General features: G+C 73.7%; 72 protein-coding genes. 32 read left to right on the top strand and 40 right to left on the bottom strand.

The window, feature by feature from the left end; translation table 11 throughout:
- The first annotated feature begins 183 nt into the window (after positions 1–183).
- The 4 genes from ACFU5G_RS01440 to ACFU5G_RS01425 all read left to right on the top strand — a co-directional run bounded on the left by ACFU5G_RS01440 (position 184) and on the right by ACFU5G_RS01425 (position 6,838).
- Entirely contained in the window at positions 184–1,434 is a 1,251-nt protein-coding gene (locus ACFU5G_RS01440) for a thiolase family protein (RefSeq protein WP_377240021.1), read from the top strand.
- 3 nt (positions 1,435–1,437) lie between these two features.
- Entirely contained in the window at positions 1,438–3,582 is a 2,145-nt protein-coding gene (locus tag ACFU5G_RS01435) for a 3-hydroxyacyl-CoA dehydrogenase NAD-binding domain-containing protein (protein ID WP_377240019.1), read from the top strand.
- 117 nt (positions 3,583–3,699) lie between these two features.
- Positions 3,700–5,478, top strand: coding sequence for a potassium channel family protein (locus tag ACFU5G_RS01430; protein ID WP_377240017.1), 1,779 nt, complete (start codon positions 3,700–3,702; stop codon positions 5,476–5,478).
- A 49-nt stretch (positions 5,479–5,527) separates the two neighbouring features.
- Positions 5,528–6,838, top strand: coding sequence for an APC family permease (locus ACFU5G_RS01425; RefSeq protein WP_377240015.1), 1,311 nt, complete (start codon positions 5,528–5,530; stop codon positions 6,836–6,838).
- Here the strand turns inward: ACFU5G_RS01425 and ACFU5G_RS01420 are convergent.
- On the bottom strand, positions 6,783–8,195 hold the full coding sequence (locus ACFU5G_RS01420; protein ID WP_377240013.1) for a PLP-dependent aminotransferase family protein: 1,413 nt from the start codon (positions 8,193–8,195) through the stop codon (positions 6,783–6,785). The genes ACFU5G_RS01425 and ACFU5G_RS01420 overlap by 56 nt on opposite strands.
- Before the next feature lie 122 nt (positions 8,196–8,317).
- Between ACFU5G_RS01420 and ACFU5G_RS01415 the strand changes: the two genes are divergently transcribed.
- Both ACFU5G_RS01415 and ACFU5G_RS01410 read left to right on the top strand, forming a co-directional pair.
- Positions 8,318–10,204: a hypothetical protein gene (locus ACFU5G_RS01415; protein ID WP_377240011.1), complete on the top strand. Its 1,887-nt coding sequence runs from the start codon at positions 8,318–8,320 to the stop codon at positions 10,202–10,204.
- 75 nt (positions 10,205–10,279) lie between these two features.
- A complete protein-coding gene (locus ACFU5G_RS01410; protein ID WP_377240009.1) occupies positions 10,280–10,912 on the top strand; it encodes a metallophosphoesterase in 633 nt (210 codons plus the stop codon).
- A 138-nt stretch (positions 10,913–11,050) separates the two neighbouring features.
- Here the strand turns inward: ACFU5G_RS01410 and ACFU5G_RS01405 are convergent, their stop codons facing one another.
- The 5 genes from ACFU5G_RS01405 to ACFU5G_RS01385 form a co-directional block, all read right to left on the bottom strand.
- Positions 11,051–11,281, bottom strand: coding sequence for an excisionase family DNA-binding protein (locus ACFU5G_RS01405; protein WP_199718021.1), 231 nt, complete (start codon positions 11,279–11,281; stop codon positions 11,051–11,053).
- A 167-nt stretch (positions 11,282–11,448) separates the two neighbouring features.
- Complete coding sequence (locus ACFU5G_RS01400) at positions 11,449–12,195, bottom strand: metallophosphoesterase family protein (RefSeq protein ID WP_377240007.1); 747 nt, start codon at positions 12,193–12,195, stop codon at positions 11,449–11,451.
- 29 nt (positions 12,196–12,224) lie between these two features.
- The gene (locus ACFU5G_RS01395; RefSeq protein WP_377240005.1) at positions 12,225–13,016 is read right to left on the bottom strand and encodes a hypothetical protein; all 792 of its coding nucleotides are present in this window, start codon (positions 13,014–13,016) and stop codon (positions 12,225–12,227) included.
- A gap of 113 nt (positions 13,017–13,129) precedes the next feature.
- Positions 13,130–15,649 (bottom strand): tetratricopeptide repeat protein, encoded by a 2,520-nt coding sequence (locus ACFU5G_RS01390; protein ID WP_377240003.1) that lies wholly within the window; start codon positions 15,647–15,649, stop codon positions 13,130–13,132.
- A 75-nt stretch (positions 15,650–15,724) separates the two neighbouring features.
- A complete protein-coding gene (locus tag ACFU5G_RS01385) occupies positions 15,725–17,938 on the bottom strand; it encodes a DEAD/DEAH box helicase (protein ID WP_377240000.1) in 2,214 nt (737 codons plus the stop codon).
- Between the two features lie 63 nt (positions 17,939–18,001).
- On the opposite strand from ACFU5G_RS01385, the gene ACFU5G_RS01380 reads away from it, so the two are divergent.
- Together ACFU5G_RS01380 and ACFU5G_RS01375 are read left to right on the top strand one after the other, a co-directional pair.
- Positions 18,002–18,646 carry an MSMEG_1061 family FMN-dependent PPOX-type flavoprotein gene (locus ACFU5G_RS01380; protein ID WP_377239997.1) on the top strand — a complete coding sequence of 215 codons (645 nt, stop codon included), beginning with the start codon at positions 18,002–18,004 and terminating at the stop codon, positions 18,644–18,646.
- Between the two features lie 68 nt (positions 18,647–18,714).
- On the top strand, positions 18,715–19,368 hold the full coding sequence (locus ACFU5G_RS01375) for a hypothetical protein (RefSeq protein WP_377239994.1): 654 nt from the start codon (positions 18,715–18,717) through the stop codon (positions 19,366–19,368).
- Here the strand turns inward: ACFU5G_RS01375 and ACFU5G_RS01370 are convergent.
- The gene (locus ACFU5G_RS01370; protein WP_377239992.1) at positions 19,316–19,975 is read right to left on the bottom strand and encodes a GNAT family N-acetyltransferase; all 660 of its coding nucleotides are present in this window, start codon (positions 19,973–19,975) and stop codon (positions 19,316–19,318) included. The genes ACFU5G_RS01375 and ACFU5G_RS01370 overlap by 53 nt on opposite strands.
- Before the next feature lie 439 nt (positions 19,976–20,414).
- On the opposite strand from ACFU5G_RS01370, the gene ACFU5G_RS01365 reads away from it, so the two are divergent.
- Positions 20,415–20,792: a helix-turn-helix domain-containing protein gene (locus ACFU5G_RS01365; protein WP_377239989.1), complete on the top strand. Its 378-nt coding sequence runs from the start codon at positions 20,415–20,417 to the stop codon at positions 20,790–20,792.
- 81 nt (positions 20,793–20,873) lie between these two features.
- On the opposite strand, the gene ACFU5G_RS01360 is transcribed toward ACFU5G_RS01365, so the two are convergent.
- Both ACFU5G_RS01360 and dxs read right to left on the bottom strand, forming a co-directional pair.
- Complete coding sequence (locus ACFU5G_RS01360; protein ID WP_377239987.1) at positions 20,874–21,953, bottom strand: glutamate--cysteine ligase; 1,080 nt, start codon at positions 21,951–21,953, stop codon at positions 20,874–20,876.
- A gap of 28 nt (positions 21,954–21,981) precedes the next feature.
- On the bottom strand, positions 21,982–23,877 hold the full coding sequence (dxs, locus tag ACFU5G_RS01355) for a 1-deoxy-D-xylulose-5-phosphate synthase (RefSeq protein ID WP_377239985.1): 1,896 nt from the start codon (positions 23,875–23,877) through the stop codon (positions 21,982–21,984).
- Between the two features lie 173 nt (positions 23,878–24,050).
- On the opposite strand from dxs, the gene ACFU5G_RS01350 reads away from it, so the two are divergent.
- Positions 24,051–25,502, top strand: coding sequence for a GuaB1 family IMP dehydrogenase-related protein (locus ACFU5G_RS01350; protein WP_377239983.1), 1,452 nt, complete (start codon positions 24,051–24,053; stop codon positions 25,500–25,502).
- A 19-nt stretch (positions 25,503–25,521) separates the two neighbouring features.
- On the opposite strand, the gene ACFU5G_RS01345 is transcribed toward ACFU5G_RS01350, so the two are convergent.
- On the bottom strand, positions 25,522–27,573 hold the full coding sequence (locus ACFU5G_RS01345) for a HelD family protein (RefSeq protein WP_377239981.1): 2,052 nt from the start codon (positions 27,571–27,573) through the stop codon (positions 25,522–25,524).
- Positions 27,574–27,663: 90 nt separating this feature from the next.
- Complete coding sequence (locus ACFU5G_RS01340) at positions 27,664–28,092, bottom strand: DUF1801 domain-containing protein (protein WP_377239979.1); 429 nt, start codon at positions 28,090–28,092, stop codon at positions 27,664–27,666.
- A 109-nt stretch (positions 28,093–28,201) separates the two neighbouring features.
- Between ACFU5G_RS01340 and ACFU5G_RS01335 the strand changes: the two genes are divergently transcribed.
- Together ACFU5G_RS01335 and ACFU5G_RS01330 are read left to right on the top strand one after the other, a co-directional pair.
- Positions 28,202–29,092, top strand: coding sequence for an aminoglycoside phosphotransferase family protein (locus ACFU5G_RS01335; protein WP_377239977.1), 891 nt, complete (start codon positions 28,202–28,204; stop codon positions 29,090–29,092).
- A 47-nt stretch (positions 29,093–29,139) separates the two neighbouring features.
- Positions 29,140–29,850: a DUF4241 domain-containing protein gene (locus ACFU5G_RS01330; RefSeq protein ID WP_377239974.1), complete on the top strand. Its 711-nt coding sequence runs from the start codon at positions 29,140–29,142 to the stop codon at positions 29,848–29,850.
- A 46-nt stretch (positions 29,851–29,896) separates the two neighbouring features.
- Here the strand turns inward: ACFU5G_RS01330 and ACFU5G_RS01325 are convergent, their stop codons facing one another.
- The 4 genes from ACFU5G_RS01325 to ACFU5G_RS01310 form a co-directional block, all read right to left on the bottom strand.
- Positions 29,897–30,844, bottom strand: a complete 948-nt coding sequence (locus ACFU5G_RS01325) for a threonine/serine dehydratase (RefSeq protein ID WP_377239972.1) — start codon at positions 30,842–30,844, stop codon at positions 29,897–29,899.
- A gap of 68 nt (positions 30,845–30,912) precedes the next feature.
- On the bottom strand, positions 30,913–31,599 hold the full coding sequence (locus ACFU5G_RS01320) for an NUDIX hydrolase (protein WP_377239970.1): 687 nt from the start codon (positions 31,597–31,599) through the stop codon (positions 30,913–30,915).
- A gap of 66 nt (positions 31,600–31,665) precedes the next feature.
- A complete protein-coding gene (locus tag ACFU5G_RS01315; protein WP_377239968.1) occupies positions 31,666–32,448 on the bottom strand; it encodes an alpha/beta fold hydrolase in 783 nt (260 codons plus the stop codon).
- A gap of 51 nt (positions 32,449–32,499) precedes the next feature.
- Complete coding sequence (locus ACFU5G_RS01310) at positions 32,500–33,132, bottom strand: TetR/AcrR family transcriptional regulator (RefSeq protein WP_377239966.1); 633 nt, start codon at positions 33,130–33,132, stop codon at positions 32,500–32,502.
- An 83-nt stretch (positions 33,133–33,215) separates the two neighbouring features.
- Between ACFU5G_RS01310 and ACFU5G_RS01305 the strand changes: the two genes are divergently transcribed.
- From ACFU5G_RS01305 to ACFU5G_RS01285, 5 genes are all read left to right on the top strand, one after another.
- Entirely contained in the window at positions 33,216–34,121 is a 906-nt protein-coding gene (locus tag ACFU5G_RS01305) for an alpha/beta hydrolase (RefSeq protein WP_377239963.1), read from the top strand.
- 116 nt (positions 34,122–34,237) lie between these two features.
- On the top strand, positions 34,238–34,855 hold the full coding sequence (locus ACFU5G_RS01300; protein WP_377239961.1) for a hypothetical protein: 618 nt from the start codon (positions 34,238–34,240) through the stop codon (positions 34,853–34,855).
- Positions 34,856–35,191: 336 nt separating this feature from the next.
- Positions 35,192–36,274 (top strand): multicopper oxidase domain-containing protein, encoded by a 1,083-nt coding sequence (locus ACFU5G_RS01295; protein ID WP_377239958.1) that lies wholly within the window; start codon positions 35,192–35,194, stop codon positions 36,272–36,274.
- A 36-nt stretch (positions 36,275–36,310) separates the two neighbouring features.
- A complete protein-coding gene (locus ACFU5G_RS01290; RefSeq protein WP_377239956.1) occupies positions 36,311–40,309 on the top strand; it encodes a ThuA domain-containing protein in 3,999 nt (1,332 codons plus the stop codon).
- A 29-nt stretch (positions 40,310–40,338) separates the two neighbouring features.
- Positions 40,339–42,240 carry an OmpL47-type beta-barrel domain-containing protein gene (locus tag ACFU5G_RS01285; protein WP_377239954.1) on the top strand — a complete coding sequence of 634 codons (1,902 nt, stop codon included), beginning with the start codon at positions 40,339–40,341 and terminating at the stop codon, positions 42,238–42,240.
- Positions 42,241–42,418: 178 nt separating this feature from the next.
- Here ACFU5G_RS01285 and acnA read toward each other — a convergent pair whose 3' ends face one another.
- From acnA to ACFU5G_RS01265, 4 genes are all read right to left on the bottom strand, one after another.
- Positions 42,419–45,163, bottom strand: a complete 2,745-nt coding sequence (acnA, locus tag ACFU5G_RS01280; protein WP_377239952.1) for an aconitate hydratase AcnA — start codon at positions 45,161–45,163, stop codon at positions 42,419–42,421.
- A 131-nt stretch (positions 45,164–45,294) separates the two neighbouring features.
- Positions 45,295–46,101 carry an SGNH/GDSL hydrolase family protein gene (locus ACFU5G_RS01275; RefSeq protein ID WP_377239950.1) on the bottom strand — a complete coding sequence of 269 codons (807 nt, stop codon included), beginning with the start codon at positions 46,099–46,101 and terminating at the stop codon, positions 45,295–45,297.
- A gap of 47 nt (positions 46,102–46,148) precedes the next feature.
- Positions 46,149–47,549 carry a class I SAM-dependent RNA methyltransferase gene (locus ACFU5G_RS01270; RefSeq protein WP_377239948.1) on the bottom strand — a complete coding sequence of 467 codons (1,401 nt, stop codon included), beginning with the start codon at positions 47,547–47,549 and terminating at the stop codon, positions 46,149–46,151.
- A gap of 62 nt (positions 47,550–47,611) precedes the next feature.
- Complete coding sequence (locus ACFU5G_RS01265) at positions 47,612–49,609, bottom strand: APC family permease (protein ID WP_377239946.1); 1,998 nt, start codon at positions 49,607–49,609, stop codon at positions 47,612–47,614.
- 96 nt (positions 49,610–49,705) lie between these two features.
- Here ACFU5G_RS01265 and ACFU5G_RS01260 point away from each other — a divergent pair, with 96 nt between their 5' ends.
- Positions 49,706–50,359, top strand: coding sequence for a TrkA family potassium uptake protein (locus tag ACFU5G_RS01260; RefSeq protein WP_033326392.1), 654 nt, complete (start codon positions 49,706–49,708; stop codon positions 50,357–50,359).
- Positions 50,359–51,024 (top strand): TrkA family potassium uptake protein, encoded by a 666-nt coding sequence (locus tag ACFU5G_RS01255; protein WP_036966638.1) that lies wholly within the window; start codon positions 50,359–50,361, stop codon positions 51,022–51,024. The genes ACFU5G_RS01260 and ACFU5G_RS01255 overlap by 1 nt, the downstream gene beginning before the upstream one ends.
- 22 nt (positions 51,025–51,046) lie before the next feature.
- Here the strand turns inward: ACFU5G_RS01255 and ACFU5G_RS01250 are convergent, their stop codons facing one another.
- From ACFU5G_RS01250 to dut, 4 genes are all read right to left on the bottom strand, one after another.
- Positions 51,047–51,823, bottom strand: a complete 777-nt coding sequence (locus ACFU5G_RS01250; protein WP_377239944.1) for a DUF3159 domain-containing protein — start codon at positions 51,821–51,823, stop codon at positions 51,047–51,049.
- Between the two features lie 5 nt (positions 51,824–51,828).
- Positions 51,829–52,215, bottom strand: coding sequence for an OB-fold nucleic acid binding domain-containing protein (locus tag ACFU5G_RS01245; RefSeq protein ID WP_377239942.1), 387 nt, complete (start codon positions 52,213–52,215; stop codon positions 51,829–51,831).
- Positions 52,216–52,230: 15 nt separating this feature from the next.
- Complete coding sequence (locus ACFU5G_RS01240) at positions 52,231–52,956, bottom strand: DUF3710 domain-containing protein (RefSeq protein WP_377239940.1); 726 nt, start codon at positions 52,954–52,956, stop codon at positions 52,231–52,233.
- Between the two features lie 149 nt (positions 52,957–53,105).
- A complete protein-coding gene (dut, locus tag ACFU5G_RS01235) occupies positions 53,106–53,582 on the bottom strand; it encodes a dUTP diphosphatase (protein ID WP_377239938.1) in 477 nt (158 codons plus the stop codon).
- Between the two features lie 77 nt (positions 53,583–53,659).
- Between dut and ACFU5G_RS01230 the strand changes: the two genes are divergently transcribed.
- Positions 53,660–54,103 carry a DUF3093 domain-containing protein gene (locus tag ACFU5G_RS01230; RefSeq protein WP_377239936.1) on the top strand — a complete coding sequence of 148 codons (444 nt, stop codon included), beginning with the start codon at positions 53,660–53,662 and terminating at the stop codon, positions 54,101–54,103.
- A 149-nt stretch (positions 54,104–54,252) separates the two neighbouring features.
- On the opposite strand, the gene ACFU5G_RS01225 is transcribed toward ACFU5G_RS01230, so the two are convergent.
- Together ACFU5G_RS01225 and ACFU5G_RS01220 are read right to left on the bottom strand one after the other, a co-directional pair.
- Positions 54,253–54,552 carry a DUF4193 domain-containing protein gene (locus ACFU5G_RS01225; protein WP_020014531.1) on the bottom strand — a complete coding sequence of 100 codons (300 nt, stop codon included), beginning with the start codon at positions 54,550–54,552 and terminating at the stop codon, positions 54,253–54,255.
- 311 nt (positions 54,553–54,863) lie between these two features.
- Positions 54,864–55,727: an inositol monophosphatase family protein gene (locus ACFU5G_RS01220; RefSeq protein ID WP_377239934.1), complete on the bottom strand. Its 864-nt coding sequence runs from the start codon at positions 55,725–55,727 to the stop codon at positions 54,864–54,866.
- Between the two features lie 120 nt (positions 55,728–55,847).
- On the opposite strand from ACFU5G_RS01220, the gene sepH reads away from it, so the two are divergent.
- Positions 55,848–57,020: a septation protein SepH gene (gene sepH / locus ACFU5G_RS01215; protein ID WP_377239932.1), complete on the top strand. Its 1,173-nt coding sequence runs from the start codon at positions 55,848–55,850 to the stop codon at positions 57,018–57,020.
- Positions 57,021–57,029: 9 nt separating this feature from the next.
- On the opposite strand, the gene ACFU5G_RS01210 is transcribed toward sepH, so the two are convergent.
- Genes ACFU5G_RS01210 through ACFU5G_RS01190 form a run of 5 tightly spaced genes read right to left on the bottom strand, consistent with a single transcriptional unit; the run spans position 57,030 to position 62,717 of the window.
- The gene (locus ACFU5G_RS01210; protein WP_377239930.1) at positions 57,030–57,662 is read right to left on the bottom strand and encodes a thymidine kinase; all 633 of its coding nucleotides are present in this window, start codon (positions 57,660–57,662) and stop codon (positions 57,030–57,032) included.
- A 9-nt stretch (positions 57,663–57,671) separates the two neighbouring features.
- Entirely contained in the window at positions 57,672–58,877 is a 1,206-nt protein-coding gene (locus tag ACFU5G_RS01205) for an alkaline phosphatase family protein (RefSeq protein WP_377239928.1), read from the bottom strand.
- Positions 58,874–59,452, bottom strand: a complete 579-nt coding sequence (locus ACFU5G_RS01200; RefSeq protein WP_377239926.1) for a DUF5998 family protein — start codon at positions 59,450–59,452, stop codon at positions 58,874–58,876. Before ACFU5G_RS01200 ends, ACFU5G_RS01205 begins: the two co-directional genes overlap by 4 nt.
- A gap of 33 nt (positions 59,453–59,485) precedes the next feature.
- Positions 59,486–62,236: a GNAT family N-acetyltransferase gene (locus ACFU5G_RS01195; protein ID WP_377239924.1), complete on the bottom strand. Its 2,751-nt coding sequence runs from the start codon at positions 62,234–62,236 to the stop codon at positions 59,486–59,488.
- Between the two features lie 25 nt (positions 62,237–62,261).
- The gene (locus tag ACFU5G_RS01190) at positions 62,262–62,717 is read right to left on the bottom strand and encodes a hypothetical protein (RefSeq protein ID WP_377239922.1); all 456 of its coding nucleotides are present in this window, start codon (positions 62,715–62,717) and stop codon (positions 62,262–62,264) included.
- A 165-nt stretch (positions 62,718–62,882) separates the two neighbouring features.
- Here ACFU5G_RS01190 and ACFU5G_RS01185 point away from each other — a divergent pair, with 165 nt between their 5' ends.
- The 3 genes from ACFU5G_RS01185 (at position 62,883) to ACFU5G_RS01175 (ending at position 67,074) form a co-directional block, all read left to right on the top strand.
- Positions 62,883–65,360 carry a DNA topoisomerase (ATP-hydrolyzing) subunit A gene (locus tag ACFU5G_RS01185; RefSeq protein ID WP_377239920.1) on the top strand — a complete coding sequence of 826 codons (2,478 nt, stop codon included), beginning with the start codon at positions 62,883–62,885 and terminating at the stop codon, positions 65,358–65,360.
- A gap of 91 nt (positions 65,361–65,451) precedes the next feature.
- Complete coding sequence (locus tag ACFU5G_RS01180; protein ID WP_377239918.1) at positions 65,452–65,835, top strand: YciI family protein; 384 nt, start codon at positions 65,452–65,454, stop codon at positions 65,833–65,835.
- The gene (locus tag ACFU5G_RS01175) at positions 65,836–67,074 is read left to right on the top strand and encodes a DUF6596 domain-containing protein (protein ID WP_377239916.1); all 1,239 of its coding nucleotides are present in this window, start codon (positions 65,836–65,838) and stop codon (positions 67,072–67,074) included.
- 6 nt (positions 67,075–67,080) lie between these two features.
- Here ACFU5G_RS01175 and ACFU5G_RS01170 read toward each other — a convergent pair whose 3' ends face one another.
- Positions 67,081–68,823: an HNH endonuclease gene (locus ACFU5G_RS01170; protein ID WP_377239914.1), complete on the bottom strand. Its 1,743-nt coding sequence runs from the start codon at positions 68,821–68,823 to the stop codon at positions 67,081–67,083.
- 240 nt (positions 68,824–69,063) lie between these two features.
- On the opposite strand from ACFU5G_RS01170, the gene ACFU5G_RS01165 reads away from it, so the two are divergent.
- On the top strand, positions 69,064–69,543 hold the full coding sequence (locus ACFU5G_RS01165; RefSeq protein ID WP_377239912.1) for a GNAT family N-acetyltransferase: 480 nt from the start codon (positions 69,064–69,066) through the stop codon (positions 69,541–69,543).
- Positions 69,540–70,064, top strand: coding sequence for an O-acetyl-ADP-ribose deacetylase (locus tag ACFU5G_RS01160; RefSeq protein ID WP_377239909.1), 525 nt, complete (start codon positions 69,540–69,542; stop codon positions 70,062–70,064). Before ACFU5G_RS01165 ends, ACFU5G_RS01160 begins: the two co-directional genes overlap by 4 nt.
- 28 nt (positions 70,065–70,092) lie before the next feature.
- Here ACFU5G_RS01160 and ACFU5G_RS01155 read toward each other — a convergent pair whose 3' ends face one another.
- From ACFU5G_RS01155 to ACFU5G_RS01145, 3 genes are read right to left on the bottom strand one after another with little or no spacing between them, the layout of a single operon-like run.
- Positions 70,093–70,785: an HAD hydrolase-like protein gene (locus ACFU5G_RS01155; RefSeq protein WP_377239907.1), complete on the bottom strand. Its 693-nt coding sequence runs from the start codon at positions 70,783–70,785 to the stop codon at positions 70,093–70,095.
- A gap of 20 nt (positions 70,786–70,805) precedes the next feature.
- Entirely contained in the window at positions 70,806–72,404 is a 1,599-nt protein-coding gene (locus ACFU5G_RS01150; RefSeq protein ID WP_377239905.1) for a multicopper oxidase family protein, read from the bottom strand.
- Complete coding sequence (locus ACFU5G_RS01145) at positions 72,401–72,829, bottom strand: hypothetical protein (RefSeq protein ID WP_377239903.1); 429 nt, start codon at positions 72,827–72,829, stop codon at positions 72,401–72,403. Before ACFU5G_RS01145 ends, ACFU5G_RS01150 begins: the two co-directional genes overlap by 4 nt.
- Positions 72,830–72,960: 131 nt before the next feature.
- Here ACFU5G_RS01145 and ACFU5G_RS01140 point away from each other — a divergent pair, with 131 nt between their 5' ends.
- Positions 72,961–74,118: a sensor histidine kinase gene (locus ACFU5G_RS01140; RefSeq protein ID WP_377239900.1), complete on the top strand. Its 1,158-nt coding sequence runs from the start codon at positions 72,961–72,963 to the stop codon at positions 74,116–74,118.
- A 5-nt stretch (positions 74,119–74,123) separates the two neighbouring features.
- Positions 74,124–74,783 (top strand): response regulator, encoded by a 660-nt coding sequence (locus ACFU5G_RS01135; protein ID WP_377239897.1) that lies wholly within the window; start codon positions 74,124–74,126, stop codon positions 74,781–74,783.
- Positions 74,784–74,810: 27 nt separating this feature from the next.
- Here ACFU5G_RS01135 and fgd read toward each other — a convergent pair whose 3' ends face one another.
- Both fgd and ACFU5G_RS01125 read right to left on the bottom strand, forming a co-directional pair.
- A complete protein-coding gene (gene fgd / locus ACFU5G_RS01130; RefSeq protein WP_377239894.1) occupies positions 74,811–75,812 on the bottom strand; it encodes a glucose-6-phosphate dehydrogenase (coenzyme-F420) in 1,002 nt (333 codons plus the stop codon).
- 67 nt (positions 75,813–75,879) lie between these two features.
- Positions 75,880–77,103 carry an MFS transporter gene (locus ACFU5G_RS01125; RefSeq protein WP_377239892.1) on the bottom strand — a complete coding sequence of 408 codons (1,224 nt, stop codon included), beginning with the start codon at positions 77,101–77,103 and terminating at the stop codon, positions 75,880–75,882.
- Between the two features lie 92 nt (positions 77,104–77,195).
- On the opposite strand from ACFU5G_RS01125, the gene ACFU5G_RS01120 reads away from it, so the two are divergent.
- The 3 genes from ACFU5G_RS01120 to ACFU5G_RS01110 all read left to right on the top strand — a co-directional run bounded on the left by ACFU5G_RS01120 (position 77,196) and on the right by ACFU5G_RS01110 (position 80,314).
- Complete coding sequence (locus ACFU5G_RS01120) at positions 77,196–78,086, top strand: LysR family transcriptional regulator (RefSeq protein ID WP_377239889.1); 891 nt, start codon at positions 77,196–77,198, stop codon at positions 78,084–78,086.
- A gap of 76 nt (positions 78,087–78,162) precedes the next feature.
- Positions 78,163–79,689: a WXG100 family type VII secretion target gene (locus ACFU5G_RS01115; RefSeq protein ID WP_377239887.1), complete on the top strand. Its 1,527-nt coding sequence runs from the start codon at positions 78,163–78,165 to the stop codon at positions 79,687–79,689.
- Between the two features lie 28 nt (positions 79,690–79,717).
- Positions 79,718–80,314 (top strand): hypothetical protein, encoded by a 597-nt coding sequence (locus ACFU5G_RS01110; RefSeq protein WP_377239885.1) that lies wholly within the window; start codon positions 79,718–79,720, stop codon positions 80,312–80,314.
- On the opposite strand, the gene ACFU5G_RS01105 is transcribed toward ACFU5G_RS01110, so the two are convergent.
- From ACFU5G_RS01105 to ACFU5G_RS01090, 4 genes are all read right to left on the bottom strand, one after another.
- Complete coding sequence (locus tag ACFU5G_RS01105) at positions 80,311–81,270, bottom strand: hydroxymethylglutaryl-CoA lyase (protein WP_377240023.1); 960 nt, start codon at positions 81,268–81,270, stop codon at positions 80,311–80,313. The two genes, ACFU5G_RS01110 and ACFU5G_RS01105, sit on opposite strands and share 4 nt — an antisense overlap.
- 28 nt (positions 81,271–81,298) lie before the next feature.
- Entirely contained in the window at positions 81,299–83,248 is a 1,950-nt protein-coding gene (locus ACFU5G_RS01100; RefSeq protein WP_377239883.1) for an acetyl/propionyl/methylcrotonyl-CoA carboxylase subunit alpha, read from the bottom strand.
- The gene (locus tag ACFU5G_RS01095; RefSeq protein ID WP_377239881.1) at positions 83,248–84,798 is read right to left on the bottom strand and encodes a carboxyl transferase domain-containing protein; all 1,551 of its coding nucleotides are present in this window, start codon (positions 84,796–84,798) and stop codon (positions 83,248–83,250) included. Before ACFU5G_RS01095 ends, ACFU5G_RS01100 begins: the two co-directional genes overlap by 1 nt.
- Before the next feature lie 65 nt (positions 84,799–84,863).
- The gene (locus ACFU5G_RS01090; RefSeq protein ID WP_377239879.1) at positions 84,864–85,706 is read right to left on the bottom strand and encodes a helix-turn-helix domain-containing protein; all 843 of its coding nucleotides are present in this window, start codon (positions 85,704–85,706) and stop codon (positions 84,864–84,866) included.
- Positions 85,707–85,838: 132 nt separating this feature from the next.
- Between ACFU5G_RS01090 and melA the strand changes: the two genes are divergently transcribed.
- Complete coding sequence (melA, locus tag ACFU5G_RS01085; RefSeq protein WP_377239877.1) at positions 85,839–87,212, top strand: alpha-galactosidase; 1,374 nt, start codon at positions 85,839–85,841, stop codon at positions 87,210–87,212.
- The last annotated feature ends 20 nt before the right edge of the window (positions 87,213–87,232 follow it).

Genomic DNA, 87,232 nt, shown 5'->3' with positions numbered 1-87,232 from the left:
GATTCCGGGCCCGATGACTGGGCAGAAGCGCACTTTCTGCGTTCCGAGACTGGGTTTCAGGAACCCGCGGGACCGGGTCTCAGATCGTGCGTGCTTTTTACCGGTACTCGCGGTAGCGTGTATCTCGATCCAGCGGCGTCGCACCCGGACGCCGCCGTCCCGAAAACCCCAGGAGTCCTGCTGATGACCGCAGCCCCGGAAACACCGCGTGCCCGCCGCGCCGTACGCGACGTCGTCTTCGTCGACGGCGCCCGCACGCCCTTCGGCAAGGCCAAGCCCGACGGCATGTATGCCGAGACGCGTGCCGACGACCTGATCGTGAAGGTGGTGCGCGAGCTGCTGCGGCGGCACCCCGAGCTCCCCCCGGAGCGGATCGACGAGGTGGCGATCGCCGCCACGACGCAGCAGGGCGACCAGGGGCTCACCCTCGGGCGCACCGTGGGCATGCTCGCCGGCCTCCCCCAGTCCGTGCCGGGCTACGCCATCGACCGCATGTGCGCCGGCGCCATGACGGCCGCCACCACCACGGCCGCGGGCATCGCCATGGGCGCCGCCGACGTCGTGATCGCCGGCGGCGTGGAGCACATGGGCCGCCACCCGATGGGCTTCGACGCCGACGTCAACCCCCGGTTCGTGGCCGAGAAGCTCGTGGACCCGCAGTCGCTGAACATGGGCGTCACCGCGGAGAACCTGCACGACAAGTTCCCGCAGCTCACCAAGGAGCGCGCCGACCGGTTCGCCGTCGAGTCGCAGGCCAAGTACGCCAAGGCGCTGGCCAACGGGAACATCGACCCGGACCTGGTGCCGGTCGCCGTCCGCTCGGCGGAGCTGGGCTGGGGCCTGGCCACCACGGACGAGCTGCCCCGCCCGGAGACCACCTTCGAGTCCATCCAGGGCCTCAAGACGCCGTTCCGCCCCGGCGGCCGGGTCACCCCGGCGACGTCGTCCCCGCTGACCGACGGCGCCACCGCCGCCATCCTCGCCTCGGGCGACGTGGCGGCCGAGCTGGGCCTGCCCGTGAAGATGCGGCTGGTCTCCTACGGGTACGCCGGCGTGCCGCCGGAGATCATGGGCTACGGCCCGGTGCCCTCCACGGAGAAGGCGCTCAAGGCCGCGGGCCTGACCATCGACGACATCGGCCTGTTCGAGCTGAACGAGGCCTTCGCCGTGCAGGTGCTCTCGTTCCTGGACCACTACGGCATCGCCGACGACGACCCGCGCGTGAACCCGTACGGCGGCGCGATCGCCATGGGCCACCCGCTGGCCAGCTCGGGCGTGCGCCTCATGACGCAGCTCGCCCGCGAGTTCGAGCAGCACCCCGAGGTGCGCTACGGGCTGACCGCCATGTGCGTGGGCCTGGGCCAGGGCGGCAGCGTCATCTGGGAGAACCCGCACCACGCCGACTACTCCGGCCACACGGACGAGGAGAACTGACCCGTGTCTGAGACCACCTTCACCGAGCGCGTCACCCACGCGCTGGTCCGCGACGTCCAGCTCCCCGGCGGCGCCGGCGTGCTCGCCCTGGTCACGCTCGACAACGGCCTGGACCACACCAAGCCGAACACGCTCGGGCCGGGCGGCATGGCCGAGCTGCGGGCCGCCCTGGAGACCGTGCGCGGCCGCGCCGAGGCCGGCGAGATCGCCGCCGTCGGCGTGACGGGCAAGCCGTACTTCCTCGCGGCGGGCGCCGACCTCAAGGGCGTGACCACGCTGAGCGGCCACGACGAGGCCGTCGAGCTGGGCCGCATGGGCCACGCCGCCTACACGATCCTCGGCGACCTGAGGGCCACCACGGGCGTGCCGACCTTCGCGTTCGTGAACGGCCTGGCGCTCGGCGGCGGCCTCGAGGTCGCGCTGAACTGCGACTACCGCACCGTGGCGTCCGACGCCGCCGCGCTCGGCCTGCCCGAGACCGGCATCGGCCTGGTGCCCGGCTGGGGCGGCGCCTACCTCGTGCCGCGCCTGGTCGGCGTCGAGAAGGCGATCGAGGTCATCCTCACCCGCCCGGCGGCGAACAAGCCGTACAAGCCGGCCGAGGCCCTGAAGATCGGCCTGGTCGACGCGCAGTTCGAGGCCGCCGACTTCCTGGAGCAGTCCATCATCTGGGCCGCCAAGGTCGTCACCGGCGAGATCGAGGTGCCGCGCCGCGAGCTGGACCCGCAGCCCGTGTGGGACGCCGTGACCGGCGCCGCCAAGGCCCAGCTCGACGCCGTGGTCGGCACCTCGCGCCCCGCCCCGGGCCGCGCGCTGGAGCTGATCGCGGGCGCCCGGAACGCCGCCAAGACGGACGCGTTCGCGGCCGAGGACGAGGCCCTGGCGGACCTCATCATGTCCGACGAGATGCGCGCCAGCATCTACGCGTTCAACCTCGTGGGCGCCGGCAAGAAGCCCGCGGGCGCGCCGGACCCGAAGCTCGCGCGGCCGATCACCCGCGTCGGCGTCGTGGGCGCGGGCCTGATGGCCGCGCAGATGGCGTTCCTGTTCGCGCAGCGGCTCGGCGTGCCCGTCGTCATGCGCGACCTGGACCAGGACCGCGTGGACAAGGGCCTGGCCTTCGTCCGCGAGACGGCGGAGAAGCTGGCCGGCCGCGGGCGCCTGACGCCCGAGGCCGCCACGCGCATCGTCGCCTCGGTGAGCGGCACCACGGACATCGGCGAGTTCGCCTCGTGCGACTTCGTGATCGAGGCCGTCACCGAGGTCATGGCGCTCAAGAAGAAGGTGTTCGCCGAGCTGGAGGGCATCATCTCGCCCGAGGCGATCCTGGCCACCAACACCTCGGCGCTGTCCGTCACCGAGATGGCGGCCGACCTGGCCCACCCCGGGCGCGTGGTCGGCATCCACTTCTTCAACCCGGTGGCCCAGATGCCGCTGGTCGAGGTGATCAACGCCGAGCACACCTCCGACGAGGCGCTGGCCACGGCGTTCGCGATCACCAAGAAGCTGCGCAAGACCGCGGTCCTGGCGGGCGACCGCCCGGGCTTCGTGGTCAACCGGCTGCTGCTGCTGGTGATGGGCAAGGTCATGGACGCGATCGAGAACGGCACCCCGGTCGCCGTCGCCGACCGCGCGCTCGCGCCGCTCGGCTTCCCGATGCCGACGTTCGAGCTGCTCGACCTGGTCGGCCCCGCCGTCGGCCTGCACGTGCTCACCTCGCTGCGCGAGGACCTGGGCGAGCGCATCCCGGCCTCCCCCGGCCTGCAGAAGCTCGTGGCCGACGGCACCCGCGTGGTGCTCGACGCGCCTGCCAAGGGCCTGCCCAAGCCCGTCGACCCGGCCATCCAGGCCGTGTTCGGCGAGGCGCTCGTCGCGGGCGAGACGGGCCGCCACGGCCAGGTCGTGCTCGACGCCGACGGCGTGCTCGACGCGGTGCTGACCACCCTGACCACCGAGATCGGCCTCATGCTGGAGGAGGGCGTCGTGCCCTCGCCGCAGCAGATCGACCTCGCGATGATCCTGGGCGCCGGCTGGGGCTTCCACACGGGCGGCATCACGCCGTACCTGGACCGCACCGGCTACAGCGAGAAGGTGTTGGGCCGGCGGTTCCTGCCGGACGGCGTGGCGAACGTGCCCACCTCCGCCTGACCTCGCCTGACCTCGCCTGACCTGGCCCGACCCGGGCCGGACGCACGACCGGGACCCTCCGGCGGCGGCACGCATCTTGCGTGCCGGCTGTCGGAGGGTCCCGCTACGCTCGCGCACATGACGGATGCCAGCTCGGGCACGCGAGCGCACTACGTCGTCGTCGGCGACGGCCCCCTCGCGTTCCGCCTCACCCGGGCGCTCGCCAGCCGCTTCCGCGGCTCGGTCACGGTGCTGGTGCCCGACCGCGCCTCGCGGTACGCCCAGGACATGGTCGCGCTGGACGACGTCGACGTCGTCGAGGCGGCGCGGATCGACGAGGAGGCGCTGAAGGCGGCGGGCATCGAGCGCGCCGCGGCGGCCGCGCTCGTGGACCAGGACGACGGCGGGAACGTCGCCCTCGCGCTCCTGCTCCGCGAGATCCTGCCCGGGCTGCGCGTGGTGGTCCGCATCTTCGACGAGTCGCTCGGCCGGCACCTGGAGGACGACCGCTGCACGGTCCTGTCCTCCTCGGCGTTCTCCGCCCCCGAGATCGTGGGCGCGGCGCTGCGCCGCCAGGTCCGCCTGCCGGTGCGGCACCGCCGCCTGGTCACGGTGTCGGACGAGGAGGAGGCCCTGCCCACCCGCATGGTCCTGTTCGCGTCCGACGGCGGCGACGACGTGGTGGCCCTGCCGACCGAGGGCGAGCTGGGGGCGCTGACGCCCAAGGTGCTCCTGGCGGACGCCGGCCCGGACGACGTGCTGCCGGAGGTCAAGGCCGAGCTGGAGCCCGACGAGGACGAGGTGGACCCGCACCGGCGCCGCCGGTTCGGCGACTACCTGCGCACCCTGGCGATCACGTCGGGCTGGAACCTGCTGCTGGCCGCCGCCGTGCTGCTGGTGGTGGTGCTCGTCGGGGCCGTGACCATCAAGCTGGCCACCGGGGCCTCGTTCCTCGGGGCGCTGTACGAGGCGGTGCTGCCGTCCCTGGCGGGCAGCGACCCGGACCACGACGCGCACCCGGTCGTCAAGGTCACCCAGGTGGCGCTGACGGTCGTGAGCGTCGCCGTGATCCCCTGGGTCACCGGTGTGGTGGTCGACGGCGTCGTGCGCACCCAGCGGCTGCTCGACACCGGCTCGCCGCTGCACGCGATGTCCGACCACGTGGTCGTCGTCGGCCTGGGCGACCTCGGCACCCGGATCGTGCGGTCCCTGGACCGGCGCGGCGTCCCGGTCGTCGCGGTCGACATCGACGAGTCGGCGCGCGGCATCGCGGTGGCGCGCGCCCGCGACGTGCCCGTGGTGATCGGCGACGCCCGGCGGGCCACGACCCTGCGCAGCGCCTACGTGGGGGCCGCGCAGGCCATCGTGGTGGTCACGAGCGGCGGCGCCACGACCATCGGGATCGGCTTCGCGGCCCGCTCGGTCCCCCGCGCCAAGGACACGCCGCCGAGCCTGCGCACGGTGCTGCGGGTGTTCGACCGGGACCTGGCGCGGCGCATCCGGCGGGAGATCCCGGACTCGGTGGGGCTCAGCTCGTCGTTCCTCGCCGCGCCGTCCTTCGCCGCCGCGATGATCGGCCAGGAGGTCAAGGCCACCATCCCGTACCGGGACCGCGTGCTGGTGCTCGCCGAGATCCGGGTGGAGCGCGGCAGCGCGCTCGACGGCGCGCACAGCAGCGACGTCGGCTTCGACGAGCCCGGCGCGACGCGCAGCCGCCTGCTGGCGTTCGACTCGGTGACCCACTCCAGCGGCGGGGGCGGGCGCATGTTCGAGCCCTCGCAGGGCCGACCGCTGAACCCGGGCGACCGCGTCTTCGCCATCGCGACCACGGCGGGCCTGCTGCGGCTGCGCGAGCTGGCGGCGGCGCCGGTGGCCCCGGCGGCCCTGGCCCGGGCGCCGATCGGCCTGAACGACTGACCCGGGATCGGCCCGTTCGCCGGTCCATTGCGCGCCTAGGTTCTAGGTCATGAAGAACGGTCTCAGCGTCCCGCAGGGCGCGGCGCTCACCCTCGGTGCCATGCTCGGTACCGGCGTCATCTCGCTCCCGGCGCTGGCCGCCGGCGTCGCGGGCCCCGCCTCGCTCGTGGCGTGGGCCGGCCTGGTCCTGCTGTCCGTGCCGCTCGCCACGACGTTCGCCGCCCTGGGTGCCCGGTACCCCGACGGCGGCGGCGTGGCCACCTACGCCCGGCTCGCGTTCGGCGAGCGGGCCTCGACGATGGTCGGCTGGGCGTTCTACGCGACGATCCCGGTGGGCGCGCCCGCCGCGGCGGGCTTCGCGGGGGCCTACGTGGCCGACGCGACCGGCGGCGGCGTCGGGACCGCCCTGACCACGACCGTGGCCATCATCGCCGTCTGCGCCGTCATGAACTGGTTCGACCTGCGGGTCTCCGGCACCGCGCAGCTCGTCATCGCGGGCACGGTCGCGCTGCTGCTCGCCGTCGCCGTCGTGGTGGCGCTGCCGCACGCCCAGCCCGGCAACCTGACGCCGTTCGCCCCGCACGGCTGGGGCGCGGTGGGTTCGGCGGCGGCGCTGCTGGTCTGGGCGTTCGCCGGGTGGGAGATCCTGGGCTCGCTGTCGGCCGAGTACCGCGACCCGGCCCGCGACATCCCGCGGGCCACGGCGATCGCGGTTGCCGCCGTCGGCGTGCTGTACCTCGGCGTCGCCTTCGCGACCGTCGCCGTGCTGGGCCCGACGCCGGGGCCGGCGCCGCTGTCGGACCTGCTGGTGCTCGGGTTCGGCGAGGGCGCCCGGCCGGTGACCACGGTGGTGGCCGTGCTCCTGACGGTCGGGGCCATCAACGTGTACTTCGCGGGCGGCAGCCGGATGGGCGCCGCCCTGGCCCGCGACGGCGCGCTCCCGGCCTGGCTGGCCGCCGCCCCGGGCCGGACGCCGCGCCGCTCCCTGGCCCTGATCACGGTGGTGGCGCTCGGCACGACGGCGACGCTCGCCCTCCTGCACCTGTCCACCGACGCGATCCTGCTCATGGCGACGGCCACGTTCTCGCTGCTCTACGTGGTGGGCGCCGCGGCGGCGCTGCGGCTCCTGCCCCGCTGGCGCGCGTCCTGGTGGTGCGCGGCGGTGTCGCTCGCGGCGGCGCTCGGCCTGCTGGTGATGACGGGCGCGCACATGGCCGGACCGGTGCTCGCGGCGCTGGGCGGGCTCGCCTGGGCCACGTGGCGGCGGCGCCGGGCGCGGACGGCGGTACCTGCCACGGCCGCCGTCACGCCTCCAGCAGCCGCCCCAGCTCCTGAATCCCTGGCCGGATCGAGCTCGTGACCGCGCCGCCGACGCCGAGCACCAGCCCGTCGCGATGGGGCCCGGTCGCGAAGGCGGCGAGCGACTCCAGACCGACCGACCGGCGTCGGGCCCGGGCGACGACGGCCTGCGAACCCACCGGGACGCCATCCGCGAGGTAGGCCGCCACGTGCAGGCCGGCGGCCGACGGAACCACCTCGACCGGCAGCCCGGCCAGCGCGTCCAGCAGGATCTCGTGCCGCTCGGCGTAGACGGCGGAGGCCTTGCGGACGTGCCGGGCGAGCAGGCCGTCGTCGATCAGGCGCGCCAGCGCCCCCTGCACGTGCACGGCCCCGTGGCCGTCGGTGAGCTGCCGGGCGGCGAGCAGCGCGTCGCGCAACGACGGCGGCGCCACCAGGTAACCCACGCGCAGGCCCGGCAGCAGCGACTTGGAGAACGTGCCCACATAGACCACGCGGCCGTCGCGGTCCAGGGCCTGCAGCGGCTCCAGCGGGCGGTTCACGCGGCGGAACTCGCTGTCATAGTCGTCCTCGACCACCGCGGCGCCGTGCCGCGCCGCGTGCGCCAGGAGGGCCCGGCGCCGGGCGAGGGACAGCGGCATCCCGAGCGGGAACTGGTGCGACGGCGTCGTGTAGACCAGCCGGGCCCGCGCCGGGATCCGGTCCACGACCAGGCCGTCGGCGTCGACCGGTACGGGCACCACCTCGGCCCCGTGCAGCGCGAAGAGCTCCCGTGCCTCGGGGTAGCCCGGATCCTCCACCGCGACGACGTCGCCCGGTTCGAGCAGCACGCGGGCCACGAGGTCGAGGGCCTGCTGCGCGCCGGTGGTGGCCACGACGTCGTCCGCCCCCGCGCGGACGCCGCGGGAGCCCGCCGCGTACCGGGCCACCGCGGCGCGGAACCGGGGCAGGCCTGCCGGGCCGCCGTAGGAGCCGGCGGCGGGGCCGCCCGCGCGCGACTCGGCCGCCAGCAGGCGCCGCCAGGTGTCGAACGGGAAGAGGCTCGCATCGGGGATGCCCACCCGGAAGTCGTGGGCCGGGGCCGGCCGGTCGCCGCTCGCGGGCCGCACCTGCCAGCGCCAGCCGGCCCGGGGCCGCAGGACGCCGGGGTTCCGGGGGCGCGCGGGCGCCGCGTCGCTCGCCGCCGCGGTGGCGAAGGTCCCGGCGCCGGTGCGGGTCTCGAGGAACCCCTCCGCGACGAGGCGCTCGTACGCCGTGGCGACGCTGGCGCGCGAGACGCCGAGGTCGCGCGCGAGGTCGCGGGTCGAGGGCAGCCGCTCCCCCGCCGGCACGCGGCCCGTGGTCAGCGCCGAGTGCAGGGCGCGGTAGATCGCGTCGGTGCGTCCGGTGCGGCTGCTGAGCTCGACGGCGAGGTCCATCCGCCGATCATGACGCATCGGGCAGGTCCGCTCGTCACAGTTCGGACTCGGCGGATAAATCACCCGGTCAACCAGCGCTTTTCGGGCTTTTCGCCCTGGTCGCGGATCTAGCATCCCGGCACATGAGCACCGATACCGCACCGGAGGCGGCACCGGCAGGCGAGCCGTCCGGCGCGACGCCCGAGGGCCTCGGCACGACCGACGAGACCGGCGCCGAGTCGAGGTCGGAGGCGGCGGCGCGGGCGGCGGCGTGGGCGGCGACGGCGCGGGCGGCGGCCACGAGGACGGCGCCGACGGGAGCGAAGGCGACGGGCGCGAAGGCGGCGGGCGCAGCACAGGCGGCGTCCCCGGCCAGGGCAGACGCGACGCCCGATGCCGGGTCCGGCGCGACGACCGGCCCGACGCCCGACACCGAGTCCGACGCGACGTCCAAGGCCGAGGCGATGTCCGACACCCCGCCCGTCCCGACCCCCGAGCCGGACCCGGCACCCGAGCCGACCCCCGCGGCGACGCCGGACCCGAGCGGGCCGGACGACGTGCCCGGCGCGCCCGCGGACCCCGGCGACCTGCCGGCGTCGGCCCGTCCGCTGACCGCCGCCCTGCTCAACCTGAGCGGCCTCGGGCTGGGCTACCTGCACCTTCGGACGTGGCTCCGCCTGGTCGTCGCCCTAGCCGCGACCGCGGGCCTCGCCTGGGTCGCGCTGCCGATCGGGCGCGAGCCCGTCGCCGTCTGGTGGGCCCTGGGCTACGTGGGCGCGCTCGCCCTGTTCGCCGTCGACGCCGCACAGCTCGCCCGGGGCCGAGGCCGCGGCCGGGCGGGCACGAGCCCGCGCCGCACCCTCTGGTCGCCCCGTACCGCGGGCCGGGCCGCGTGGGCGACGCTCGCGATCGTGCCCCTGCTGGGCGCGGGGTACGCGGTGGCGCAGCACGAGGTGCTGGAGGACCACCTGGCCTACGACCTGGACCGGGCCGAGGCGAGCCTGGAGTCGGTCGGCACGACGTTCGGCTCGTACAAGGACACGTACGACACCGCGTACGCGACGTACGTGGACGTCGCCGCGGAGCACCCGAGGACGCGCGCCGCCGACCGGGTGCCCGGCCTCGTCGACGACCTGTACGCGCAGGCCAAGTCCGACGACCCGTGCACCGGGCTCGTCGTCGTCCGGCACTTCGCCGAGCCCGGCACGCCCGGACCGCTGCAGGAGGTCGCGCAGAGCGAGATCCCGAGAGCCCTGCACGACTGCGGCCTGCGGTCCGTCGAGGCCGGCAAGTTCGACATGTCCCGGACCTACCTCTCCGAGCTCCTGGCGGACCACCCGTCCAGCGACCCTGCCCTGTCGGTACCCGGCAACCTCGCGGAGTGGCGCGACGGCGTGCTGAAGGACCTGAGCGGCAAGAACGGCTGCACCGACACCGGCGCTGCGGCGGCGTCGGCGGGCTTCCTCGCGAAGTTCGACTCCGGCGAGGTCAGCGCCCTGGCCGACGAGGCGCGCGAGCGGGTGCCCGCCGAGCTGCTGAAGTGCGGGCTCAAGGAGTTCGAGCGCAAGCGGTACGCGACGGTGGTGCAGGCCCTGAACGGCCTGGTGGAGTCGTACCCGCGGGCGAAGGAGGTCGACTACGCGGAGCGCGTGCGGATCGCCGCGGGGATAGCGCTGGTCGACCCCGAGGCGGGCGTCCGGCTCCCCGCCCGGGACGAGCCCGAGGGCACGGTCACGCTGACCGTCTACAACTACAGCCCCGACCCCTTCCAGATGGTCTACACGGGGCCGGCCACCGGCGTCGTGAAGATCGACGCGTGCGACGACTGCAAGTACCTCCCGAAGGGCGAGCAGCCCGTGTGCAGCGGCTACTCGCTGACCCTCCCCAGCACCACCGTCACCCTCCCGGCCGGCGACTACCTGACGGCCACCCGCCGCGACAAGACGGTGCTCGGCTGGGAGGACAAGGGCGTCGACAAGGTGGCCTTCACCGCCGACGGCGGGTTCTGCACCTGGTCGTACCGGTACTGACGGCAGGACCAGCCGGTCCCGGGCCGCCCAATTCGGTTCCCTCGGCGGCCCGGGCCCGGTTGAATACGTCCTGACATGACTACGCACTACACGTCCGACCTGCACTTCGGACACCTGAACATCATCCGGTTCTGCGACCGGCCCTTCGCCGGCGTCGGGGACATGGACGCCGCCCTCGTGCGGCTCTGGAACGAGACCGTCACCGAGGACGACACCGTGTGGGTGCTGGGCGACGTCGCCCTCGGCTCCCTGGCGGACTCCCTCGCCAACATCGCGCGGCTCGCCGGGCGCAAGATCCTCGTGCCGGGCAACCACGACCGCTGCTGGGAGGGCGACCGCGCGCTGCGCAAGGGCGAGCCGGACGCGCGCGAGCGGCGTCGGGCCAAGGAGCACGAGCGCTACCTGGCCGCGGGCTTCGCCGAGATCCACGACCGGCCCGAGCCGGTCGCGGTCGGGGACCGCACCGTCGAGCTGTCCCACTTCCCGTACGAGGGCGACTCGCACGGCGCGGACCGGTTCGTCGAGTACCGGCTCGCGGACCGGGGCGGCTGGGTGGTGCACGGCCACGTGCACGACACCTGGCGGCAGCGGGGGCGGCAGATCAACGTCGGCGTCGACGCCTGGGGCGGCCGGCCCGTGTCCGCCGCGACGATCGCGGAGCTGATCGCCGACGGTCCGCGCGACCTGGAACCGCTGGGCTGGACGTGACGCCGTCCCGGACATGACAAGAGCGCACGTTCGCGGTGATGAACGTGCGCTCAGGCGTCAGGGTGCGTGTCTCGCGGGTTGGTGCGCCGCACGCACTGCGTCAGCGGAAACGCCAGGGCGTCTGCCGCCGCGCGGGGGTCATGCCGATACGAGCGACTCCGAGTCGCGGTGCTCACGGTCGAACTTGTAGGACTCGATCTCAGCGGCGCTGAACATCAGGTCCGACCCGACCATGTGATAGTCGATCTCACCGGCCTCGAGCAGGTCGATGACGTGCAGCTTGGACACACCCAGCAGACGGGCGGCCTCAAGCGTCGTGAGGTCCTTGTGCTGATTGCTGGCTTCGGCTTCCAATGTGATTTCGTTCACACCGCCAGTCTTGCGCGTCCCGGTGCCCAGAGTCCAGTCGAATCGGTGCGAGTTGCGATATCCGTCGATGATTCTTTTCTCCGCAAGACTGATGCGCCGGGCAATTACTCACGGCTGCCGCGGGGATATTCCTGGCATTGATCACGCGCCCTTCGCCGCACCGCTGGTCACGGCGTCTGGAGCCCTCGGTACACCGCCGTCCGCAGCTCCGTGGCGTACGGCTCGAGCTCCGGCATGCCCAGCCGGGTGGCGACGGCGATCTCGGCCTCGGCGTCGTACGGCACGCGCACGAACTGCAGGCCGAACGGCGCCGGACCCGGTTCGCCGACGACGCCCTCGAGGATCACGTACCCGGGGACGGGCTCGTCCAGGGGGTTGCCGACGCTCCCCACGTTGAAGAGCGTGCGGCCCTGCTCCACCTCGAGGAACGACTCGTGGATGTCGCCGTAGCCCACCATCGACGGCGGCGCGCCGTCGCCGGTCATCGGCGTGTTGCCGAACATGCCGTCGAACTCCTCGGCGGTGTGCCGGGCGCGCACGCGCACGTGCGGGCTCGTCGCGGAGGCGTGGAACAGCCGGATGCGCCGGCCGCTCAGCAGCAGGTCGTGGCTCAGCGGGAGGGTGCGCAGCCACTCGTGCTGGTCGGGCCGCAGCTCGTCACGCCACCAGAGCATCCCGGGGGACGCGTCGTCGCCGAGCGTCGGGAGGAAGTCGTCCCAGTTGCCGCGGATATTGACGGCGCAGACGTCATTACAACGGTCGACCACAGCACTTCCCTGCGGTCCTTTCCCGACGAAGTCCCCCAGATTGATGATCTGGTCAATTCCTCGTGACGCGATGTCATGGAGCACGGCATCGAGCGCCGTCAGGTTGCCGTGGACGTCGCTGATCAGGGCAATTCGTTCGAGGGACACGCCCTGGATCGTCCCACAGGCGGGAACGCTCAGGCAGGAGCCAGGCGATATCCGACGAGCCGGTCGATCTCGCGCAGGATGTTCGACACGAAGGGCCGGTCGACCCGCGGCCCGTCGAACCCGGACGCGACGATCCGGACCCAGTCCCGACGTCGCCGGAAGACGTGGAACTCGACGTAGCCCTTCGGCTCCTCGGTCCACGGATCGGCGATCGTCGCGCTGTGCTGCGGCCAGGACCGGTAGGTGTGCACCCGGACCCGCCCCGCGGCGCCCTCGGCCGCGAGCCGCTCGGACAGCGCGAGGAGCGCCGCGTGTGCGCGCTCGACCCGCTCGACGAACTCCACCTCGTCGTAGAAGTCGTTCATCACCCCAGACACGGCGGACCGCTCGCGCAGCCACCGGGGGTCGACCATGACGAGGTCGACCTGCACCCCGCGGCCGGCGGCCTCCGCGATGCGTTCGACGTCCTTCGACACGCCGGTCAGCCCGACCCCGAAGCAGAGCACGCTCTGCTCCGCGGTGCTCCACACGGCATAGGTGTCGGCCTCCCGGCCGAAGTCGCTCCCGGCAGCCTCGATGCCCCGCATCCGGCGCCGCTCCTCCTCCAGCCGGCGCGACGACTCGACCAGCTCGCGGTACACCCAGAGCGGGGCGACGACGATCACCACCGCCGTCATGCAGTACACGACGATCTCGGCGGCCCAGTCCGGGACGACGTCCGGCACGAAGGTCAGCGCGAGGTTCGAGGCCACACCGAGGGTGATCACGACCAGGCCGCTCCGGGTCCACCCCCAGCGGTCGGTCCCGGTCCGTCGGTCCACGTCCACCACCCCCGGGCAGCACCTCGGCCGTTCGGCCCGACGACGGTCTCAGCCAGGCCAACAAACGGCAAAGCCTACAGGTCAGGGAGTCGGCGCTGCCGGGCGCCCGCCGGCTACGCCGCCACCAGTCCCCCCAGCTCCTGCGCCTCCGCCCGCGCCCGCCGGGCCTCGTCGAACCGCTCCTGGTCGTGGAGCGTGAGCGCCAGCGTGCGCAGCGCCTCCGCGAGCCGCGGCCGGTACCGCGCGGCGTTCTCGGCCAGGAGCTCGCGCAGCAGGGCCACGGCCTCGCGCACGAGCTCGACCGCCTCGTCGCCGAGCTTGAGCACGGTGAAGATCGCGCCCAGGTTGCTCAGCGACTGGGCCAGCCGGGGCCGGTACCGCTGCGGGTCGGCGTCGACGAGGTCCCGCCAGACCAGGGCAGCCTCGTGCTCGGCGTCCAGCGCCTCCTGCGACCGGTGCAGCCGGGAGTGGGTCACGCCCAGGTCCGACAGCGCCTCGGCGAGCTCTGGGACGTGCCGGGCCGGGTCCTCGGCCGCGAGCCGGCGCAGCACCTCGACGGCCTCCTGCTGGAGCGACCGGCCCTCCTCCCACCGGCCGACGTCGGACAGCCCCGTGCCGGACGCCCGCAGCGACCGGGCGAGGTCGGTGAGGTACCGGCCCGGGTTCTCCTGGGCGGTCCGGCGGCGCAGCGCGACGGCCGGCTCGAGGTGGGTCAGGGCCTGCTCGGCCCGGCCCTGGTCGCGCAGCACGTCGCCCACGACCTGCAGCGCGTCGGCGAGGCCGGGCAGGTGCCGGTCGGGGTCGGCCGCGGCCAGCCGGCGCCGCAGGTCCAGCGACTCCTCGGCCGGGTCCAGCGCCTCGGCGCCGTAGCCGAGCTCCAGCAGCACACGCGCCACGTCCGTCAGGGACCGGGCCAGGTGCGGGGCGCACCGGTCGGGACGCCGCCGGGCGAGCTCGCGCCACAGCGCTTCGGCCTCCCGGGCCGGTTGGAGCGCGGCCGAGGGCTGCCCCAGGTCGGCGAGGAGCGCCGCGCGGTCGCGCCGCGCCACGGCCAGGTCGAACCGGGCGGTGCCGGGGCGGTCGGCGGCGGACAGCCGTACCAGCGCCGTGGCCTCCTCCGCGTGCCGCAGCGCCTCGGCCGGGCGGCCCTGCGCCGCGCAGGTGGCGCCGAGGTTCGTGAGCAGGCCCGCCAGGCGCGGCCGGAACCGGCCGGGGTCCACCTCGGCGGCCCCGCGCAGCAGGGCGACCGCCTCCCGCTCGTAGGGCTCGGCGTCGGCGGCCCGGCCCGCGTCCCCGAGCGCGGTCCCGGCCTCGCCCAGCGCCTCGGCGTACCGCGCGACGTCGGCGCGGCCGGTGGCGGCCAGGGCTCGTAGCGTGACCTCGGCCCGCAGCTCGCCGAGCGTGAGCGACGGGCGCGGGAGCACGCCCGCGACGGTGCGCAGGGTGTCGGCGTCCTCGGGCAGGATCGCGAGCGCTCCGCCGAGGCCGTCGAGCGCGGCGTCCAGGTCGCCGGTGCGCCCGTCGAGCCGGTCGGTGACCATCCCGGCGGTGCGCAGCGCGGCCCTGCGCAGGGACGGCGCGCCTGCCCCGCGCAGGGCCGCCCCGAGCAGCTCCGGCACGTCCGTGAGCTCCGCCAGCAGGTGCGGGTCCACCAGGGCGCCGGGCAGTGCCCGGTGCGGGTCCAGGTCGAGCAGCCAGCGGCCGACGGCGTCCTCCGCACCCGTCCGCACCCCCGGCACGACGGCGGCGACCCGGCGCACCAGGCGCTCCGCCGCGCCCGGCGTCCGCACGCCCGTGAGCGTCGCGGCGGCGACCAGCCCGTCCAGGGCCGCCGGGCCGAGGCCCGCGTCGCCGAGCAGCCCGGCCTCCTCCGCGGAGCGGAACCAGGTCCAGCGCTCGTGCTCCAGGAGCTCGTCGAGCGTGTCGGACACGTCGACGGGCAGCACGCCCCGCGGACCGTGCTCCTGGGCGCGCAGCACGGCGCACAGCGCCGCCGCGTGCAGGTCGAGCATCCGCGCGCCGCCCGGGACGGAGGCGACCGAGACCCGCGGCACGGCCACGCCCAGGGCCTGCGCGTAGGGCTCGGCGAAGGCGGCCACGACCCGCGCGTCGACCTGCCCGGGCAGGACGGCGTCCGGCAGGGCCGCGGGGGCGCGGCCGTCCTCCAGCAGCTCCCGGAGCACCGGGTCGAGCCTCCCGAGCCGGTCGAACCACGGCCCGGCGGACCGCTCGACCAGCAGGACGCGCAGCGCGCCGTTACGGCCCCGCGCCACGGCGGCCAGGAGGTCCGCGAGCGCCGGGCCGCGGGTGCCGGCGTCGTCGACCAGGAGGAGGGCGGGGGCGCCGTCGGGGACGAGGGCCAGGGCCAGGCTCTCCGCGCCGTCGGGCACGTTCAGGCAGGTCCAGCCGGCGCGGGCCATGTGGTGCGCGAACTCGCGGGCGAGGCGGGTCTTGCCGACGCCGCCCGGGCCGGTGACCAGCCGGATCCCGACGGGGTCCGGGCTGGTGCACCACACGGCGAGCGACGCGTGCTCGGAGGTGCGGCCGACGAACGGGACGATGCGTCGTTCCGGCGCGAGGAGCCGCCCCGGCGACGTCGTGTGCGCGGCCCCCGCCCGGGGCCTTGACGACAACGTGGACACTCCGTCAGTGAACCCCAATCCCACCCGAAGCGGTTATCACACCGAAATGGGCGGGGAAGGGTCAGGTCATGGTGTGCGGCTCAGCCGCTCCTGCTCCTCGGCGAGGATGGTGCGCGACAGCGTGGCCTCGGTGGGCGCGGCGACGTCCACGGCCGACGGCGAGGCGTCGGTGATCTCGGACTGCCGGGCGAACTCCTCGAACAGCGCCGACTTGGAGCCGAGGATCTCCATCATCCGCTGGTCCACGGACTGCTCGACCAGGAGCCGGTGCACCTGGACGGTGCGGGTCTGGCCCATGCGGTGGGCGCGGGCGACGGCCTGGGCCTCGATGGTGGGCTTGACCTGCGGCTCGCAGAAGATGACGACGCTCGCGGCCTGGACGTTGAGGCCCACTCCCCCGGCGGTGATCTGGCTGACCAGCACGGACGGCCCGCCGGGCGCGGACAGGGCGTCCACCATGGTCTGCCGCTCGGGGACCGGCACCGACCCGGTCAGGGGACCGATCGCGAGATCGCCGAGCAGGTCCGTCACCTGTTCCAGGACGGACAGGAAGTACGAGAAGACGATGACGCGGCGGCCGGCGTCGACCGCCTCGGTGACGAGCTCGCGCAGGCGCACCAGCTTGGCGGAGTCGTCGGCGTCGGACACCGCGAAGGCCGCGCGGCGCATGGCCATGAAGTTCCCCGCCAGCACGGCGTCGCGGTAGGCGGCGCCGTCGACGGGGCCGAACTGCTCCCACTCCTCGACCTGCACCATCTCGGGCAGCTCGGTGAGCACGTCCTCCTGGTTGCGGCGCAGGTAGGCGGGCGCGACGATCCGGCGGAACGCCTTGGCGCCGGACAGGCCGGCGTTGGGGTCGAGCTGGCCGGCCACCTCGGGCTGCAGGTAGGCCACCATGTTCTTGAACTCGGCGACCTTGTTCTCCATCGGGGTGCCGGACAGGAACAGGACGCGGTCGGACCGGTCGGCCCAGCGCCGCACCTCGCGGCCGCGCAGCGTCTCGGGGTTCTTCACGTAGTGCGCCTCGTCGACGACCATGAGCGCGGGCCGCAGGTCGTAGGGCAGGTCGAGCCGGCCGAGCACCTCGAACGTCGTGACGGCGACGCCGCCGTCGGTCACCCAGCGCGCGGCCGCCTGCTCCCGGTCGGTGCCGTGCAGCACCACGGCGCTCAGATCGGAGTGCTGCTCGACCTCGCGCTTCCAGTTGGTCACCACGCTCGCGGGGCAGACCACCAGCACGTGGGTGCCGCCGGTGGCCACCAGGTGGGCGGCCACGGCGATGGACTGCATGGTCTTGCCGAGCCCCATCTCGTCGCCGAGGATCGTGCGCCGCTGCACCAGCGCGTACTTCGCGCCGAACTGCTGGTAGCCGCGCAGGTTGGCGCGCAGCAGGGACCGGTCCAGGGGCTGCGCCTCGACCCGGCGGACGACGTCGGCGGGCAGGCCGCCCTCGGCGGCCTCGTGGTCGTCGCCCAGGTCCACGACCTGGGAGAGCAGGCCGTAGTACTCGGCGGAGCGCGCCTCGAAGTCGGCCCACACCTCGCCGCCCTCCGGGGGCTGCCCGACGGCGGCGCGCACCGCCCGCGCGTCGTCCGTCAGCCGGGCGGCACGCACCTGCGCGTCGAGGACGGAGACCGCGGCGAAGGCGGCGGCCTTCCGGTCGGCGGGCGCGACCAGCCGCCGCCAGACGCTCGTGGCGAGCTGGGCGGGCTCGAGGTTCCCGGGGACGACGTCGGCCACGCGGCGGGCCTCGTCGAGGTGCCGGTGCCGGGCGTCGGTCGCCAGCCCGAACGCGTACAGGGACTGGACCAGCACGGTCGCGTACGGGTCATCGGGGTCCACGTCGATGCGGAACCGCAGGTCGGCGTCGACCTCGTCGGCCAGCTCGCGGGCGGCCGACGTGGCGAGCTTCGCGGTGCCCGCGCCGATGCCGGCCTCGACCAGCCGGTCCGTCCCCGCGACCAGCACCTGGGCGACGTGCTTGTACCCGGCCTTCTCCAGGACGGCGACGCGCAGCTTCTTGCGCCGCTCCTCCAGCGCCGTGACGGACACGGCGCGCAGGTCGGCGTGGACCCGCACCTCGCGGGTGGCCGTGTAGGCGTCGCGCACCCGCTCGCGCAGGCCGAGGTCCGCGGTGGTGAGCAGCCGGGCGTCGTCGAGCAGCGCCTCCGCCTGCTCCAGGACGCGGCGGGCCGCGCGGGCCTTCCAGGGCCGGGGCGGACCGGCGAGGGCGGCGGCCGGGGTGTCGGCAGGGCTGGGGAGGGTCGTCTGCTCGGTCATGGCGCTGCGAGCGTACCCGGATGGTCTGACATGCCCCATTTACGCCAGGTCTATGTTGAGGGCATGACCAACGAGCAGAGCAAGTTCGGCGGGACGCCGGTCACGACGGTCGAGGCGCTCCGCGAGATCATCCCGCCGCCGCTCGGCGCCGCGGCGGGCAAGGTCCGCCCGGCCCTGCACGAGCTCGACCGGCAGTGGCTCGCGGCCTCGCCGCTGTGCCTGGTCGCGACGTCCGACGCCGAGGGCAACCTCGACGTCTCCCCCAAGGGCGACCCGGCCGGCTCGCTGGTGCGGGTGCTGGACGACCACACGATCGCCGTCCCCGAGCGCCCCGGCAACCGGCGCACCGACGGGTTCCTCAACGTGCTGGCCAACCCCCACGTGGGGCTGATCTTCGTGATCCCCGGCCGCGGCGACACCCTGCGGGTCAACGGCCGCGCCCGCCTGGTGCGCGACGCGCCCTACCTCGCCGAGCTCCAGGTGCGCCGCAACGTGCCGGTCCTCGCGCTGGAGGTGGACGTCGAGGAGGTGTTCCACCACTGCTCCAAGGCGTTCCTGCGCTCCAAGACCTGGGACCCGGAGACCTGGGGCCAGGACGAGGTGCCGCGCCGCGCCGTCATCTCGCGCACGCTGGAGCGCCAGGGCGACAGCCTCGAGGAGCTCGACGCGCACTACGGCCCGAGGTACGCCGAGACCATCTACGGCTGAGCGCCCGGGCCGGGGTGATCTTCGCGGCTCTGGTTGGCAGCCCCCCGGTGCCGGGGGACGATGCGAACATGTCAGCGCCTCCTCCGGAGCGGCCCGCACCGCGCACCGGCCCCAAGGTGCTCACGTTCAGCGCGATCGCCGTCCTGGTCGTGGGGATGATCGTGGGCGTCGTGGGGCTCGCGGGGGCGGCCCGGGGCATCGTCGACCTGGTGCCCACGGACCTCGTCACCAGCGAGGGCACGGCCGGCAGCGACGCGCTCGCCCTGGGGCCGTCCACCACGCCCCTGCCGTTCGACGTCCGGGAGAAGGGCGCCTACCTCGCCCTCGAGGTGTCGCGGGACCCGTCGTCCCGCCTGCCCGCGTCGTCGGTGACCGCCGAGGGGCCGAGCGGCCCGGTGCGCATCAACCGGCCGGAGCAGTCCGGCTCGCTGGAGGTCAACGGCTGGTCCGTGTTCCCCGTCGGGGTGCTGGTCCCCGACGAGGAGGGCACCCACGCGATCCTCGTCGACCCGCAGGTGGCGGCGGACGACGTCAGCATCGCCGTGAGCGGCCCGTTCAACGCGGAGAGCGTGGCCGGGATCGGCGGCAGCGGCATCCTCCTCCTGATCGGTTTCCTGATCGGCGGGCTCGGCTTCGGGATGCTGGTCGCCGGGATCATCTGGTGGGCGGTCACCAAGCCATCCCGAGCATCGCCCGGACCGGGGCCACGCCCGTCAGCGTGACGTCGGGCCGGTGCAGGTCCGGGCGCGCCGCCCACATCTCGCGGGTCATCCGGTAGCGGTTCTCGGTGGCCGGGCCGCCCTTGCGGTCCACGAGCGCGACGCCGTTCGGCGCGTAGCCGAGCGACCGCGTCACGCCGTTGGACTCCGGGTTGTCGTCGAAGGCCTCGGTCGTGGCGTCGGCGGCGTCGAAGCCCTCGAACAGCAGGTGCAGCGCCAGCAGCCGCATGCGCTTGCCGAGGCCCTGGCCGTGGTGCTCCAGGCCGAGCCACGAGCCGGTCCCGGCCGAGCGCGTCGCGGCGAATGCCTTGGCACCCACGCTCTGGACGCCGACCGGCTCGCCGTCGAGGAACACGCCGAGCTCCAGCGCCCAGGCCTCGGGCGCGACCCGGCCGCGCGACGCCCAGTGGTACTGCAGCAGCCCGCGGCGCACCTCGTCCGGCTCGCCGACGTTCCACGGGACGAGGAACGGGCTGCGCTCGGGCGGGTGGATACCCGCGACGGCGAGGTCGGCCAGGCGGACGAGCTCGGCGTCGTCGGGCAGGCGCAGCTCGAGGTCACCGCTGGTGACCCGGAGCCCGAACGGCGGGAAGGCGCTGGCGAGATCCATCGCCCGACCGTTCCAGGTGCCGCCGCGCCGGAGCAACCTGAAATATGCCGGCACCACCCACGCGGTCTGCCACCCGCTCGGTCCGCGTGTCGTGTCGGATTCGGCGTGTCGGGCTCGGAAGCAATTGCTGCTCGGACGAGGGGTGCCGGGTGGGCTGCATTTCGTTCACCTGAGGCACGGGCAATCCACCTGAGCTGAACAGTTCGGCTGGGCCGAAATTCTCGGTGCCCACGTGAACGAACTACAGCTCACCCGGCACCCTCCGTCGGACCATGCATTACCCCGAGGTCGGTGCACCACGCCCGACGGCCGGACCCGGATGTCGGCCGGCCGGGCCCAGACATCAGGCGACCGGACACGGACGTCAGACGTCCCCCTGCCCCGGGACCGGGCCTGTGGACAAGCCCCGCGCACGCCCGCCCCCGGGCAGGCTGGGTCCATGGCGCGCACCAACTACGACCCGCTCGACCGCAACCCGATCTTCGACGGCACCCTGGACCCCGATCTCGATGACGACGTCGAGGCCGACAACGCCGGGGTCACCCCGCGCCCCGCGCCCAACCTGTACTGGGACGGGCTGGCGCTCGTGTGCGCGGCGGCGGTCCGGTTCGAGGCCGCGCGGCGTGGCCTGAGCCAGCGGCAGATCGCGGCCGAGGTCGGCCTGTCGCGCGCCGCCGTCTCAGCCCGGTTCCGGGGCCGGACGGCCTGGACGCTCGACCAGGTGGGCAGGCTTGCGCTGCTCTTCGGCTGCGACGCCGCCGTGCTGGTCACCGAACCACGCCAGCCCGTGCGCGAGCTGGCCGGGAACTACCGGTGAGCGCCGGGACAGCCAGGCCTGCCGGGACGGCCGCGGCAGGACCGCGGCCGGCGCCCGGCTCGCCCCGGGCTCACGCCCGGCTCAGAGCAGGGTGGCGTCCGCCGCGGCCAGCGCCACCGCGCCGAGGTTGCCGCCCGACTGGGCCGCCCAGGCGTGCTGGCGCATCGCGCCGTTGCCCTGGGACCAGAGGCCGCCCAGCAGCTCGGTCACGGTGCCGAGGTCGCCGAGGTCCACCAGGGCCTCGCGGACGTGCTCCACGAGCGCGCCGACGACGTCGTGCGCCGGGGCCGGCCGCCAGGTCCGCGGGTCCACGAGGTCGCCCGACAGGCCGGACCGGCCCGCCCGCCACAGGGCGGTGCGCAGGATCTCCACGGGCACCTCCGGCGGCGGCTCGTCGCCCGCCCGCGCCGCCGTCTCGACGAGGCCCCGGGCCAGCGCGGCCAGGAGCGTCGCCGTGTCGGCGGACAGGCACACGTCCGCGACCCGGATCTCCACGGTCGGGTACTTGGCCGAGAGCCGGGCGTCGAAGTAGACCATCCCCTGGTCGAGGATCGTGCCGGTCCCGACCAGGCCCGTGACGGCGGCGTGGTACGCCTGGGGCGACCCGAACACGCGCGTCGGGCCCGCCGTCGGCCAGCGCGACCAGACCTGCGAGCGGAAGCTCGCGTACCCGGAGTCGTCGCCCATCCAGAACGGCGAGTTCGCCGACAGCGCGAGCAGCGGCGCGAGCCACGGCCCGATGCGGTCGAGCACGACGACGCCCTCGGCGTCGTCGGCCACCGCGACGTGCACGTGGCACCCGCTCGTGAGCTGCTCGCGCGCCGTCAGGCCGAACTCGGCGCGCGCCTGCAGGTAGCGGAGCTTGCCGACCGTCGTCCCGGCGAACGCCAGGGGCGACGTGCCCAGCGCCGCGATGCGCGCGTCGTGCCGCTCGGCCGCCGCCTGGGCACCGGCCCGGCCCTCCCGGATCGCCGCGGCGACGTCCTCGAGCGTCGAGCGCGGCGGCGTGGCCGTCTCGATCTGCTCCTCCATGAACTCGTGCTCCAGCGGGCCGTCGTCCGGCTCCGCGGTGCCGAGCACGTCCTGGGCGCGCGCGATCGGCGCCCCGTCGGCCCCGACCAGCATGAGCTCTTCCTCGACGCCGACGGTGCGCCTGGTCATCGTCACTCCGTCGTCAGAGCAGGGGTCGTCACAGCAGGGCGAGCGCCGCGAGGGCGTCCCGGGTCGCGTCGGCCGCGGTCATCCGCTGCGCGCGCACGATGTGGTCCCGGCTGGCGTGGTCGAGGAACTGGACCGGCAGGCCCATGTGCACCTGCGGCGTGCCGATGCCCTGCTCCCCGGCGCGCTGCGCCAGCATGTCGCCCACGCCGCCGTCGACCACGCCGTCCTCCAGCGTGACCACGAGGTCGTGCTCGCCGCAGAGCTTGACCAGGTTCTCCGGCACGGGCAGCACCCACGTCGGGGAGGCCACGGTGGCCTCGACGCCGTGCGCCGCGAGCGCGGTGCCGGTCTCCATGGCACAGGCCGCCATCGAGCCCACGCCGACGACGAGCACGCGCCGGGTCACGGCGCCCTTCTGCCGGGTCGGGTCCGGGGTGAACCGGCCCACGACGTCCACGCCGTCGAGCTCCTCGACCGCCGGGATGTCGTCGCCGACGGCGCCCTTCGGGTAGCGGACCACGGTGGGCGCGTCGTCGACGTCGACGGCGGCGCGCAGGGCGGCGCGCAGCGTCGTCTCGTCGCGGGGCGCGGCCAGGCGCAGGCCGGGGACGATGCGCAGCATGGCCATGTCCCACATGCCGTTGTGGCTGGCGCCGTCGTCGCCGGTGATGCCGGCGCGGTCCAGGACGAAGGTGACGCCCGCCTTGTGCAGGGCGACGTCCATCAGGACCTGGTCGAACGCGCGGTTCAGGAACGTGGCGTAGACGGCGACGACGGGGTGCAGGCCGGCGAAGGCCATGCCCGCGGCCGACGTCGCGGCGTGCTGCTCGGCGATGCCGACGTCGAAGGTGCGCTCCGGGAACTGCTCCTGGAACGGCGCGAGGCCCACGGGGTGCAGCATGGCGGCGGTGATGGCGACGACGTCGGACCGGCGGCGGCCGATCTTGACGATCTCGTCGGCGAAGACCTTGGTCCAGCCGAACCGGCTGGCGGCGACGGGCAGGCCGGTCTCGGGGTGGATGACGCCGACGGCGTGGAACCGGTCGGCGATGTCCTCCTCGGCGGGCTTGTAGCCGCGGCCCTTCTCGGTGATGGCGTGCACGATCACGGGCCGGCCGTACGCCTTGGCGCGGCCGAGCGCGCGCTCGAGCGCCTCGGTGTCGTGGCCGTCGACGGGGCCGATGTACTTGATGCCCAGGTCCTCGAACATGCCCTGCGGCGCGACGACGTCCTTGAGGCCCTTCTTCAGGCCGTGCAGCCAGCGCCAGGCGAAGCGTCCGGGCGGGCCGGAGCGGTGCAGGGCGCGCGTGCCCCAGCTGAGGAACGCCTCGTAGCCGCTGGTGGTGCGCAGCGTGTCGAGGTGGTTGGCCAGGCCGCCGATGGTCGGCGAGTAGGAGCGGCCGTTGTCGTTGACCACGATCACGAGCTTGCGGTCGCGGCTCTCGGCGATGTTGTTCAGCGCCTCCCAGGCCATGCCGCCGGTGAGCGCGCCGTCGCCGATGACGGCGACCACGTGGTCGTCCTTGCCGCGTACCTGGTTGGCCTTGGCGATGCCGTCGGCCCAGGACAGGGCGGTCGAGGCGTGGGAGTTCTCCACGACGTCGTGCTCGGACTCGGCGCGGCTCGGGTAGCCGGACATGCCGCCGCGCTTGCGCAGGTCGGAGAAGTCCTGGCGGCCCGTGAGCAGCTTGTGCACGTAGGACTGGTGGCCCGTGTCGAACACGAGGGAGTCGCGCGGCGAGTCGAAGACCCGGTGCAGGGCGATGGTCAGCTCGACGACACCGAGGTTGGGCCCGAGGTGCCCACCGGTGCGCGAGACGCTCTCCACCAGGAACCGGCGGATCTCCTCGGCGAGCTCCGGCATCTGGCCGGGCGTCAGAGCCCGGACGTCCTGCGGCGAGCGGATGTCGCTCAGCAAGCCCATGCGCGTCCTTTCGTCGTGCCCGGTGAGGGGCGAATCGGGGCCCCACTCTAAGGGGAACCGACCACTCCACTGTGCCACGTCAGGGCCACCTCCCATGCCTGTCTCCGATACCTCCACAACGATGTGGCAGGACTCATAGGCACAGGCAGACAAACTCTTTACTCTTGGTGAACGTGCGATTCCTCCACGAGCAGTCCCAGGCCACCGACCTCACCTATGGCGACGTCTTCCTCGTGCCGTCGCGCTCGGACGTCACGTCACGGTTCGACGTCGATCTGTCCTCCGACGACGGCACCGGGACGACCATCCCCGTGGTCGTCGCGAACATGACCGCGGTCGCCGGCCGGCGCATGGCCGAGACCGTCGCGCGGCGCGGCGGGCTGGCGATCATCCCGCAGGACGTCCCGGCCGACGTCGTGGCCGGCGTCGTCGCGGACGTCAAGGCCAAGGACCCCGTCATCGAGACGCCGGTCGTGGTCGCGCCGCAGGACACCGTGCACAGCGTGCTGACCCTGCTCGGCAAGCGCGCGCACGGCGCCGCCGTCGTCGTGCTGGACGGCCGGCCCGTGGGCGTGGTCACGGAGTCGGACTGCGCGGACGTGGACCGGTTCACCCGGGTGGCCGAGGTGATGTCCGCCGAGCCCCGCCTGCTGGACGCCGCGCTGCTGGACGGCCCGGGCGGCCTGGAGGCGGCGTTCGACGTGCTGCACTCCGCCCGGCTCGACCTGGCGCCCGTGGTGCGCGACGGCCTCCTGGCCGGGGTGCTGACCCGCAAGGGCGCGCTGCGCTCGTCGATCTACAGCCCCGCCCTGGACGCGGCCGGCAGCCTGCGGATCGGCGCCGCCGTGGGGATCAACGGCGACGTCGCCGCCAAGGCGAAGGACCTGCTGGCCGCGGGCGTGGACGTGCTCGTGGTCGACACGGCCCACGGCCACCAGACCCGGATGCTCGCCGCGCTGGAGGCCGTGCGCAGCGTGGACCCGGACGTGCCCGTCGTGGCCGGGAACGTCGTGACCGCCGAAGGCGTGCGCGACCTCGTGGCCGCCGGCGCCGACATCCTCAAGGTCGGCGTGGGCCCGGGCGCCATGTGCACCACGCGCATGCAGACCGGCGTGGGGCGGCCGCAGTTCTCCGCCGTCCTGGAGTGCGCGGCCGCCGCGCGCGAGCTCGGCAAGCACGTCTGGGCCGACGGCGGGGTGCGCCACCCCCGCGACGTCGCCCTGGCGCTGGCCGCGGGCGCGTCGCAGGTGATGGTGGGCTCCTGGTTCGCCGGCACCTACGAGTCCCCCGGCGACCTGAAGGACGACGGCACGGGCCGCCTGTACAAGGACTCGTTCGGCATGGCCTCGGCGCGCGCCGTCGCGGCCCGCACCGCAGGGAGCGGTACCGCGTTCGCCCGGGCCCGCAAGGCCCTGTACGAGGAGGGCATCTCCACCGGCAAGATGTACCTCGACCCGGCCCGCCCGGGCGTCGAGGACCTGCTCGACGAGATCACGTCGGGCCTGCGGTCCTCGTGCACCTACGCGGGCGCCCGGTCCCTGGCGGAGTTCTCCGAGCGCGCCGTCGTGGGCATCCAGTCGGCCGCCGGGTACCAGGAGGGCATGCCGGTCGCGACGAGCTGGTGAGCCGGCCGGGTCCTCCGGCTCAGCCGACGACCACGAGCCGGCGCGTCGGGCGGGTCAGCGCGACGTAGAGGTCGCGCTCCCCGCCCGGCCGCGCGGCCGTGATGCCGTCGGGGTCGGCCACCACGACGGCGTCGAACTCCAGGCCGCGCACCTGGGAGACGGGCACCACGCGGACGTCCGTCGCGGCCAGCGCGGCGGCAAGCTCCCCGACGCGCGCGTCGGCCGCGACGACGGCGACCAGCTCGTCGGGCTCCGCGGCCGCGAGCGCCCCCGCCTCCTGCGTCACGGCGGCGACCAGGTCGCCGGGCACGGCGACCGCGACCTGCCGGGGCGCGTCGCCGTGCCGGACCGCGCGCGTCGGCGCCTGGTCCGGAGCGATCCGTGCGAGCAGCGGCGCCGCCTCCGCGAGGACCTCGGCGGTGGTGCGGTAGCACACGGTCAGGGTGCGCACGTCGGCGCGCCGGGCCAGGTCGGCGCCCAGCGCGTCGGCCCAGGAGCGGGCGCCGGTCGCGGGGCCGGCCTGGGCCAGGTCGCCCACGACGGTCATCGAGCGCCCGGGGCAGCGGCGCAGCACGGAGCGCCACTGCATCGGCGTCAGCTCCTGCGCCTCGTCGACGACCACGTGCCCGTAGATCCGCGCGGGCGGGCCGTTCAGCAGGTGCTCGGCCTCGTCCAGCAGGGGCAGGTGCGCGGCGGTCCAGGCCGGGGTGTCGTCGTCCGGCACCGCCAGCTCCGGGCGCGCGTCCAGCAGGTCCAGCACTACGTCCTGGGCGACGAGGTACGGCCAGGCCTCCTCGACGGCGCGCTCCAGGGCGACGTCCTCGGCGAGCTCGGCGGCGAGCGCGCCCGGGTCCAGCTCGGCCACGGCCGCGGCGTGCCCGAACCTGCCGCCGTCGTCCGGGGCGAAGCCGAGCCGCGCCAGGTCGCCGGCGGCGGCCTGGTCGACGTTCACGCCGCCGGTGAGCACCTCGATGTCCTCGTCCAGCTTCGCGAGGAACACGCGGGCGCGGGCCTGGACCTCGTCGGCCACGACGTCCACGACGAGGTCCTTGAAGATCGCCCGCGCCTGGTTGTGCGGCAGCCCGGTGCCGCCGGCCGTCTCGCGCGCCTCGGCGAGCGCGTGCTCGTCGAGGGTGACTGGGTCGCCGTCGACCAGCACCGTCAGGGTGCCGGACGGCGCCTGGTACCCCTGCACGACGTCGGCCAGCTCGTCGGCCAGCCGCGCGTCGCCGGCGGCCCGGCGCAGCACGTGGCCGGCCGCGGGTGCCTCGGGCAGGCCCAGGGCCTCGGCGACCAGGCGGTCGGCCGTGCTCATGGCGACGTCGTTCTCGCCGAGGGACGGGAGCACCTCCGCGATGTAGTCGAGGAACCGCGTGCCGGGGCCGAGCACGAGCACGCCGTCGGCCCGCGCCTCGTCGAAGCCCGCCAGGACGTACGCGGCGCGGTGCAGCGCGACCACGGTCTTGCCGGTTCCGGGACCGCCCTCCACCACGGTGACGCCGCGGTGCGCGGAGCGGATGATCGCGTCCTGCTCGGCCTGCAGGGTCGCCACGACGTCGCGCATGCGGCCGGTGCGCCGGGCGCTGATGGCCTCCAGGAGCGGGCCGTCGCCGACGACGTCGTGCGGCCCGGGCTCGGTGCCGTCGAGGACCTCGTCGCTCACGCGGGACACCCGGCGTCCGTCCAGGGCCAGGTGCCGGCGGCGGCGCAGGCCCATCGGGTGCACGGCCGTGGCGGCGTAGAACGGGCGGGCGGCCTCGGCGCGCCAGTCCACGAGGAGCTGGTCGTCGCCGTCACTCAGCCCGGTGCGGCCGATGTGCAGCGTGCGGCCCCCGGCGTCGTCGATCCGGCCGAAGCAGAGGTGGTGCTCGGCGGCGTCCAGGGTGCGCTCCCGCCGCCTGAGCATCGCGACGCGGACCTCGCGCGTGTAGGCCTCGGCCGGGTCGGTCGACGAGGCGCGGACGGCGTCGTCGAGGTCCGCGCGGACGCGGCGGGTCTCGCCGTCGAGCCGGGCGTACAGGGCGTCGACGTGCTGCTGCTCGGCGGACTGCTCGGACTGGCGTGGCTGCACCGGGTCTCCTTCGTGTCGGAACCTGGTGTCAACGCGATCGTGCCGCAGAACGTTCCCGGGTGTGCACCGCACTCGGGCGCGCCGCGCGGTTCAGGACTCCCGGGCCCGCTGCCCGAACGTCCCCGAGGTCACCGCGGCCCACGAGGTGCGCAGGATCTGCTCGAGCACCGCGAGGTCCACCCGCTCCAGGTCCTTCAGGTACAGGCAGCCGACGCCGGTGGTGTGCGGCCCGAGCGCGGCGAGCCGCTCCTCGTGCGCGCCGACGCCGTCCGGCAGGTAGATCGTGGTCGCCGCCTTGCGCGGCGCGAAGGCGATCGCGGGCGCGTCCCCGGAGCGGCCGCTGGCGTACTCGTAGTGGTACTCGCCGAACCCGACGATCGACGCGCCGAACATCCGCGGCGGCTCGCCCGTGACCCGCTCCATGAGGTCGCGCAGCGTGTCCGCGTCGCGGCGACGGACGGCGGGGGTGACCGCGTCGAGGTAGGCGCCGGGGTCGACGTCGGTCCAGATGGTCGGCATGCCGCCAGTATCCCGCGGGTCGCACGGCCCGGCACGCCGCCGGTCCTGCGCCCTCGGACCTGCCCGGATAGGGTGAGCGCCCCGCCCCGACCGGAGACAAGGAGCCCCCGTGGTCGCCGCCGACCTCGACGTCACCCTCGACCTCGCCCGGTCCCTCCTGGCCGAGCAGCACCCCGACCTCGCCGACCGCCGGCTGCGGCTGGTCGCGAACGGCTGGGACAACGTCATGCTGCGGCTCGGCGACGACCTCGCCCTGCGCCTGCCGCGCCGCGAGCTCGGGGCGCAGCTCATGCGGAACGAGCACCGCGTGCTGCCCCTGCTCGCGCCCCGGCTGCCCGTCGCCGTGCCCGAACCGGTCCGCACCGGGGAGCCCAGCGCGGCCCTCGGCTACCCGTGGCCGTGGGGCGTGGTGCGCTGGGCCGACGGCGTCGCGGCCGCGACCGTCCCCGCGGACCGCCGCACGCCCTGGGCGGAGCACCTGGCGCGCGTGCTCGTGGCGCTGCACCGGCCCGCGCCGGCCGACGCGCCCGAGAACGCGTTCCGCGGGATCCCGGTCGCCGAGCGGTCCGCGAGCCTGGAGGAACGGATCCCCCTGCTGCCGCGGCGGCACCACGCGCGCGCCCGGGAGCTGTGGGCCGAGGCCGTCGCCGCCCCGGCGTACGACGGCGTGCCGGTGTGGCTGCACGGCGACCCGCACCCGGCCAACCTCGTGGCCGACGGCGACCGGCTGTCGGCCGTCATCGACTTCGGCGACGTGACCAGCGGTGACCCGGCGTCGGACCTCGGGATGGCGTGGCTCACCTTCGACGCGGCGGGCCGCGAGCGGTTCCGCGCGGTGATCGACGCAGAGGCGCGCGACGGACGCGGCTGGGACGCCGGAATGTGGCGCCGCGCCCAGGGCTGGGCGGTGCTGTTCACGTCCATCTGCTTCGCCTACCCGGACACCCACCCGATCATGGTGGGCGTCGGGGAGCACGCCGTGGAGCAGCTGTTCGGCTGAGGGGGCCGGGTGGGTCGAGTGTCGGTGGCTGCCGCTAGGTTCCTGCCATGACCTACGACCTCCCCTTCTTCGCCCTCCTCGACGGGACGCCCGACGGCACCCCGTACCCGCAGAAGGTGCACGACCTCGGCCTGCTCCACGTCCCCTCCGGCCGCATCGAGGCGTCGGACCCGTACGTCACGCTCGGCGAGGGACTGGTCGTCCGCGTCGAGCCGGGCTCCTACCCCGCGTTCGTCACGGTCGCCGACGTGTCCGAGGAGCGCGACGGCAGCCACCTGCGGGAGGCGTACCTCTCGCTCGTGCTGTCCGACGGCGCACCGGTCGCCGAGGTGCGGGGCGTCACCCCGGAGGGCGCCGAGCCGGCGGACGACGGCAAGCACTACGGGGTCGGCGTCGACGCCGGCACGGTCGGGTTCGCGGACGCCGACGCGATCGTGCGGTGCATGCCGCCGGAGGATGACTCGACCGACTGGTACGACCTGCTGTTCGACTCGGGCGAGCCCACGTCGTGGTTCGAGCTGATGGACAGCCCCGACCACTACCGGGAGGGCAGCGCGAACATCGCCATGCCGCTGGCCACCGCCGGCGAGAACGTGGTGCTCAGCCACTCCGGCTGGGGCGACGGGTTCTACCCCGTGGTCACGACGCACGCCGCCGACGGCACCCTGCTCGGGGTGCACATCGACCTCCTGGTCGCCGGCCCCGACGAGGACGAGCAGGAGGACGACGAGGACGACGCCGCGGAGGCCGACGACTGACGGTGCCGCACGGGCGCCGCCCGGAACCGCTCAGCGCCGGACGACCTCAGAGCTGCACGGCCGACGTGTTCGCGCCGCACACGAGCACCGCGACCCGCTCACCGGGCTCGGGCACGTAGGCCCCGGACAGCAGCGCCGCGAGCGCCGTCGCACCGCCGGGCTCGGCCACCACGCGAGCGGCGTCCCACAGGGAGCGCTGGGCGGAGGCGATGGCCTCGTCGGTGACCAGCACGGACCGCTCGACGAACTGCTGGGCCAGCGGGAACATGAGCCGCCCCACCTGCTTGGGCGCGAGCGAGTCGGCGGCGATGCCCTCGGTGGGCGCGTCCACGGGCTCGCCCGCGGCGAGCGCGCGGTGCAGGGTGGGCGCGCCCTCGGGCTCGACGGCCACGACGCGCACGTCGCCGCGGAACCAGGCGGCGATGCCGCCGATCAGCCCGCCGCCGCCCACGGCGACCAGCAGGGTGTCGAGGTCGGGCAGGTCCTGGCCGATCTCCAGGCCGAGGGTGCCCTGCCCGGTCAGCGTGGCGGGCTGGTCGTAGGCGTGCACGGTCATGGCGCCCGTGCCGGCGACGAACTCCTCGCTGGCGGCCAGGGCGTCGGCGTACCGGTCGCCGCCCACGACGAGCTTGGCGCCGTACCCACGGATCCGCTCGGCCTTGGCCGGGGTGGTCACGCTCGGCACGAAGATCGTGGCGGGCACGCCGAGCCGGGCCGCGGCGTACGCGACGGCGGCCCCGTGGTTGCCGCCCGAGGCGGCGACCACGCCGGCGTCGGGCACGTCGCGGGTCAGCAGGCTGGTGAACGCGCCGCGGGCCTTGAACGAGCCGGAGTGCTGGAGGCACTCGAGCTTGAGCGCCACGGGCTGCGCGGGCCGGCCGAAGTCGGCCAGGTCGACCTCCAGCACGGGCGTGTGCCGCACGTGCGGCCGAATCAGGGCCTCCGCCGCCCGGATGGCGTCCCGGGTCACCTCTGTCGTCGATACGTCCGTCATCGATTCCTCCATCAGCTCGTGCCGTCCTCCCACACCAAGCCTGCCTCGCGCGAGCCTGCGGCTCCGGCTCACGCGATCCCCAGCTCCCGGTCCCGGTCCCAGTCCTCGGTCCAGCCGAGCTGGTCGAACATCGCGTCCAGGATCCCCGCGGTGAAGCCCCACACGAGGTGCGTCAGGTCGCCGTCGTGCACGTGGAAGCCGGGGCCGCGCCAGGTCTGGTTGCCGCGGCGCAGCACGGTGGTGAACCGGTTGGCAGGGTCCAGGAGGTCGGCCACGGGGGCGCGGAAGACGTGCGCGGACTCGGCGACGTCGACCACGCGCACGGGCGTGGGCCGGGCCCACCAGCCGAGCACGGGCGTGACCACGTGGTTGCTGACGGGCATGGGCAGCTCGCCGAACGCGCCGAGCACCTCGACCCCTGCCGCGTCCAGGCCGGTCTCCTCGACGGCCTCGCGCAGGGCGGCCGCGACGGCGTCCTCGCCGTCCTCGGCGCGGCCGCCCGGGAAGGCGACCTGCCCGGCGTGGCTGCGCAGCGTGGCGGCGCGCGCCAGGAGCAGCACGTCGAGGTCGGCGGGCACGGCCAGGTCGTGGTCGTCGTGCTCGGCGGCGAGGCCGTCGAGCACGCCGAACAGCACGAGCACGGAGGCGGGTCGCGCACCGCCGGTGAACTCGCCGCGCGCGTGGGGCCACGGCCCCGTGAAGCCTCGCTCGGCGAGGGCGACCAGCTGCTTGCGTGCGGATGCGGAGGAGCTCACCGCCCGACCTTAACCCCGCCTGCCGGCGCCACCGGAAACCGGCCGCCGGACCTCAGCGGGCGGCGCTCACCAGAGGAACGACCGCACCGCCGTCGCCACCGCCGACGGCCGCTCCCGGTGCACCGCGTGCCCGGCGCCCACCACGACGCGCGCCCGCACGCTCGGGTTGCGGATCATCAGCTCGACGCCGGTGCGGGGGTGGAACAGCGCGCCCCGGGCGGGGTCGGCGCCCAGCACGAGGGTGGGCACGGTCAGCCGCGTGACGACGGCGGAGTGCCGCCAGGGCGCGTTGTCGCGCAGGGTGTGGGCCACGGCGGCGGCGTCCGCGGCCTTGGCGGCCGCGGCGACGGCCGCCGCGTCCCGCCGGTCCCAGGCCGCGTGCGCGCCCTGCACCGACCGGGCCGACGGCGGGTGCGTGGCGTCGCGGATCTCGGCCTTGGACACGGCCTCGAACCGCTCCTCCTCGACGTCGAGCGCGGGGTCGAGCAGCACGAGGCGGCGGGTGAACCGCCGGTCGGCGTCGACGGCGAGCGCACCGAGCAGGCCGCCGAGGCTGTGCCCGACCACGAGGTCCCAGCCGCTGCCGAGGGCGCGCACGTCGGCCACGTGGTCGGCCAGCAGGTAGGAGTCGGCGCGCGGGCTGGTCCCGTGCCCGCGCAGGTCGGGTGCGACGACCTCGTAGCCGTCGTCGGCGAGGGTCTCGGCGAGCCGCCACCAGGTGGCCCCGGCGGACACGATGCCGTGCAGCAGCAGCACCCGGCCCGGACCGGTGCCCCATCTGGTCGTGACGAGCTCGACGGCCGCGGGTGGTTGGGAGGTGCCGCCGGGAACTTCCTGCCACATCGCCATGAACAGAGGGTAACGACGGTATGTATACGGGTTTGAAACAATTGAACGTTTCTACCGCAATGTGGCGAGATCAGCGCCCCGCGCCGCCAGCAGGGACCGTGCGGCCTCCAGCGCCCGCCGGTAGACGGCGTCGTCGCGGAGCAGGAGGGACCGGTCGTTCGCGGCGTTCAGCAGGGCGTTGATCTCGAAGGTGACCTGCTCGGGATCGGTGCCGGGGGCGAGCTCGCCCTGCTCGAGCGCGAGCCGCGCGTGGTGCACCAGGTACGACTCCCAGGACTGCTGGGCCGCGACGACGGCGTCGTGCACGGCGCCGTCGCGCATGTCGAACTCGACCTCGACGGTGCGGAAGAAGCACCCGCCCTGGAACACGCGGGACCGCGAGTACTCGGTCCAGGCCAGCACCAGCGCCCAGAGCCGGGCGAGCCCCCGGTCGGCCGACCGCGCGGGGACGATGACGTGCTCGGTGTAGATCTCGACGGCCCGCTCCAGCGCGGCGAGCTGCAGCTTCTCCTTGGAGCCGAACAGGCCGGCGATCCCGCTCTTGTTCACCGGGACGGCCTCGGCCAGCGTGCCGAACGACAGCGCGTCCAGGCCACGCACCGAGGCCTCCTGCACCGCGTGGTCCAGCACGGCGCGGCGCGTGCGGTCGCCGCGGAGGCGGCGCAGGTCGGTCGGCTCGGTCACGGAACCAAGTGTACGACCGTTCGTTCATCAGATAGTGTGCGAACGATCGTACAGATTGATCACCACACACCCCGGAGGTCCCCGTGCCCCAGACCCCGCGCGCCGCGCGCGCCCTGTTCAGCACCCTCGGCCGCGTCGCGCCGCCGGCCGCCCTGGCCCTCGGCGCGGCCACCTACTGGCACGTCGGAGCGCGGACCCCGGTCCGGCCCGCCGACCAGGCCGTCCACGACTCGGCACGACGGACCCCGCTCGAGCACCGCCCCACGTTCCGGCGCGGCCGGGACGGGCGCCTCGGCGCCGGGGGCACCATCACGGTGGCCGGCTACTCCTGGGGCGATCCCGGTGCGCCCGGCGTCCTGCTGGTCCACGGCTGGCAGTCCCGCGCGTCGGCGTTCGGGCGCGTCATCGAGGACCTGGTCGGCGCCGGGCTCCGGGCCGTCGCCTACGACGCGCCCGGTCACGGCGCCTCCGGGGGACGGCGGCGCACCGGGCTCGACGACCTGGCGATCATCCGCCGGCTGTCCGACGCCGAGCCCGCCCCCTGGGCCGCCGTCGTCGGGCACTCGCTCGGCGTGCTCGGCGCGGGTATCGCGCTGCACGAGGGCGTCGAGGCCGAGCGGTTCACCGCGATCTCCGGCCTCACGTCGGTCCGCGTCACGACCGACGGCTTCGTCCGCGGCTCGGGGCTCCCCTGGGCGCTCCGCGACGCCTTCGCGACGGCGGCCCAGCGGTACGGGCTGCCCGACCACCCGGACGTCTACGAACGGTTCGACCTGCTGCGGCGCACCGTCCCGGCGTCCGTGCCGACCCTCTGGCTGCACGACGACGGGGACCGCGTGAACCCGCACCAGCTGTCGGTCCAGCTCCACGAGGCCCACGCGGACTCGAGCGAGCTGTTCACCACGACCGGGCTGGGGCACAACAAGATCCTGGGCGACCGCGCGGTCCGGTCCAGGATTCTCGACCACCTCGCCGCGCCGGCGTGGTGAACTCGGCGTGAACTCCTGCCGACATCACCAGATGGATACCAGAAACCTTCCCTGACCTGGGAAAACATCGTAGCCTGCCGTCCGATTTGTACTTTTTTCGGAACGGGAGGAAGACGATGGAGCACACGAGCGACGGAGCACTGGCAGCCACCGCGGTCAGCGTCCTGGGGACCCTGTGGTTCGCCTGGACCGTGCGGCACTCCGGACCCTGGTCCCGGTTCCTCCCGATCGGGGGTGTGCTGCTCGGCGTGGCGGTCTGCGCGCTCGGCGTGCTGACCACCGTCCGCACCTGGCCCGACGGCACGTCGGTGACCGGCGGCGTGGTGAGCATCTACGTCGCCGCGCTGCTGGTGCATGGCGCGGTGACCCGGCTCGCCACCGGCATGATCGCGAGCAAGTACCGCAGGGCGAAGGCCGCGGCCAAGGACGCCGACAAGGCGAGCGTCACCACCGGCAAGTCCCGGCTGCACCTGATCCCGACCGTCGTCTCGGTCTCCACGGCGATCCAGGTGGCGGTCATCGCGAACACCCTGGACGTGCCCCACCTGTACCTCGGCGCCGCCGCCGGGCTGGTGGCCGCCGCCGCGGCCTGGCTGCTCGGCGGGCTGCTGCGCCTGGTCACCAGCCCGCGCGGGCACCGCCCGACGGTGGCCCTCGCCCACCCGCTGACCGGCCTGCTCACCGGCGCCGTCCTGCTCGCGACGGCGGTCTGGCTGCTGCTCGGGACCGCGTGAACCCTCGTCACCATGTGACCCACCGGGATCTTTGCTTGGTCACATAGACGAAGCCTGTCACTGTTTGTCCAACTTTTGCTTGACACTCGCCATAAGTCCTCCTATGTTCGAAAAGTCACCCGGTGGAGTACGTCCTGCCCCGGGGGCGTGGGCGTCGTCGTCGACGACCACGTGACGCACCGATGGAGGGAACGACGATGAGGTCCACCTCTCTGACACCGCTGTCACTCCTGGCGTCGTCGCCGCCCGCGTCGCACGCCTGAGCCAGTCCCTCCTGCACTCAAGTCTCGTCGGGACGGGCACTTCCGCCTGCCCGATGGTGTCGAACGGAGACTCATGCCCGAGAACAGCACTGACGCCACTCCCCTGCCCGGCGGCGTGTCCCGTCGCTCGATCCTGACCGGAACCCTCGCCGGGCTCATGGCGCCGACGGCGGCGCTGGCGCTCGGCTCCGACACGGCGGTGGCCGTGTCGTCGTCGGTCCGGCCGCTCGCGTCCACCCGGCACATCACCGTGTACGCGGAGGCGCTGCCCGGGGGCCAGTACGGCTACGGGCTCACCCCCGGCAAGGCCACCATCCCCGGCCCCGTGCTCGAGATGTGGGAGGGCGACACCCTCCAGATCGAGCTGGTGAACAACACCGACAAGCGCCTGTCGATCCACCCGCACGGCGTGGACTACGCGACCGACTCGGACGGCAGCCCCTTCAACGACTCGTTCAACGAGCCCGGCGAGACCCGCACCTACGTCTGGAAGAGCCACAAGCCCAAGCAGCGCGCCGACGGCACCTGGATGGCCGGCTCCGCGGGCTACTGGCACTACCACGACCACGCCCTGGGCGGGGAGCACGGCACCGCCGGGCTGCGCGCGGGCCTGTACGGCGCCCTCGTGGTGCGGCGCGAGGGCGACCCGCTGCCCGACCGCCAGCACACCGTCGTGTTCAACGACATGACCATCAACAACAAGGTCGCCCCCGACACCCCGATGCTGGAGGCGAACAAGGGCGAGAAGGTCGAGTTCATCGCGATCGGGCACGGGGACCAGCTCCACACGTTCCACGTGCACGCGCACCGCTGGGCGGACAACCGCACCGGCTGGCTGACCGGCCCCGACGACCCCACCCGGGTGATCGACACCCGCGACCTCAACCCCGGCTCCTCGTTCGGCTTCCAGGTCATCGCGGGCGAGGGCGTGGGCGCGGGCGCCTGGATGTACCACTGCCACGTCCAGTTCCACTCGGACGGCGGCATGGCCGGGATCTTCCTGGTGCGCAACGCCGACGGCAGCATGCCGGCCGGCGCCCAGGACGCCATCGACCGGTTCCACGAGCACGGCGGCCACACGATGAGCGGCACCACGAGCGGTACCGCCACCACCGAGACCGAGACGGGCGCGGCAGGTCATGCCGGGCACCACTGACCGCACGACTCCCCGTTCACGCGCAAAGGAGCAGTGATGCAACGAACACGAAGAGGCCTCATCGCCGCGGTGGCCGGCGCCGCCCTCGTCGCCACGATGGCGGCGACCCCGGCGGCCGCCCAGCGGAGCACGACCGAGGCAGCCGCGTCCGCGGCTCTGACCACGGCCAAGACTCTGCCGGCCAAGGACACGAAGACCACGGACACGAAGACCACGGCGGCGGGCGAGCCCACCGTGCTGGTCTTCCACGGCGCGCCCGCCGACCAGTCCGACCCGGTCACGCTGGCCACCAAGACCATCCGTGAGCTCGGCGCCGAGAACGGCTTCACCGTGCACACGGCGAGCGACCCGGAGGTGTTCACGGCCGAGTCGCTCGCGGAGTACCGCGGCGTCGTCTTCCTGTCCGCCGAGGGCGTCGAGCTGAGCACCGCGCAGGAGGACGCGCTCAAGGCCTACGTGCAGGGCGGCGGCGGGTTCCTCGGCGTCCGTGACGCCGCGCGGGCGCAGGCCCGGTCGCAGTGGTTCACCGGGCTGATCGGCACGCGCCCCGCCGGCAACCTGCCGGACCCGCTGCCGGTGGAGAGCGCCACCGCGAGCGCCGAGAACCCGCCGAACGAGGTGGCCGCGAAGCTGATCGACGGCGACTCGCGGACCAAGTGGCTGGCGTTCGAGCCGACGGCGTCGATCGAGCTGGAGCTCGCCGAGCCGCTCGCGGCCGCCCGGTACGCGCTGACCTCGGCGAACGACTCCGAGGGCCGCGACCCGGCCGACTGGACGCTGCAGGGCTCGGCCGACGGCGAGACCTGGACCGACCTGGACACGCAGGCGGACCAGGACTTCCCGGACCGCTTCGCCACGAACGACTACGACCTCGACAACGACGTGGCGTACCAGCACTACCGCCTGGACATCACGGCGAACGCGGGCGACGACCTCACCCAGCTGGCCGAGATCCAGCTCTTCGACACCTCGGGCGAGGAGGAGCCGGACCCGGAGGTGCCGGTGCAGGAGGCGACGGTGAACGTCGTCGACCGCGCGCACCCCGCCAACGACGGGCTGCCCCTGAACTGGACCCGTGAGGACCGGTGGCTGAACTGGTCGCCGAACCCGATCGGCGAGGTGCACACGATCGCGCAGGTGCAGGAGTGGGACTACGACGCGGGCGAGGCCGCCAACGGCCCCTTCCACCCGATCTCGTGGTGCCGTGACTACGACGGCGGCCGCTCGTTCTACACGGGCATGGGCGGCACGGCGGCGAGCTATGCCGAGGAGGGCTTCCGCGACCACCTGCTGGGCGGCCTGCTCTGGTCCACCGGCATGGTGCGCGGCGACTGCCAGGCGACCATCGCGGCGAACTACGAGGCCGAGCGCCTGACCGCGCAGAACACCGCGGGCACGCTCGACCAGATCGGCGAGCCGCACGGCCTGACCGTCGCGCCCGACGGCGGCGTCTTCTACGTCGGCAAGGGCGCGTGCCCCTCCGGGCCGGTCGTCTCCTGGGACGACCCGAACGTGGGCCTGGGCTGCGGCACGATCCACCGCTGGGACCCCGAGGCGGGCGAGACCAAGCTGCTGACCACGCTGGACGTGATGGGTAACCGCGGCAGCGGCAGCGAGCTGGTCAAGAACGAGGAGGGGCTGCTCGGCATCACGCTGGACCCCGACTTCGAGGACAACCACTGGATCTACGCCTACTGGATGCCGCACGAGTCGATCGACGTCGAGCGGCGGGTGGGCCAGCGCACGGTCTCGCGCTTCACCTATGACGCCGCGGCCGACACCATCGACCAGTCCACCCGCAAGGACCTGCTGGAGTGGGACACGCAGATCCACAGCTGCTGCCACGCGGGCGGTGGCATGGACTTCGACAACGACGGCAACCTGTACATCGGGTCCGGCGACAGCAACTCGTCGGGCGGCTCGGACGGCTACTCCGGCAACAACTGGACGCAGGAGTACGCGGGCCTGTCGTTCCAGGACGCGCGCCGCACGGCCGGTAACACGAACGACCTGAACGGCAAGATCCTGCGGATCCACCCGGAGGACGACGGCACGTTCACGATCCCCGAGGGCAACCTGTTCCCCGAGGCGGACGACCCGGGCGACAAGACGCGCCCGGAGATCTACGTGATGGGCGTGCGGAACATCTCGCGCCTGGCCTACGACAAGAAGAACGACTGGCTGACGGCGGCCTGGGTGGGGCCGGACGCGGGCGCGCCGGACCCGGAGCTCGGGCCGGCCAAGTACGAGACCGCGACCATCATCACCTCGGCGGGCAACCAGGGCTGGCCGTACTGCATGGGCAACGGGCAGCCGTACCGCGACCGCAGCAACGAGGACGCCTCGGTGCTGGCGGGCTGGTACGACTGCGACAACCCGAAGAACACCTCGCCGCGCAACACCGGCCTGGTGGACCTCCCGCCCGTGCGGGACAACATGATCTGGTACTCCCCCAGCGGTGGCGGCCCGGTCTTCCCCGAGGGTGAGAACGGCATCCCGTCGTACGTGGACGAGGAGGCCACGTACACGCTGCCGTACCTGCGCGGCGGCGGTCAGGCCGTGATGGACGGTCCCACCTACCACCGGTCCGACGTCGACACCGACAGCGGCGTCGCCTGGCCCGCGTACTGGGACAACAAGTGGTTCATCGGCGACCAGTCCAACGCCAGCAACCGGATCGCCGTCACGGTGAACCCGGACACGGTCGAGGAGGCCGGTCCCCCGGTCTTCGCCGAGGACCTGCGCAAGATCATCCAGGGCGGCGCCGGCAACACGCAGGTGCAGAGCTGGATGGACGCCAAGTTCGGCCCGGACGGCGCGCTGTACATGCTGGACTACGCGGGCGGGTTCTTCTCCCTGCACCCCAACCAGAAGCTCGTCCGGATCAGCTACAAGGGCGGGGCGCCGACCCCGGCCCCGGCCGCGTCCGGTGCGAGCGTGCAGAGCTCCCCGCTGACCGTCGCCTTCACGGGTGACCGCTCGGGCGGCGTCTCGTACGCCTGGGACTTCGGGGACGGGCACACCTCGACCGAGGCCAACCCGCGGCACACCTATGCCCGCGTGGGCAGCTACGACGCCACGCTGACGGTGACCTACGCCGACGGCGAGACGTCGACGGTCGAGGTCGCGGCCGAGACCACCTGCACCATCCCGGACGACCGGGGCACCGTGTTCCTGGGTGCCAAGGACAGCGGCGTCACCAACGACGACCTGGGCGGCTGCACGATCAACGACCTGATCGAGGACGAGCGGGAGTGGGACACGAACGGCCGGTTCGTCAACCACGTCACGGCCGTCGCCGACCAGCTCCGGGCCGACAAGGTCATCACGGTCGCCGAGCGCAAGAAGCTGATCAGCGCGGCGACGTCGTCCGGCGTCGGCGCCGAGGGCAGCACCGGGTACCGGTGGCTGTTCGACGGCACGGCCGAGCAGCTCGCGGACTGGCGACAGGCCCCGGGCGGAAAGTTCGACCTGCTGGACGACGGGTCGATCCTGGCCACCGGCGGTCTCGGCATGCTCTGGCACCCGGGGGCGGAGGTCGGTGACTTCTCGCTGAAGCTCCAGTTCAAGGACTCCGCGCCGGAGGGCAGGTTCGCCAACAGCGGCGTCTTCACCCGGTTCCCCGACCCGCGGGTGCCGCAGGACGAGCGGCCCGAGTGCGGGCAGGGCACCGACGCCGAGGCCTGGGTGGCGATCTACTGCGGCCACGAGATCCAGCTCTACGACGGTCCCACCGGCGAGGTCCAGAAGACGGGGTCGGTCTACAACTTCGACCCCAACACCCTGGAGAACGCCGGGGTGACCCCCAAGGGCGAGTGGAACGACTACGAGATCCAGGTGGTCGGCCAGCAGTACACGATCATCCGCAACGGCGAGGTCATCAACGAGTTCGAGAACTCGCCCGGCAAGGAGTCCTCGCGCGCCGGCGACCCGCCGACCGACCTGCGGCAGTTCCTGCGCGGCTACATCGGCCTGCAGAACCACAGCGACGCGGACGCCATGGAGTTCCGCAACATCCGGGTGCGTGACCTGTGACCAGGCCCGCGGAGACGAGAGGTACACCCATGCGACACAAACTGTCCCGCCTCCTGGCGGCGGCAGCGGTCAGCGCCCTCGTGGCGGTGCCGTTGGCGCCCGCCACCGCCGTCGAGTACGCCGGTGACATCGCGCCGGCGTCCGCCACCCCGGTGGCCGACGGCCCCTCGAAGGACGGATCCGCGCAGGAGGCCGCCACCCAGGCGGCCGACCAGGTGCTGAACTTCACCGCCAGCGCGAGCGTGTCGGCGTATGCCTCCGCGCCCACGACGGCGGCGGCCGGGCCGACGACCATCGTGTTCGAGAACAGCACGGCGACCGGCAACAACATCGGGATGTCCCACACCCTGACGTTCGAGACCGGCTCGTCGGAGTACAACCAGGACGTCACCCTGGACATCCTGGCCAACCCCCTGGACGCCAACGGCGGCCGCTACGAGGCCGAGGTCAACCTGACCCCGGGCACGTACCGGTACTTCTGCGCGATCCCGGGCCACGGCACGATGACGGGCGAGCTCGTGGTCACCGAGGGCGGCGGTGGCGACGACACCACCGCCCCGACGGTCACGGCCGAGGTCGCGGGCGACCAGAACGACGAGGGCGCCTACATCGGCTCCGCCAGCGTCAGCCTCGCGGCCGACGACGGCGACGGCTCCGGCGTCGAGTCCGTCGAGTACGACCTGGACGGTGCCGGGTACGCCCCGTACACCGCGCCGATCGTGCTGGACGAGCCCGGCGAGCACATGCTGGAGTACCGGGCCACCGACGTTGCGGGCAACGTCTCCGAGCCGGAGATGCTGCACGTCACGGTGGTCGAGCCCGACGGCGACGACACGACGCCGCCGGTGGTCACCGCCGAGGTGACCGGCGACCTCGACCCCGACGGCGCCTACGTCGGGTCCGCGACCCTGAACCTCACGGCCAGGGACCCGGGCTCGGGCATCGCGTCGGTCGAGTACGACCTCGACGGCGCCGGCTGGGCGGCGTACACGGCGCCCGTCGTCGTCGACACGCCGGGCGAGCACACCGTGACCTACCGGGCCACGGACAACGCGGGCAACGTGGCGGAACCGGGCTCGGCGACCTTCACCGTCGTCGAGGCTCCCCCGGTCGACGAGACCGCGCCCACCGTCACCACCCAGGTCACCGGCGAGCAGGACGGCGACGGCGCGTACATCGCGTCGGCGACCGTCGCGATCCTCGCCGAGGACGAGGGGTCGGGCGTCGAGTCCGTCGAGTACGAGCTCGACGGCGACGGCTGGACGGCCTACACGGACCCCGTGGTCGTGGACGTGACCGGCGCGCACACCGTGCGCTACCGGGCCACCGACGCCGCGGGCAACCTGTCGGAGCCGGGCAGCGTGGAGCTGGTCGTCGTCGGCGGGCAGGACCCGCCGGACACGACCCAGCCCATCGCGTCGGCGCAGGTCGACGGGGACCAGGACGACGAGGGTGCCTACCTCGGGTCCGCCACGGTCACCGTCACCGCCCGGGACGGCGAGTCGGGGGTGGCGTTCATCGAGTACGCGCTCGACTCGCCGGCCTTCCGGGAGTACACGGGCGCCGTGGTGGTCACCGAGGCCGGTTCGCACGCGTTCCGGTACCGGGCCACCGACAACGCCGGCAACGTGACCCGGACCGGCACCCTGCGGTTCGACGTCGCCCGCGGCGAGATCGACGCGTGCCCCGTCTCCGACGAGCGCCCCACGGTGATCCTCGGGAACAAGGACAGCAAGGTGACCAACTACGACACCGGCAACGGGTGCACGGTCGCCGACCTGATCGACGCCGACGGCGGGTGGGTCAGCCACAGCGCGTTCGTGAGCCACGTGACACAGGTCGCCGACCAGCTCGACGACGCCGACGTCCTCACCGCGCAGGAGGTGACGAAGCTCGTCCGGGCCGCCCGCCAGTCCGACGTCGGGCGGTAGGCACCGCACGACCGCACCAACCGGCATGACGACGGCGCCCCGTCCCTCCGTGAGGAGGGGCGGGGCGCCGTGGTCTCGACGAGCTCGACCAGCGAGGGTCAGGCTCGACCAGCGAGGATCGGGCCCGACCAGCGAGGATCGGGCCCGACCAGCGAGGATCGGGCCCGACCAGCGAGGATCAGGACACGAGCGACCGCAGCACGTACTGCAGGATGCCGCCGTTGCGGTAGTAGTCCGCCTCGCCCGGGGTGTCGATGCGCACCACGGCGTCGAACTCGACCTGCGAGCCGTCGCCCTTGGTGGCCGTGACCTTGACCGTCTCGGGCGTGACGCCCTCGTTCAGCGCGGTGACGCCGGTGACGTCGAAGGTCTCCGTGCCGTCCAGGCCCAGCGAGCCGGCGTTCTGACCGGCCGGGAACTGGAGCGGCAGGACGCCCATGCCGATGAGGTTGGAGCGGTGGATGCGCTCGAAGCTCTCGGTGATGACGGCCTTGACGCCCAGGAGCGCGGTGCCCTTGGCGGCCCAGTCACGCGACGAGCCGGAGCCGTACTCCTTGCCGCCGAGCACCACGAGCGGGGTGCCGGCCGCGGCGTAGTCCTGCGCGGCGTCGTAGATGGTGTCCTGGGCGTTCTTGACGAAGTTGAAGGTGAAGCCACCCTCGACGTCGTCCAGGAGCTGGTTGCGCAGGCGGATGTTCGCGAACGTGCCGCGGATCATGACCTCGTGGTTGCCGCGACGGGACCCGTAGGAGTTGAAGTCGCGGCGGCCCACGCCGTGCTCGGCGAGGTAGACGCCGGCCGGGCTGTCCGGCTTGATCGAGCCGGCCGGGCTGATGTGGTCGGTCGTGACCGAGTCACCCAGCTTGGCGAGCACGCGGGCACCGGTGACGTCGGTGACGGGCTCCGGCGTCATGCCCATGCCGTCGAAGTACGGGGGCTTGCGCACGTACGTCGACTCGGCGTCCCAGGCGAACGTGTCGCCCTCGGGGGTCTCCAGGGCGGCCCAGCGCTCGTCGCCCTTGAACACGTCGGCGTAGTCCGACTCGAACATCTTGCGGTCGATCGAGGACTCGATCGTGGCCTGGACCTCGTCCGGCGACGGCCAGATGTCGCGCAGGAAGACGGGGTGACCGGCCTCGTCGCGGCCCAGCGGGTCGTGCTCGAAGTCGAACTCCATGGTGCCGGCCAGGGCGTACGCGATGACCAGCGGCGGGGAGGCCAGGTAGTTCATCTTGACGTCCGGGTTGATCCGGCCCTCGAAGTTGCGGTTGCCCGAGAGCACCGAGACGACCGACAGGTCGTGCTCGTTGACGGCCTCGGAGACCTTCTCGTCCAGGGGGCCGGAGTTGCCGATGCAGGTGGCGCAGCCGTAGCCCACCAGGTGGAAGCCCAGCTTCTCGAGGTACGGCCAGAGGCCGGCCTTCTCGTAGTAGTTGGTCACGACCTGCGAGCCCGGGGCCATGGAGGTCTTGACCCACGGCTTGGAGACGAGGCCCTTCTCGACGGCGTTCTTGGCCAGCAGCGCCGCGGCGAGCATGACCGACGGGTTCGAGGTGTTGGTGCAGGACGTGATCGAGGCGATCGCGACCGCGCCGTGGAACAGCTCGAACTCCTTGCCGTCAGTGTTGGTGACGTGCACGTGCTTGCGGCCGTTCGCGGCCGGGGCCGGAGCATCGGAGGCGGGGAACGACTCGGCGCCCGCCTCGTCGGCACCCGCGGAGAACTCGGGCGCGTAGTTCGGCAGGTCGTGCAGGAACGCCGACTTCGCGTTCGTCAGCTCGATGCGGTCCTGCGGGCGCTTCGGCCCGGCGATCGACGGGACGACCGTGGACAGGTCGAGCTCGAGGTACTCGGAGAAGACCGGCTCCGCCGAGTCGGCGTCGAGCCAGAGGCCCTGCTCCTTGGCGTACGCCTCGACCAGGGCGAGCTGCTCCTCGGAGCGGCCCGTCAGGCGCAGGTAGTCGACCGTGACCGAGTCGATCGGGAAGATCGCGGCCGTGGAGCCGAACTCCGGCGACATGTTGCCGATGGTGGCGCGGTTCGCGAGCGGCACCTGGGCCACGCCCTCGCCGTAGAACTCGACGAACTTGCCGACCACGCCGTGCTGGCGCAGCATCTGCGTGATCGTGAGCACCACGTCGGTGGCCGTCACGGCCGCCGGGATGGAGCCGCTCAGCTTGAAGCCGACCACGCGCGGGATGAGCATCGAGACGGGCTGGCCGAGCATCGCGGCCTCGGCCTCGATGCCGCCGACGCCCCAGCCCAGCACGCCCAGGCCGTTGACCATGGTGGTGTGCGAGTCGGTGCCGACGCAGGTGTCGGGGTACGCGCGCAGCGCGCCGCCGACCTCGCGGGTCATGACCGTGCGGGCCAGGTACTCGATGTTGACCTGGTGCACGATGCCGGTGCCCGGCGGAACGACCTTGAAGTCGTCGAACGCGGTCTGGCCCCAGCGCAGGAACTGGTAGCGCTCGTGGTTGCGCTGGTACTCGAACTCGACGTTGCGCTGGAACGCGTCCGCGCGGCCGGCGACGTCGATCTGCACGGAGTGGTCGATGACCATCTCGGCGGGGGCCAGCGGGTTGATCCGCGTCGCGTCGCCACCGAGGGCCGCGACGGCCTCACGCATGGTGGCGAGGTCCACGACGCAGGGCACACCGGTGAAGTCCTGCATGATCACGCGCGCCGGCGTGAACTGGATCTCGGTGTCGGGCTGCGCGTCCGGGTCCCAGGACGCGAGGGCACGCACGTGGTCGGCGGTGATGTTCGCGCCGTCCTCGGTGCGCAGGAGGTTCTCGGCGAGGATCTTCAGCGAGTACGGGAGGCGCTCCACTCCCTCGACCGCGCTGAGCCGGAAGATCTCGTAGGACTTGCCGGAGACCTCCAGCGTTCCCTTTGATCCGAACGTGTCCACGGTGCTCACTCGGGCTCCTTCTGCGGGGCTGACGTTGCGTCGGCTCTCACAGGCGCTGTCATCGCGCGAAGGAGCCGCCGCATGGGTTCCAGGGGGCTTCACCCAGCCTAGGCCGGGCTGCTGGAGCCAGCATAACGCATTTATCTTGACGTCAAGATATCTGTCGGCCGAGCGCCCGTCTCGTCCTGCCCGGCCGCCGGCGCCTGGAGCGTCCGCAGCACCCGCCGGGCGATCATGGCGTTGCCCGCGTCGGTCGTGTGGACCCCGTCCTCGTGCACCAGGCGGCCCTGGACGATGTTGGGGTCGAGCAGCGACACGTACGTGGCGTCCCACTCGGCCGCCGCGGCCCGCACCGCGCTGTCCATCGCCCGTGCCTCCAGGCCGATCGCGCGCGGCGTGGACGGCCCGACCGAGACGATCTCGGCGTCGGGGAACCGCTCGACGGCCAGGGCGTACGTGTCCGCCACCGCCTGGAAGACCCGGCCGGGGTCCTTCCGCAGGCCCTTGAAGTCGTTCTGCCCGCCGGCGATCACCACGATGTCCACGCTGCCCGGGGGCACCGACCGGAGCTGGGTCGGGTAGTTGTCGCGCTTCGCGTTGCCCTTGACGAACCCGGTGCCGCCGACGGCGACGTTGAGCTCACGCCAGCCCATCCGCTCGGACACGAGCGTGCTCCACCGCAGCTCGGGCGACGACGTGCCCTGGCCCACCGTGTAGGAGTCGCCGATGAAGAGGACCACCGGCTCCCTCTGGACCACCGGGGACGGCGAGGGCGAGGGAGACTCCGCCCAGACCGACGGCGCGCCGCGTGGTGCGGGTGCCGAGGCCCCGCCCGTACCGCCGACGGCGATGCCGCCAGCTCCAAGAACCATGCCCACCAGGACGGCGACCGCGAACGCCGCTACTACCGACGCCGCGATCCCGCCGCTTACCAGCCACCGCTTCACGGTGCGCATCCTATGCGCACTGACCTGGGGCTTCGTCCACCGTCCCGTCAACCCTGCCGGTCCAGGACCGCGACGGCCTCGACGTGGTGCGTGTGCGGGAACAGGTCGAACCCGCGCACGCCCGTCAGCGCGTACCCGTGCGCAGCCAGGTAGCCGACGTCGCGCGCGAGCGCGGCCGGGTCGCAGGCCACGTAGACGACGCGGCGCGGGGCCAGGCCGGCGATCGCGTCCACCACGGCGCGCCCGGCTCCGGAGCGCGGCGGGTCGAGCACGACGACGTCGGCCGCGGGCACCTCGGCCTCCCCCGGCCCGCCCGCGAGCACGCGGTCCACGGCGCCGAGCCGCAGGTCCACCTGCTCGTACGCGTGCGCGTTGCGGCGAGCGTCCTTGACGGCGCGCTCGTCGCCCTCGACGGCGACCACCCGCCCGTCCGGCCCGACGGCGTCCGCGAGCGGAAGCGTGAACAGGCCCGCGCCGGAGTACAGGTCCAGCACGGTGGCCCCGGCCAGCTCCCCCGCGCTCGCGCCGGTCGCGTCCAGCACGGCGCCCGTCAGGACGGCCGGCGCCTCGCGGTGCACCTGCCAGAACCCGCCGGCAGCCACGCGGTAGCGGTGCGTGCCCCACGGTCCCGTGACGGTCTCGGCCACGGCCCGGCGGGCGTTGGACCGGGTGTCGGCGTGCCCGCGGCGCCACGGCTCGCCGTCGACCAGCAGCACCGGGTCGCCCTCGGACGGCGCGACCAGCTCCAGCCGGGTACCCGGCGTCCAGGTGCGCGTGAACACGTCCTCGGCGACGGCGAACGCCGCGACCTCGGCCGAGGCCAGCGGCATCTTCTTCAGCGCCACGACGTCGTGCGACCGGTGCTTGCGCATGCCGGCGCGGCCGTCGGCGTCGGCCACCAGGTCGATCCGGGTGCGGTAGTGCAGGCCGCGCCGCTCGTCGTCGCCCGGCACGCCCTCGACCGTGACGTGCTCGGCGAGCCAGCCGGCGTCGATCCGGGCCAGGCGCTGCAGCTGCTCGACGAGCACGTCGAGCTTCCAGCGGCGCTGCGCGGGCAGGGCCACGTGGGACAGCTCGCCGCCGCCCACGCCGTCGGCGCCGGCCGCGGGCCACGCGGGCTCGACACGGTCGGGCGACGCCTGGAGGATCTCGACGGCGTCGGCCCGCCAGAAGCCGGTGCCGCCCTCGGTGACTCGGGCGCGCACGCGCTCGCCCGGCAGCGTGTGCCGCACGAACACGACCCGGCCGTCCAGGCGGGCCACGCAGTGGCCGCCGTGGGCCACGGGGCCGACCTCCAGCTCGAACTCCTGCCCCACCTCGGGCGCGGGGGCGGCGTCGCTCACCCGGCGGGCGCGGCCCGGCCGCGGGGAACGCTGGGGACGACGGCGCGTGCGGCCGCCCTGCTCGGGGTCGGCGGGCGCGCTGCGGCGATCGGAGTTGCGGGGCATGTGCTCAAGTATCGCGCACCGGCCGCCGTCCCCGCTGCGGTCACGCCGTCGGACGGGTCACGTCACATCCGCCGGCCGCGCAGGAACGTGTCGCCCTCCAGGCCCGTCTGGCCGCGCGTCGAGGCGAGCTGCCACGGCACGGAGGCCACGACGACGCCGGGGGTGAACAGCAGGCTGCCCTTGAGGCGCAGCGCGGACTGGTTGTGCAGCAGCTGCTCCCACCAGTGCCCGACCACGTACTCGGGGATGTACACGATCACGAGGTCGCGCGGGGACTCGCGGTGCACGGAGCGCACGTACTTGACCACGGGGCGGGTGATCTCGCGGAACGGCGAGTCGAGGATGCGCAGCGGCACGGGCAGGTCGAGGGCCTCCCACTCCGCGGTGAGCCGCTCGACGTCCTCGCGGTCCACGCCCACGCTGACGGCCTCGAGCTCGTTCGGCCGCGCGGCGCGCGCGTAGGCCAGGGCGCGCATGGTCGGCTTGTGCACCTTGGAGACCAGCACGACGGCGTGCACGCGGCTGGGCAGCGCGCGGGCCGCCGAGACGTCGTCGAGCGCGAGCTCCTGGCTGACCCGGTCGTAGTGCTTGCGGATGCCGCGCATCAGCACGAACAGCACGCCCATGGCCAGCAGGGTGATCCAGGCGCCGTGGGTGAACTTGGTCAGCAGCACGATGATCAGCACGATGCCCGTGAGGCCGAACCCGACGCCGTTGACCAGGCGCGAGCGCTTGTACCGGCTGCGCACCGCGGGGTTGGGCTCGGTGCGCAGCGCGCGCGTCCAGTGCCGCAGCATGCCGAGCTGGGACAGCGTGAACGAGACGAAAACGCCCACGATGTAGAGCTGGATCAGCCGGGTGACCTCGGCGTCGAACACCACGATCAGGACGATCGCCGCGACGGCGAGGGTGATGATGCCGTTGGAGAACGCGAGCCGGTCGCCGCGGGTGTGCAGCTGGCGGGGCAGGTAGCCGTCGCGGCCGAGGATCGAGCCCAGCACGGGGAACCCGTTGAACGCCGTGTTGGCGGCGAGCACCAGGATCAGGCCCGTGACGGCCGAGACGGCGTAGAACGCGGGCGGGAAGCCGGAGAACACGGCCTCGGCGAGCTGGCCGATCACGGGGATCTGCACGTAGTGGTCCGAGACCGGCTGGCCGTTCAGCGTGAGCTGGCTGTGCGGGTCCTCCGCGAACTGGACCCCGGTGGCCTGGGCCAGCATCAGGATCGACATGATCATGGTCGCGGAGATGGTGCCGAGCAGCAGCAGCGTCGTGGCGGCGTTGCGCGACTTGGGCTTCCGGAACGCGGGCACGCCGTTGCTGATGGCCTCCACGCCGGTCAGGGCGGCGCAGCCGGACGCGAACGCGCGGGCCAGCAGGAACGCGCCCGCGATGCCGACCAGGCCCTGGTCGAACGCGGCCTCGGCGGACAGCTCGAACTCCGCGCTCTGCGCCTGCGGCAGCGTGCCGGAGAAGAACCGGAACGCGCCCGTGACGATGAGCGCGCCGATGATCGCCATGTAGCAGTAGGTCGGGATGGCGAACGCCGTGCCCGACTCCTTGACCCCACGGAGGTTGACCAGGGTGAGCAGCACCACCGCGATGACCGCGGCGAGCGCCTCGTGCCCGCGCAGCCCCGGGATGGCGGCGGACGCGTACTGGGCGGCCGACGAGATCGACACGGCCACGGTGAGCACGTAGTCCACCAGCAGCGCGGAGGCGACGCCGATGCCCGCGGACGGGCCGAGGTTGGTGGTGGCGACCTCGTAGTCGCCGCCGCCGGACGGGTAGGCGTGCACGTTCTGCCGGTAGGACGCCACCACGATGAGCAGCACCACGACCACTACGAGGCCGACCCATGGGGAGAACGCCAGGGCGGCGATACCCGCCAGTGACAGAGTCAGGAGGATCTCGTCGGGCGCGTACGCGACGGACGACAGCGCGTCCGAGGCGAACACCGGGAGCGCGATGCGTTTGGGCAGCAGCGTGTGCCCCAGGCTCTCGCTGCGCATGGGGCGGCCGACCAGGAGGCGCTTGGCCGCATCGACGATGTCCGACACGTTGGATGACTCTATGCCCGTCGATGGCCTCCAGCGCACCCGGCGCACCATCGTCACCCGCGGCGCGGTAGCGTTCCGTCCGTGCACTTCGTCATCATGGGTTGCGGCCGGGTCGGCTCCAGCCTCGCGCAGGAGATCGAGGGCCGCGGGCACTCCGTGGCGGTCATCGACCAGAACCCGGACGCGTTCCGGCGCCTGCCCGCGGACTTCTCCGGCAAGAAGGTCACCGGGGTGGGCTTCGACCGGGACACCCTGGTCCAGGCCGGGATCGAGGACACGTACGCGTTCGCCGCGGTGTCCGACGGCGACAACTCCAACATCCTGTCCGCCCGCGTGGTCCGCGAGACCTACGGCGTGGACAACGTGGTGGCGCGCATCTACGACCCGCACCGCGCGGAGATCTACCAGCGCCTCGGCATCCCGACGGTCGCCACGGTGCGCTGGACGGCCGACCAGGTGCTGCGGCGCATGCTGCCGCTCGGCTTCACCGACGAGTACCGCGACCCGTCCGGCACCGTCCGGCTGGCGCAGATCGAGTACCACCGGCGTTGGGTGGGCCGCCCCGTGCTGGGCATCGAGGCCGCGACGGGGGCACGGGTCGCGTTCGTGACCCGCTACTCGTCGGCGATCCTGCCCACCGCCGACGTCGTGCTCCAGGAGAACGACGTGCTGCACCTGCTCATGGCGGCCGACCGGTCCGCCGAGATCGAGCGCATCCTCACCGCCGCACCGACCGCCGAGGAGGACTGATGCGCGTCGTCATCGCCGGGGCGGGGTCCGTGGGCCGCTCGATCGCCCGCGAGCTGCTGAGCCACGACCACGAGGTCACCCTGATCGACAAGAACCCCTCGGCCATGCGGGTCTCGCAGGTCCCCGAGGCGGAGTGGGTGCTGGCGGACGCGTGCGAGCTGCCCGCCCTGGAGGCGTCCGAGCTGGAGCAGGCCGACGTCGTGGTGGGCGCCACCGGCGACGACAAGGTGAACCTGGTGTTCTCCCTGCTGGGCAAGACGGAGTTCGGGGTGCCGCGCACCGTCGCGCGGGTGAACAACCCGAAGAACGAGTGGATGTTCGACCAGTCTTGGGGCGTGGACGTGGCGGTCTCGACGCCGCGCATCATGACGGCGATGGTCGAGGAGGCCGTGGCCGTCGGCGACCTGGTGAAGATCTTCAGCTTCAGCCAGTCGCGCGCCGACATCCTGGAGCTGACGCTGCCCGCCGACTCCCGGGTCGCCGGGACACGCGTGGGCCAGGTGATCTGGCCGGCGGACGTCACGCTCTCGACGATCGTGCGCGACGGCCGCCCACTGGTGCCGAGCCCGGACGACACCCTGGAGGCCGGCGACGAGCTGCTGCTGGTCGCCGGCGCGGACGCCGACACGGACGCCCTCCAGAAGCTGCTGGTGCCGAAGGGCTGACCGGCCGGGCCCGGGCGCGGCGTCAGGCCTGCGCCGGGGCCTTCGGCCGGCGCACGACGTACCAGGTCAGGTACAGCACGAGCGCCCACAGCGGCACGCCCAGCAGCAGGTGGAACGTGCCCAGCCAGGCGACGTCGCCCGCGAAGTAGAGGGGCGTCTTGACGGCCAGGCGCAGGGCGAACAGGCCCACCCAGAGCCAGGTGGCGATCGAGTACATGCGCATCTTGGCCGGGTCGGAGCGCCAGGCGGTCAGCGCGGCGAACGCCGAGGGCTGGTCGTCCGGGCGGTCCGCGTCGGCCTTGACGGCCTCCGGCGTCAGGCCGGCACGCAGCGCCTCGACCACGTAGCCGACGGCGGGGCGGCGCGCGAGGATCGTGCCGAGCAGCACCACGAGGTAGCCGGCGTTCAGCAGCAGGCCGCCCGCGTAGTAGTCCTCCGCGTCGCCGGACGTCCAGGCCCACACCACGCCGACGGCGATACCGAGCAGCCCGCCGAGGGCCTGCGTGACCGGCGTGCGCTGCACGAGGCGCGCCACGACGAGCACGAGCGCGGCGACGACCGACGCGATCAGCGGGACGGTCAGGTCGTTGGTGATCACGAACGCGACCACGAACACCAGGCCCGGCAGGACCGCCTCGACCAGGCCGCGCACCCCGCCTACGGCCTGCGCGGCCGAGAACTCCTCGCCCGCGAGGGCGCGCATACCGCGCGCGGGGGTCTGGGCGTGGTCGTTCTGCTCGTTCTGGTGCTGCTGGTTCTGCTCGTGCGGGGGCACGTCATGACGTGCTGGATCGCTCATGGGGGCTATTGTGCCTCGCCCGGCCGGGGCCTCAGCTCGTACCTCGGGTTGAACATCGTGCGGCGCCCGTCGACGTCGCACACCATGCCCTCGACGCGGATGCGGCGGCCGGGCTCGATGCCCTCGATGGTGCGGCGCCCGAGCCAGACGAGGTCGAGCGCGCCGGAGCCGTCGAACAGCTCCGCCTCCAGGGTGGGCACGCCCTCGCGCGGGCGCAGGACCACGGAGCGCAGCACGCCCGCGACCTTGCCGCGGGACCGCGGGGGCAGCGACGTGACCGCCGCACAGCCGACGTTCTTGGAGGCGTCGGCACGTTCGGCGGTGTCGCTGACCTCCTCGTTGGACGCCAGCGTCGCCGCGATGCGGGACGCGAGCGCCGATCGGAGCGACATCAGTGGTTCACCTCGTCAGCCGATCTGGGTGATCTCGGGACCGCGGCGCAGCGGGTTGAAGTCCGACATCTGCGGTGCCGCGTTCTCGGGGCCGGCCGGCTCCGGTGCCGGCTGTGCACCATCCTTGCGCGCCGACTTCGGCAGCGCCAGGGGCAGCAGGTCCCGCGGCGGGCGCGGGCTCTGGTCGCGCACCACCACGATGTTGGCGAACACGGACTCCAGGGGCTTGGCCGCCTCGGCGTCCAGCGCCGCCCGGCCCGCGAGGACGCCGCGGATGAACCAGCGGGGCCCGTCCACGCCCACGAACCGCGCCGGCCGCTGGCCGGACTGCCCGTCGGGGCCGGTCACCGGCATGCGGACCAGCAGCTCGCGGCCGAACACGCCGGGGACGTCGTCCACGATGCCGCCCTGCCCGCTGACGGACTGCGCGATCTCGTGCCGGATCTCGTCCCAGATCCCGTCGGTGCGGGGCGCGGCGAAGGCCTGGATCTGGAGGTTGGACCCCTCCAGCGCGGCCGTCACGCCGGTCACCTTCTGCGTCTTCTTGTCGATCTCCATGCGGAGCTCGAGCCCGGGCATCACCGGCAGCCAGATCGCACCGAGATCGACCCGGGGGCCCATCTCGTCCACCTGGGAGCGGTCGAAGGGTCCGTGGGGCCGCTTCTGCTGCTCGGCCTCCACCGACGCCCACTCGACCGAGGCGGGCTCATCCGCCGTACCTCGTCGGCTGAACAGACCCACAGCCACACTCCTTCGTCGTTCTTCCGTTGCCCGCCCGGCGGCTCGCCGGACGCTCGCCGTCACCGGCCGCGCGCGATTGCTCCGCCGGGTGGCGTTATCCGCTCGTTACTTACAGCCTAGACCTGTCAGGGCCTGACTTGGACACGCGTTCAGCGTCCGGCGAAACCGCCGCTGGAGCCGAAGCCGCCCTCGCCCCGGTGCGAGCCGGGCAGCGCCTCGGCCAGCAGGAAGCGCGCACGCTCGACCTTCTGGATCACGAGCTGCGCGATCCGGTCGCCGCGGAGCAGCTTCACGGGCTGCGTGGTGTCGGTGTTGAGCAGCGTGACCTTGATCTCGCCGCGGTAGCCCGCGTCCACCGTGCCGGGCGCGTTCACGATCGTCAGCCCGTGCTTCGTGGCGAGCCCCGAGCGCGGGTGCACGAACGCCGCGTAGCCGTCCGGCAACGCGATCGACACCCCGGTGGGCACCAGCACCCGCCCCTGCGGCGGGATCTCGACGTCGACCGTGGTCACCAGGTCGGCGCCGGCGTCGCCGGGATGCGCGTAGGACGGGAGAGGGACGTCGTCCAGGAGGCGGATGAGCACGTCGACCGTGCTGCCGTCAGGGGTTGGCTCAGGGGTGGGCACGCCGGAAGAGTACGCCACCTGGGCCCGCGCCGCCGCAAGAGTGCTCGGGCAGTGCCCGGGGCTGGGATGATGTGTCCATGACGGCGACCACCCTCACCTTCCACGAGCGCCTACTGCCCGGTCCCGGCGGCTGGCTCGGTACGGTCGGTCTGGGCGCCATCGCGGCGATCGCGCTGTGGCCCGTGCACTCGGTGACGGCCGTGGTCGTGGGCCTGCTGGTCTGCGTGGGCTCGGCGGTCGCCCTGGCGGTGTCCTCGCCGGTGGTGGAGGTCTCCGACGGCGTGCTGCGCGCCGGGGCCGCCCGGATCCCGGTGGCGCTGCTCGGCGCCGCGCAGGCCCTGGACGTCGCCGCCATGCGGCACGAGCTGGGCCCCGGCCTCGACGCGCGCGCCTACGTGTGCCTGCGCGCGTGGGCCCGGACCGGGGTGCGGGTCGCGGTCGACGACCCGGCCGACCCAACCCCCTACTGGCTCGTCTCCACCCGCCGGCCGGAGCTGCTGGTCAAGGCTCTGACCGACTGATCAGGAGCGGAACCGCAGGCTCAGTCGGCAGACCGGCAGACCGGCAGAGCCTGAGCCTTTGCCGCCACGCTGTTCCCGGACACGACGAAGGCTGCCATGCTCCGCATGACAGCCCGGTCGTGTCGTCAGTGCCTAAGGCCTGGCAGAAATCAGGCAGCGCACTCCGTGCAGATCATCTGGCCGGCCTTCTCGTAGGCCAGCTGGCTGCGGTGGTGCACCAGGAAACAGCTCGAGCACGTGAACTCGTCCGCCTGACGCGGCAGCACACGTACGGCGAGCTCCTCGCCCGACAGATCGGCGCCCGGGAGCTCGAAGCCCTCGGCCGCTTCCGTCTCGTCCTCGTCCACAACGCCCGAGGACTTGTCAGAACGACGTGCCTGCAGCTCCTGGATCGAGTCCTGCTCGACATCCTCGTCGTTCTTACGCGGGGCGTCGTAGTCAGTTGCCATGTGGTGTTCTCCGTCGATAGGTGGTCGCGCCGGAAGGGTTCGGGACATCCGGGGGTTCGACGCCGCCCCGGCCGGGACCCCGCCAGCGCCGTCGAACAGCGGTCGCGAGCGGGTGTACGCGCAGATAATGCACACGGCCCCGGTTTTGTTCCCGAGTCGGCCCACGGATTGTGCACCATTTCTGTCAGGCGCGCTACATCTGCCGGTGTAACCCCGGTCACGTATGCTCTGACCTGCAAGAACGGCCCGTTTTCGGCCTTTTGGCCTTGGTCAGCAGTGACCAGCCTTGCGGGGGTGTGTCATATAAAAGATCACCCGCGATCTACCCCGCCGGCGCCGTCGGCGTCGACCTCCTCCAGGATCCTGGCGAGCTCCTCGACGAGCCCGGCGGGACCGGCGACGGTCATCGCGTTGCCGGCCGGCCGGCCCCGCAGCCCGGTCACGACGGAGCCCGCCTCGGTGGCCACCACGACGCCCGCGGCCATGTCCCACGGGTTCAGGCCGCGCTCGTAGTACAGGTCGAGCGAGCCGTCGGCGAGCAGGCACAGGTCGATCGCGGCCGACCCCAGCCGGCGGATGTCGCGGATCTCGGGGAGCACGCGGGCCAGCACAGCGGCCTGCTCCCGGCGGCGTCCGGCGTCGTACCCGAAGCCCGTGCCCACCAGGGACGTGCTCAGGGAGGCCGGGGCGCCCACGTGGACGGGCGCGCCGTCGCGCGTGGCGCCCTCGCCGAGCCCGGCCGACCAGGTGCGCCCGTCGGCGACGCTGTGCACGCAGCCGGCCAGGACGGTCCAGGAGGCGGGCTCGGGCGGGCCGGCCACCACGGCCACCGACACGGCCCAGGAGGCCACCCCGTACAGGTAGTTCACCGTGCCGTCGATCGGGTCGAGCACCCAGGTCAGGCCGCTCGTGCCGGGGACGTCGTCGCCCTCCTCGCCCAGGATGGCGTCGTCGGGCCGCTCGGCGGCGATCATCTCGCGCAGCAGGTCCTCCGACGCGCGGTCCATGACCGTGACCGGGTCCACCTCGCTCGACTTGGTGGCGGCGACCTCGACCCGTTCCGGTCTGCCCTCCCGCACGAGGGTCCCGGCGGCCGTCGCGAGGCGGACGGCGAGATCGCGGAGTTCGGTGACGGTGACGCCGTCGGGCAGCTCGTGCGGTGCGGGTGAGATCACGCGCCCATCCTGCCGCACCCGCACGCGGGCTACGATCCGGCGGCACACCGACGCGCCTGCGCCGCGCCGCCCCCGCTCGGTGGCAGGCTCGGCACACAGGACCACCCCGGGAGGACTGGCATGGACGAGCTGGAGCTGGTGAGGCTGCACGAGGACGGTGAACGCCTCGTCCTCGCCGCGCGCGACGGCACCCAGAGCACCCTGCCGATCACCGACGCCCTGCGCGCCGCCCTCCGGGGCGACCGTCCGCGCATGGAGTCGATCCGCGCCCAGGAGGAGTCCACCCTGCGTCCGCGCGAGATCCAGGCGCGCCTGCGCGCGGGCGAGACCTGCGAGGCCCTCGCCGAGGCCTCGGGCCTGCCCGTGGAGCACGTGCGGCGCTTCGAGTACCCCGTCATCTCCGAGCGTGAGCACGCGATCTCCCGGGTGCGCGCCAAGGCCGTGCTGAACGACGACGACACGGCCACCACGCTGGGCGAGGTCTCCGACGAGCGGCTGCGCTCGCGCGGCGTGCGGCCCGACGACGCCGCGTGGACCGCCACGCGGGAGGGCACGCACCCCTGGATCGTCCAGGTCGAGTTCGTCGCGGGCGAGCGACCGCGGCTGGGCCGCTGGTCCCTCGATCCGCGCGGCGGCTTCGTGACGGCGCTCGACGACGAGGCCCGCTGGCTCGGCCTGCCCGAGGACGACGACGGCCCGGAGCTGGCCGGGGTGTCCGCCCTGCCGCCGGCGCGGCTCGGCGCGCGCCCGGGCCGGCCGGCGCCGCCCGAGCCGGACGACACCGACCTGCTCCTGGACAACCTGTCCGAGCGGCGCGGTCAGCGGCCCTCGCGCCGTCCCGCCCCGGACCTCGGGCTGCCCGACCTGCTGGACCTCGAGCACCTGGACGGCAGCTCCGCCAGCCCGGGCACGGGCTCGGCCGCGAGCCCGGACGAGGCCCCCGGGCCCACGTCGGAGCCGGCCGCCGTCGTCGACATCGGCGCGCGGCGCCACGGGTCGCGCCCGAAGATGCCGTCGGTGAAGGTGCCGGACTCCCCCGCCGACCTGGAGTGGGAGGCCCCGAGCCAGTGGGAGATCCCGGGCCCGGGGTCGCCGTCGGCTCCTGCGCCGACTCCGCCGGCCGACCACGAGACCCCGCCGGAGCCCGAGCCTGCCCCGGCGCCCGAGCCGGCCAACGCGCCCGACAAGGAGCCTGCCGTCGCCAAGCGGAACGCGCCCAAGCGCGGCCGCAAGTCACGCGCGCAGGTGCCGAGCTGGGACGAGATCGTGTTCGGCTCGCGGCCGGAGGTCTAGCGCCGGGGTCTAGCCCCAGAGGGACTCGTCCGCCGACCGGCGGCGGGCGGTCAGCGCCGTCATGCGGCGCATGTGGTGGCGGCGGCACAGCACCTCGTACGCGACCTCGCCGAGGCCGACGTCGCCGATGACGACCTGCTCGCCCTCGGTGACCATGATGCCGTCGACGGTGCGCGCGTTGTGCGTGGCGCGCGCGCCGCACCAGCACAGCGACTGCACCTGGAGCAGCTCCACGCGGTCGGCGAGCTCGACGAGCCGGGCCGAGCCGGGGAACAGGCGCGTGCGGAAGTCCGTGGTGATGCCGAACGCGAAGATGTCGATCTCCATCTCGTCCACGAGCCGGGCGAGCTGTTCCACCTGCGCGGGCGAGTAGAACTGCGCCTCGTCGCACACGAGGTAGTCGACGGCCTGGCCGGCGGCGCGCCGGGCGCCGATCTCGACGAGGAAGTCGGTGTCGTCGGTGACCTCGACGGCGGCGACCTCCAGGCCCAGCCGGCTGGAGACCCGGTCGGCGCCCGCGCGGTCGCCCCGGCTGTAGATCAGGCCCTCGCGTCCGCGCGCGCGGAAGTTGTGGTCGGTCTGCAGGGCCAGGGTGGACTTGCCGGAGTCCATGGTCCCGGAGAAGAAGACGAGCTGTGCCACGGGTGGTTCCTAGGAGATCGCGGTCAGGAGCGGCACGAGCATCTCGTGCGGGGTCAGGGAGCCGTGCACGCCGGGCATGGCCCGGGCGTTCGCGGAGTGCACCCGGGAGTCGACGACGGTGGCGGCGCCGGTCATCGCGACCACGACGTCGCCGATAGCGGGCAGCACGTGCTCGGCGACGGGCCCGAACCAGCCGTCCGCCACGGCCCGGTCGCGGGGCACCACGAGGGCGTGCTCGCCCAGCCGCTCGGTCCAGCGCGCGACGACGTCGGCCGGGTCGGTGCCGGGCTCGGTGTACACGTGCAGGGCGCGGGGCTCGCCGCCGACGAGGGCGACGCCGGGGTGCAGCGCCGGGTCGGTCGCGACGTCCCACTGGAGGGCGGGGTCGGCCTTGATCTGGCCGTGGTCGGCCGTGACCAGGACGAGCGTGCCGCGCGGGACGCTGCGCACCAGGCGGCGCAGCTCCTGGTCGGTGGCCTCCAGGGCGTCGCCCCACTGCCAGGAGTCCCAGCCGAACCCGTGGCCGGTCTTGTCCACGTCGCCCTGGTACAGGTAGACGAGGCTCTGCCCGGTGCCCACCGGGTCGGCCGGCCGCCGCAGGGCCGCGACGGTGGCGTCCACGCGCTGCTCGAACGTCTCGGCGGCCACGTGGGCGGGGCCGCGCAGCGCGGCCTGGCTCATGCCGGAGCCCGCGAACTTGCGCGGGCCGGGCGCCACCACGCGCGTGCCGGCGGCGGCGAGCGTCTCCAGGACCGTGGGCTCGCGCTGCACGTCGGCGGGGTCGCCGAGGTCGCGCCACTGCACCACCGCGGCCAGGGCGCCGGTCTCGGGGTTGCGCTGCGTGTAGCCGAGCATGCCCGTGCGGCCTGGCGCGGTGCCGGTCCCGAGGATGCTCAGGCCGGCCGCCGTCGTCGACGGGAAGCTGGAGGTGAGCGTCGCGGCCGCCTCGTCCCGCTCGCGCAGGAGGCCCCGCAGGAACGGCGCGTGTCCCCCGCGCTCGGCGAGGTTGCGGATGCCGAGGCCGTCCACGAGCACCACGACCACGCGGTCGGCGTCGGGCAGGCCGAGGGCCGCGCGGCAACCCGCCGCGGTCAGGCCCGTGGCCGTGGTGAGGTCGTGGCCCAGCGCGCCCGCCGCGGCGGGGAGCACCGCGGCCAGGCTCGCGGTGTCGTAGGACGGGGCCACCAGGCCCTCGGGAAGCTGCGGGGCGCTCACGCAGACGTGGCCCGGGACAGGGCCTTGGCGAAGTCGACGGCGGCCCGGACCGCGGCGTCGCCCTCGGCCTCGCCGGAGACGCGGACCACGACGTCGTCGGGCGTCACCTGGCCGGTCAGGCCGTGGTCCGCGGTGCAGTTGGGGTCCACGCACGAGGCCGGCTCCAGGTCGACGCGGGAGACCGCGCCCCAGCCCACGGCGAGCGTGACCTCGCGCGTGGCCCCGCGCTGCGGGTACTGCGCCGGGTCCGCGATCACGTGGGTGAGCGCCACGGAGCGGATCTCGCGCACCGGCACCACCTCGGTGGTGGCGGACGCCGAGCCGGACCGCGCCGGGTCCTCCCCCGTGTGGTCGTCGACGTGCGCGGTGACCAGGCGGGTCGGGGTCAGCACCAGGACCGTGAGGTGGCGGCGCACCTCCGAGTCGAAGGTGGTCTCGGCCTGCACGAGGTGGGCCACGACCTCCTCGCCGGCCAGGGCCACGTCGAGCACGTCGGCCACGAGCTCGGGGTAGTAGCCGGCCCGGTGCAGGTGGGCGGTCAGGTCGTCACGGGCATCGGTAGGGGCATGGGGCACAGGCGAATCATCCCACGAGAGCGGGTCGCGCCGTTAGCCCGGCAGCGCTCTGCGCAGGGCGTCCGTGCGTCGTTCGGCGGGTCGCAGGCGGATCGTCGCGTGCAGCACCGAGGCGCCCCGCTCGGCGACCGCGACGGGGTACAGCTCCACCGAGGCGAGCTCCGGCAGGTCCTCCGCCATGACCGAGACGCGGGCCAGCACGTCCTCCAGCGCGGCGACGTCGGCCGCGGGCGCGCCCTGGTACCCGAACAGGCGCGGGGCGGCGCGCACGCCGCGCACCATGCGTGCCACGTCGACGTCGGTCAGCGGCGGCACGCCGTGGGTCACGTCGTCGAGCAGGTCCACGGCGTCGCCCGCCACGCCGAACGAGACCACCGGGCCGAACAGCTCGTCCTCCACCGACCGCACCACGCACGCCACGCCCGTGGGCGCCATGGCCTGCACCTCCAGCACCGGGTCCGTCCCGGGCAGCAGGGCCGACGCCGCGGCGAGCATCCGCTCGGCGTCCTCGGCCAGGTCCTCGGCGTCGGCGATGTCGAGGCGCACCCCGCCCAGGTCGGCGCGGTGGCGCAGCGCGGGCGAGGCGACCTTGAGCGCGACCGGCCAGCCCAGGTCGCGTGCGGCGGCCACGGCCTCGCCCGGCGTGCGCACGCTCCGCGAACCCCACAGCGTCAGGCCGTAGCAGGCCAGCAGCTCGGTCGCGGCGTCCTGGTCCAGCACGGTGCCCTCGGGGTGGCGGCCCAGCAGCGACTCGACGAGCGTGCGCGCCTGGGTGCGGGCCACGCCGTCGGACACGCCCTCGCGGAGCGCGGGGCGCACGGGCGTGCCGTGGTCCTGGGCGCGCCAGCGCGCGTAGCGGACCACCTCGCCCAGGGCCCAGACGGCGTCCTCGGGCGTGGAGAAGGCGGGGATACGGATCTCGTCGCCCGCGCCGGGCAGCCCCTCCGGGACGGTCGCCGCGAGCTGGTCGGGCATGCCGTGCAGGCCCAGGGCGCTGACGACGGTGGTGCGGCCGGTGCGCGCGGCCGCCTGCGCGACGGCGCGTGCCATCGCGTCGGTGCGCGGCAGCACCACGGGCACGGAGACCATGACCACGGCGTCGCACGCGTCGGGCCCGTACAGGGCGTCGACGGCGGCGGCGATCTCGTCGTCCGGCGCCCCCGCGGACAACGGCTCCGGCGGGCCGACGACGGTCAGGCCGGCGGCCGCGACGGCGTCGGCCACGAGCGCGGCGAGCGACGGCGAGCTGGCGAGGATCCCGACCCGGCCGCCCGCCGGCAGCGGCTGGTGGGCGAGCACCTGCGCGACGTCCATGAGCTGGTGGGTGTTCTCCGCGCGGATCACGCCGGACTGGCGCAGCACCTCGTCGAGCATGCGGCGCGGGGCGCGCGTGGCGCGCACCGTGTGACCGGGCGGCACGACGCTCCCGTGCCGGCCGGCAACGACCACGACCACGGGCTTGACCAGCGCGAGGCGGCGGGCGATGCGCGAGAACTTGCGGGGGTTGCCGAGGGTCTCCAGGTACAGGCAGACGACGTCGGTGTGCGGGTCGTCCTGCCAGTACTGCATCACGTCGTTGCCCGACACGTCGGCCCGGTGTCCCGCCGAGACCAGCGTGGACAGGCCCAGGCCGCGGCGCTTGACCGTCTCGGACGCCGTGACCGCCGTCGGCGCGCTCTGGCTGAACAGGCCGACCCGGCCGGGGCGCGGGGTGGTGAGCGCGAGGCTGGCGCGCAGGCTCGCGCCGGGCACGTTGGTCAGGAGGCCGTAGCTCGCGGGGCCCACCACGCGCATGCCGGCGCCGTGCGCGGTGCGCAGCAGCTCCCGGCGGCGGGCGACGCCCGCGGGCCCGGTCTCGGCCCAGCCCGCCGAGAGCACGACGACGCCGTGCGCGCCCGTGCCGCGCAGGCGGCGGACGGCGTCGATCACCTCGTCGGGCGGGGCGGCGACGACGGCGAGGTCGATCGTGGCCCCGTTCTCCAGGTCCGCCCAGGTCACGTCGTCGCCGAGCACCAGGAGCTCGGTGTCGCCGGGGTCGGCGGCGTACGCCTCACGGACGCGGGCGACGAGGAGGTGGTCGATGTCCTCGGCGGCATCGGCGGGCCCGGCGGCGCCCGTGGGCCCGACCAGGAGCACCCGGCGCGCCGAGAGCAGGCCCTGCATGGAGCGGGCCTCGGTGCGGTGCTCGCGGTCGGCCATGACCTCGCGGGACCGGTCGGTGGGGTCGAGGTCCACCGAGACGGTGACCACGCCGTCGTCCAGGTGCTGCTCGACGTCGTAGCCCGCCTCCCGGAACACGCCCAGCATCGCACGGTTCTGGGGCAGCACCTCGGCGATGAACCGGTGCACGCCGCGCTCGCGCGCGGCGGCCGCGATGTGCTCCAGCAGGACCGAGCCCAGGCCCTGCCCCTGCAGGGCGTCGGCGATGTTGAACGCGACCTCGGCGGTGCGGCGTCCGGGCTGGTCGTCGGTCACGTCGTAGCGCGTGACCCCCACGATGTCCTCGGCGTGCTCGGTGCCCGGCCGGACCGCGACGAGCGCCGCCCGGCGCACGTGGTCCACCGTGACGAGCTGGGTGAGCAGCCGGTCGGGGATGCGCTGGAGGGCCGCGAAGAACCGCAGGTAGGTCGAGCGCTCCGACTGCGCCATCTGGAAGCGCTGGAGCGCGTCGGCGTCGTCGGGCCGGATGGGGCGCACGTGCGTGGTCGAGCCGTCACGCAGCACGACGTCGGCCTCCCACTCGACCGGGTATCCCCGTCGGTCGGCCGGTTCTGGCTGGTCCACGGGACCAAGGCTAGGTCGGCGGGCGTCAGCCCACCAGCACCATGCCCACGAGGAGCATCACGGCGAAGCCCACGAGCACCAGGCGCTGGCGGCGGTTGGGGCCCGACGCCGTCAGGATCGCCGCGACCGCGGGACCCGCCGCGAGCAGCAGCCACGCGCCGAGCGCGGGGGCCACGTTGGCCGACACCGCGGCGACCGCGACGACCACCAGGCCGTGCACCACGCCGAGCCCGACACGCATGGCGACGACGATGTGCAGCACGGCCGCGAGGATCGCCAGGCCGGCCCACATGGTGATGCCCTGCTCCAGGCAGCCCCACTCCTGCTGGGCGCACCGCCAGGACTGCATCCACCACGTCACCAGGGCGCCCAGGACCAGCACGGGCACCACGCTGAGCCCCACGACGCCGTAGGCGAGGCCGATCCGGGCCAGCCAGCCCGGGACGGCGGTCGGCCTGCTGACCAGCGGCAATTCGGGCATACCTGAATACTGCCAGGTGACGGGGCCCATTTGCACATGCTCCGGCCCCGTGACCTGGCACGAGATCTGGTGTAGGCGCGGTGTGGGGCGGGCTCCGGTGTCGGTGGCGCGGGGTACCGTTTGCCTGTCCCGTCCACCCCCTTCAGTCCAGGAGCCCCACGAACCATGGCGCGCAAGCCGTCGCAGCCGCTCGAAGAGAGCGAGATCCACGAGAAGGTCGTGGACATCGACGTCGCCTCGGAGATGGAGACCTCGTTCCTCGAGTACGCCTACTCCGTGATCTACTCGCGGGCGCTCCCCGACGCGCGCGACGGCCTGAAGCCGGTGCAGCGCCGCATCCTGTACATGATGTCGGACATGGGGCTGCGGCCCGACCGCGCGCACGTGAAGTCGTCGCGCGTGGTGGGCGAGGTCATGGGAAAGCTGCACCCCCACGGTGACGCCCCCATCTACGACGCGCTGGTGCGCCTCGCGCAGGACTTCTCGCTGCGGCTGCCCCTCGTGGACGGCCACGGCAACTTCGGCTCGCTCGACGACGGCCCCGCCGCCCCCCGGTACACCGAGGCGCGGCTCGCGGCGCCGTCGATGGCGATGACCACGGGCCTGGACGAGAACGTCGTCGACTTCGTGCCGAACTACGACAACAAGCTCACCCAGCCCGAGGTGCTCCCCGCGGCGATCCCGAACCTGCTGGTCAACGGCGCGTCCGGCATCGCGGTGGGCATGGCCACGAACATGGCGCCGCACAACCTCGTCGAGGTCGTCTCCGCCGCGCAGCACCTGATCAAGAACCCCGAGGCCACGCTGGAGGACCTGCAGCGGTTCGTGCCCGGGCCCGACCTGCCCACGGGCGGCAAGATCGTGGGCCTGGACGGCGTCCGCGACGGCTACCGCACCGGCCGCGGCACGTTCCGAACCCGCGCCACCGCGCGGATCGAGAACGTGACCCCGCGCCGCAAGGGCATCGTCATCACCGAGCTGCCCTACCTCGTGGGCCCGGAGAAGGTGATCGAGAAGATCGCCGACGGCGTCAAGGCCAAGCGCATCCAGGGCGTGACCAACGTCCAGGACCTCACGGACCGCACGCACGGCCTGCGGCTGGTCATCGAGGTCAAGACGGGCTTCGACCCGGACGCCGTGCTGGAGCAGCTCTACCGCGTCACGCCGCTCGAGGACTCGTTCGGCATCAACAACGTGGCCCTCGTGGACGGCCAGCCCCGCACGCTCGGCCTGCTGGAGATGCTGCGGGTGTGGGTGGGCCACCGCATCTCCGTGGTCCGGCGCCGCTCGCAGTACCGCCTGGACAAGCGCCTGGAGCGCCTGCACCTGGTGGACGGCCTGCTCATCGCGATCGTCGACATCGACGAGGTCATCCAGGTGATCCGCTCGTCCGACGACGCCGCCATCGCGCGCGACCGCCTGCGCGAGATCTTCGACCTGTCCGAGCCGCAGGCGTCGTACATCCTCGACCTGCAGCTGCGCCGGCTGACCAAGTTCTCCCGCATCGAGCTGGAGAAGGAGGCCGAGGAGCTGCGCCGCGAGATCGCGGAGCTGGAGCAGCTCCTGGGCGACGAGAAGCTGCTGCGCCGCCTGGTAAGCACCGAGATGGGCGAGGTGGCCAAGACCTACGGCACGCCGCGCCGGACCGTGCTGCTCGACGCCGCGGGCGGGTCCGTCGGCTCGGTCGCCGTGACCCCGGCGAACGGGCGCAAGAAGAACGCCGAGCCGATCGATCTGCAGATCAAGGACCAGCCCACCCGCGTGGTGCTGTCCGCCACGGGCCTGCTGGCCCGCCTGCCCGACGACGTCCCGGTGCCGCGCGAGGGCAACCGTGCCGCGCACGACGCGATGCGCGGCGACGCCGGGGCCTCCACGCGCGGCCACGTGGGCCTCGTGACGTCGGCCGGCCGGATGCTGCGGATCTCCGTGCTCGACCTGCCGTCGCTCCCGCCGACCGACGGCGCGCCGTCGCTGTCGGGCGGCATCCCGGTCAGCGAGCTCGTGGAGCTGGAGCGCGGCGAGTCCGTGCTGGGCGTGACGGGGCTCGGCGCCGACGCGCCGACCATCGCCGTCGGCACCGCGCAGGGCGTCGTCAAGCGCATCGCGCCGTCCGACGCCCCGGCCAAGGGCGACGAGTGGCCCGTGATCGCGCTCAAGGACGGCGACACCGTCGTGGGTGCCGCGGTCGTCTCGGACGACGACGAGCTGGTCTTCGTGGCCGACGACACGTCGCTGCTGCACTTCCCCGCCTCCGCCGTCCGGCCGCAGGGCCGGGCCGCGGGCGGCATGGCGGGCATCAAGCTCGCCGAGGGGCGGCGCGCGGTGTTCTTCGGCGCGGTCCCGGCCGGGGTCGAGGCGACCGTCGTGACCATCGCGGGCGCGGGCGACGCGCTGCCGGGCATCGAGCCCGGCGCCGGCAAGGTGACGCCGTTCGCGCTGTACCCGGGCAAGGGCCGGGCGACCGGCGGTGTGCGGTCGCAGCGGCTGCTCAAGGGCGAGGACGGCCTGATCCTCGCCTGGGTCGGCGCCACGCCCCCGCGTGCGCTCGGCGCCGGCGGCCAGCCGGTCGAGCTGCCCGAGGAGGACGAGCGCCGGGACGGCTCCGGGACGCCGATCTCGGTCCCGGTCGCGGTGATCGGCTGATCTGGCAAGAGTGAATTCGTCGGGGGTGTCGATTCCGGCACGGCTCGCCCGTCCAAGGCGTGTCAACATCACCCCGAACGAGGAGCTCGACATGACCGACACCTGGGTCTTCCTGATCCGCGAGAACGACTGGGACTCGGACGCCTACCTCCCGGAGAACCTGCGCGGGCAGAACCGCCAGGAGCTCTCGGAGGACATGGCCGCCCATGAGCGCTTCAGCGAGGCCGTGGCCGCCCTGGGCGTGAAGATCACCGGCGGCGACGCCCTGGAGAACTCGAAGTACGGCGGGTTCGTCGCCGTCGGCCAGGACGGCGGCGAGCCCGTGTACACCGACGCCCCGTTCACCGACACCAACGAGGTGATCACGGGCTTCTACCGGGCCGAGTGCGACGAGGCCACGGCGCGCAAGATCGCCGCGCTCGTCCCGAGCGGCAACGTCGTCGAGTGGCGCAAGGTCATGAACTTCGGTTCCTGAGTGCCGATCGACCCCGCGGCGTTCCGCACCGCCTGGCCACAGGTGGTGCGGTCGCTCGCCGTGACCACACGCAGCCTCGACCGCGGCGAGGAGTACGCGGCGGAGGCGTTCGCGCGCACCGCCGCGCAGCCTGACGGCACCATCGACGACCTGGTCGGCTGGTGCGTGCAGGTCGGCCGCCGGACCTGGCTCGACGCGCTGCGTCACCGGACCGTGTTCGACCGGCTCCAGCCCCAGCTCGCCCGCCCGGAGGTGGCCGACGTGGACGTGCCGCACGCCCCGGGCGACGACCTGGACGACCGCCTCGCACTGCTGTTCGTGGCGTGCGACGACGCCCTGGCACCCGGGGCGCAGCTCGTCCTGGCGATGCGTGTGGTCTGCGGGCTCACGATCCGGCAGATCGCGGGGCACCTCGGCATCGCCGAGGCCACCGCGGCCGCGCGGCTCACGCGCGCCAAGTCGGCGCTGGCCCGGGCGCGCGGCGAGTTCGCCGTGCCGGACGGGCCCGCCCGGGCCGTACGGCTGCCCGTGGTGCTTGCCTGCGTGGCGGGGCTGTTCACCGTGGGCCAGCGGGAGGAGCTGGAGCCCGCGGACGCGACGCAGGATCCTGCTCGTGACGCGCTGACGCTGGCCGAGGCACTGGTCGCGGAGTACCCGGACGACCCCGAGGTGCTCGGCCTGCGCGCGGTCTGCCGGCTCGGCCTGGCCCGGCGGCCCGGCCGCGTGCGCGACGGCGTGGCGCTCCCCCTCGACGAGGTGGACCGGTCGGCGTGGGACCGGCGGCTGCTGCGTGCCGGGCTCGACGACGCCGCATCGGCGCTCACGCGGTCGACGTCGCCCGAAGCCCCCGAGTCGCCCGGCCGCTTCGTGCTGGAGGCTGCGATCTCCGGCGTGCACGCCACGGCACCGGACGCCGCCGGGACGGACTGGCCACGGCTGGCCCAGCTCTACGACGCGCTGGCGGACACCTGGCCGTCCCCGGCGACGCGTGTCGCCCGGCTGGTGGTGCTCGGCCGGCTCGCGCTGCGCGACGGCGGGAACCTCGCGCCGGTCGAGCACGAGCTCGAGGAACTGGTCGCCGAGGGCCCGCCGTACGCAGCCCGCGACGCGAGCCTTGCTCTGGCCGACCTGGCCCGCCGGACCGGCCGCACCGACGAGGCGGCGGGCCGCTACCGCGAGCTGCTCGACGTGGTGCCGGAGGGCCCGCTGCGCGAGTTCTGCCGCCGGTACGCGGGGTGACACGACTCAGAATGGCGGCTGGCCAGTGCCGGTCGGGCTCGCCGGATCGACGGATCCGGTCGGCATCTCGCCCGGCTCTACCGTGGCATTGACGTCTTGGCGCGGCAGGCGCCGGCGGGTCACGGACCGCAGCGTGAGGTCGTAGCTCGACCCGGGATCGACATCATCGAGCTCCACGTGGGTGTCCAGCGCCGTCGGCAGTCGGGAATGCGTTCCGCCCGAAGGTGTGGTCCAGGTCGTGACGCCCGTGGCGCGGTCGCGCACCACACCCCAGCCGGCGTGCGTCTTGAGCAGGTGGTGCCGACGGCACAGGGCCTGCAGGTTCCACGCGTTGGTCTGTCCGCGCCCAGCGCCCTCAGGCACGGGAGCGCCCTCGGCCTGCTGCCCTCCACCACGCTGGTCGTGATCGAAGGGCTCGATGTGGTCCAGGTCGCACCAGGCCGCCTGGGTGTCGCACCCCGGGAACACGCAGGTCCCGTCCCTGGCCTCGACGGCTTTTCGCAGTACCTTCCCGGGCTGATAGGTCGTGGTGGAGTAGTCGACCAGGACCCCCGTGACCGGGTCGGTCACCAGGCGCTGCCACGTCGCGTCCGTCGCGATGAGCCGAGCCGTCTCAGCCGGGATCGGTCCGAACCCGTCCAGGTCGCCCGGTGCGTCGTCCAGGCCCAGCAGCACGCTGGCCGGGACCGTGACCCGTACGACCGGCCTGGTCGGGGTGACTCGAACGACCTGCACCGGTGCGCGACCGCCGCACGGGCAGTCGTGCGGGCCGAGTGCGGAACCGCTGGATCCACTGGCACCATCCGCACTCACGGCGTGGTCGGCACCCGCTCCGGGACCGGCCTCGTCACCGAACCCTGCGAACCGGTTGGCGGGCAGCAGGCGGCCGGTCACGATGCCGGTCAGACAGTCGGCGCGCAGCTGACCCAGGTCGCGGTCCTCCCCCGCGGTCCGCCGGAGCTGGTGCGCCATGTCGTCGATGACGTTCCACACCGCCGTGGCATCGACGGCCGGCAGGTATGCGGACAGCCAGCCCATGTCGTTCTCGGCCCGGTCAAGCTGGACGGTGCGGTGCTGAGCGGCGATCCGGGCCGTCTCGGCGGATCCGTGCCGCGACTTCGCGAACGCCAGCAGCTTCGACCGCAGCCAGCGCCACGTGCGGAACGGCGCCTGCGGCAGGTACCGCGCGACCGCCTCGGCGCGCTCCTCCGTGGTGAGCTGCGTGGCGGACCGCAGCAGGGTGTGCGCCTTCTTCACGTCGATGTGCCCGATGGTCAGGGCGCGGATCACGGAGGGATGGTCCGCCCCGGACTCGCCGCGCACCACGACCTCGGACGCCTCCGTCCCGGTGACCACCAGCTCGCCCGTCACCTGCGCTACCAGCGAGCTGTGCGCCAACGGGCCGGTCTCCCGGCTCGCTCGCTCCGCCACGGCCCGTGCCTGCAGGCCCGCGGCCCACGACTGCAGTCGGCCGCATGCGATCACCAGGTCACCCAGCGCGTCGTCCGGGAGCTCCGCCAGCAGCTCCGCGTTCGGGTCGGTGGCCTCGGCGACCACTTGCGCCAGCCTGATACCGATCGCTCTGGTCAGCGCGGCCCGCAGGTGCTCCACCGGCCACAGGGCGACCGGTACGGCATCGGACGGCCAAACCGGCCTGTCCTCCAGCTCGTCCAGCCTGACCAGCTCGGCGAAGACGTCGTCGTCCAGGAGCGCGTGACTCATGCCCTCGTAGTTCTGCCCGTTGTCCATGTCACCAGCCCCTCACCCCATACCTGACCCAAAGACATCAAACCTGCGGATGTTCGTTCGACCCTAGCCGCAACCACTGACGCCGGCCCGGTATCCACAGCCGCTTCTGCCTGACGCGTAAGAACCTGCGAGGGACGCACGCACCCGGTATCGCGCGCGGGCCGCTGACCCACAGCACCGGACGCCCTAGAATCGCAATTGCCTCGGCCTGTGTCGGTGACCGGTGGTTGACTCCAGCACATGACCGACGACCAGCCCTACGAGTTCTCCACCGACCCGGCCCGCATCGACGCCGCCCGCGTGCACGAGCTCGTCGCCCGGCACACGTACTGGGCCAAGGACCGCCCGCGTGAGGTGATGGACGCCGCCATCGCGGGATCGCGGCCCTACGGCGTCTACCGCCGGGACACGGGTGAGCAGGTCGGGTTCGCCCGGGTCGTGACCGACGGCGCGACGTTCGCGTGGCTCGCGGACGTCATCGTCGACCCGGACCTGCGCGGGCAGGGCATCGGAAAGCTGCTGGTCGCGGGCGTCGTCGCCGAGCTCGACCAGCTCAGCGGGCTGCGCCGCACGATCCTCGCGACCGCCGACGCGCACGGGCTCTACGAGCAGTTCGGCTGGACGGCGGTCACCGAGGAGTACAAATGGATGGAACGTCCCGGCAGCGCAGCCGGCGCACCGGGAGCCAACCCGACATCCCACCCAGGAGCAGCCACATGAGCCTGTCCGTCGAGATCGGTGACCTCACCCGCGTGGAGGCCGACGCCGTGGTCAACGCCGCGAACTCGCTGCTGCTGGGCGGCGGCGGGGTCGACGGCGCGATCCACGCCGCCGCCGGGCCCCGCCTGCTGGAGGCCTGCCGGCGCCTGCGCAAGACCACGCACCCGGACGGCCTGGACGTCGGCGACGCCGTGGCCACCCCCGCTTTCGACCTGCCCGCGTCCTGGGTGATCCACACGGTCGGGCCCAACCTGCACCGTGGCCAGGACGACCCGACCCTGCTCGCCTCCTGCTTCGCGCGGTCGCTCGACGTCGCCGCCGAGCTCGACGTGCGGTCGGTCGCGTTCCCCGCGGTGAGCGCGGGCGCGTTCGGCTGGCCCGTGTCCGACGTCGCCCGCATCGCTGTGGCGACCACCCGGAGCTGGCTCGCCGAGCATCCGGAGGGCAGCCCCCGCGAGGTGCGGTTCGTCGTGATCGACGAGCGGGTGCAGCAGGCGTTCGACGACGTCCTCGGCCGCTGAGCGGACGACACGACCGCCGCCCCCGCCCTCAGCTCGTGAGCAGCTTGCGCAGTTCCTCCGGCGTCGTGGCGACGGCCGCCGCACCCGCGGTCTCCAGCTCGCCCGGGGCCCCGTAGCCCCAGGCCACGCCCACGGTCGCCACGCCGTGGTGGGCGGCGGCGTGCACGTCGTGCTCACGGTCGCCCACCATCACGACCTGACCGGCGTCGGCCCCGAGTGCGACCACGTGCGCCAGCGCGCGCTCGACCACGACCTCCTTGCCCTGCACCTGGCCCGCGGCCTCGGCGGCCGCGCCGTGCACGCCGTCGAGGCCGCCCTCCAGGTAGCCGGCCAGCCCGAAGTGCTCCACGATCTGCTTCGCGTAGTGCTGCGGCTTCGCGGTCGCGACCAGGAGCGTGACCCCGGCCTCCCGCAGGCCCGCGAGCGCCTCCGGGATGCCGGGGAACACGGAGTTGCCGCCGATCATGCCGTGCACCTCGAAGTCGCGCCGGTAGGCGGTGATCACGGTCTCGGCGTCGGCCGGGGACAGGCCGATGCCGGCCATGCTGGCCCCGAGCGGCGGGCCGACGAAGGTCCGCAGGACCTCGGCGGAGGGGACGTCGAACCCGGCGTCGGCGAAGCCGGTGCGCAGGGAGGCGATGATGCCGGGCGCGGAGTCGGTGAGGGTGCCGTCGAGGTCGAGCAGGACGTGCGTGATGGTGCGGGGCAGCGAGAGGGTCACGCGACGAGCGTGCCACAGGTTCAGTGGTGCCCCTGGTGCGCGTCCGCCCCGGGAGCGACGTCCGGCCCGGAGCCTCCGGCGTCGGAACCCTCGTGCTGCCCGGAGCCGTGCGACCCACCCCCGCCGTCGTGCTCGGGCACCGTCCCCGCCTGCTGCCCCGGTTCGACGACGACGAACTGGCCCATCATCCCCTCGTCCTCGTGCAGCAGCATGTGGCAGTGGAACATGTAGGGCACGTCCGGGTCGGTGTAGTCCTCGAAGCGCATGAGCAGCCGGTAGGTGCGGTTCGGCTCCAGGTACACGGTGTCCTTGGGCCCGGCGAGCTCGGGCGGCGGCGGGTCGCCGTCGACCGTCAGGACGCGGAACTGGACGTCGTGCACGTGGAAGGTGTGCGGCATCGGCACGATGCTGCGCACCTGCCACACCTCGGTGGCGTCCACGGTGGCGGTCTCGTCGATGCGGCCCATGTCCATGGTCCGGCCGTTGATGTGCCGGTCGTCGAGCTCGAACTCGCGCGTCACGGCGACGTCGGCCTCCCGCAGCTCGTCGGCGTCGGCGTGGACCGACGGCGCCCACGCGGGTTCGGGTGACGGCGCCAGCCGGTCGGCCGCGCGCAGCTCCAGGACGTCGAAGTCGTCGTTGCCGCCCATCGCGAACGGGACGACGACGCCGCCCAGGTCGGCCTCGAACGAGTGCAGGCGGGTGGTCTCGCCGGGCTCCATCCGGACGACGACCTCGGCGCGCTCGCCGGGCGCGAGCCGTACCTGCTCGAGCCGGACGGGGGCGTCGAGGAACCCGCCGTCGGTGGCGACCAGGTCCATCTCCCGGTCGGCGAAGCCGAGCTGGTAGGTGCGGGCGGTCGACCCGTTGAGCAGGCGCAGGCGCACGGCCTCGGTCGTCACCTCGTGGTACGCCCCCACCGTCCCGTTGGCCAGCACCGTCCCGCCGAGCGTGCCCGGCTCGCTGCCGTTGTCGGACAGCTCGAGCTGGCCTGCGTCGTCGAACACCTTGTCCTGCACGACGACGGGCACGTCGTCGACGCCGTACTCCTGGGGCAGGTCGGCGGCGCGGGAGGCGTCGTCGTCGAGCAGGAACATGCCCGCCAGGCCGCGGTAGACGTGCTTCTCCGTGGCACCGTGGGGGTGCGGGTGGTACCAGAGGGTGGCGGCCGGCTGGTCGATCTCCCAGGTGGGACGCCAGGTCTCGCCCGGCTCGACCTCCTGGTGCGGGCCGCCGTCCATGGCGGCGGGCAGGTGCATGCCGTGCCAGTGCACGCTGGTGGGCTCGTCGAGGTCGTTGGTGACCTCGACGGCGACGCGTTCGCCGCGCTCGGCGCGCAGGGTCGGGCCGAGGTAGGGACCGTCGAAGCCCCAGGTGCGTGTCTGGACCCCGGGCAGGAACTCGGTGGTGCCCTCCTGCGCGGTCAGGGAGAAGACGCGCGTGCCGTCCACGACGCGCGACGGCGCCAGGGGCGGGATGGCGAGCTCGTGGGTGAACTCCACCTCGTCCACGGGGGTGACCGAGCCGGGCACCAGAGCGCAGCCCGCGAGCCCGAGCAGCAGGGCGAGCGCGCCCGCAGAGATTGAGCCGATGACGTGCCCCGGGCCGACGCGTCTCATCGGCCGGCCCCGCGCAGCCGCTGCACGCCGGCTGCCGCGACGCCCGCGAGGGCGCCCCACATCGTGTCGAAGGCCAGGGCCGGGATCAGGGTCCACGCCGGGCCGCCGCCCGGGCCGAAGCCCGACAGCACCGGAACCAGCGTGCCGATCGTGGTGGCGACCAGCCCGTAGGCCAGGCCGGTCAGGGTCAGGGTGAGCACGGGGCGTGGCACCCGGCCCAGCCCGACGACGCCGATCCAGACGGCGGCGGTGATGCCGATGATCGCCAGCGCGCGGGGTGCGCCGGTGCCGAGCGCACCGGTCAGGCCGGTCAGCGGCCAGAGCAGCGCCAGCGCGGACAGGCCCGCGACGAGGGTCCACGGGACTGGGACGGGGCCGGCCGCGGGCCCCGGCGTCGGCCGGGCGGGAGGCTGTGGTGAGGTCATGCCCCGACGGTGCCCGCCGGACCCGTCCGGCCACATCGGCCCGGAATCGTCTCCTGGTGTCGCCTGGAGGCGACACCAACCCTGGACCCTGGTCTGATGCCTCAGGGGCGGGCCGTCCGTAGGGTGTCGGTGTGCCCGAGCAGAGCGAGGTCCCGTACGCCGTGGACCCACGTGTCACCGACGTCGCCCTGGCGATCGCCATGGCCCTGGTGGTCGCCGTGGTCATCGCCGCCGACCCCGACGCGACCCGCCACGCGGGGCCCGGCGCCTACCTGTTCGCGGCGGGGTTCGGGGCGCTGGTCCTGCTGCGGCGCCGGCTGCCGCGCGCCGTGCTCGTGGTCACCGTGCTCGCGGTGTTCGCCTACTACACGTTCCAGTTCGCGCCGATCGGCATGGCGCTGCCCGCGATCGCGGCGCTCTACTCGGCCGCGGAGATGGGCCGGACCGGCTGGGCGGTCGGCGGGGGCGCCGTCCTGGTCGCGGTCGCCACCTACTACCGGGTGACGGGCACGGCCGAGGAGTACCTGACGCCGTACGACCTGGTCACGAACCTCGCGCTGGTCGCGGCGGCGATCGCGCTGGGCGTCGCGGTGCGGCTGTCCCGGGAGGCCCGGGCGCACCAGGCGCACGCCGCCGAGCAGCGGCTGCAGGCGGAGCGGCTGCGCATCGCCCGGGACCTGCATGACGTCGTCGGGCACAACCTGTCCGTGATCGCCCTGCACTCGGGGGTCGCGGCCGAGGCCTTGGGCCGGGACGACGACGCGGCCCGGGGCGCGCTGGAGCACGTACGGCAGGCGACGTCGGGCACGCTGCACGAGCTGCGGTCCACGGTCCGGGTGCTGCGGCGGCCGCTGGACGCGGCGGACGGCGGTCCCCCAGCGGCGGGACCAGCAGCACCCGCACCCACGAGCCTCGCGGGTATCGATGCCCTCGCGGACTCGGCCCGCGCCACCGGGCTCGCCGTCGACGTGACGCTCGACGTGCCGGACGGCGCGCTCGACGGCGCGATCGACGCCGCCGCCTACCGGATCGTGCAGGAGTCCCTGACCAACGCGCTGCGGCACGCCGCGGCCTCGCACGTGACGGTGTCCGCGCGGGTCGCCGGCGGCCGCCTCGCGGTCCGCGTGTCCGACGACGGTCGCGGGGCCGGTCCCGCACCCGTGCCCGGCTCGGGGATCTCCGGGATGCGCGAGCGCGCGGCCCTGCTCGGCGGCACCCTGACCACGAGCGACGCCCCGGGTGGCGGGTTCGTGGTCGCCGCCGACCTGCCCCTGCGTCTGGAAGGCTGAGGGGCATGATCCGGATCGTGCTGGTGGACGACCAGGAGCTCGTGCGGGCGGGGCTGCGCGCGCTCGCCGAGAGCGAGGGCGACATCGCGGTGGTCGGCGAGGCCGCCGACGGGCAGGCGGGCGTGGCCCGGGTGCGGGAGCTGCGCCCCGACGTGGTGCTGATGGACATCCGGATGCCGCGGCTGGACGGCCTGGCCGCCACCCGGCAGATCGTCGCCGACCCCGCCCTGGCGGGCACCCGGGTGCTCGTGCTGACCACGTTCGACGAGGACGAGCACGTCTTCGAGGCCGTCCGGTCGGGCGCGGCCGGCTACCTGCTCAAGGACGTCGCGCCGGCCGAGCTGCGCCGCGCCGTCCGCGTGGTCGCGGCCGGCGACGCGCTGCTCGACCCGGCCGTGACCGCCACGGTGCTGCGGGCCGTCGCCGCGGCCCCGACTCCCCGGGCCGGCGCCGACGACCGGCTCGCGGGGCTCACCGAGCGCGAGCGCGAGGTGCTGCAGCAGCTCGGCCGCGGGCTGACCAACGACGAGATCGCCGCCGAGCTCTACCTCAGCCCGGCCACCGCGCGCACCTACGTGAGCCGGCTGCTCGCCAAGCTCGGCGCGCGCGACCGGGCCGCCCTGGTGATCCTCGCGTACGAGACGGGCCTGGTCAGGACGCCCTGACCAGGCCCGTCCGGGGCGACCGGGACCTCAGAGCGCCCGCAGCCGCGGCAGCACGTCCTCGCTGAACTGCGTGAGGAACCGCTCCTGGTCGTGGCCCGGCCCGTGCACCACGAGGTGGTTCAGCCCGGCGTCGACGTAGGGCTTGATCATCGCGACGGCCTCGTCGGGGTCGGACGCGACGATCCAGCGCTTCGCGACCTGCTCGATCGGCAGCTCGTCCGCGAGCTGCTCCATCTCGGTGGCCGAGGTGACGCTGTGCTTCTGCTCCGGCGTGAGCGACAGCGGCGCCCAGAACCGGGTGTTCTCCAGCGCGGCGGCGGGGTCGCGGTCGTAGGAGATCTTGATCTCGATCATCTTGTCCACGCCGGCGACGTCGCGCTCCGCCTTGGCCGCACCCTCGGCGACCGCGGGCAGCAGCTTCTCCGTGTACAGGTCCATGCCCTTGCCGGACGTGCAGATGAAGCCGTCGCCCGCGCGACCCGCGTACCTGGCCACGAGCGGCCCGCCGGCCGCGATGTAGACCGGCACCGGGTTCTCGGGCCGGTCGTAGATGTTGGCGCCGACCAGCTCGTAGTAGTCGCCCTTGAAGTCCACGGACTCCTCGGTCCACAGGGCCCGCATGAGCTGCACGGCCTCACGCAGGCGCGCGAACCGCTCCTTGAACTCGGGCCACTCCATGCCGGAGACGGCCGTCTCGTTGAGGGCCTCACCCGTGCCGACGCCGAGGATCACGCGATTCTCGGTGAGCAGGGCGAGCGTCGCGAACTGCTGCGCGATCACCGCGGGGTTGTAGCGGAACGTAGGGGTGAGCACGCTCGTACCGAGCTGGATGCGCTTGGTGCGCTCCCCCGCGGCGGCGAGCCAGGCGAGGGCCGACGGCGCGTGACCCCCCTCGTGCCGCCACGGCAGGAAGTGGTCGGAGACCATCGCGCTGTCCAGTCCCACCTCCTCGGCGCGTACTGCGAGCTCAACCAGCTCGCGCGGCCCGAACTGCTCGGCGGACGCCTTGTACCCGATCTTCAGAGTCACGGTTGTGACCCTACGCTCCATCGCCCGCGCGCGAGCCCGGTGGTCGCGCACATCACATCGTCCCTGCTCAGGAACGTCGCATCGCCGTGGCGGACCACGCCCCGGCGAGCGCGACGAGCACCACGAACACCCCCAGGACCAGCGGCGCCGGCAGGTACACGAGGCCGACGCCGACCGCGAGCACGGGGACCACCAGTCCCGCGTAGCCCACGAGGAAGACGAGCGCCAGGGCCTCGGCCCGCTCGCCGGGCGGCACCAGCGCCGCCGTCCGGCCCAGGGCGGACTTGAAGAGCAGCCCCGCCCCGCCGCCGGCGAGCAGGCCGCCCGTCAGGAAGAGCGCCGTCGACGGCAGCACGACGCCCCCGAACAGGGCCGCCGGACCCACGATCATCAGGACCGTCGCCGCGCGCAGCTGGCGGGCCGGCGCGACGGCCGCGACGACGGACTGCCCGAGCGCGCCGGCGAGGAACGGCGTGGCCGCCACGACCCCGGTGACGATCAGCGACGTCTGCCCCAGCTCGTCGTGCACGAACGACGCCGCTACCGAGCTGAACAGGCCGAACACGGCGAACGCCGTGAACGCGCCGACCGCGTTGGCCACGAACGGACGCCGGGCCTCGGGTCCGATCGCCACGCGCTGCGGGCGGTAGGGCCGCAGGCCCGGCCGGTGCAGCACCGTCTCGGGCACCAGCAGCGTGCCCACCAGGAGCAGCACCAGCACTCCGGCAAAAACTGCGTACGGCAGCACCAGCGGCTCCGACGACGGCTCGGCGATCAGCCCCGACAGGAGCGGGCCGAGCCCCAGCCCGCCGAGGTTCGCCACGGTAGCGACCACCGCGGCACGGGCCGGCGCCGGGCGGGACCGCGCGCCGTCCAGCTCGGCGAGGTAGGCGGTGGCCGTCGCCGTCAGCGCGCCGATCCCGATGCCGGACACGAGCCGGGCCGCGACCAGCCCGGCCAGGTCGTCCCGGGCCAGGAAGATCACCGCGGCCAGGAGCTCGAGGACCGCGGCGAGCAGGACCAGCGGGCGCCGTCCGACCCGGTCGCTCAGATGACCCACGAAGAAGAGGCTCGCCACGACGCCCACCGCGTAGGCGGCGAAGATCACCGTCACCGTGAACGGCCCGTACCCGTCGCGGGCCACGTACAGCGGGTAGAGCGGGGTCGGCACCGTCGAGAACGCCATGAGCAGCAGGAAGGTCAGACCGGTGACCCAGAACCCGGCGCCGTGGCGCCGCGGGCCGGCCCGGGTCGGTACGGGCGGGGCGGGGTAGGTCTGCGTGTTCGTCACCCCAGCAGTCTGCGCCGCCACATTCATCAGGACAAGCGAATCATTTAGATGCCGTCTATCGCAGTTCGCGATAACTCTGCGACGATGACCCCATGGACACCCGGCACCTGGAGTACTTCATCGCCGTCGCGGAGGAGGGCAGCTTCACGCGCGCCGCGCACCGGCTGCAGACCGTCCAGTCGGCGGTCTCGGCGGGTGTGCGCACCCTGGAGCGGGAGGTGCACGCGACGCTGTTCGTGCGCTCCACCCGCCGGGTCGAGCTGTCCGACGCCGGCCGCGCCCTCCTCCCCGAGGCCCGTGCCGCCGTCGAGTCGCTGGACCGCGTCTACGACGTCGTGGCCGCCGCCGAGAGCGGACTGCGCGGACGCCTGCGCCTCGGGGTGTTCGCCAACACCGACATGCTCGACATCCCGGCGCTCGCCGGGCGGTTCCACCAGCTCTACCCGGGCGTCGCGCTGAGCGTGGTCGCCTCTCCCACAGGTTCCACCGGCCTGGTCGACGACGTCCGGGCCGGCCGCCTCGACGTCGCGATCACCGGGCTGCCGGCCGGGGACCTCGCGGGCCTGCGCTCGCACGAGCTCCTGGCCGACGAGTTCGTCGCGGTGGTGCCCGAGGGGCACGCACTCGCCGCCCGCGCGGTGCTCTCCCTGGACGAGCTCGTCTGCGAGCCGTTCGTCGACGGCCCGCCGGGGTTCGGCAACCGGGTGATCATCGAGCGCGAGCTCACGACGAGGGGCCTGCGCCGCACGGTCGTGGTCGAGAGCCCCGACATGAGCCTGGTCGCCGCGTTCGTCGCGGCCGGCCTCGGGGTGGCCGCCGTGCCCCGCATGGTGCTGCGCCCCGCGCCGGGCGCCGTCGTCCTCCCCCTCGACATCTCGCTGGCGTTCTCGATGCGATCCGTCAGCCGGACCCGCGCCACGCGTCCCGTCGAGGCGGCGCTGGCCCTGCTGCACGGCGTCGCCGTGCGGGGCTCGACGGCCTGAGGGCAGTTCTCCCCATGGCCGGGGCGGCCCGGGCGGGCTAGGTTCGCCGTGCCGACCGACAGCGGGGGGGGAACCGATGGGTGAGGTCTGGGGCGCCGACGTCGCCCAGCTGCGCGCTCTCGCAACCACCATGCGGGACCGGACCCAGACGCTGGAGACCGCGCGCGCCCTGGTGGACTCGCTGATCGACGACCTGGACTGGTTCGGCCCCAGCGGCCAGCGGTTCCGCGCCGAGTGGACGGACACGCACTGCGGTGGGCTGTCCGCGGCCATCGACTCCCTCGTGCAGGCCGGGGCGGCCCTGGACCGCAACGCCGACGACCAGGACCGGACCAGCGCCGACGCGGGGACGGCGGGCGGCGCGGGGACGGGCGGTACCGGGGGCGGCACGACGGTGGCCGGCGCGCAGGCGCCGGTGGCGCCGCGGGTGCCGACGGTCCCGACGTTGAGCCCCGACGACTACCTGGAGCTCTCGGAAAGCGAGCGCGACGAGTGGCTGATGAACGCCACCGACGAGCAGGTCGCCGCCCTCCTCGCCGCGATGGAGGCTCAGGGCCTCTACCCCGGGCCGGACGCCGGACTCGTCGCGAACGAGCACTGGACCCGGCAGGCCGCCCAGGACGCCGGCATCGACTACCTGGCGTGGGACCCGAGCCTCGGGGCCGACGCGAACCGCGCGAACATCGAGGCCGTCTACGAGTACTACGCCGATCTCTACCTGAACAACCCCGACCTCCAGTGGGCCGGGATGGCCGCGATGATCGGGCCCTCGTTCGCGGCGGGCTTCCTCGACCTGGCGCTGATGCGCAAGGTCGCACAGGGTGTCGAGGTCGGGGGCGAGGCGCTCCAGCACCTTCCCGGCGGGCTCCCGCAGGGCGCCCTGATCGAGCAGGTCGCCGGGATGACCGATGACGAGCTGCGGTTCTACGAGACCTCCTTCCTGGCGATGCAGCAGGAGATCTTCCACGACCAGGCCTCCATGCACGCCGCCTACGAGCACGGCGGCATGGCGGAGATCCAGCGGATGTACGACTCCGGGGCTATCAACGAGGCGACCTACGACGCCTGGGAGGACATCGCGTCCGGCGATCCGCAGCGCGTCACCGACGGCAACGTCGAGATGCTGCGCCGGGAGCAGCAGGAGATCATCGCGGACGACTACGACGCCATGCGGAACCACCCGGTGACCGGTGAGGCGATGAGCTACATGATGACCGTCGTCGGCGAGGCGTCGATCCCCGGCGCGGTCACGTTCGGTGAGTACGACCCGCTCCAGGTCACCGTGGAGACCCCCGGGCCGGAGCGTGTCGGCATCCCGTTCACGCCCATCTCCGCCGACAACCCGCTGCAGGGCTCGGTCACGGTCACGACCCCGCTGCCGGACGGGAACATCGCCGACGTGGGGCAGCGCTGGGACTACATCACCGCCGACACGCTGCCCGCGTACCAGGAGCTGCTGCGGACCGATCCGGGCCGCGCCCAGGAGATCCTGCAGACGGACGTGTCGGACCGCATCGAGGAGTACCGGCTGACCAACCCGGACCGGCTGGGCCGCATCGTGGACCGGCTGGCGACGAACTGGGACGTCGATGTCGACCAGTGACGTGCGGCGACGTGACAGGGTGGGGGCCATGTCGGTACGACACGCGATCCTCGCGATGTGCACGGTCCTCGCCCTCGCGGTGACGGCCGGGTGCACCGTCCGCATCGGCGACGGGGACGACGACGGCGGCGCGGAGCTCTTCGGAGAGGGGAACAGCATGGAGTGGGACCTGACACGACCGCTCGAGGCGGAGGCGCTGGGGCTGCCGGCAGACCAGTTGGTGATCGTGACGGTGCCCGAGGACGCCACCGTGAGTCTGACGCTCCCCACCGGCACCTGGTCGGGGCGCACCGAGGAGATGACGGTGACCACCCGGCACGGTTTCGTGGACCAGGTCGACCTGTACTGGACCGAGGCGGACGGGCAGGCGGCGGCGGACCGGATGGTCGCGGACTCGGCCCTTCTCGGCCTCGACGCCGAGCGCGTTGCCGCGTGGGCCGAGCGGGCGCGGTGGGCCGAGACCGCCGACGTCAACCGCACGCGCCACAAGGACAACTACAACGGCGCGAACGGCGAGGTCTCCACCTCGGTCAGGCCCAGCATGGCCATCGGCGAGGGCGCCGGTACCCCGGTCCGGCTCTGGTACAAGTTCTACGTCCGCGACGTCGTGGAGACCGCCGGCTAGCCTCCCAGCGCCCGGTACGTCCGGCTCGTCAGCTCGTGGTCCAGGTTCGGCTCCAGCCACGCGCTCGTCTCGACCACCCGCGGCAGCGACACCCCGGTGCTGATCCCCAGCCCGTCGAGCATCCACAGCAGGTCCTCCGTGGCGAGGTTGCCCGTGGCCGACTCCGCGTACGGGCACCCGCCCAGCCCGCCGGCCGACGTGTCGAACGTGGTGACGCCGTGCCGCAGCGCGGCGGCCACGTTGCCCAGCGCCTGCCCGTAGGTGTCGTGGGCGTGCAGGGCCAGCACGTCGTCGGGCAGGCCGGCGGCGTTCAGCGCATCGAGCAGGGCAACGACGTGCCCGGGCGTCCCGACGCCGATCGTGTCGCCTAGCGAGAGCTGCTCCGCGCCCAGGTCCATGAGCCGCTTACCCGCCGTGACCACCTGGGACACCGGCACGTCGCCCTCCCACGGGTCGCCGAAGCACATGGAGACGTACGCTCGCACGCGCATCCCCGCCGCGCGGGCCCGCGTCATCACCGGCTCGAACATCGCATACTGCTCGTCCAGGGACCGGTTCAGGTTCCGGCGCGCGAACGAGTCGGTGGCGCTGGCGAAGACCGCGATGTGCCGCAGCCCCAGGTCGTAGGCGCGCTCCAGGCCGCGCTCGTTCGGCACCAGCACCGGCAGGTCGCGGGCCCGGTCGCCGAGCCGGTCGACCAGCGCCCCCAGCACCTCGGCGGCGTCGGCGAGCTGGGGCACCCAGCGCGGGTGCACCAGGCTCGTGGCCTCCACGTACGGCAGGCCGGCGTCGAGCAGCCGCTCGACCAGGTCCACCTTGACTGCGGTCGGCACCACCGCCTTCTCGTTCTGCAGCCCGTCGCGCGGCCCCACCTCGTAGACGGTCACGCGCTCGGGCAGGGCAGGGTCGCGCACCACCTGCGGACGGCGGTACTCGCGGGGCGTGGACCCAGGCATCGACCCAGTAGTCGGCTCGGTAATCGGCTCAGTCATCGCCCGCCTCCAGCACGAAGAGCACCTGCCGCGCCGCGACCTGCTCCCCCGCGGCCGCGCGCACGCGCACCACGCCGTCGGACGGCGCCACCAGCGCCAGCTCCATCTTCATCGCCTCCAGCACGCCGAGCGCCTGCCCGGCGGTCACCGTCTCGCCGTCGCGCACCTCGACCCGGGTCAGGGACCCGGGCATCGCGGCGACGACGACGCCGTCGGACAGGTCGGCCTCAGGAGCGCGGGAGCCGCCGGGCCGGGTGAACCGGACCGTGTGCCCGCGGGTGCTCACCTCCACGGACCGCGGGCGCACGTCGACCACGAACCGGGCCGTGACGCCGTCGAGCTCCAGCAGGACGGCTCCCCCGGCGCGGCCCGCCGCGCGGCACGACGTCGGCGGCTCGCCGTCGCGCCGCACCTCGCCGCGGGCGGTGCTCACGCGCAGCACCACGTCGTCGAGCTCGACCCAGGTGTCGGCGGGCGGCCCGGCGAGCCGCCACCCGTCGCCGCCGTCGCGCGCGGCGTCCGCGGCCACCGCCCAGGCCGCCGCGACGAGCGCGGGACCCGGGTCCGGCGCGGGCAGCGGGTGGGTGTCCAGCCAGGCGGTGTGCACCTCGCCGTCGCGGAACGCGCCGGAGTCCGCGAGCGCCCGCACGAACCCGGTGTTGGTGACGAGCCCGCCGATCGCGGTGTCGTCGAGGGCGTCGACGAGGGCCTGGCGGGCGGCCTCACGGTCGGCGCCGCGCGTGATGATCTTGCCGACCATGGGGTCGTAGGCGGCGGGGACGACGGTGCCGTCCTCCAGGCCGGCCTCGACCCGGACGTTGGTCGGGCCGGTGGAGGCCGGCCAGCGCACGTGGGTCGCGGTGCCGGCCTGCGGCAGGAACCCGCCGAAGGCGTCCTCGGCGTAGATCCGGGCCTCCATCGCGTGGCCGGTGACGGTGACGTCGTCCTGCGTGAAGCCGAGCGGTTCGCCGGCGGCGACCAGCAGCTGCTGCTCGACGAGGTCGATGCGCTGCCCGCCCACGCGCACGACCTCCTCGGTGACGGGGTGCTCGACCTGGAGGCGGGTGTTCATCTCGAGGAACCAGGCGCCCTCGATGCCCAACCGGGTGTCGACCAGGAACTCGGCGGTCCCGACGCCGGTGTAGCCGACCTGGCGGGCCAGGTTCACGGACCACAGGTGCAGCGCGTCGCGCAGGGCCGGGTCGAGGTCGGGGGCGGGTGCCTCCTCCAGGACCTTCTGGTGGCGGCGCTGGGCGGAGCAGTCGCGTTCGTGCAGGTGCAGCACGGTGCCGTGCTCGTCGGCGAGGACCTGCACCTCGACGTGCCGGCCGTGCTCGACGAACCGTTCCAGCAGCAGGGTGTCGTCGCCGAACGCGGCGGCGGCCTCGCGCCCGGCCGCCGCGATCGCCGGGGCGAGCTCGAGCTCGGCGCGCACGATGCGCATGCCCTTGCCGCCGCCGCCGGCGGCGGCCTTGACCAGGAGGGGGTAGGTCGGGCTCCCCTGCATGGCGAACCATCCGCCCCCCGTGACCTTGCCGAGCGACTGGAGCACCGGCACACCGGCTTTCCGCGCGATCTCCCGTGCCGTGTCCTTGCGCGCCATGGCGTCCATCGCCTCGGGCGGCGGCCCCACCCAGGTGAGCCCGGCGCCGATGACGGCGCGCGCGAGCTCGGCCCGTTCGGACAGGAACCCGTACCCGGGGTGGACGGCGTCGGCGCCGGTCTCCTTGGCGGCGGCGAGCAGCGCGGGGATCGACAGGTAGGACTCGGCGGGTGGTGTCGGGCCGAGGCGGACGGCGACGTCGGCGGCGCGGGTGTGGGGGGCGCCGGTGTCGGCGTCGGAGTGGACGGCGACGGTGCGCAGCCCGAGGCGGCGGGCGGTGCGGATGATCCGCAGGGCGATCTCGCCGCGGTTGGCGATCAGGAGGGTGTGCATCGTCATCACATCCGGAAGATGCCGTAGGAGGGCTCGGCGATCGGGGCCGTGGCCGTGGCGGCCAGCCCGAGGGCGAGGACGCGGCGGGTGTCGGCGGGGTCGATGACGCCGTCGTCCCACAGGCGCGCGGTGGCGTAGTAGGGGTTGCCCTGGGTCTCGTACTGGGCGCGGATCGGGGCCTTGAACGCTTCGACGTCCTCGGGTGCCAGGTCACGCCGCACCGTGGCCAGCACGGACGCCGCCTGCTCGCCGCCCATGACGGAGATGCGGGCGCCGGGCCACATCCACAGGAACCGGGGGTCGTAGGCGCGCCCGCTCATGCCGTAGTTGCCGGCGCCGAACGAGCCGCCGAGCACCACGGTGAACCGGGGCACGGAGGTGCAGGCCACGGCCGTGACCAGCTTGGCGCCGTCCTTGGCGATGCCGCGGTGCTCGTACTCCTTGCCGACCATGAACCCGGCGATGTTCTGCAGGAACACCAGCGGGATGCGCCGCTGGTCGCAGAGCTGCACGAAGTGCGCGCCCTTCAGGGCGGACTCCGAGAACAGGATGCCGTTGTTGGCCACGATGCCGACCTGGTAGCCGTCGATACGGGCGAAGCCGCAGACCAGGGTCTCGCCGTAGCGGGCCTTGAACTCCTGGAGCTGGGAGCCGTCGACGATGCGGCGGATCACGTCGCGCACGTCGTACGGGGTGCGCGGGTCGGCGGGCACGTCGTAGAGCCCGTCGGGGTCCGCCTCGGGCTCCTCGGGCGGCACCCGGTCGAGCACCTGCGCGGGCGCCGGGGTCGTCGCGATGATCTCGCGCACGATGCGCAGGGCGTGGGCGTCGTCGTCGGCCAGGTGGTCCGCGACGCCGGAGGTGGTGGTGTGCACGACGCCGCCGCCCAGCTCCTCGGCCGTGACGACCTCGCCCGTGGCGGCCTGCACCAGGGGCGGCCCACCGAGGAAGATCGTGCCCTGGTCGCGCACGATGACGGCCTCGTCGCTCATCGCGGGTACGTACGCGCCGCCCGCGGTGCACGACCCCATGACGGCCGCGACCTGCGGGATACCGCGGGCGGACAGGTTGGCCTGGTTGTAGAAGATGCGCCCGAAGTGCTCGCGGTCGGGGAACACCTCGTCCTGCATGGGCAGGTACGCGCCGCCGGAGTCCACGAGGTAGACGCACGGCAGGTGGTTCTCGGCCGCGATCTGCTGCGCGCGCAGGTGCTTCTTGACGGTGACCGGGTAGTAGGTGCCGCCCTTGACGGTGGCGTCGTTGGCGACGACCACGCACTGCCGCCCGGCGATGCGCCCGATCCCGGTGACGATGCCCGCGCTGGGCACCGCCCACTCGCCCCCGTACATGTCGTAGGCCGCCAGGGCCCCGATCTCCAGGAAGGGGCTGCCCGGGTCGAGCAGCCGGTCGACCCGGTCACGGGCCAGCAGCTTGCCGCGCCCGGTGTGGCGGGCGCGCACCTCGGGCGAACCGCCCTGGCGCACGCGCGCCACCCGTTCGCGCAGCTGCGCGGTCAGGGTGCGCAGATCCGGTCCAACGCCGACGTCGGTGGTCATGTGCCGCAGCATAGCCCGCCGGTTAATGATCGTTAACCCCTGGGTGCCGGACGGCGCGTTCCGGGTCAGCGGAAGCCGCGCCGGTAGTCGCCCGGGGCGACGCCGCACACCTGGCGGAACGTGTCGTAGAAGCTGCTCTGCGCGGTGAACCCCGCGGCGTGCGCGATCTCGGCGGCCGTGCGGTCCGAGGTGATCAGCAGCCGCTGTGCCTCCGCGACGCGGCACCGCGCGATGTACGCGCCGACCGTGGTGCCGACCACCCGCTTGAACAGCGTCATCGCGTGGCTGGGGCTGAGGTGGACGGCGCGGGCCACGTCCGTCGCGGTGATCGGCGAGCGGTAGTGCTCCGCGACGTACTGCGCCATGGCCGTGGCGCGGGCGGCGGCGCCGGACATGGGCAAGTCCGCCGCCTCCGGCGCGGGGCCGGCCGCGGGACCCGCCGGGCTGTCCAGCACCCGCCGCACGAACGCCTGCGCCTCCAGCATGACCACGGTGCTCTGCCCGCCGTCCAGGACGTCGTGGTGCCAGCTCGCGAACAGCGCGGCGACGTCCCGCACCAGCACGGCCGCGGGGACGACGACGGGCCGGGCGCTCAGCAGCACCGCCACGTGCTCCGTGGGCAGCGCCCAGCGCAGCACCTCCGCGAGCGGGATGTGCACCCAGGACACGTCGGTCGGCGTCGCGCACGGGTGGACGAGCTGGTGCGGGGTGCCGCCCCAGAACAGCGCGACCTCGCCCGCCTCGACCCGGAGGCCGGAGCCCCCGAAGAGGTACTCCAGCCGGCCGGTGTGCACCAGGTTGAGCTCCAGGTCGTCGTGCCGGTGCGGGCGCGCCATGACGGGCGGCACACCGTGCCGCACCCACAGGGCGGCCTCGTCCAGCTCGACCTCGTCGTCCGCGAGCACCATCCGGGCAGCATAGGGGCCCGCCCCGCGGCTGTGCCGGTCCGTGTGCCGGTCCACGTGCCGGTCGAAGGATCCCGGAGACGGCGGGCACGCAGCCGGAGGTCTCACCGGCATCCTCGGACCTAGCGTCGCCGCATGGCTCATTCACCGAAGATCACCATCATCGGCGCCGGCGGCTTCGTGTTCCCGTTCCGCCTCATCGGCGACCTGCTCAGCTTCCCGGCCCTGCAGGGGGCCACGCTCACGCTCATGGACCTCGACGCGGGGCGCCTCGACCGGGTGGCGGGCGCCGCCCGCGAGCTCGTGGACCACCATGGCCTGCCGACCCTCGTCGAGCAGACCACCGACCGGCGCGAGGCGCTGGCCGGCGCGGACTTCGTGATCATCACGTTCCAGGTGGGCGGCGTGGGGTCCTACCGGCACGACGTCGAGATCCCGCGCCGGTACGGCGTCGACCAGACCGTGGGCGACACGGTCGGGCCGGGCGGCGTCTTCCGGTTCCTGCGCTCGGTGCGCGCCTATCAGGACATCGCCGCCGACGCCCTGGAGCTGTGCCCCGGCGCCCAGTTCATCAACTACGCGAACCCGATGGCCATGGCCACCGCGTACCTGAACGCGCTGGGCCTGAGCACGGTGGGCCTGTGCCACAGCGTGCAGGGCACCACCCGCATGCTGGCACGCACGCTCGGCCTTCCGTACGACGAGGTGTCCTACCGCTGCGCCGGCATCAACCACCAGGCGTGGGTCCTGGAGTTCCGGCACGGCACCGAGGACGTCTACCCGCGCCTGCGCGAGGTGATGAAGGAACGCCACCAGCGCGGCCGCGCGGCCGCCGACCTCCTGACCGACGACGGCGACCACTCCGACGCCGCGCTCGCCGCCAGCACCTACGAGGGCGGCAACGAGCAGGTACGCACCACGCTGATGAACCACTTCGGGTACTTCGAGACCGAGTCCAGCCACCACGCCTCGGAGTACGTGCCGTGGTTCCGCAAGGACGACGCCACCACCAAGGAGTACATCCCGGAGCGCTGGGACTACTACGAGATCTGCGCCGCCCACGACGAGCAGGGCGACGTCGACGAGCAGCTCGAACGCCTCAAGGCGGAGCTGAGCCCGTCCGTCGAGTACGGGGCGTCCATCGTCAACGCCGTCGTCACCGGTGTGCCCGCCGTCGTCTACGGCAACGTGCCGAACGCCGGGCGCGTCATCACCAACCTGCCCGACGACGCCTGCGTCGAGGTGGCCTGCCTCGTCGACGCGAACGGGGTGCAGCCCACCAGCGTCGGCGACCTGCCGCCGCAGCTCGCCGCGATCAACCGCACCAACGTCAACGTGCAGACGCTCGCCGTGCGCGCGGCACTGACCGGCGACGTCGAGCACGTGCACCACGCCGTCGCGATGGACCCGCTCACCTCCGCCCACTGCACGCTGGAGCAGATCCGCGCCATGACCGACGAGCTGCTGGCGGCCCACGCAGCCCTGCTGCCCGCGGCCCTGGTCCGCTGACCACCCGGTGCCCCGGGCGA

Origin of the sequence: Promicromonospora sp. NPDC057488 (assembly GCF_042802395.1) — a bacterium.
Lineage (GTDB): Bacteria > Actinomycetota > Actinomycetes > Actinomycetales > Cellulomonadaceae > Promicromonospora.
This window is presented reverse-complemented; position numbering and strand designations above follow the sequence as displayed.

Bases quoted from the DNA above. Each gene is read 5' to 3' on its own strand.
- ACFU5G_RS01430 (WP_377240017.1), top strand. From the start codon at position 3,700: ATGACGGATGCCAGCTCGGGCACGCGAGCGCACTACGTCGTCGTCGGC.
- ACFU5G_RS01290 (WP_377239956.1), top strand. From the start codon at position 36,311: ATGCAACGAACACGAAGAGGCCTCATCGCCGCGGTGGCCGGCGCCGCC.
- ACFU5G_RS01370 (WP_377239992.1), bottom strand. From the start codon at position 19,975: ATGGATCTCGCCAGCGCCTTCCCGCCGTTCGGGCTCCGGGTCACCAGC.
- ACFU5G_RS01420 (WP_377240013.1), bottom strand. From the start codon at position 8,195: ATGGACCTCGCCGTCGAGCTCAGCAGCCGCACCGGACGCACCGACGCG.
- ACFU5G_RS01110 (WP_377239885.1), top strand. From the start codon at position 79,718: ATGTCGGTACGACACGCGATCCTCGCGATGTGCACGGTCCTCGCCCTC.
- ACFU5G_RS01410 (WP_377240009.1), top strand. From the start codon at position 10,280: ATGACTACGCACTACACGTCCGACCTGCACTTCGGACACCTGAACATC.
- ACFU5G_RS01325 (WP_377239972.1), bottom strand. From the start codon at position 30,844: ATGACGGACGTATCGACGACAGAGGTGACCCGGGACGCCATCCGGGCG.
- ACFU5G_RS01270 (WP_377239948.1), bottom strand. From the start codon at position 47,549: ATGCCCCGCAACTCCGATCGCCGCAGCGCGCCCGCCGACCCCGAGCAG.
- ACFU5G_RS01135 (WP_377239897.1), top strand. From the start codon at position 74,124: ATGATCCGGATCGTGCTGGTGGACGACCAGGAGCTCGTGCGGGCGGGG.
- ACFU5G_RS01300 (WP_377239961.1), top strand. From the start codon at position 34,238: ATGGAGCACACGAGCGACGGAGCACTGGCAGCCACCGCGGTCAGCGTC.
- ACFU5G_RS01315 (WP_377239968.1), bottom strand. From the start codon at position 32,448: ATGGCGATGTGGCAGGAAGTTCCCGGCGGCACCTCCCAACCACCCGCG.
- ACFU5G_RS01230 (WP_377239936.1), top strand. From the start codon at position 53,660: ATGACGGCGACCACCCTCACCTTCCACGAGCGCCTACTGCCCGGTCCC.
- ACFU5G_RS01190 (WP_377239922.1), bottom strand. From the start codon at position 62,717: ATGCCCGAATTGCCGCTGGTCAGCAGGCCGACCGCCGTCCCGGGCTGG.
- ACFU5G_RS01380 (WP_377239997.1), top strand. From the start codon at position 18,002: ATGACCAACGAGCAGAGCAAGTTCGGCGGGACGCCGGTCACGACGGTC.
- ACFU5G_RS01105 (WP_377240023.1), bottom strand. From the start codon at position 81,270: ATGCCTGGGTCCACGCCCCGCGAGTACCGCCGTCCGCAGGTGGTGCGC.
- ACFU5G_RS01090 (WP_377239879.1), bottom strand. From the start codon at position 85,706: ATGGTGCTCGCGGACGACGAGGTCGAGCTGGACGAGGCCGCCCTGTGG.
- ACFU5G_RS01115 (WP_377239887.1), top strand. From the start codon at position 78,163: ATGGGTGAGGTCTGGGGCGCCGACGTCGCCCAGCTGCGCGCTCTCGCA.
- ACFU5G_RS01330 (WP_377239974.1), top strand. From the start codon at position 29,140: ATGACCTACGACCTCCCCTTCTTCGCCCTCCTCGACGGGACGCCCGAC.
- ACFU5G_RS01150 (WP_377239905.1), bottom strand. From the start codon at position 72,404: ATGAGACGCGTCGGCCCGGGGCACGTCATCGGCTCAATCTCTGCGGGC.
- melA (WP_377239877.1), top strand. From the start codon at position 85,839: ATGGCTCATTCACCGAAGATCACCATCATCGGCGCCGGCGGCTTCGTG.
- ACFU5G_RS01160 (WP_377239909.1), top strand. From the start codon at position 69,540: ATGAGCCTGTCCGTCGAGATCGGTGACCTCACCCGCGTGGAGGCCGAC.
- ACFU5G_RS01095 (WP_377239881.1), bottom strand. From the start codon at position 84,798: ATGACCACCGACGTCGGCGTTGGACCGGATCTGCGCACCCTGACCGCG.
- ACFU5G_RS01260 (WP_033326392.1), top strand. From the start codon at position 49,706: ATGGGTTGCGGCCGGGTCGGCTCCAGCCTCGCGCAGGAGATCGAGGGC.
- ACFU5G_RS01120 (WP_377239889.1), top strand. From the start codon at position 77,196: ATGGACACCCGGCACCTGGAGTACTTCATCGCCGTCGCGGAGGAGGGC.
- ACFU5G_RS01285 (WP_377239954.1), top strand. From the start codon at position 40,339: ATGCGACACAAACTGTCCCGCCTCCTGGCGGCGGCAGCGGTCAGCGCC.
- dxs (WP_377239985.1), bottom strand. From the start codon at position 23,877: ATGGGCTTGCTGAGCGACATCCGCTCGCCGCAGGACGTCCGGGCTCTG.
- ACFU5G_RS01365 (WP_377239989.1), top strand. From the start codon at position 20,415: ATGGCGCGCACCAACTACGACCCGCTCGACCGCAACCCGATCTTCGAC.
- ACFU5G_RS01165 (WP_377239912.1), top strand. From the start codon at position 69,064: ATGACCGACGACCAGCCCTACGAGTTCTCCACCGACCCGGCCCGCATC.
- ACFU5G_RS01185 (WP_377239920.1), top strand. From the start codon at position 62,883: ATGGCGCGCAAGCCGTCGCAGCCGCTCGAAGAGAGCGAGATCCACGAG.
- ACFU5G_RS01250 (WP_377239944.1), bottom strand. From the start codon at position 51,823: ATGAGCGATCCAGCACGTCATGACGTGCCCCCGCACGAGCAGAACCAG.
- sepH (WP_377239932.1), top strand. From the start codon at position 55,848: ATGGACGAGCTGGAGCTGGTGAGGCTGCACGAGGACGGTGAACGCCTC.
- ACFU5G_RS01100 (WP_377239883.1), bottom strand. From the start codon at position 83,248: ATGACGATGCACACCCTCCTGATCGCCAACCGCGGCGAGATCGCCCTG.
- ACFU5G_RS01425 (WP_377240015.1), top strand. From the start codon at position 5,528: ATGAAGAACGGTCTCAGCGTCCCGCAGGGCGCGGCGCTCACCCTCGGT.
- ACFU5G_RS01170 (WP_377239914.1), bottom strand. From the start codon at position 68,823: ATGGACAACGGGCAGAACTACGAGGGCATGAGTCACGCGCTCCTGGAC.
- ACFU5G_RS01225 (WP_020014531.1), bottom strand. From the start codon at position 54,552: ATGGCAACTGACTACGACGCCCCGCGTAAGAACGACGAGGATGTCGAG.
- ACFU5G_RS01440 (WP_377240021.1), top strand. From the start codon at position 184: ATGACCGCAGCCCCGGAAACACCGCGTGCCCGCCGCGCCGTACGCGAC.
- ACFU5G_RS01385 (WP_377240000.1), bottom strand. From the start codon at position 17,938: ATGACCGAGCAGACGACCCTCCCCAGCCCTGCCGACACCCCGGCCGCC.
- ACFU5G_RS01340 (WP_377239979.1), bottom strand. From the start codon at position 28,092: ATGCCGACCATCTGGACCGACGTCGACCCCGGCGCCTACCTCGACGCG.
- ACFU5G_RS01360 (WP_377239987.1), bottom strand. From the start codon at position 21,953: ATGACCAGGCGCACCGTCGGCGTCGAGGAAGAGCTCATGCTGGTCGGG.
- ACFU5G_RS01180 (WP_377239918.1), top strand. From the start codon at position 65,452: ATGACCGACACCTGGGTCTTCCTGATCCGCGAGAACGACTGGGACTCG.
- ACFU5G_RS01145 (WP_377239903.1), bottom strand. From the start codon at position 72,829: ATGACCTCACCACAGCCTCCCGCCCGGCCGACGCCGGGGCCCGCGGCC.
- ACFU5G_RS01375 (WP_377239994.1), top strand. From the start codon at position 18,715: ATGTCAGCGCCTCCTCCGGAGCGGCCCGCACCGCGCACCGGCCCCAAG.
- ACFU5G_RS01255 (WP_036966638.1), top strand. From the start codon at position 50,359: ATGCGCGTCGTCATCGCCGGGGCGGGGTCCGTGGGCCGCTCGATCGCC.
- ACFU5G_RS01245 (WP_377239942.1), bottom strand. From the start codon at position 52,215: ATGTCGCTCCGATCGGCGCTCGCGTCCCGCATCGCGGCGACGCTGGCG.
- ACFU5G_RS01415 (WP_377240011.1), top strand. From the start codon at position 8,318: ATGAGCACCGATACCGCACCGGAGGCGGCACCGGCAGGCGAGCCGTCC.
- ACFU5G_RS01295 (WP_377239958.1), top strand. From the start codon at position 35,192: ATGCCCGAGAACAGCACTGACGCCACTCCCCTGCCCGGCGGCGTGTCC.